The organism is Pseudomonas bananamidigenes (genome assembly GCF_001679645.1).
Lineage (GTDB): Bacteria > Pseudomonadota > Gammaproteobacteria > Pseudomonadales > Pseudomonadaceae > Aquipseudomonas > Aquipseudomonas bananamidigenes.
Map to the genome: position 1 here is coordinate 1 of NZ_LRUN01000053.1, position 85,641 is coordinate 85,641.

The following is an 85,641-nucleotide window of genomic DNA, read 5'->3' on the forward strand; positions in this document are numbered from 1 at the left end:
TTTTGATTGTTGGAAATATTGAGCACTCGACCAATATTCAGCACAAAAACCACGTATCCTGCGCGCCCGTTTGCCCATCACCCCGCGAGGACAGTTTGTCTAAAGGTATCGCTCTATCGGTAACAGCCTCCACGCTGTTTGCCGTCATGTATTACTACACCTCGTTGCTCACTCCGCTGAGCGGCGTGGAAATCTACGGTTGGCGGATGCTGCTGACCGTGCCCTGCATGACCTTGTTCATGTTGTTGTCCGGTGAATGGCGGCGTGTGCTGGAGTTGCTGCGCCGGGTTGTGCACCATCCGAAGCTGATCGGTGGCCTGATCCTCTCGTCGGCGCTGCTCGGCGTGCAGTTGTGGCTGTTCATGTGGGCACCGCTCAACGGTTACAGCCTTGATGTGTCGCTGGGCTATTTTCTGTTGCCGCTGGCCATGGTGCTGACGGGCCGCATCGCTTATGGCGAAAGTCTGTCGTACCTGCAAAAGATCGCGGTGTTTTTTGCCAGCCTCGGCGTGCTGAACGAGTTGTATCAGGTCGGCGGATTCTCCTGGGCGACGCTGGTGGTCGTCATCGGCTATCCGCTGTATTTCGTCCTGCGCAAACGCCTGAAGGCCGACAACCTCGGCGGCCTGTGGGTCGACATGACCCTGATGCTGCCGGTGGCGTACTGGTTCGTGCACAGCGGCGAACAGGGCTTCGGCGTGTTCGATCAATACCCGGCTCTGACTTGGCTGATTCCGTTGCTGGGCCTGATCAGTGCGTCGGCACTGGTGGTGTACATCATCGCCAGCCGTTTGCTGCCGTTCAGCCTGTTCGGTCTGCTCAGTTACGTCGAGCCGGTGTTGTTGCTGGGCGTGGCACTGTTGCTTGGCGAGAGCATCAAGGCTGGCGAATGGTTGACCTATATCCCGATCTGGCTCGCGGTGGTGGTGCTGGTGTTCGAGGGGTTCAAGCACCTGATGCGCCAGCGACGCCCGTAAGACGTGCAATAAAAAGCCCGGCCTGCACGATGGCAGGCCGGGCTTTTTCACATCTGCAGGTTACTCGGTGGCGAGTACGCCACGACGCACCTGGTCACGCTCGATCGATTCGAACAGTGCCTTGAAGTTGCCTTCGCCGAAACCATCGTCGCCCTTGCGCTGGATGAATTCGAAGAACACCGGGCCCATCAGGGTTTCCGAGAAGATCTGCAGCAGCAGACGCTTGTCGTTCTTGTCCGAAGCGCCATCGAGCAGGATACCGCGCGATTGCAGTGCTTCAACCGGTTCGCCATGGTTCGGCAGGCGCCCTTCGAGCATTTCGTAGTAGGTGTCCGGCGGTGCGGTCATGAAGCGCATGCCGATCTTCTTCAGCGCGTCCCAGGTCTTGACCAGGTCGTCGGTGAGGAACGCCACGTGCTGGATACCCTCACCGTTGAACTGCATCAGGAACTCTTCGATCTGCCCGGCGCCCTTCGACGATTCTTCGTTGAGCGGGATGCGGATCATGCCGTCCGGCGCGGTCATCGCTTTGGAGGTCAGGCCGGTGTATTCGCCCTTGATGTCGAAGTAGCGGATCTCGCGGAAGTTGAACAGCTTCTCGTAGAAGTTCGCCCAGTAGGCCATGCGGCCGCGATACACGTTGTGAGTCAGGTGGTCGATGATCTTCAGGCCGGCACCGACCGGGTTGCGATCAACGCCTTCGAGGAACACGAAGTCGATGTCATAGATCGAGCTGCCTTCACCGAAACGGTCGATCAGGTACAGCGGCGCGCCACCAATGCCTTTGATCGCCGGCAGATTCAGCTCCATCGGGCCGGTTTCAATGTGGATCGGCTGGGCGCCGAGTTCCAGCGCGCGTTTGTAGGCCTTCTGCGAATCCTTGACCCGGAACGCCATGCCGCACACCGACGGACCGTGCTCGGCGGCGAAGTACGAAGCCACGCTGTGGGGTTCATTGTTGAGGATCAGGTTGATCGCGCCCTGGCGATACAGGTGCACGTTCTTGGAACGGTGGGTCGCGACCTTGGTGAAGCCCATGATCTCGAAGATCGGCTCCAGGGTGCCGGGGGTCGGCGATGCGAACTCGATGAACTCGAAGCCCATCAGGCCCATTGGGTTTTCGTATAAATCTGCCATGGTTGGCGCCTCATCATTCTTATCAATTAACCAGAGTTATTTGTCAGTAATGCTGAGGCCGGTGGGCGGCGCACAGGAGATGCCACGCACACTGCGGGCGAGGAAGTCACCGTAGATCAGTTGAAACCCGAATATCTTCATTGTCGACCCAAGGCTCTTGCGGGCGAGGCTTCTGCTGCCAGAAGACGATTATTATTGTATGCGTAACCGGATTCTACACAGCGTAAAACAGGTTGTCTGCCCTCTCTATAAAATCCGCTTTTTTCCGCCCGGTGCAAGGGGTTTGTTGCACAGCCAGATGCCCGCCAGAATCAGCACACCGCCCACACACATGGACATCGTCAGCTGCTCGCCCAGCAGGACGGCACCGGCCAGCACGGCGGTCAGCGGATTGAGCGCAATGAACACGCCGGAGCGGGTGGCGCCGATTTTGCGGATGCCATCGTAGTAACCGATGTAGGCCAGGGCCGATCCCAACACCCCGAGATAGATCAGACTCAGCCACTGCGTGATCCCCAGATCCGCCACCGCCGCCCCGCTCACTTCGCCGCGAACGGCAGCCAGCGCCCAGAGCATCAGCGTGCCGAGCAGAATCGAAAAGGTCACCGTCTGCAACGGGCCGATGCTCTGGTTGAGGCTGCGGGAAAACAGCGAGTAAACACCCCAGCTCAACACGCATCCGAAAATCAGCAGATCGCCGATCCAGGCGCCTGGCGTCGCGGCCAGCAGTTGCGGATTACGGCTGATGATCACCACACCGGCACCACAGATGCAGATCAGAATCCCGAGGACTTTCAGTCGACTCAGACGCTCCTTGAACAACAGCCAGGACGCCAGGCCGATCACCGCCGGATTCAACGCAACGATCAGCGAGGCACGCGACGCATTGATGTATTGCAGACCGTAAAAAAAGCACAGGTTGTAAAAGAAAATCCCGAAGAAACCCAGCAATGCCAGTTGCAGCCATTGCCCGGCATTCGGGCGTGCGAAGGGAATCCGGGCCAGCCGCAAAAAACCGAGCAGCGCGACGCTGGCCAGCAGGAACCTGAGACTGGCAGCGAGTATCGGGCTCAGACCGCCGGCCAGAAATCGCCCGGCCACCCAGGTCCCGCCCCAGATCATGCTGACCATAGCCAGGTTCAGACAGACGGGCATGTCCGAGACCACCGGGGGCGCTGATTCACGACTATTCATGACACTCTCGACGACGTAACTGACGAATGCCGTATCATTCGGGTAATTTCAAATCATCGTAAAATGAGTTTTTGCTCATGACCCTGACCCAGCTCGAAATCTTCTCTGTGGTGGCCGAACTGCGCGGTTTCACCCTCGCCGCTCATCGTCTGGGGATCTCCCAATCGGCGGTGTCCCATGCCTTGAAGTCGCTGGAGCAGGAACTGGGCGTCGAACTGTTGCGTCGGCATCAATCGCAGGTAGAGCTCAGCGACATTGGCCAGCAATTGCTGCTGCGTGCTCGCGCCATGCTCGGCCTGGCCAACACATTGCGCCAGGAGGCCGCCGATGCGCGCGGGCTGAAAAGCGGCACCCTGCGTATTGGCTCGTTCGGCCCGACCTCTTCGATCAGGCTGCTGCCGCTCATCCTCAGGCATTTCCGCCAGGCGCACCCGGGTATCGAGGTTCATATCGACGAAGGGCCGGATCGTCAGGTGATTCAGTGGCTTGATGAACGACGGATCGATGTCGGCTTCGTGGTGCTGCCCGAAGAACGCTTCGATACGTTTGATCTGATGGAAGACCAGATGGTTGCCCTGCTTGCGCCGGGCCATCCTCTGGCGACACGAGCGGAGCTGAACCTGAAAGACCTGTGCAACGACCCGTTCGTACTCACCGAAGCCGGCTCTTCGGAACTGGTTTCACGCCTGTTCAACGCGGCAAGGCTGAGCCCGAATATCCGTTACCGCTGCTCGCAACTGCTGAGCACCCTCGATACCGTGAGTCGCGGCGATGCCATCACGATCGTTGCCGAAGGTTCACTGCCTGACGAACCGGAACCGCTTTATTTGAAGAAGCCGTTATCACCAGCCGTGCATAGACACATCGGCCTGGCTGTGCTCGATCAACGCCAGGCCTCTCCCGCTACCTTGGCTTTCATCAAACTGGCGACAACATTGAATTTCCGTTGAGCGGCGCAAGCTCCAGCGGCCATCTATCATGGGCACAGACCCAAGGTTTTCCGGAAGGTGCAGCCTTGCCCCGCCTGCAATCGAGCGCACCACACCGTCGCGACAGGATGCCCCCATGCCTCTGACCGCCAGGCCCCGCCGCAAACGCAGTACCCGAATCATCGTGACGCTTTTGTGCGGTTTGCTGCCGATCATCATCGGTACCGTCATTCTTCATATGCAGGCCGAACGCACGCTGGAACAGAGCGCCCGGCAAACCGCAGAGGAAGCCCTGCGCCAATTCGATCTGATGCTCGACAACACCGCCCAGTCCGCCCGCGAGTTGCTGCCGCTGGCGGGCCAGAGCTGCGAGGACGTCAAACTGGCGTTGCGCGAACAGGTCACCCGCCGCCCCTTTGTGCGTTCGACCAATCTGGTGTGGGACAACAACCTTTATTGCAGCTCGCTGTTCGGCAACTTCAAGGAAACCGTCAATCCGGGCGACTACGCCCAAGGCAAGTTATGGCTCATGAACGGCAACCCGGTTACGCCTGATACGGCGCTGCTGGTGTATCGACTGAGCGATGGCCGAGGGGGGGCGCTGACGACGCTGGACGGCTATCACTTGAGCAACATCCTGCGCCTGATCGGCCGGCAGACATTGTTGTTGCTGCAGGTCGGCAACAATTGGCTTTCTGCCGACGGCAAGGTGCATCAAAGCGTCCTTCCAGAACTTCCGGTGGCCCAGAGCACGTTGAACTCTCCACACTATGCCTACACGGTGAGGGCCGGTTTTCCCGAACATGAAACCTGGACTTACATGAGCGACGAATACCCGCCGTTGTTCAGTCTGTTGATTTTCTTTGGTGCGGTTTCCGGGGCGATCGGTTACATCGTGCAGAACCGTGCGGCCTCCCCCAGTCATGAAATGCTGCGCGCGCTGGAGTCGGGAGAGTTCATTCCCTACTTTCAACCGGTGGTCTATGGCGACAGCAAACGCTGGTCGGGGTGCGAAGTGCTGATGCGCTGGAATCATCCCAAGGAAGGCCTGGTACGCCCTGATCTGTTCATCCCCTTCGCCGAACATTCCGGCTTGATCGTGCCGATGACCCGTTCATTGATGCAGCAGACCGCCGCGCTGCTCGGGCCGCTGTCTGCTTCCTTCGAGGCCCCCTTCCACATCGGTATCAACATTACGGCCAGTCACTGCCACGACCTCGAACTGGTGGAAGATTGCCGGGAGTTCCTGGCGGCGTTCGCACTCGGCAGTATCAACCTGGTACTCGAGTTGACGGAACGGGAACTGATCGAACCCAGCGACATCACTCATCAGTTGTTTGCACAACTGCAGGCCATGGGTGTGAAGATCGCCATCGACGACTTCGGCACCGGGCATTCGAGCCTGGGTTATTTGAGGACATTCAATGTCGACTTCCTCAAGATCGACCAGACGTTCGTCGCCATGATCGATAAAGACGCCCTCTCCCGACACATTCTGGACAGTGTCATCGAACTTTGCGCAAAACTCGACCTGGGGATTGTGGCCGAAGGCGTGGAAACACAAGCTCAGTGCGATTACCTGGCGGCCCATCACGTCAACTTCCTGCAAGGTTACCTGTTCGGCAAACCCATGCCGGCCATGGATTTCATTGAGGCATTAACTCATCATTAACTTGACACGATAAATCCGCGCTCACCGTCGGCACGCACCAAATTGATACAAGACATCGCAGTTTTTTACATAAAGAAAACGTCAGGATTTACTCCCGCCGCATTAACTACTACAATTTTTCTTGCCTGTTGCAAGATTGGCAGGTGAGCCACTATCACCGAGTCGCTACAAGGCTCTTGGCTTATAGCTTTGTTTGCGGTTGGTATCAGCCAAACACACTATTGGAGTAAAGATATTGTCCAGACTCGCTGAATTTCGTGCAGCTGAAAAGGCCCTTCAGGAACAGCTCAAGCAGTTGGAATCGCTGAAGAACGATGCCGGGCTCAAGAAAGAAATCGAATTCGAAGAAAAGCTCCAGGGGCTGATGAAAACCTACGGCAAAGGCCTGAAAGACATCATCGCCATTCTCGATCCGAACCCGACAAAAACCGGTCTGCAACTGGCCACCGCACCCAAGACCCGCCGCGCGCGAGTGGTCAAGGTCTATCAGAACCCGCACACCGGCGAGCTGATCGAGACCAAGGGTGGCAACCATCGCGGCCTGAAAGCCTGGAAGGAACAATACGGTGCAGCCACCGTTGATTCCTGGTTGCGCGGTTAATCCCTCGCAAACATAAAAGCCCTGCAAATGCAGGGCTTTTTTTTGGACAATATCTAACAAATGCAACAATTTCCCGGCTCGAAAGTTCAGAAACAAACAGCTGCTTGCGCTGAACTATGCTTCTGAATGTTGCACCCTCGCAGGGGCCCCAACTTTGTATTTAATCCCTTCAGGTTTCTAACAGAATGAGGATCACCGAACAGCTGACTAAAATTTCAGGCTGTTTCTCACCGCCATTACTTCCTCCGCGCTGGCCTTGTAAACCTCGGCTTGTCCGGCATACGAAAGTACATAGGCCTTCTGCGCCTCTACTGCGGCGACCAATGTTTGCGACAACACATGACGTCCGTTTTCGGTAATCGTGCAAGTGGTTTCAAGCGCCGCCAATGAACCCAGTGTACCTGGATGAATCTTGTTGCAGACGCTCTGGTAGCCACCCTGGAAAAAGCCCTTCTGCACTGACTTTCGCATCTCCAGCAACACACCTTGCAAATTGACCTGATGACCTGTTTGCACACGCGTCATCGTCAATTCCATCACCATCACCTGATTGCCATCCGCATCGTTTTTTACCGCTCGCTGACGGGAAACTTCCGGCGCCGATTCGGGGAGCGCTTCGACTTGCCAGCCAGCAGGCCAGGTGATGCTTGGCGGATCCGCGAAGGCCGAAGCGGTGAGAAGCGACAAGCCGAAGAAAACGAACAGCGATTTGAACGGTCGGATCATTACCAGAAGCACTCGCGGATTGAGCCGTGAAGTGTGAGGGCTCAACTGCCCGCAGGGCAAGCCTGCGCTTTCGGTTTGGCGATGCCGCACCGCATGCGTATCATTGCACCCATTCACTCGCCCCAATTTGTTATGGAGGGCCCATGAGCCTGCAAGAACTGAACACATTCCCTGGCGTCACCGCCACCCCGGACAGCGCAACCCGCAACTTTGTCTTCAACCACACCATGCTGCGCGTCAAAGACATCACCAAATCGCTGGATTTCTACACTCGCGTACTGGGTTTCTCGCTGGTGGAAAAGCGTGATTTCCCGGAAGCGGAATTCAGCCTGTACTTCCTCGCCCTGGTGGACAAATCGCAGATCCCGGCCGACGCCGCCGCCCGTACCGAATGGATGAAGTCGATTCCCGGCATCCTGGAACTGACCCACAACCACGGCACCGAGAACGATGCGGATTTCGCCTACCACAACGGCAACACCGATCCACGTGGTTTCGGCCACATCTGTATTTCGGTGCCGGATATCGTTGCCGCTTGCGCTCGCTTTGAAGAACTGGGCTGCGACTTCCAGAAGCGCCTGACCGACGGCCGCATGAAAAGCCTGGCGTTCATCAAGGATCCGGATGGCTACTGGGTCGAGATCATTCAGCCCGCCCCCCTGTAAAAGCTGAAAAGAAAAAACCCCATCATCGCTGATGGGGTTTTCTTTTTTCGGTCCGGGATTTACGCCGGAGCCGAAGTACGGATCAAGTGATCGAAGGCGCTGAGGGAAGCCTTGGCGCCCTCACCCACCGCAATCACGATCTGCTTGTACGGCACAGTGGTCACGTCACCGGCAGCGAAGATGCCCGGGATCGAGGTTTCACCCCGGTTGTCGACGATGATCTCGCCACGCGGCGACAGCTCGATGGTGCCTTTGAGCCAATCGGTATTAGGCAACAGACCGATCTGCACGAAGATCCCTTCCAGTTCCACGTTGCGCAGTTCGTCGGTCTTGCGGTCCTTGTACCGCAGACCGTTGACCTTTTGGCCATCCCCGGTGACTTCAGTGGTTTGCGCACTGGTGATCACGGTCACGTTCGGCAGGCTGTGCAGTTTGCGTTGCAGTACCGCGTCAGCACGCAGCTGTACGTCAAATTCCAGCAATGTGACGTGAGATACGATACCGGCCAGGTCAATCGCTGCCTCGACGCCGGAGTTGCCACCGCCGATCACCGCTACACGCTTGCCCTTGAACAGCGGGCCGTCGCAATGCGGGCAGTAAGCCACACCCTTGTTGCGGTATTCCTGCTCGCCCGGTACGTTCATTTCACGCCACCGTGCGCCGGTCGCCAGAATCACGCTCCTGGCCTTGAGGGTCGCGCCGCTGGCGAAATGAACCTCATGCAGCTCGCCGTTCTTGCCCGGAATCAGCTTGTCGGCACGTTGCAGGTTCATGATGTCGACGTCGTACTGCTTGACGTGTTCCTCCAGGGCCACAGCAAGCTTCGGGCCTTCGGTTTCCTGCACGGAAATGAAGTTCTCGATGGCCATGGTGTCCAGCACCTGGCCGCCGAAGCGTTCGGCTGCAACACCAGTCCGAATGCCTTTACGCGCCGCATAGATCGCCGCCGAAGCACCGGCCGGGCCACCGCCGACCACCAGCACATCAAAGGCTTGCTTGGCGCTGATTTTTTCGGCCTGACGCTCGATGGCGCCGGTGTCGAGCCTGGCGAGGATCTCTTCCAGGCCCATGCGACCCTGACCGAAGTTCTCACCATTGAGGTAAATGCTTGGCACGGCCATGATCTTGCGATCGTTGACTTCGTCCTGGAACAGCGCGCCATCGATGGCGACGTGGCGGATGTTCGGGTTCAGTACCGCCATCAGGTTCAGCGCCTGGACCACGTCCGGGCAATTCTGGCAGGACAGCGAGAAATACGTCTCGAAGTTGAACTCGCCCTTGAGCGAGCGGATCTGTTCGATCACTTCGACACTGGCCTTCGATGGGTGACCGCCAACTTGCAGCAGAGCCAGCACCAAAGAAGTGAATTCATGGCCCATTGGAATGCCGGCGAAACGCAGGCTGATGTCGGCACCCGGGCGGTTGATCGAGAACGACGGCTTGCGTGCATCGTCGCCGCTGTCGATCAAGGTAATCTGATGCGAAAGACTGGCAACGTCTTTCAGCAGGTCGAGCATTTCACGGGATTTCGCACCGTCGTCGAGTGAGGCAACGATCTCGATCGGCTGGGTGACCCGTTCCAGGTACGATTTCAACTGGGCTTTAAGATTGGCGTCCAACATACGGGCGATCTCCTGACTTTATTTGAGGCGAAAAAAAGCCCGAGCGAATCTCGCCCGGGCTTTTCTATTGGGCGGTGCAGCTTACTTGGGTAGGTGCGAAATCCCGCCCTGTGTTGCGTGTCTCACAGACTCAGATCTTGCCGACCAGGTCCAGGGACGGAGCCAGAGTGGCCTCGCCTTCTTTCCACTTGGCCGGGCAGACTTCACCTGGGTGAGCGGCGACGTACTGAGCAGCCTTGATCTTGCGCAGCAGCTCGGAAGCGTCACGGCCGACGCCGCCATCGTTCAGTTCAACGATTTTGATCTGGCCTTCAGGGTTGATCACGAAGGTGCCACGGTCGGCCAGACCTGCTTCCTCGATCAGCACGTCGAAGTTGCGGGAGATGACATGAGTCGGGTCACCGATCATGGTGTATTCGATTTTGCCGATGGCTGGCGAGGTGTTGTGCCAGGCAGCGTGGGCAAAGTGGGTGTCGGTGGAAACGCTGTAGATTTCTACGCCCAGTTTCTTGAACTCAGCGTAGTTGTCGGCCAGGTCTTCCAGCTCGGTCGGGCAAACGAAGGTGAAGTCGGCCGGGTAGAAGAACACTACGGACCATTTGCCTTTCAGGTCAGCGTCCGAGACTTGTACGAAGTCGCCGTTTTTGAACGCGGTCGCTTTGAACGGTTTTACTTGGCTGTTGATGATAGGCATTGATGACTCTCCGTCAGGGTTGTGAATTCGATGGGTGAATCCTACCTACTCACTCGACGGATGGCTCATTGGCAAACCTGATGCTGCTGATTTGTTTTCGCTATTAGCTGACTGTATTAATAGAAGAAAACGATATCTACGACGACAACGGCTTATCCGTAATCCGGGCCATCCCGTGAAAAGGGCTTGCTTCAACATAGCGCATGGCGGACTTCATATCCTTCCAGCCCACATAACTCATCAGCGATTTGAGATCCCAGCCACTTTGATGGGCCCAGGTGGCAAAGCCACGCCGCAACGAGTGACTGGTGTAGCGCTCGGCGCAGATCCCTGCGCGCTCAAGGGCCTGACGCAACAGCGGAATCACACTGTTGGCGTGCAACCCCTCCCCGCTCAGATTTCCCCAACGGTCGACAGCGCGAAACACCGGGCCGCGCACCAGCGCCGCTTCGGTGATCCATTCGATATACGCCTGCACCGGACATAACTTCAACAGAGCCGGGGCCTGATAGGTCTGACCCAGGTTTTCCCGGTCGCCTTTGCTGCGCGGCAAGTAAAGGGTGATGCCGCTGCCGGCGTGGGCCTGGACGTGCTCGATCTGCACCCGACACAGCTCATCACTACGAAACCCACGCCAGAAACCCAAAAGAATCAACGCTCGGTCACGGCAGGCTCGTAGCAGCAACGGCCGATCCTGTTTTTCCCGGGCCTCTTTCATTTCCTGCTCAAGCCAGGCAACGGTCTGCTCAAGATCTTGCAACTGTAACGGCTCGGCTTGTTTTTCCTGCACGGGATGCAACGCGCGAATGCCCTTGAACACCTTGCGCACCACCGGCGTCTTGGTCGGATCGACGAACCCCTGGCTGTTGTGCCACTGCGCCAGCGCCGACAGACGCAGCTTCAGTGTATTGACCGACAGCACGCCCGCATGAGCCACCAGATAGCGCGCAACACTGTCCGCCGTCGCGGGCAGAAACCCGCCCCATACCGTCTCGAAATGCTCAATGGCTGCACGATAGCTGCGGCGGGTGTTGTCACGGGTGGCGGCTTGCAGATAGCGATCCAGATCGCTCATGGGCAGGTCTCTCGCAGATGTACTGATTGCAGGATTGGAAAGCGCATTCTGGTGTTTCACACGGGGTAATACCAGTATATCCCGCCCGTTTATCTTGAAACATTTCACATTATTTCCAGCGTGGTACACTGCGTACTTTAGTGGCATGTACCACAGTACGTAATCGAAGGAGTCAATATGGCCCGTGGCGGCGTCAACAAAGCCGTAGTGCAGATCGCGCGTGCAGCGATCCTCGCCCGTGGCGAACACCCAAGCATCGACGCAGTACGCATCGAACTGGGCAACACCGGATCGAAAACCACCATCCACCGCTATCTGAAAGAGCTGGACGACGGCAGCGGTCCCGCCGAAACAGTCTCGGAACCGATTGACGATGAACTTACCGCTCTCGTTTCCCGTCTCGCGCAACGCCTCAAAGAGCAGGCACAGGAACCCATCGACCGGGCGCGCGAGCAATTCGAGGAACAACGCCAGGCTCTGGAAGGCGAATTGAGCGAGACCCGCCAGTCCCTCAGCCAACTGGAACATCAGCACGAAATTCAGGGGGCATCCCTGGCGCGGGAATCCGAAGCCTTGAGCAATACCCGCTCGATGCTCCAGACCGAGCAGACCCGCAATGCCGGCCTGAACCAGGCGCTGGCTGACTTTGAATTGCGTTTGCAGGACAAGGACGAACAGATCCGCTCGCTGGAAGAAAAACACCTGCACGCACGTGACGCGCTGGAGCACTACCGCAATGCGATCAAGGAGCAGCGCGAGCAGGAACAGAGCCGTCACGAAGCCCAGGTTCAGCAACTGCAGATGGAGTTGCGCCAGGCGCAGCAAAGTGCGCTGGTGCGCCAGGACGAAATCACTCAACTACACCGTGACAACGAGCGCCTGCTGACCGAAAACCGCGGCACGATTCGTGAACTGAGCCTGCTGCAGGATCAGCTCAAGCACAATCATCAACGCCAGGATCAGTTACTGGAGCAAGTGCGAAGCGTTGAGAGTGAGCGCACGCTTCTTCAAGAGCGCCTGCGCGTGGCGCTGCTTGACAGCCAGACACTCAAGCAGAGCGTCGACGAGCAGAAACAGCTCAACCAGTCACTGAACACGCAACTGACCGAGAACCAGGAGAAGTTGCGCCTGGCGGCTGCCGTCAAGGCAGCGCCAGACGCGACGGCATCAAAGGACGTTTAAGCGCCAACCGGCGTACGCATGGTGACAAACTCTTCGGCCGCCGTCGGGTGCACCCCGATGGTGTCGTCGAAGTCACGCTTGGTCGCGCCGGCCTTCAGCGCAATCGCCAGCCCCTGCACGATCTCACCGGCTTCCGGCCCGACCATGTGGCAGCCCAGCACCTTGTCAGTCTTGCCATCGACCACCAGTTTCATCAGCGTGCGCTCCTGGCAGTCCGTCAGGGTCAGCTTCATCGGACGGAAGCGGCTTTCGTAAATCACCACCTCATGCCCGTCTGCCCGCGCCTCCTCTTCCGTCAGGCCGACGGTGCCGATGTTCGGCTGGCTGAATACCGCTGTCGGGATCATCTTGTAATCCACCGGGCGGTACTGCTCCGGCCTGAACAGACGTCGCGCTACTGCCATGCCTTCGGCCAGCGCCACGGGCGTCAATTGAACGCGACCGATGACATCACCCAACGCCAGAATCGACGGCTCGGTGGTCTGGTACAGCTCATCGACCTTGATAAAGCCCTTGTCATCCAGTGTGACGCCAGTATTTTCCAGCCCCAGATTGTCCAGCATCGGACGTCGTCCGGTGGCATAGAACACGCAATCGACCTCGAGCTGGCGGCCATCTTTCAGGGTTGCCCGCAGGCTGCCATCCGCCTGCTTGTCGATTCGCTCGATGTCCGCGTTGAACTGAAGGTTCATGCCACGCTTGGTCAGCTCTTCCTGAAGGTGCTTGCGCACCGAACCGTCGAAGCCACGCAGGAACAGATCGCCGCGATACAGCAATGTGGTTTCGGCACCCAGCCCATGGAAGATTCCGGCGAATTCAACGGCGATGTATCCGCCACCCACGACCAGAACACGCTTGGGCAACTCTTCAAGGAAAAACGCCTGATTGGAGCTGATCGCATGTTCATGCCCCGAAATCTCCGGAATCTGCGGCCAGCCGCCCGTGGCGATCAGAATGTTTTTCGCGGTGTAGCGCTCGCCGCCGACCTCCACTTCATGGGGGCCCACGATCTTTGCGTGCGCTTCGTGCAGGGTCACGCCACTGTTGACCAGCAGATTGCGATAAATGCCGTTCAGGCGATTGATCTCGCGATCCTTGTTGGCGATCAGGGTCGCCCAGTCGAAGTCCGCTTCACCCAGGTTCCAGCCGAAACCCGAGGACTGTTCAAAGTCTTCGGCGAAATGCGCGCCGTACACCAACAGTTTTTTCGGCACGCAGCCGACGTTGACGCAAGTGCCGCCGAGATAACGACTCTCGGCCACCGCCACTCTGGCGCCGAAACCAGCCGCGAATCGTGCAGCGCGAACACCGCCGGAACCGGCACCAATCACATAAAGGTCAAAATCGTAGGCCATTTCTTTCTCCTCGGCAGGCGATCAGCATACGCGCCGTCGCCCGTTGGGCAAGCACTCCTGCCGATATAGGGGCGGAAAATGAAAAAGCCACCCGAAGGTGGCTTTCTCGTACAGGCAGATCAGGCGCTATCAGTAGGCCTTGCCGGTCTTGTAGAAGTTTTCGAAGCAGAAGTTGGTGGCCTCGATGTAACCCTCGGCACCACCGCAGTCGAAACGCTTGCCCTTGAACTTGTATGCCATTACGCAGCCGTTCTGAGCCTGTTTCATCAGAGCGTCGGTGATCTGGATCTCACCGCCCTTGCCTGGCTCGGTCTGCTCGATCAGGTCGAAGATGTCCGGAGTCAGGATGTAACGACCGATGATCGCCAGGTTCGATGGCGCGTCTTCCGGCTTCGGCTTCTCGACCATGCTGTGTACGCGGTAGATGTCATCACGGATCATCTCGCCGGCAATGACGCCGTACTTGCTGGTTTCTGACGGGTCGACTTCCTGGATGGCAATGATCGAGCAGCGGAACTGCTTGTAAAGTTTGACCATCTGGGTCAGTACGCCGTCGCCTTCAAGGTTGACGCACAAGTCGTCTGCCAGTACCACGGCAAACGGTTCATCGCCGATCAGCGGACGACCGGTCAGGATCGCGTGACCCAGGCCTTTCATTTCGGTCTGGCGGGTGTAGGAGAACGAGCACTCGTCCAGCAGTTTGCGGATACCGACCAGGTATTTTTCCTTGTCGGTGCCTTTGATCTGGTTTTCCAGCTCATAGCTGATGTCGAAGTGGTCCTCCAGAGCACGCTTGCCACGACCAGTGACGATGGAGATTTCGTTCAGGCCGGCATCCAGAGCCTCTTCGACGCCGTACTGGATCAGTGGCTTGTTTACCACCGGCAGCATTTCCTTGGGCATGGCCTTAGTCGCTGGCAGGAAGCGAGTACCGTAACCGGCTGCTGGGAACAAGCATTTCTTGATCATATAAGTCCTTGAAAGGGCTGTGTGTACGAGTTTCGGCGCAGTCTAATCAGGCGGCGTGCACCTTACAATGCCCCGCACTGGCTAACCGATGCCAACATAGAGAAATAATCTGGCGGATAGTTCCATCGGCGCATTGAGCCTGCGCATTCAGCGTAGCCCAAAGATTCAGGAACACCGCATCGACCCGCGCCCGTTCGCCTGTTTCCCGTTATCATGACGCCTTTGAACCAGCCAACGAGGCCGCTAGATGTCCGCAGCAAAAATCATCAACGGGTACACCGTCGCCAAGGCGAAAGATGGCCACTGGCATATCACCGCCGCCAACGGCGAAGATGTGTCCGGTCCATTGCCCACTGAAGCGATGGCGGTTGAAGTAGCCGCGGTGCTTGAATACACGCCTGCTGCACCGAAACGTCGCGGCAAGGATCAGGACTGATCGAACGGCCCTGCCGCTGTGCAGGGCTTTTTTTCGTCTGCCCGCAAAGACGTGGCCAATCGCTATAACCTTTTCACGCCGGCGCTGTCATAGCGTCTATCCCTCTCCTTGCGAAGACAACATCGCCATGAACACCCGCATCCCGTACCGCATGCTGCCAATGATTGCGCTCCTGGCCCTGGCTGGCTGTGCCACTTCCGAAACGACCTATCTGAACAATGGCGAACAAGGCCTGAGCATCGACTGCTCGGGTGAAGCCAATTCCTGGGCTGCCTGCTATGAAAAGGCCGATGCTTCCTGCGCCGGCACGGGCTATCGCATCGTCGGCACCGACGGTACGCCCGCACCGAAGGAAAGCGACAAGACGCTGGGTGTCGACGTCGGCAACTACAAGAACCGCAGTGTCGTGGTGGTCTGCAAATAGAAATCTACATGTGGATTTCGGCGAACTTGATCCCCAGCCCGCGAACGACCTCAATCAGTTCGTCCAGCCGGTCGAAGGACTCGACCTCGTCATTTTCGTCCACCAGAAAATAGCTGCGTCCGGCGCTTTTCTTGAAAAACACGATCCATTCCCCCGGATTCGCCGGGTTCTGAATCACATGGGTAGCCGCAATCAGTCCCTCTTTATGGCGCTCGCGCACCTGTTCCCGCTTCATGCACACCTCCGAAAATGAAAATGCCGCCCAGACATGACCTGGACGGCATCGATACTGACAAGTGACAGTTTATCAGCCGGAAATGCACGCCTCGGCAGCATTGCGTACATCCCGAGGACGAATCGGCACATTGGACATGCGCTCGTGCAGCTTGATGCTGCTGCCACCCGAGCGATCCTCGATGTCAAACACCGCCGCCGGGCCTGACGACAGTTTCCCCGGCACGATCACCCGAACGCCGTCCTTGTGCGGTTCCATTTGCAGGGCGCCGCGACTTTGCGCCAGCTTGTCGGCCAGGCACTGCGCGTACTCGTGGGGCTTCTTGCCGGAAATGACGTTCATGGTCGGCAACGTTTCATTGATCTCCGAAACACTTGCGCAACCACCCATCGTCAATGCCAACGGCACAATGACCACACCCCACTTCATACGGAATCTCCTATAAAGAGCCTCGGACAGCATGAATGCCATTTTTCTCCAAGGTTCATTGCATTTAACGCACACAGAATCGCGAATAACTGTTTTTAATTGTCAAAGCAGCGCCCGACGGCCGGATAATAACCCGTCCGGACTGATAAACTGCCGCCAATTGTCCTTGCTATCGTTTTGATTTTGTAGAAAAAGCCCTTCTGGAGGCGCCCATGAAATTCATTCACCAGCGCGAGCACCTCAACGAAGATGACATCGTCGTCATCCAGTGCTCGCAAACCTGCAACATCCGTCTGATGAACGACGCCAACTTCCGCAGCTTCAAGAACGGCGGTCGTCATACCTACCATGGTGGCGCGTTCGACAAATTCCCGGCCCGTATCACCGCGCCGAGCACCGGGTTCTGGAACATCACCATCGATACCGTCAGCCGCCGGGCGATCAGTGTGACACGCAAGCCGAACCTGACCCATTCGATCAAGATCATCCGCCGCTCCAGCTCGAAACTCAGCTGAACGCCCCCATCCACACAATCAGGTAAGCATGACCGTGGCCCAAACGACCAAATACGTCATCAAGTACAAACTCAACGGCGAGCGCCGTTTCGAGTTCGCCCAACTGGAAAACGGCACGCCGGAAGAGGCCAAGGCCGCGCTGGATGCCATTCACGGCCAGAGCGGCGACGTGATCAGCGACATCAGCGTCAGCAAGGCGCTGTAAGTCCGGGGTGACAATTCGACCGCAAGCGCCGGAGTGCTCCGGCCTCGCGTGCTGCCTAGACTGATCGCCTGGATGCAAGCCAAGGAATCAGTATGCCGAAGTCACCTGACTCTCCCCTCGATACGCTCGACTGGATCGCACTCGAACAACAACTGGATCAAGACGGTTGCGCCATCATCCGTTCGCTGTTGCCCCCGCAAACCTGTGACCGCCTGAGTGCGCTTTACCCGCAGAGCGACCCGTTCCGCTCGCAAGTCATCATGGCCCGTCACGGCTTCGGGCGCGGCGAATACAAATATCTGCGCTATCCACTGCCGCCGCTGGTGGAACGCCTGCGCAGTTCGCTTTATCAGCGACTTGTTCCCTTGGCCAATCGCTGGCACGAGCGGATGGGATTGACAGAGCGGTTTGCGCCGCTGCACAGCGAATTTCTAGCGCGCTGTCACGCCGCCGGTCAACTGCGGCCTACCCCGCTCTTGCTGCAATACGGTCCGCAGGACTACAACTGTCTGCATCAGGACCTGTACGGCGAACATGTCTTTCCGCTGCAAGTGGCGATACTTCTGTCGGAACCAGGAGAAGATTTCAGCGGTGGTGAATTCGTCCTGACCGAGCAACGCCCCAGAATGCAGTCTCGCCCCATGGTGATGGACCTGAGAAAGGGCGACGCACTGATCTTCGCAGTCAACCAGCGCCCGGTGAAAGGCGTGCGCGGTGATTATCGCGTCACCCTGCGCCACGGCGTGAGTCGCCTGCACAGCGGAAAACGGCATACTCTGGGCATCATCTTTCATGACGCAACCTGATCATCATGCAAAACCATCCGGACCTCTTCGCCGACACCGAGCAGCCCCGCCGCTCCGAGCAGATCGGGGAGCAATCATGGGTACTGCGCGGCTTCGCGCTGTCTCGTGTCGAACAGTTGCTGCCCGCTCTGGAATCGATCATTGAACGGGCGCCACTGCGCCACATGATGACACCCGGCGGCTTCAGCATGTCGGTCGCCACCAGCAGCTGCGGCGCCTTGGGCTGGATTACCGATCGCAGCGGTTACCGTTATTCGGCCGAAGATCCGCTCAGCCACCTGCCCTGGCCGGAGATGCCTGCAGTCTTTCGTGAGCTGGCGCAGGCAGCGGCGTTGCAGGCAGGCTTTCATGACTTCAGGCCGGATTCCTGTCTGATCAATCGCTATGTCCCCGGCGCAAAAATGTCTCTGCATCAGGACAAGGACGAAAGCACCTACACGGCGCCCATCGTTTCCCTGTCATTGGGCTTGCCCGCGATTTTCCTGTTCGGGGGATTCAATCGCAGCGACAGAAGTCAGCGCGTTTCACTGCTGCACGGCGATATGGTGATCTGGGGTGGCGTCGACCGGCTGCGGTACCACGGTGTTCTGCCGATCAAACACGGCCGGCATCCGCAACTGGGCGAACAGCGTTTCAACCTGACATTTCGCACCGCGGGATAACCTCACGGAATTTGACCGCAAGGGCCGGAGTGTTACCGTTGGCGGCACTGGTTAACCTGAAATTCAACAGGTCAACGGACTCTCCATCATGAAAACGCTTTCCACCACTCTGAACACGCAAGATGATCCACGCTGGGCCGCTGTCATCGCACGGGATCCACGGGCGGACGGGCAGTTTGTCTATGCCGTGAAGACCACCGGCATCTATTGCCGCCCAAGCAGCCTGGCGCGCTTGCCGAAGCCGCAGAATGTCGAGTTCTTCGACACGGCCGAAGAAGCTGAAGCGGCGGGATATCGCCCCAGCAAACGGGCGAGCAAGGATCAGAGCGACGTGGCCGCGCAACATGCCGCGACCGTGGCCGCAGCCTGCCGTCAGATCGAAAGCGCCGAAACCCTGCCGGCACTCAACGAACTGGCCGAAGCCGCCGGCCTCAGCCCCTTCCATTTCCATCGGGTGTTCAAAGCCGCCACTGGCCTGACACCCAAAGGTTACGCTGCTGCACATCGCTCCCGCAGAGTGCGGCAACGTCTGGCGGATGGCGACTCGGTAACCGACGCGCTGTACGACGCCGGTTTCAACTCAAACAGCCGCTTCTATGAATCGGCAGATCAGTTGCTGGGCATGAAACCGGGCGACTTCCGGGCCGCCGGACAAAACAACGACATCCGTTTTGCAGTCGGCCAGTGTTCGCTCGGTGCCATTCTGGTAGCCCAGAGTGCACGAGGCATCTGTGCGATTCTGTTGGGAGATGATCCGCATCAATTGGTCTGCGACCTGCAGGACCAGTTTCGTCGGGCCAACCTGATCGGTGCCGATGCCGAGTTCGAGCAACTGATCGCCCATGTCGTCGGTTTCATCGAAGCGCCGGCCATCGGCCTCGACCTGCCACTGGATGTACAGGGCACGGCGTTTCAGGAACGGGTCTGGCAGGCGCTGCGTGAAATACCGGTCGGCAGCACCGCCAGTTACGCCGACATCGCCCAGCGCATCGGCTCCCCGAAAGCAGTGCGGGCCGTGGCTCAGGCTTGCGGTGCCAACAGCCTCGCGGTGGCGATCCCTTGCCACCGCGTGGTGCGCAGCGACGGAAATCTCTCGGGTTATCGCTGGGGCGTGGAACGCAAGCGTGAGCTGTTGTCCCGGGAAACCCGCTCTTAACGAATGCCGATGTAGATCGCTACCGACTCGGGACCAAGGTAGGTCTCGAAGTCGGTGGCATAGCGGCGCTGAATCTGCGGGTTGGCTTCGAAGTATTTCCAGATCCGCCCCCAGGTAGCGATGACCGCCTCCGGCAATGCGCCCTGTCCCTCGAATACCAGATACTCCCCGCTCTCGATGCGGATCGATTCGAAGCCGTTTTGCGGATCGACGACAGCAACGCCTGCGGTCACATCAAACGCACCAGAAGCGTCCGACTCGTAGGCCGAATACACACCGTAGATCGGGGATTCGGTCAGTTTGCCGGGAATCTCCTGCGCCAGGTTCCTGCCGAAGAACGCTCCCCACATGGGCCCGATTTTCGCGGTTTCGGCCTTGTGCTCTGCGGCATTGGTGGTGCGCACCCGCAAGCCTGAAACCGTGAACGACTCGACATGCTGCTGTCGTAAATCCATTGAAGTGCCGCTCCCTTTTTCAACTGCGGCCCGACAGGTTCGCGATCGCACTTAATGTGTCAGCGATTGACGTCCACCACAACCCGTCCGCGCAGTTGGCCGGCGAGCAATGTCGGAGCCGCTTCGATCGCTTCGCTGAGGCCGATTTCGTGGCTGATCAGGGGCAACAGGGCGAAATCCAGATCCTTGGCCAGACGCGTCCAGGCCTCGACTCGACGAGCCTTGGGCTGGGTCACGCTGTTGATGCCGGCCAGCGTCACGCCACGCAAAATGAACGGGGCCACTGACGCCGGGAAGTCCATGCCTTGAGCCAGACCGCACGCCGCGACGGTACCTTCAGCACGGGTACTCGCACAGGCATTGGCCAAGGTATGACTGCCGACCGAATCGATCACCGCAGCCCAGCGCTCCTTCGCCAATGGTTTGCCAGGCTCGGACAAGGTCGCACGATCAATGATTTCGCTGGCGCCCAGTTGCTGCAGATATACATGCTCCGACACCCGCCCGGTGGATGCCGCCACGCGGTAGCCAAGCTTGTGCAACAAGGCTATGGCAAAGCTGCCGACCCCGCCATTGGCACCGGTGACCAGTACTTCGCCCTGGTCTGGTGTCACACCATTTCGCTCCAGCGCCATGATGCACAGCATCGCCGTATAGCCGGCCGTGCCGACAGCCATCGCCTGGGCCGGGGAAAATGCTTTGGGCAGCGGGATCAACCAGTCGCCATTGAGCCGTGCCTTTTGAGCCAGACCTCCCCAGTGGCTTTCTCCCACGCCCCAACCATTGAGCAATACCTGATCGCCGGCCTTGTAGTCCGGATGGGAGCTGACTTCCACCGTCCCGGCCAGGTCGATCCCCGGCACCATCGGGAACTTGCGCACCACCGGACTGCTGCCGGTAATCGCCAGCCCGTCCTTGAAATTGAGCGTGCTGTACGCGACCCGCACTGTCACATCCCCCTCGGGCAATTGTTGCTCGTCGATTTCCTTCAGGGTGGCGCGATAACCGGAGTCGTCTTTGTCGATCAGAATGCCGTTGAACATGTTTGCCTCCCGGGGCGTGAGTTCGAAGATTCATGGCATTCAAATAGCACACTGCAACCTTATTGCCCCACTCGACTTTCCGCCAATCGCTGAAAGATTGCGTCAGCGATGACTGCAATGACCGCAAAACCACAAATCCCGGCTGGCCCTGAAGCCGGTTTTGCTGGTAAAAAACCGGCTTGAGCTTCTCTGCCCTGCTTTGTCCTTCGGAGCCTATTCCATGAGCCAATGGCCAGACACCCGCATTCTCGATCTGCTCGGCATCGAACTGCCGATCATCCAGGGCCCGTTGGCCGGAGCCACAAATTCGTCGATGGTCATCGCCGTGTGCAATGCAGGCGGGCTGGGGTCGATGCCGGCGGCACTGCTGAGCGTCGAGCAACTACGCCAGGAGCTGAAGGCCATCCGCCAGGGCACCGACAAACCTTTCAACGTCAATTTTTTCTGCCACCAGCCACCGATACCCGATGAGCAGCGGGCACGAGACTGGAAGAATCTGCTGGAACCCTACTACCGCGAACTGGGTGCCGACTTCGATGCACCGACTCCGGTATCCAACCGCACCCCGTTTGATCTGGCCGCTTGCGAGGTGATTGAAGAGATCCGCCCGGAGGTGGTGAGTTTCCACTTTGGCCAGCCGGAAAAATCCCTGCTGAACCGGGTCAAGGCCACCGGGGCGAAAATCCTGTCGTCGGCAACCAACGTCGATGAGGCCGTCTGGCTGGAACAGAACGGTTGCGACGCAATCATCGCCATGGGCTACGAAGCCGGCGGCCACCGGGGCATGTTCCTCAGCGACGACCTGAGCAGTCAGGTCGGGACCTTCGCCCTGGTTCCGCAGATCGTCGATGCGGTCAAGGTGCCGGTGATTGCTGCCGGTGCGGTTGCCGATGCGCGAGGCGTTGCGGCCGCCCTCATGCTCGGGGCATCGGCCGTGCAGGTCGGCACGGCTTATCTGTTTACACCGGAGGCAAACATCAGCGCCTCGCATCACAAGGCGTTGCGTACGGCAAAAGACAGTGAAACGGCGATCACCAACCTGTTCACCGGACGGCCGGCACGGGGAATTCTGAACCGGGCGATGCGCGAGCTGGGGCCGATGTCAGACAAAGCCCCGGCGTTTCCTTTGGCCGGTGGCGCTCTGATGCCCTTGCGCGCCAAGGACGAGGCCGGTTTCAGCAATCTCTGGGCCGGTCAGGCGTTTGCATTGGGCAAGGAACTGAGCAGTGCGCAACTGACCCGACAACTGGCCGAAGGCGCATTGGCGAAACTGGTTCGATAATCCACGCAGACAGGTGACAGGCAGCGCGCCTTTGCCCGAGGTGAAACCAGCACTTTCCGTTTAACGATGTTTCGCTATATATTCACCTATATAGCGATTCCCCCTCGCATCGGCGCAGTCTACCCCTCTAACAACAACTGCCCACTGCACCTGCCTACAACGGAGCTGTTACATGACCATTCGTGCCTCACGTTTTGCCCCTGCCTGCCTGGCCTCTCTGATCGCGGCATTTACCGTGGGTGCTGTTCAGGCCGATGAAGTGCAGGTCGCCGTCGCGGCCAACTTCACTGCGCCGATTCAGGCGATCGCCGCCGATTTCGAAAAAGACACCGGGCACAAACTGGTGGCAGCCTATGGTGCTACCGGACAGTTCTACACCCAGATCAAGAACGGCGCGCCGTTCGAGGTGTTCCTCTCGGCTGACGACACCACACCTGAAAAACTGGAAAAGGAAGGTGACACAGTCAAAGGTTCGCGCTTTACCTACGCCATTGGCACTCTGGCGCTGTGGTCGGCCAAGGAAGGTTACGTCGACCCCAAAGGCGACGTGCTGAAGAAAAACCAATACCAGCACCTGTCCATCGCCAACCCGAAAGCCGCTCCTTATGGCCTCGCCGCCACCCAGGTGCTGGAAAAGCTGAAATTGACGGAAGCGACCAAAGCCAAGATCGTTGAAGGCCAGAACATCACTCAGGCCTACCAGTTCGTATCCACCGGCAACGCCGAACTGGGCTTTGTCGCCCTGTCGCAGATCTACAAGGACGGCAAGGTCAGCAGCGGCTCGGCGTGGATCGTTCCGGCGAGCATGCACGACCCGATCAAGCAGGACGCCGTCATCCTGAACAAAGGCAAGGACAACGCCGCCGCCAAGGCGCTGGTTGACTACCTCAAGGGCCCGAAAGCCGCTGCGGTCATCAAGTCCTACGGTTACCAGCTGTAAATGTCGCTGACGAGTGCCGATTTCGCGGCGATCTGGCTGACCCTGAAACTGGCGTCCCTGACCACCGCAATCCTGCTGGTCATCGGCACTCCGATTGCCCTGTGGTTGTCACGCAGCCGTTCCTGGCTGCGCGGCCCCATCGGGGCCATCGTCGCCCTGCCCCTTGTGTTGCCGCCGACCGTGATCGGCTTTTATCTGTTGCTGGCCATGGGGCCGAACGGCTTTCTTGGCCATTTCACCCAGTGGCTGGGGCTTGGCACGCTGACCTTCAGTTTCACCGGGCTGGTGATCGGTTCGGTGCTCTATTCCATGCCTTTTGTGGTGCAACCGTTGCAAAACGCCTTCTCCGCCATCGGCACTCGCCCGCTGGAAGTGGCCGCCACTTTGCGTGCCAATCCCTGGGACACTTTTTTCAGCGTCATCCTGCCGCTCGCACGCCCCGGATTCATTACCGCGGCGATTCTCGGCTTCGCCCATACCGTCGGCGAATTCGGTGTGGTGCTGATGATCGGCGGCAATATTCCCGACAAGACCCGCGTGGTGTCGGTCCAGATCTACGATCATGTCGAAGCCATGGACTACTCACAGGCGCATTGGCTCGCCGGGGCGATGCTGGTGTTTTCGTTTCTGGTGTTGCTGGCGCTTTATTCCGGCCGCAAGTCGCGCGCAGGCTGGAGTTGATCGATGATTGAAGCTCGCTTGAAACTTGCCTGGCCAGGCTTCGGCCTGGATGTCGACCTGAGTTTGCCGGGCCGAGGCGTGACCGCGCTGTTCGGGCAGTCCGGTTCGGGCAAGACCACTTGCCTGCGCTGTATCGCCGGGCTCGAACGCGCCTCTGAAGCTTTTATCAGCATCAATGGTGAAGTCTGGCAGGACAGCCGAACCGGTATCTTTGTCCCGCCCCACAGACGAGCGCTGGGTTATGTTTTTCAGGAGGCCAGCCTGTTTGCGCACCTCTCGGTGCTGGCCAACCTGCAATTCGGCCTCAAGCGCATCGCGAAAGACCAGCGCCGGGTCGACCTGGCGCAAGCCACCGAACTGCTGGGGATCGGCCATTTACTGGAACGGCATCCGCAGCATCTGTCCGGTGGCGAACGTCAGCGCGTCGGCATTGCTCGTGCCTTGTTGACCAGTCCGAAACTGCTGCTGATGGACGAACCCCTGGCCGCGCTCGACAGCCAGCGAAAAAGTGAAATCCTGCCTTACCTGCAACGCCTGCACGACGAACTCGATATTCCGGTTCTGTATGTCAGCCACGCCCAGGATGAAGTGGCGCGGCTGGCCGATCATCTGGTGGTGCTCGAAGCGGGTAAAGCGCTGGCCAGCGGTCCGATTGGAGAAACCCTGGCACGTCTTGATCTGCCATTGGCCATGGGCGATGACGCCGGCGTAATCATCGAGGGTCAGGTCACCTCTTACGATCACGCCTACCAGTTACTCTGCCTGCGACTGCCCGACACCTTGCTGGATATTCGCGTGACTCACGCGCCAATGGCCGTCGGTCAGGCACTGCGCTGCAAAGTACAGGCCCGCGATGTCAGCCTGACGTTGCATGACAGCGAACACAGCAGCATCCTCAACCGCCTGCCGGTCAGAGTGGTCAGCGAGATGCCTGCCGACAATGCCGCACATGTGCTGATTCGACTGGATGCCGGCGGCACGCCGCTGCTGGCGCGTATCACGCGATACTCCCGGGATCAGTTGGGCGTGCATCCGGGCCAGGCATTGTGGGCGCAGATCAAGGCCGTCGCGGTTCTGGCCTGAATCGCGACGGCACGACTGGCGGAGCATGCGGTCAATCGCTGTAACAACAGACCGCCACCAGGGAATCCGCCATGCCCGATGCCGCGCTGACCGAAGTGTTGCCTTCGGACCTGCACTACGTCGATGACACTCAACCCGGAATCACACGCAAGAAGCTGCGTGGCAAGTTCTGCTATTTCGACCCCCACGGCCAGCGCATCGTCGACCCGGACGAAGTCAAACGCCTCAATGCGCTGGCCGTGCCGCCGGCCTACACCGATGTCTGGATCTGCGCCGACCCTCGCGGCCACTTGCAGGCCACCGGTCGTGATGCCCGCGGGCGCAAGCAATACCGTTATCATCCGCGCTGGCGCGAAGTCCGTGATGCCGACAAATACTCTCGTCTTCGCGAATTCGGCATGGCCTTACCGAAGCTGCGCAAACGGCTGGAAGCACTGCTGGCCGCGCCTGGGTTCAGCCGTGACAAAGTGATGGCCACGGTGATCACCCTGCTCGATGCCACGTTGATCCGCGTCGGCAATACTCAATACGCACGAGAGAATCGGTCGTACGGACTGACTACCCTGCGCAATCGACACGTCGAGATCAACGGCAGCGCGATTCTGTTCCAGTTTCGCGGCAAGAGCGGCATCGAGCATCAAATCACCGTGAAGGACCGACGCCTGGCGCGCATCATCAAGCGTTGCATGGAAATTCCGGGGCAGAACCTGTTCCAGTACCTGGATGAAAACGGCGAGCGGCACACCGTCAGTTCGCAAGACGTCAACGCGTATCTGCAAACCCTCACCGGCGCAGACTTCACCGCCAAGGACTATCGCACCTGGGCCGGCAGCGCGCTGGCGCTGGCGGTATTGCGAGAGCTGCAATGGGAGTCGGAAACCGAGGCCAAACGACATGTGGCGGAGATGGTCAAGGGTGTGGCGCGACAACTGGGCAATACACCGGCCGTCTGTCGCAAGTGCTATATCCATCCGGCGGTGGTCGAGCATTTCATGCTGGGGGCGCTGGCCGATCTTCCGAGGCCTCGGGTGCGCAAAGGCTTGCGCAGGGAGGAAGTCGCCCTGGCGATCTTTCTGGAACGCATGGTCGACATGGCAACCACGCCTTGAACCCTGCGGGCGTCTCGGCTAGGCTTGCGACTTTCCTTCCTTCAGGACGACCGCAGAAGTGAACAACTAAGCCTTCAAAAATGTAATCGCGACACGCCTTTCAAGGCGCTTGTCAGTGTTCACGACATTTTTTGGAGGTGCCGATGACTCACGTCTCGCGTACGCCTGCTCTCGTCTCCCTGAACCAGCTGGGTTTCCAGCTCGCCAATGGCGAGACGATTTTCGATGCACTCAATCTGAAGTTCGACCACACCCCCACCGCCATCGTCGGGCGCAACGGCGTTGGCAAGAGCGTGCTGGCGCGCTTGATCGCCGGGGTTTTACAACCCACGAGCGGCGGCGTGGTGCGTTCCGTGACGACAGCCTATGTGGAACAAAACCCTGTCGTGCCAATCGGTCAGACCGTGGCCGATGCGACAGGCAGCACCACCATTCTTCAGGCACTCGGTCGTCTGAACGAAGGTGATGGTTGCGTCGAGGACTTCGACATCGTCGGCGAACATTGGGATCTTGCGGAACGCTTGCGACGCTTGCTGGATGACGCCGGACTGGTCCACGCAGGGTTTGGCGACCGAATGAGCAATCTGAGCGGCGGCCAGCAGGCGCGTATTGCCCTGATCGGTGCTTTCTTGACTCAGCCATCATTGTTGATTCTTGATGAGCCGAGCAATCACCTGGATGCAACCGGCCGGCAATGGCTGCTCGGCATGCTCGAACAATGGCGCAGTGGCTTGATCGTCATCAGCCATGACCGGCAGTTGCTGGACCGGATGCAGCGCATCGTCGAACTCACCGCCGCAGGCGCGAACGAGTTCGGCGGCAATTACTCGGCGTTTCGAGAGCAACAGAAAATCCACCAGGCAGCCGCGCAAGCCCGCCTCGACCAGGCCAGGAGCGAACGTCACCGTGAACGGTTACGCTTGCAGCGCGAACACGACACCATACAACGACGCGCGGCCACCTCTCGCCGCAATGCTGAAACGGCCAACATTGCCAGTTTCGAACGCGTCGCCATCAAGGGAGCCGCCCGGGAAATCATGGGGCATGTCCGCTGCGCCCATGAGAGGCGCAAATCCGATCTGGATAATCAGGTACGCGAGGCCTATGCCAAAGTAGCTCCCGAAGACTGCGTGTCGGTCAACCTGCCAGGCAGCAACGTGCCGACTGCCCGCCAGGTCTGTACGTTGATTGACGCAGGACTGCCCTGGATATCTCCCGCCCTGCCGACGAGCCGATTGAATCTCTGGTTGTATGGTCCGATGCGGGTCGCCGTCAGTGGCCCCAACGGGTGCGGCAAATCGACCTTGCTGAAAATGCTTGCCGGAGAAGTGCGTGCAATCGGCGGACACAGCACGACCCATGTGCCTTGCGCATTTCTCGATCAACAACTGAATCTGTTGGACGATCAGCCCTCCATCATTGAACAACTGACAGCCCATGGCACGGCATTGGAAGAAGGCACCCTGCGCAGTTATCTGGCGCAACTGCAACTGGACGCCCGCCGCGCCACGCAACCCTGCGGATCACTGAGTGGCGGCGAACGTTTGAAAGCGGCACTGGCACTGGCGTTGTGGAGGGAAACACCCGCACAACTGTTGCTGCTCGATGAGCCTACCAATCATCTGGACCTGCCATCAGTGGAAGCTTTCGAACAGGCTCTGCAGACATTTCCCGGAGCAATTGTCGTGGTTTCACACGATCAAGCGTTTTTGCGGGCGTTACATCCGACTCACAATCTGCATTGGCAGCCGTCGGGCTGGTCGTTCCAGCCGACGAACTGAGCTGTGTATTTTTTGCACGATCGGTCAGGGCTTCTATAGTTGATCTGACACACAGCAACGGCGATAACGCCATGGAAGACCTGTAGGCCTTGCAGCGTTGCATCAGATCGTCGCAGCCAGCCCCCGGTTGTCCGTGAATTCGTCTTGCAACGGATAGCTGTCATTTACGGGTCTATACTCAAACGAGCTGAAGGAGCAGCGCCCCATCGGCAGAGAGCTCGCGCTTCGCGGGCTTTTTGCTGCCTCAGAGCGTTTTACCGAACGGAGGTGTTCCATGTCCGAAAGAGAGTCCATCACCACTCTCCTCACCTTGCTCGAGGCCCGGGAGGCACGTCTCGCCGCCGCCTGCAAGGAGATCGCCGACTGGGTCGACCATCAAGGCGGGCACCCCACCGCCCTGCGCATCCGCGACCGGCTGAACGACATCGAAAAGGACACACCGCTGATCCGCAGCACGCTGTCGTCGCTCAAACCGATCGATCGGCCACTGCCCCGTTTCCGGTAATTCGTCGAGGGGTATGCATAAGCGGTCAGACCTTCATCCAGGCAGCGCCTGATTGAACCGGGCCATCCGGTTCGACCAGGCACACGGCGCACCACTGCAATCGTATCTTCTGGCTATCGAGTGATTCCGTCTCATAAGGAATGATCGTCAGCACAGGGCCGAAAATTTCTTCACGAGCAATGCGTATCCGATTGTCAGCATCGGTAAAATCGTGGGTTTGACGAACTGCCACTACTGGCTGGAAGCAGGCGACAATTAATTCCTCTGCCGCCGCCGCCGGCGGCGTGGAGTGATGCCTACGAAGTGATTTGCGGACCACTGTCAAAATTGCGGACCGGAAACAAACAAGGGTTTGCATCAGCTTTCGCTCGCAAACCCTTGATTTAAGATGGTGCCCGAAGCCGGAATCGAACCGGCACGCCCTTACGAGCGGGGGATTTTAAGTCCCATGCGTCTACCAGTTTCGCCATTCGGGCGGTAGCGCGGTGTTGCGTTGCTCTGATGCCGGTTCGCGATCCTGACAGATTGCTGCCCGTTCAGCAGAGGGGGAAATATATACATCAGTCCCCGGTGAAGCAAGTTCGCAAAGCTTGTTTTGAAGACTAAACCCATCATTCAGATGGAAATAAAAAAGCTCCGTAAATCATGGATCTACGGAGCTCGTTTATAGTGGAGGCCGAGGTCGGAATCGAACCGGCGTAGGCGGATTTGCAATCCGCTGCATAACCATTTTGCTACTCGGCCTCAAAACATTTGCTGTCAGTAGCGAAACAACAAACGTTGTACAAACTGGAGCGGGAAACGAGACTCGAACTCGCGACCCCGACCTTGGCAAGGTCGTGCTCTACCAACTGAGCTATTCCCGCTTGGTGTGGCGCATTCTATAGAAATCAGAAGCGCCGTCAACCCTTTGATTCAAAAAAGTTTTATTTCTTTTCAACATCGGTCTTCAGATGCGGCCAGGCAGCGCGAAGGTATTGAACCATCGACCACAGGGTCAGGCCGGCAGATACCATCAGCAATGTGTAACCAATGAAAACCCAGAAACTGAAGTCCTTGGGATTGGCCAGGAGAATCACCAGCGCGAGCATTTGCGCAGCGGTTTTCCATTTACCCAGGTTCGATACGGCAACGTGCGCCCGCGCCCCCAGTTCGGCCATCCATTCACGCAACGCCGAAACGACAATCTCGCGACCGATGATGACGGCCGCCGGCAGTGTGAGCCACAGATTTCCGTGTTCTTGCACCAGCAACACCAGCGCAACGGCGACCATCAGCTTGTCAGCGACAGGGTCCAGAAACGCGCCGAACGGAGTGCTTTGTTCCAGACGACGTGCCAGATAACCATCGAGCCAATCTGTCGCTGCCGCGAAGGCGAATACCGAACTTGAGGCCAGATAACTCCACTGGTAAGGCAGATAGAACAGCAAAATGAAGATCGGGATGAGCAGGACACGGAGAACGGTAATCAGATTAGGGATATTCATCGGCACAACTGGCTACGAGGTGAATGGGCATTCTACTCACTATGCAGGTTTGCATAAATCGACTCTGCTAGCTTTTTACTGATCCCCGGCGCTTTGGCGATCTCTTCGATGCTTGCACGAGACAGCTCCTGCAATCCACCAAAATGTTTCAACAAGTCTCTGCGTCGGGTTGGTCCTACGCCCGCTACGCCTTCCAGCGTAGACGTACGACGGGTTTTCCCGCGGCGCGCACGGTGTCCGGTGATCGCGAACCGGTGGGCCTCGTCACGGATCTGCTGGATCAGATGCAATGCCGGCGAGTCGCCGCGCAAGGTAAACTCATGCGCCGCATCATTCAGATACAACGTCTCGAACCCCGCCTTGCGTGTCGCGCCTTTCGCGACACCCAACAGGATCAGATCCGGTACGGCCAGTTCGTTGAGCACCTCGCGCGCCATCGACAACTGGCCCTTGCCACCGTCGACCAACAGAATATCCGGCAATTTGCCTTCCCCGTCCTTCAACTTGCTGAAGCGCCGGGTGAGCGCCTGATGCATGGCAGCATAGTCGTCGCCCGCCGTCACACCTTCGATGTTGTAGCGACGGTAATCCGACTTGATCGCCCCTTCCGGCCCGAAGACCACACAGGACGCGACGGTTGCCTCGCCACTGGAATGGCTGATGTCGTAGCACTCCAGGCGCTGCGGTGGCTCATCCAGGTTCAGCACCTCGGCCAACGCCTCGAAGCGCGCCGCGACATGCTGACGGTTGGCCAGCCGGGCACCCAATGCCTGTTCGGCGTTCGTCACCGCCAGTTGCTGCCAGCGCGCCCGCGTTCCGCGAACCCGATGGCTGATGCTCAGTTCGCGTCCCCGCAGTTCATGGATCGCCTCAATCAAGGCAGGAAAATCATCGTGCACGACATTGACGATCAACTCACTTGGCAAATCGCGCTCGGGGCTGCTGATGAAGTACTGACCGAGAAACGCGGCCATGACCTCTGACACGTCCTCTTCGATACCGACCTGCGGGAAGAAATTCTTGCTTCCCAGAACCCGCCCGCCCCGGACGCTGATCAAATGGACACAGGCCCCGCCCGGGTTGACGAATGCCGCGATCACATCGATGTCACCCGTGCCGCCTTCCATGCTTTGCTGGTCCTGAACCCTGCGCAGCAATGCGATCTGGTCGCGCAACTCGGCGGCGCGTTCGAACTCAAGGTTGATCGCAGCCTCCTCCATCGCACTCGACAACTCGTTGGTCAACGCGTGGCTGCGCCCCTCCAGGAACATCACCGAGTGGCGAACATCTTCGGCGTACACTTGCGGCTCGACGAGCCCGACACATGGGGCCTTGCAGCGTTTGATCTGGTATTGCAGACAGGGACGCGTCCGGTTCTTGTAATAACTGTCTTCGCACTGGCGCACGAAAAACGTCTTCTGCAGAAGAGCCAGGCTTTCGCGTATGGCCCCGGCACTCGGGTAAGGTCCGAAATACTTGCCCTTGGCCTTCTTCGCGCCACGGTGAATGCTCAGTCTGGGGAATTGTCCGTCAGACAGAAACACGTACGGGTAGGACTTATCGTCGCGCAGCAGGATGTTATAGGGAGGCCGCCACTCCTTGATCAGCGTCTGTTCAAGCAGCAGCGCTTCGGTCTCATTGGCCGTAATGGTGGTTTCGACCTGAGCGATTCGCCCCACCAGCGCAGCGGTCTTGGGCGCAAGTCCGGTTTTTCGAAAATAGCTGGCCAGACGCTTCTTGAGATTCTTGGCCTTGCCGACGTACAACAGACGCGCATCGGCGTCGAACATGCGGTAAACGCCAGGGCGCCCGCTGACCGTCGACAGGAACGCGCCGGAATCGAATGTCTCAGTCATGATCAGGCGCTGGCATCGACCATGCCATGGCGCACGGCAAGCAACGTCAATTCGACATCACTGCTGATCGAAAGCTTCTCGAAAATGCGATAACGGTAGGTATTGACGGTCTTGGGCGAAAGACACAGCTTGTCGGAAATGATCTGTACCTTCTGACAGCCGACAATCATCAGGGCAATCTGGATTTCCCGCTCGGACAAGGCGTCGAACGGAGAATCATTGGTAGGCTGGAAGGACTTGATCGCCAGTTGCTGGGCAATCTGCGGACTGATGTAGCGCTGACCGGCAAACACCAGGCGAATGGCCTGCACCATTTCCGGCAGTCCAGCGCCCTTGGTCAGATAACCCGCTGCACCGGCCTGCAACAGACGCGTCGGAAACGGATCCTCCTCGCACACGGTCACAGCGACGACCTTGATGTCCGGATGGCTGCGCAGCAGTTTGCGCGTGGCTTCCAGGCCGCCGATGCCTGGCATCTTGACGTCCATCAGCACCACATCGGGCTTCAATTCACGGGCCTTGATGAGGGATTCTTCCCCGGACTCGGCCTGGCCTACCACCTGCAGGCCATCGATATCGGCCAGCATACGTGTAATGCCTGTACGAACGAGATCATGGTCATCGACCACTAGCACCCTAATCAAGCAGACACCTCGCGATATGGTCTTATTGGGATGCCGGACACCTTAGCAAAAAGTGCCAGACAGACCTAGCGGCAAGCAAAATTTAAAAAGTTTCAATCCATCATTGAAGGCTTGCCGGATCTGCGTTTCAGAGCACATCTGTACTGAAATCCAGCTGCATTCGCAGGAAACATTCATCCTCGCCCTGCACAATCAATCTCTTTCTACGATAGAGGTTCTGCGCCGGATTGTTCTTGAAAACCGTGAGGCGCAATGCCGGTCGGCGCTCCTTGCGCGCCATTGCAACAATCTGATCGATCGCCCAGGAACCTGCACCCTGCCTCTGGAAAGCCTCGCTGACCTGTAATTCGCGAATGTACAACGCTCGCCCGTCACGACTCAGGCTGAAATAACCTGCCACGTCCCCCTCGCACTCGATCAACCAGTTGTCGCGACCGCCCCAGGCCAGGTCAAATGCTTCGTCCTGCCACAACAGATCGTAGTGGATGTAATAGCGGAGCATGTTCCGGCAGGTGATTTCTCGCGTAAACGGCAGGTCACCGGGCGTTGCCGGTCGCAAGTAGAAACGCCCGTGCGCATCAACTTCTTTCAAGAAGATCTCCCTCCACCATCTGTATCGACGATGTTTCAGCCCTGTCGCACCGGAAAAATGCAGAGTGTGTCATAGCCTGTGAAAGGCTCAAGTCATAGGTGCAGACTTTGGAACTCGATAGTATTTTCTGATTGCCGACGCGCCTCGGGCTCTAGTAAGCTCGCCGCATTCATCGGAGACATGCCATGTTCAACGCCATCGTACAGCTGCCTGCCACCCGCGCCCTGCGCTCGGTTGCGGCTGCCCGCGTGAACAGCGCTTACGCTCCTGCGAGCTTTTATTTTGGGTATTGGTTTAGCCACTGGCGCGCCTGATACCCACACGGCGCCCATACAAACGGGTCGCCCACCAGAGAAATCTCAACCCCCGGTCGGCCTCCCGACCGGGGGTTTTGTTTTTTCAGGCCCCGAACTTTCAGCGACACCAGACATTTGAGGAATCACGACATGAACTACGCCACTTATTACCGCTACGACACCTTTGCCGCCTGGCGATTTAGCAGCCTCCGCTCGGGACAGCCTGCCGCCTCCGATCGGTCACCCACAGGTGGCAAGCCAACACACGTAGCCAATCCGGCCAACTGTCGAACACCCCAATAGGGCCGAGTCGGCGGGAAAGACCCGCGACCAGCCCAGGAAGACGCCAAATGAATTCGTCCGTTACTGCTCTGCCACTGTCCACCCTGAACCCGGCCAACGAAGCGTTGACCCAGCGCCTGCCCAGCTCGCTGCAGCTCAAACAGCAACTGCCCCTCGACACGGCCCTGAGCCTGCAAGTCGCTCATCATCGGCAGGCGATCCGTGCCATTCTCAACGGCGAAGACCAGCGATTGCTGATCGTCGTCGGTCCTTGCTCGATTCATGACCCGCAGTCCGCCCTGGAATACGCCGGCAAACTCGCCCGACTGGCCGATCACGTTAGTGACGAGATGTTGCTGGTGATGCGCGCTTACGTCGAAAAGCCTCGCACCACCGTTGGCTGGAAAGGTCTGGCTTACGATCCGCATCTTGATGGCAGCGATGACATGGCCGCCGGCCTGACACTGTCACGGGAACTGATGCTGGAAATGATCCGCCTCGGTCTGCCTGTTGCCACCGAACTGCTGCAACCCATGGCCGCCGGCTACTTCGATGACCTGCTCAGTTGGGTGGCCATCGGTGCGCGGACCACCGAATCCCAGATCCATCGTGAGATGGCAAGTGGACTGGGCATGCCGGTCGGTTTCAAGAATGGCACCGATGGCGGCGTCGCAATCGCCGTTGACGCCATGCGCTCGGCCGCTCACCCCCATCGTCATTTCGGGGTCGACAGCCAAGGGCATCCGGCAATCATCACGACTTCAGGCAATCCGGATACGCATCTGGTTCTGCGAGGAGGCCATAGAGGGCCGAATTACGACGCCGCCAGCGTTGCCCGAATCCATGGAGAACTCAACCGTTTGAAGATTCCGGGTCGAATCATGGTCGACTGCAGCCATGCCAACAGCGGCAAGGATCCGTTGCGACAACCTGAGGTGTTCAACGATGTGCTGGAACAGCGCCTTCAGGGAGATTGCACACTGGTTGGCATGATGATCGAGTCGCATCTGTTCGAAGGGTGCCAGCCATTGAGTGAGTCCTTGCGCTACGGAGTTTCGGTAACGGATGGCTGTCTGGGCTTCTCTGCCACGGAGCGTCTGCTGCTCGCTTCTGCCGAGCGTCTTCGCAAAGGCTCCCTGTCCTGAAATGAAACCAGCCTTCCGGAACGCATTGCTTCCGGAAGGCTGCTTGCTCACCCCTGCACTCGTACCTGTGTCACATCGGATTCCTGGCTGGCATCGTCCAGCCGCTCGACCGAATAGGACAATCGAACAGTCGTATCGACATGTTCACGCCAGAAACGATAAGGAACGATGAAGACCAGCGGCTCATTTCTCATCCCGCTGGTGATTTCACGCTCATCGCGGTGGAAGTAGTGTTCACCATCGCACTTGAGATAAACCAGTTCGCCAGCGTCAATCTGCGCATGGCTGATCACCACGCTGACGCCATCCTGGGTGTCGTTTACGTCAAGCACTCCGCTCTGTGCCTCAAGTACCTGTGGCGCGCACAGTTCCCTGCGTATCAGCGGAGCAATGGTGATGCTCAGGGTTCCCGACTCGCGTACCGCGCCACTTATTTGCTCGATGACATAACGAACGAGCACTTCGTTGCCAAGATGCGGCTCGATGAATCGAGGATCGACACCGAATACCAGCGGCATTCCAACCGCAAAGGATTCGACGACCAACCTGTCCCGGAAGCAGGTGTGTTCCGCCGGCCCTTGCCAGATCAGTTCCACCCGATCACCGACCGACATTCCCGCATATGGCTGGAGAGTGACCGTGGTGCCATCGTTTACACGTGACGGATCCAGGTGTCCACCCACGGCATCGTCAACCGTGGGCGGCAGCAAACTGTATAAAACGTCCCCGACATTCAGCTGAATCCTGATGGAGCTTCGCGGCAAAAGCTGCTTTTTGCCGTGCAATGTCCAGAACACCTCCAGCGAACCGCCATCCAGCGCAGCGATATGAGGACTTCTGATGACGAAAACGATATCCCTCCCCAGCCGAGCCTCGCTGATCGATCGCGCAAACTCCTGTCGATACGGCGAACCCTCGCTATCTAGGCCATGCCAGCTCAACATCACTCTGTCACCACATGCCATATCGGGATAAGGCGCGATCCGCACAATAACCCTGTCCAACGAAGGGTCCAGGACACCTCCTTGCGCCGGTTCGAGAATGGCCGGGGGCAAACTGTCCGTTTGCTCGTAGAAACATGTGTGCCCCGGTGAGTCAATCATCGTTACGGCTACAACTTCGCTCTGTAACGCTTCACGCTCGTTCTGCCTGTTCATTCGTAGTTCCACTCCATGGAAACGCCCTGCAGCCGGTTTGCTGCGTCGAAGAACCCCTATTCAACCCGCCAGGCGAGAAAAATGATGTCGTCCAGATACTCGACGTACCGGCAGCAATCGCATCACACCAAGTAGGCAATGACGGAGCAAATACGTTGGGCAAGGCAAAAGATGTCCAAATATTCCGATCCGGATTTCAAACTTCAAGGATATTTCCTGCGCACACAGACCCGATTTCCGTCACCCAAGGAAGACACGTCATACATCTGGAGCCCCGAGACTGCTTTAGAGTGGCACCCGGCAACTATCGATGAACCTCTGCGATCAAGGATGAAAAATGCTACGGAACCCCACCACTCTTTATCCCATCCTGCTGGTGCATGGATTGTTCGGATTCGAGCGTATCGGCTCTCTTGAGCTGTTCCACGACGTAAGGCAAGCATTGAAAATCATGGGTATTCAGGTTTTCGTACCGCACTTGTCAGCCATTCACGACAACGAAGCAAGAGGCGGACAGCTGCTTTGCCAGATCGATACCGTGCTCAGAGGCACCGGCGCTGCAAAAGTCAACTTGATCGGGCACAGTCAGGGTGCACTCACGGCTCGATACGCAGCAGCGCTCGCCCCACACAAGGTCGCATCCGTGACATCAGTCAGCGGGCCGAACCACGGTTCGGAACTTGCGGATTACCTGCGCAAGGCACTGATTCCCGGAAAACTCCCGGAATCCGTCGCCCGGAAAGTGGCCACATTGTTTTGCGACTGGCTGTGCCTGCTCAATGGGACCGCAGCGCTGCCGCAGCATGCACTGGCCGCATTGAACGCCCTGACAACCGAAGCCGTCGGCGACTTCAATGACAAGTACCCGCAGGGTTTACCGCAGAACTGGGGCGGCCAGGGCGCCGAGCAGGTCAATGAGGTGCGCTACTATTCCTTGAGCGGCATCGTGCCGTCGATCAACCTGCAAAAGCCCGATCCGGTGCAAGACATCTGCCGGACCCTCTCGCAGTATTTCATGACCGAGCCCTTGCAGAACGATGGCTTCGTCGGACGCTACAGCTCTCATCTGGGCACTGTGATTGGCTCCGACTATCCATTCGATCATTTGCGCAGCCTGGGTCGAACTGCGGGCAAGCATGCCGGAGCAGTCGATTCGATCCAGTTGTATGTCGAGCACGCCTTGCGCTTGCAGGCAGCCGGTCTCTGAAAGCCGGCCTCCGGACGGAACTTTGCAAAGAAATCGGCCACTGAATCCGGTAGGCTCCACCTTTTACAGATTTGATTGGAGATTTTCCCCATGGCAAAAGCCACTGCTCGTCACATCCTGGTTTCCAGCGAAGACAAGTGCAACGAACTCAAGGCCCAGATCGAGGCCGGTGCGGATTTCGCTGAAGTCGCCAAGGCCAACTCCACCTGCCCGTCCAGCCGCCAGGGCGGCGATCTGGGTTCGTTCGGTCCGGGACAGATGGTCAAGGAATTCGACACCGTCGTGTTCAGTGCACCGATCAATGTCGTGCAAGGTCCGGTCAAGACTCAGTTCGGTTATCACCTGCTGGAAGTCACCAGTCGTCAGGACTGATTTTCACCCACCCTGTTGCGTAACGGCCCGCCGGATAGCGGGCGTTTTGTTCCGGACACACCATTTGGCTGGCGAACGATGCGGCGCTCGCGTACAAATTGCGCTTATCGTTTAACCGGCTTTAAGGCTGACAATGCGACTGGCTTTCTCCACCTTGATGTTCACCGCCGCGGCTCTGCTGATGGGCGCCGCCGGGGTTGACGCTGCACCGCAACATGCCTTGACCGTGTATGGCGAGCCGGCGAAGTACCCGGCGAATTTCAGCCATTTCGATTACACCAATCCCCGCGCACCCAAGGGCGGCACGATGCGTCGCTCGGCGATCGAGATCGGTCATTTCGACCACGTGCTGCCTTATATCGACAAAGGCATCGGCGTCACTCAGATCGACGGTCTGCTGTACTCCCCGCTGGCTCAACGTTCGATGGATGAGCCGTATACCGTCTACGGACTGGTGGCGGAAAAAATGGAGCGTTCCGAAGACGGTCTGTCCCTGCGTTTCTTCATCAACCCCAAGGCACGCTTCGCTGACGGCAAGCCGATCACGGCCGAAGACGTGCGCTACACCTACGATCTGCTGATGACCCAGGGCAGCCTGCGTTATCGCACACAGTTCGCCGACGTCAAAGGCGTTGAAGTCGAAGCGCCGCTGACGGTACGTTTCGACTTCAAGAGCAACGAAAACCGCACACTGCCGCTGGACATCGCCACCTTGCCGGTTTTCCCTGAGCACTGGTGGAAAACCCGCGATTTCGCCGGTGGTGGCGGCTATGAACCACCGCTGGGCAGTGGCCCGTACCGGGTCGGCAAGGTCGACTCCGGGCGCAGCATTACGTTCGAACGAAATCCCGACTGGTGGGGCAAGGACTTGCCCGTCAGCCGCGGGCTCTACAATTTCGACCACTTCAGCATCGAGTACTTCGGCGACACCGATGTCGCCCGGCAGGTGTTGCGCGGCGGCGCCTATGACTACAACCGCGAATTCTCTGCCACCGGCTATTCCATCGGCTATGACAGCCCGGCCCTGAGCGACGGGCGCCTGCAGAAGGCTCACCTGGCCACCGAAGCTCCACAATCGGCCCAGGGCTTCGTGTTCAATCTGCAAAAACCGGTTTTCCAGGACCGTCGCGTGCGCCAGGCCCTGGCCATGCTCTGGGATTTCGAATGGAGCAACCGGCAGATGATGCGCAACATGTACATCCGCCAGCAGAGCTATTTTTCCAATACCGCCCTCGCCGCCCGTGAACTGCCGGATGCGGCCGAACTGAAGATTCTTGAACCGCTGCGCGGGCAGATCCCCGACGAGGTGTTCACTCAGGTGTTCGAAGCACCGAAAACCGATGGCAGCGGATTGATCCGTGACAAGCAGCTTCAGGCACTCGAACTGCTGGAGCAGGCCGGCTGGAAGCCGGACGGCGACCGATTGGTCAACGACCAGGGCGAGCCGCTGAGCTTCACCTTCCTGGTCAGCCAGAACGGCATGGACCGGCTGCTGCTCCCTTACAAACGCACCTTGAAACAGATCGGCATCAACCTCGACATTCGCCGCATCGACTCCTCGCAATATGTGAACCGTCTGATGAGCCGCGACTACGACATGATTGTCACCGGTTACCCGGTCACCACGTCGCCGGGCGGTGAGCTGCTCAATTACTTCGGCTCGGCGTCAGCCAACGATCCTGGCGCCAACAACTACATGGTGCTGAAGAACCCGGCGGTCGACACCCTGATCAATGGCCTGATCCGCGCCTCGACCCAGTCTGACATGCTGCACTATGCCCATGCGCTGGACCGTGTGCTGCAATGGAACTACTACTGGATTCCAAACTACTACCCGCCGGGCACCTCGACCGTTTGGTGGAACCGCTTCGGTATTCCGACCGTGCAGGCAAGCAATGACGAAGCGATCGAGAGCTGGTGGGAAATCAGCAGCACGCCGCTGACCAACCAACAGATGACGGCCGAGAAAATCAGCCGTGGCAGACCCGGAGGGCCGCACTGATGTGGGCTTACATACTGCGGCGTCTGCTGCTGATCATCCCGACGCTGGTGATCATTCTGCTGGTCAATTTCGTGATCATCCAGGCCGCACCGGGCGGGCCGGTGGAACAGGCCATCGCCCATCTGCAAGGGATCGGCGGCGCCGGTGTCGGCGGCGGTGCGAGCGAAACCATTAGCGGCACCTCCCGCGCCAGTCGTGGCCTCGACCCGCAATTGATCAAGGACATCGAAAAACAGTACGGCTTCGACAAACCGGCCCATGAACGGCTGTGGTTGATGCTCAAGAACTACGCGCAGCTGGATTTCGGCAAGAGTTTCTTCCGCGGCGCGACGGTCACCGACCTGATCCTGCAAAAAATGCCGGTGACCATTTCCCTCGGGCTGTGGGCGACATTGATCACCTACCTGGTGTCGATCCCGCTGGGCATCCGCAAAGCCGTGCACCACGGCAGTCACTTCGATATCTGGAGCAGTACGGCGATCATCATCGGTTATGCGATGCCGGCGTTTCTGTTCGCGATGTTCCTGATCGTGGTGTTCGCCGGCGGTACGTCGCTGAACTGGTTTCCCGTACGCGGTCTGGTCTCGGACAACTTCGAATCGCTGTCGACCCTGGGCAAGATTGCCGACTACTTCTGGCACCTTGTTCTGCCGGTGACTGCACTGGTGATCGGCGGTTTCGCAACCCTGACCATCCTCACCAAGAACTCGTTTCTCAACGAAATCACCCGTCAGTACGTGATCACCGCCCGCGCCAAGGGTTTGAGCGAACGCCGGGTGCTGTACGGCCATGTGTTTCGCAACGCGATGCTGTTGGTGGTGTCGGGTATTCCCCAGGCCTTCATCAGCGTGTTTTTCGCGGGCTCCTTGCTGATCGAAGTGATCTTTTCCCTCGACGGTCTTGGACGCATGAGTTACGAAGCGGCCGTGTCACGAGACTATCCGGTGGTGTTCGGCTCGCTGTTCATCTTCACCCTGTTCGGCCTCCTGATAAAACTGATCGGCGACCTGTGCTACACGCTCGTTGATCCGCGCATCGACTTCGCCGCGAGGAACGCCTGATGTCCAAGCTCTCGCCTCTGGGCCGTCGCCGTTTCGAACGCTTCAAGAAAAACCGCCGGGGCTGGTGGTCGTTGTGGTTGTTCATTGGACTGTTCGTGATCAGCCTCGGTGGCGAGCTGATCGCCAACGACAAACCGCTGATCGTCAGTTATCAGGGCCAGTGGTACTTCCCGGTATTCAAGCGCCACACCGAACAGGAGTTCGGCGGGCAGTTGCCGTTCCAGGCCGATTACCGCAGTGACTACGTGCAGAACCTGATCCGCAAGGACGGTGGCTGGCTGCTGTTTCCGCCGATCCCGTTCAGTGACGACACACCCAATTACGACCTCGACAAACCGGCGCCAAGTCCGCCGACTTCGGTCAACTGGCTGGGCACCGACGATCAGGCGCGCGACGTGCTGGCCCGGGTGATCTTCGGGGCGCGGGTGTCGATCCTGTTCGCCCTGATGCTGACCTTCGTCAGTGCCCTGATCGGCATCGCGGCCGGAGCCCTGCAAGGCTACTACGGTGGCTGGGTCGACTTGATGGGCCAGCGCCTGCTCGAAGTCTGGTCCGGGTTGCCGGTGCTGTACCTGCTGATCATTCTGTCGGGGTTCGTCGAGCCGAACTTCTGGTGGCTGCTGGGCATCATGGCGCTGTTTTCCTGGCTGGCGCTGGTGGACGTGGTGCGCGCCGAGTTTCTGCGCGGGCGCAACCTGGAGTACGTCAAGGCTGCGCGGGCCCTCGGCCTGACCGATCGCAAGGTGATCTTCCGGCACATCCTGCCCAATGCGATGAATGCCACATTGAGTTACCTGCCGTTCATTCTGACCGGGGCGATTTCCACCCTGACCGCGCTGGATTTCCTGGGTTTCGGCATGCCGGCGGGCAGCGCCTCCCTAGGCGAGTTGATCGGCCAGGGCAAGCAGAACCTGCAGGCACCTTGGCTCGGCTTGACCGCGTTTTTCACCCTCGCGCTGATTCTGTCGCTGCTGGTATTCATTGGCGAAGCATTGCGCGATGCCTTTGACCCGCGTTCATGAACGGATCCTTGAAATGACTGACAACCTGATCGAAATCCGTGACCTCAGTGTCGCCTTCCATGGCCAGACCGTGGTGCGCAACCTGTGCCTGGACATCCGCCCCGGCGAGTGTCTGGCGCTGGTTGGCGAGTCGGGCTCGGGTAAATCGGTGACGGCCCATTCGATCCTGCAACTGCTCCCGGATAGCGAAGCCCAAACCACCGGCAGTATCCGCTATCGAAGCCAGGAACTGGTCGGTGCCGACCCCAAGACTTTGCGCGACCTGCGGGGCAACCGCATCGCCATGATCTTCCAGGAGCCGATGACCTCGCTCAATCCGTTGCACACCATCGAAAAGCAGATCGGTGAGACCCTGCTGCTGCACCGAGGCATGGGTGGTAAAGAAGCGCAGAAACGTATTCTCGAACTGCTCGAACTGGTGGGCATCCAGAAACCGAAAGACCGGTTGAAGGCTTACCCCCATCAACTGTCCGGCGGCCAGCGGCAACGGGTCATGATCGCGATGGCCCTGGCCTGCGAACCGGAACTGTTGATCGCCGACGAACCGACCACGGCGCTCGACGTCACCGTGCAACGCAAGATCCTGCTGCTGCTCAAGTCCCTGCAACAACGCCTTGGCATGTCGCTGCTGCTGATCAGCCATGACCTCAATCTGGTGCGCAGCATCGCCCAACGGGTGTGCGTGATGAAGGCCGGGGAAATCGTCGAGCAGGCGCCTTGTGAAACCTTGTTCACCGAGCCTAAACATCCTTACAGCTACGTATTGCTCAATGCCGAACCCGAAGGCGAAGCGCTGCCCCGGGACGAACGGGAAAACGTGCTGGAAGTCGACGACCTACGGGTCGATTTCGTGGTCGGTGGCGGACTGTTTCAGCGCAAGCAGTATCTGCGCGCGGTGGACGGCATCAGCCTGAACATCCAGCGCGGCAAGACCCTGGGCATCGTCGGCGAGTCCGGTTCGGGCAAGTCGACGCTGGGTCAGGCGATCCTGCGCCTGCTCGATTCCGAAGGCAGCATCCGTTTTCAGGGCGAGTCCCTCGACGGCCTCAACCAGAAACAGCTGCGCCCATGGCGCCGGCAGATGCAGGTGGTGTTTCAAGACCCGTTCGCAGTCTCAGCCCGCGCATGTCGGTGGCACAGATCATCAGCGAAGGGCTGGAGGTACATTGCCAGTCCACCGCTGACGAGTGCGACGACCAGGTAATCCGCGTGCTCAAGGAAGTCGGCCTCGACCCCGAGAGTCGCCATCGCTACCCCCATGAGTTTTCCGGCGGCCAACGCCAGCGTATTGCGATTGCGCGGGCACTGGTGCTGAAACCTGCGCTGATCCTGCTCGACGAGCCGACTTCGGCGCTGGACCGCACGGTGCAGAAACAAGTGGTCGCCCTGCTCCGCCAGCTTCAGGAAAAACATGGCCTGACCTACCTGTTCATCAGCCACGACCTGGCGGTGGTGCGCGCGCTGGCCCACGACATGATCGTGATCAAGGACGGCAAGGTGGTCGAACGCGGCGCCAGCCATGACGTGTTCGATTCGCCACAGCATCCCTATACCAAAGAGCTGTTGGCGGCGGCGCATCCGGGATAGGCATAATCGGCGCCAACCTTTGAACCGCGCTGCGGCTATCGCCGGCAAGCCAGCGATAGGGCCAGGCCTGGCGCCACACATTCAGGATCAGTCAGATGAACACCACCGAAAGCCTCAAGGATTACCAACGGGTTCGCACGCTGGCGATCCGTTCGTTGTTCGAGATCATCGAGCAATCCAGTGAAGGCACGGTGATTGTCGATCGCGATGCGAATATCGTCTGGATGAACGAGCGCTACGCCCGACGCTTCGGTCTCGACTGCGCCGCAGGCGCCATCGGCAAGCCTTGTGAAAGCGTGATTCCCGGCAGTCTGTTGCGTGAGGTGGTACGCACCGGGCGACCGATTCTGCTGGACATGCAGGACACCCCGAAAGAGCCGCTGGTGGTGATGCGCCTGCCGATTCATGACGATGCCGGCGCGGTGATCGGCGCCATCGGTTTCGCCCTGTTCGACGAATTGCGCACGCTGTCGCCGATGCTCAAGCGCTACCTGAGCATGCAGGAAGAACTGGCCTCGACCCGTTCACTGTTGCGCGCAAGACAGACCCGATACAACTTTGCCCATTTCATCGGCACCAGCGCGGCCAGTCTGGAAGTCAAACGCCGGGCCCGGCGCAGTGCCAGTGCCGAGTCGCCGGTTCTGTTGCTGGGCGAGACCGGCAGTGGCAAGGAGTTGCTGGCGCAAGCCATCCACGGTGCCTCGCCCCGGGCGCACAAGGCGTTCGTCAGCATCAACAGTGCGGCGATTCCCGAAGCGTTGCTCGAAGCGGAGTTCTTCGGTACCGCGCCAGGCGCCTTCACGGGCGCCGACCGCAAGGGCCGCATCGGCAAGTTGCAGGTTGCCCAGGGCGGGACGCTGTTTCTCGACGAAATCGGCGACATGCCGCTGCCGCTGCAAAGCAAATTGCTGCGGGTGTTGCAGGAAAAGGAATTCGAACCCGTAGGCTCCAACGAGGTGATCCAGAGCGATGTACGAGTGATTGCCGCAACCTCGACGGATCTGGAAGCAGCGATCAAGCGTGGCGAATTTCGCGCCGACTTGTACTACCGGCTTAACGTACTGCCGATTCAGGTGCCGCCGCTGCGTGAGCGCCTGGACGATCTGCCGGCGCTCAGCGAAGCGATTCTGGAGGAGTTGCGCAGTCAGCATGAACTCAACCGCGAGGCGCTGGAGCTTCTGGGTCAGCATGCCTGGCCAGGGAATATCCGCGAGTTGCGCAATGTCCTTGAACGCGCGGCGCTGCTCAGTGATGACTTGATGCTCACGGCGGACGACATTCGTTCTGCAATCGGTACGTTCACCCCCGTCGAGCGCGCACTGACGCCCCTGCCAGAACCTGTAACCCACGAGACCTTCAGTCAGGCGCGGGAGCGTTTTGACCGGCAGCTGATTCAGTCGACCCTCGCGCAATGCGGGGGCAAAGTCATTGAAGCCGCTGAGCGACTGGGGCTTGGGCGCTCGACGCTGTACAAGAAGATGATTGCGCTGGGGATAGCCGAATCTCATTGAAGAGACATAAATCTCCATAAAGAGACAAACCAAAAAGCTTCGCGAGCAGGCTCGCTCCCACAGGGAAATGCAAACCAAGGTGGGAGCGAGCCTGCTCGCGAAAGCGTCTACTCAGACACAAAAAATCTCTGAAACGAGACAAACCTCTTTCGCACGTTATACAGTCAAATGTTATTTCTTTATATTTCAATAGCTTAGATAGCTGGCACAGTTCTCGCTAAAGCCCCTCCCGCACCCGTTTCACCCACAAAAATAACAATCGAAGGAGCACACCATGAGTGTGATCATCGCCTTGGCAGCCCTCGCGCTGCTGATGCTCGCAGCCTATCGTGGCTACAGCGTTATCCTTTTTGCTCCGATCGCCGCCCTCGGCGCCGTCCTGCTCACCGACCCGTCCGCCGTCGCCCCGGCCTTTACCGGGGTGTTCATGGAGAAGATGGTCGGCTTCATCAAACTCTACTTTCCCGTGTTCCTGCTCGGCGCCGTGTTCGGCAAGTTGATCGAGCTGTCCGGGTTTTCGCGTTCGATCGTCGCGGCGGCCATTCGCTTGCTCGGTACCCGCCAGGCGATGCTGGTCATCGTGCTGGTCTGCGCCCTGCTCACTTATGGCGGTGTATCGCTGTTCGTCGTCGTGTTTGCGGTCTACCCGTTCGCAGCGGAAATGTTCCGTCAGAGCAGCATCCCCAAGCGCCTGATTCCGGCGACCATCGCCCTCGGGGCGTTTTCGTTCACCATGGACGCCCTGCCCGGCACGCCGCAGATCCAGAACATCATCCCCAGCACCTTCTTCAACACCACAGCGTGGGCGGCGCCGTGGCTGGGTGTGATCGGCACGGTTTTCGTGTTTTGCGCCGGCATGCTGTTTCTCCAGCGCCAGCGCAACAAGGCCCGGCACGCCGGCGAAGGCTACGGCACCGAACTGCGCAACGAACCGGAAACCGCCGAAGACCTGAAACTGCCCAACCCGTGGATTGCTCTGTCTCCGCTGCTGGCGGTGGGCATCATGAACCTGCTGTTCACCCAGTGGATTCCGCAGTGGTACGGCAAGACCCACAGCCTCGCGCTGCCGGGCATGGCCGCGCCGGTCACCACCGAAATCGCCAAACTCACCGCAATCTGGGCGGTGCAAGCCGCTTTGCTGGTGGGCATCCTGATGGTGCTGGCATTCGGTTTCAAAGCGATAAAAAGCAAACTCGCCGATGGCAGCAAAAGCGCAGTCAGCGGTGCATTGCTGGCAGCGATGAACACCGCTTCGGAATACGGTTTCGGCGCAGTCATCGCCTCGTTGCCGGGTTTTCTGGTGCTGGCCGACTGGCTCAAGGGCATCCCGAATCCGCTGGTCAATGAAGCGATCACCGTCACGCTGCTCGCCGGCATCACCGGTTCCGCTTCGGGCGGCATGAGCATCGCCCTGGCGGCGATGTCCGAACAGTTCATCAACGCCGCCCACGCCGCCAACATTCCCCTGGAGGTGCTGCACCGGGTAGCCGCGATGGCCAGCGGTGGCATGGACACCCTGCCGCACAACGGCGCGGTGATCACCTTGCTCGCGGTCACCGGCCTGACCCACCGTGAGGCCTACAAGGACATTTTCTGTATTACGCTGATCAAGACCCTGGCGGTTTTCGTGGTCATCGGCACTTTCTACGCCACTGGCATTGTGTGAGGTATTCATGACGACTCTTACGGGCAAGACCGCACTGGTCACCGGCTCCACCAGCGGCATCGGACTGGGCATTGCGCTCACGCTGGCCAGGGCCGGCGCCAACCTGATACTGAACGGCTTTGGCGATGCCTCGAAGGTGATCGCCGAAGTCGAGCAGTTCGGCGGCAAGGTCGGCCATCACCCGGCAGACGTCAGCAGCCCCGAGCAGATCGCGGACATGATCGCCTACGCCGAGCGCGAATTCGGTGGTGTGGACATTCTGGTCAACAACGCCGGCATTCAGCACGTCGCGACGGTTGAAGAGTTCCCGGTGGAACGCTGGGATTCGATCATCGCCATCAACCTGTCGTCCGTGTTTCACAGTACGCGTTTGAGCCTGCCGGGCATGCGCGCCAAAGGTTGGGGACGGATCATCAACATCGCGTCGGTGCACGGGCTGGTCGGATCCACCGGCAAGGCGGCGTATGTGGCAGCCAAGCATGGCGTGATCGGGCTGACCAAAGTGGTTGGCCTGGAAACCGCCGCCAGCAACATTACCTGCAATGCCATTTGCCCGGGCTGGGTGCTGACGCCGCTGGTGCAGAAGCAGATCGATGATCGTGCGGCCAAAGGTGTCGATCCACAGCAGGCGCAGCACGACTTGCTCGCCGAGAAGCAGCCGTCGCTGGAATTCGTCACCCCTGAACACCTGGGGGAACTGGTGCTGTTCCTGACCGGCGAGGCCGGCAGTCAGGTGCGCGGTGCTGCATGGAACATCGATGGTGGCTGGCTCGCGCAGTAAGCTTGCAACTGATCGCTCCCACCCTGTCGTGGGAGCTTTCTGACAAACAATAAGAGGCAAACCATGTCCGACATCCTCTGGCAGCCCGATGCCAAACGCATTGCCCGGTCCCGCATGGACGGCTTTCGGCGCTTCATCATTCAGCGTCACCACGTACACCTCGATGACTACCCGGCCCTGCATCAATGGTCCATCGACCGGCGTGAAGCGTTCTGGCAGGCGATCGTGGATTTCTTTGATATCTACTTTCATACGCAGCCGGATGCGGTGTTGCGCGAAGGCTTGAAGATGCCTGGTGCCGAGTGGTTTCCCGGCGCTACGTTGAACTTCGCCGAACACCTGCTGAGCCGACGAGACGATGCCATCGCCGTAATCGCCATCGGGGAAAACGGCCAGCGTGAATTGTTGACCTGGGCCGACCTGGCCCGGCAAGTCGCCGGGTTCCAGGCCAGCCTGCAAGCGGCCGGCGTCGTACTCGGCGATCGAGTGGCAGCCTGCATGCCCAACACCTGGCAAACCCTGGTGGCAATGCTGGCGACCACCAGCCTCGGCGCGATCTGGTCCTGCTCTTCGCCTGACTTCGGCACCCATGGCGTGATCGACCGCTTCGGCCAGATCGAACCGAAAGTACTCATCACCTGCGCCGGCTACCGATACGCCGGCAAGGAGATCGACCAGACCGTCAAGATCAATGAAATCCTCGGGCAGCTGCCAACCTTGCAGCAGTTGATCATCGTGCCTTATGCGCGACCTCACGCCCATGCCACGGATTACCGGACATCTGCCAACGTCACGCTGTGGGACGACTTCTATGAACCGGGCGACGAGCCGCAATTCGTCCCGGTGCCGTTCGACCATCCGCTGTACGTGCTGTATTCCAGCGGCACCACCGGCGTGCCGAAGTGCATCGTTCACAGCACCGGCGGCGTGTTGCTGCAACACGTCAAGGAGCACGGGTTGCATGTCGATCTGGGCCCCGGTGATCGACTGTTCTACTACACCACCTGCGGCTGGATGATGTGGAACTGGCTGGTCTCGGCGCTGGCCGTCGGCAGCGCGGTGGTGCTGTATGACGGTTCACCGTTTTATCCGGACAACCAGCGTCTGCTGGAGCTGCTCGATGACGAGCAGGTCAGCGTGTTCGGCACCAGCCCGAAATTCCTCGCGACCCTGGAAAGCAGCGGCATCAAGCCTCGTGAAAGTCATGACTTGAGCCACCTGAAGACCCTGCTCTGCACCGGTTCTGCGTTGTCGCCGCAGAGTTACGACTTCGTCTATCGCGACTTCAAACCGGATGTCTGCCTGTCCTCGATGTCCGGCGGCACGGACATCGTGTCCTGTTTCGTCAACGGCAACCCGATGTCGGCGGTACGCCGGGGCGAGATCATGGGCAAGAGCCTGGCCATGGCGGTGGAAGTGTGGAATGACGCCGGGCATCCCGTGATTGGCGAAAAGGGCGAACTGGTGTGTACCCGAGCCTTTCCGGCCATGCCCTTCGGCCTCTGGAACGATCCTGATGGCGAGAAACTGCGAAAATCCTATTTCAGCCAGTTTCCGGGCGTCTGGGCCCAGGGCGACTACGCCGAAGAGCTGCCCCACGGCGGCATGCTGATCCACGGCCGTTCCGACGCCGTGCTCAATCCCGGCGGCGTGCGCATCGGTACGGCGGAGATCTACCGTCAGGTGGAAAAAGTCCCGCAAGTGCTGGACTGTGTCGCCATCGGCCAACGTTGGCAGGATGACGTGCGGGTGGTGCTGTTTGTGCGCCTCAAGGAAGGCGTAACGCTGGATGACGTTCTGCAGCAGCAGATCCGCCAGGTCATCCGGGCCAACACCACGCCGCGACATGTGCCCGCCAGGATTGTCGCCGTCACGGACATTCCGCGCACCATCAGCGGCAAGGTCGTGGAACTGGCGGTGCGCAATGTGGTGCATGGCGAGCCGGTCAAGAACACCGATGCCCTGGCCAATCCCGAAGCGCTGGAGCAATTTCGGGACCGGCCGGAACTGGCGAACTGAACGGGCTTATGCGGTCTTGTTCAAGGTGATCAACACCGGACCGTTGATCGCCTTGTCGCCCTGATTCGCGACAGCGGCCAATGCGGCCGCATTGCTGTCATGGCTGGTTTTGTCGGTCAGCAGTTGGCTCAGCAGCGAAGTGGCGACGGCCAGGGAATCGGCGTTTTCGAAGGCCTTCGATGCTTCGTGAAACCGGCTCGACGCTTGCTCCGGCATGACCGCTTGCCGGCCGATGGCCAGATTCAGCAGCGGCGCCACGTCAAGCACCTGAGCGGTGGCGCCGTCACCCGCCTTGTCGATGGCATAGCAGACGTCGTCTGTGCGCGCGGCGCCGTGGAGCATCTCATGGATCAAGTCATCCGCTACGACGTCGTGGTTGTAACCATGCTGGATGAAGTGCCGGTTGAGGCCTCGGGTGTGGATTTCGATAAAGGCAAGATTGCTTCGCTGTTCTGCGCCCGACACGATCCATCGCTGATAGATCTCTCGATTGAAGGCCGCAATATGGCCGATATCCTTGTAGGCATCGAGGATGAAATTGCTCAGCGAAAAGCCATCGAAATCGGTCCTGATCAGCTTCAGGTACTTCAATACCCGATCACGTGCGTCCTGCGAGTCGTCCCCCAGAAACATCTTGATGATGAAATTCCGTTCCTGAGTGAAGTCCTGTCCGCTCAAGGCATCGATCGCGTTTTCCACCTTCGTTTTCACCCGGGACAGACTGTGCTGCAGCACATGCCGGCTATAACTGAGCGGTAGCGTCTTATCAAATCGAGCCGCGATGAACGGTGCATCGACGCTGAAATTGTTCAGCTTCGGCCCCCAGGTCCTGCCTGTGCGGTCGAGGGCATACCAGTGAAAATCCTCTCGCGCCGCCAGTACGGTCAGCGTATCGGCGCTTCCCGGATGTGGACGCCAGGTGCCCTGGACAACGTTCGAGGGATTGCCGAGACGTCGGGCGGGTACGCCCTTCAGATGCCCCAGCTGCGCCTTCGCCACTGCAAGGACTTGCTGAGCTTCACGGCTCAGACGCAGTCCTCCCCTGTAAACCAGTTTTCCCGTCCCTCGCACTATCGACGGAATGTCGTCCAGCGGATTGAAAATGGAAACGCCCGTGCCGACGATGAGTCTGGCCAGACCGGCGAGCGCCGAGGATGTGCGGCTCGCCCTTGTCACGATGGACACCACTTTGGCCCCCGCACCGGCGAACATTCCCACGAGTGCGATGGCATCCATCGCGCAACCATAAATACCGTCCACCACCGGGTTGTGTTCACCGGAAGTCAGATCCTGGACGCACTTTTTGAACGGTACCGCCAGGTCCACGATATAGGTGGCCACCCGTTCGCCCTTCTCCCGCTCCAGTTCCAGTGTCGTAGGCCGGATCGCAGCCGCTTCAAGCTGATCGAAAGTCATCAACGGGTGATGGGACACAATCAACTGAGCAATACGAGCCAGTTGCGGCGCCCCGTAATTGCGATATTCGCTTCGCAGCGGGCTGGATTCCGACAAGGGTCGAGCCAGCGTTGCCAGCTTGTCGATGATCGCCAGGCTGCAGCTGACCCTGAAGTCATTCGCGACCCCTTCGACGTAGCATTTGAGATTGATCGGCAGGCGTTCTTCAGGTGTGAAAGGCACATGCGCCCTCCTGTCACCACTGAAGTCCACTCGCGCCGCCAAATCGAGCTTGCCGGAATTGACGATCAGTTTTCCGAGTTCATCGTTGCGATGGATCTCGCCGCGCAGCGTGAACACTTCATGGCAACTGATCCGTCCTCGGTACGAGACACACATTACGATACCGAAACGCCCCGTTGCCGCATCCTTGCCCTCTTGACTCTCCACCGGTTCCTCGCGGACCAGAGGTCCTCCGATCGGCGTGGTGCGAGTGATGAGGGCCGACTTTCGAAGGGTGAAGAACGTGATCTCACCGTTCAGGATTCCTTGCAGTTCAAAGGAAGAAAGCCTGGCCAGCGACCACTTGAGAGTGGTCGCGAGCGCCCTGTTCATTTCGCCGAGATAAACATGCAGTTGACGGTGAAATTCAACCTTGTTTGCCGGCATCTTCAGTATTTCCGGATAACGGCTGTAAATGCTCATGACGGCAGGATCGTGAAGAACCGGTTGGCGGTGACCGCTGATCCCGGACAGAAGATCCGGAGCAGTACTGTCGGGAAAAACCGCGCGAAAATCCCACTCCTGCTTCAGCAGATCGCCGGACATGTGCAAATCGACCATCGACATCACGGCAGGTGAAGCGTAAAGGCCCGGGCGCTGCACCAATAATGGCGACTCGAGGAAATCACAGTCCGGTGCAGCCTGCCGCAGGGCGCCAAGGGCGATGCTTTTGCGATCAGGCAACGGCATGGCATACGCACGGCTGACCTGCGCGAAGTCCTCCACAAACCGCTGGTAAGCCTGCAGGGCTTTCTGCGTGCCCGCCTGTTCGGCATTGCGCAATTCATCAGGGTCCACGATGCCGTTCATCAATGCCCAGTCCACGATCGGATCGATCAGGGCCACGGTGTGCAAATCCGCCAACGCCTGACTGACAGGCTCCAACTGCGCGAAACTCATGATTTGCGCATAGGTCATCACACGCGCAGCGCCCTGAACGACAGCCTCGACCAGCGCGACGGCGCGGCAGAAGTTCACCCACTCCAGCGAACCGATCAGCACATTGCCTGGCACCTGCCTGACCAGAAACTCGGGAGCGACCGCTGCCAATACCAGATGAATCGCCAGGGGCGCCGTGTCGTGGGATGCCCAGCGATTGCTGACCATATGCGCACGCAAACCTTCGAGCGCGATGGCAGGCGGCCTGCCCAGGTACTCCCTGGCGTATACCTCGTAACTTCCGACAGATTTTCGGCCTTGAACTGTCCCGATCAAAGGATTGATATCCAGCAATATCGCAGTAAGGAGTGCTTGCTCAAGTTGCTGTGGCGCCATGACCTGACCGGGTTCCGCTCCGAACCAGGCTTGCAGCTCTACATACTTTTCTGCGTAATTTCGGGAAATCGGATGACTGAGCAGCTTTTTGATAACGGCAGCCGCATTGTCATGTAGTGCAATATCTGAACGCGTCTTGCGAAAAAGACTTTCGAGTAACCGCTCGTCATCCCCTGTCAGTTCACGTGTGACATCTTTAATGGATTGCCGCTGATCCGATGACAAAACAAACAATGCAGGATCATCGTTGACGATCTGCCCCCAGTAATTCCCGAGATCGTCCACCGTTGGAAACTCAAATTCGAAACAGGCCAACAGATTTTTGACCTGATCAACGGTTTTCGGCACATCGAAACCATGAAAACGCAGCCATTGATCTATGACAATCGCATCATCCAGCCAAACGTAGCCGCCTGAAGTTCTGGCAATGTCGACAATGACCGGCAGCACTTCCTGTCCCTGGGTAAAGTGCCTGAAATATCCACGCTGCACGAAATCCAGCCAACCGATATCACTCCAGACTTCAAGCTTGCCGTCCGCACCGACACAAATGAGCGCGTCCTGTTCAATACCGTTCTGGGTCAACGCACTTCTCATGGCCACCGTGTCCATCAGCTTCGACAGCAGTTTCTGTCCAGGTCTGTGGATCCTGTAAAGCGATGAGCCTTGCTGCAACTCGATCTGATAGTCCCACCATGCGATCGGTGTCTCGGCCGGTGGCGCCTGAAGCCACCGTTTGAGTTCAATCATGACCAGCTCACGCTCTTTCAGATCAAACTCGTGCTGCCGATCATTCTGATCAACGGCATATTTATTAAACTTCCCTGCCCATACAACACTCATAAAACACCTTGATTAAATCAGCCTGCCAATTCAGGACACGCGCAACCTAAACGCCCGAACGTCGGCAATCCAGCAGGTCTGTATTAATTAAAGTTTCCAGGCAAGGACTTTGATGAGAAAACTCAGATCAGCCCCCAATCCTCCGAATCTCCTTCGGCTTTATCATCCTGTTGAAGTTTAAGTTTCAGGCGTAACTTGAGATTGTTTATTGAGTCAGCGTTTTTCAGCGCTTCCTCTTCACTTAAAACACCTTCGACCACCAACTTGAACAGTGCCTCGTCAAAGGTCTGCATCCCGAGTTCAGCCGACTTTTCCATGATGTTCTTGAGGTCAGCCAACTCGTTGCGTCGAATGAGGTCGGCGATGGTCGCAGTGCCCAGCATCACTTCCACTGCCGCCCGGCGCTGGCCATCCAGGGTTCGCACCAGCCGTTGAGATACAAACGCCTTCAAGTGATTGCCCAGAGCATGAAGCAACTGCGGACGCCGCTCCTCGGAAAAGAAATTGATGATCCGGTCCAGCGCCTGGTTGGCGTTGTTGGCGTGCAACGTCGACAACACCAGATGCCCGGTTTCGGCAAACGAAAGCGCATGCTCCATGGTTTCGCGGTCGCGGATTTCACCGATCAGGACCACATCCGGCGCCTGGCGCAGGGTGTTTTTCAGCGCGGCATGAAAACTGCGGGTGTCGACACCGACTTCGCGCTGATTGATGATCGACTTCTTGTGGCGATGGATATACTCGATCGGGTCTTCGATCGTGACGATGTGTCCGCTGCTATGGCGATTGCGATGATCGATCAGTGCGGCCAGGGATGTGGACTTGCCCGAGTCGGTGGCACCGACGAACAGGATCAGGCCCTGCTTGAGCATGACCGTTTCAAGCAATACCGAGGGGAGTTTGAGGTCTTCGAAGCGCGGGATCTCCAGTTTGACGTTACGGATCACGATCGAAACATCGTTACGCTGCTTGAAAATGTTCACCCGGAACCGGCCGATCCCGGTACGGGAAATCGCCAGGTTCATTTCCAGGTCCCGGTCGAATTCCCGTTGCTGCTCGACGTCCATCAAGGAAGCGGCGACGATGGCTACCTCGCCGGGTTTGAACGGCTGTTCGCTCAATGGCGTCAGCACACCTTCGAACCGTGCACTGGGCGGCGCCCCCGTGGACAGGAACAGATCCGAGCCGTGCCGGCTCGACAGTTGTTTGAGCAGTGCGTCGATTTCCATGGCCAGTTACACCTGCGAAGCTTTCAAGGAACACAAGACCGTGCGTCGTGACGCGACGGGCCTTACGGCGTCTACCGCACTAGGATAGTAGACGCCGCTTCACCGACCGACGCTCAGGATTGATGTGATGAACGCTGTACCGAACACCCACGACGCCCAGGCATTGATTACCCGCACCGACTGGAGTCGCAGCCCGCTCGGACACGCCGACACCTGGCCGCAGAGCCTGCGCACTGCGGTGGACATCGTGCTTCATTCGCCGATGCCGATGCTGTTGTTGTGGGGCCCGCAACTCACCCAGATCTACAACGACGGTTTTGCGCTACTGGCCGGCAGCAAGCATCCTCACGCTTTCGGACAACCGGCACACCAGATATGGCCGGAACTTCGGGATTTTACCGACCCGATTTACAGCGCCGTCCTGCAGGGCCAGGTCAGAACCTACAGCGAGCGACGCTTCACCCTGCAACGGGACGGCAAGGATTCCGACTTCTGGCTGGACCTGACCTACAGTCCGATTCGCGATGAAAGCGCTCAAGTGGCGGGGATTCTGGTCACCGCCATCGAAACCAATGAGCGCCGGCGCATTGCCCTGGAACTCAAACAACGTTCGGAAGACAGTCTCAAGGCGCAGAAAGAAACCGAAGAGCGCTTGCAACTGGCGCTGGCGGCCACCGATGCGGTCGGCACCTGGGATTGGGACATCGGCGAAGACCATTTCATCGCCGACGCGCATTTCGCCCAGTTGCACGGTGTCGACCCGGCAATGGCCCGCCAGTTGCCGATCAGTGAATACCTGCACGGCGTGCACCCCGAAGACCGCACGCTGATTGCACGCAGCATCAAACATTGCATCACCCACGGCACCGAATACGCCGAGGAATACCGCCTGTTGCAAGCCAATGGCGAAGTGCGTTGGGTTTTTGCCCGGGGCCGCTGCTACAAGGATCATCATGGGCGGCCAATGCGTTTCCTCGGCGCGGCACTGGACCTGACCGAGCGCAAACACACCGAACAGGCCCTGCGCCAGAGCCAGACCGAATTGCAACTGATCATTAACGCGATGCCGATCCTGATCAGTTACGTCGACCGCGAAGAACGCTTTCGCCTGAACAACGCCGCCTACCTGGACTGGTACGGGCTCACGCCTCAAGAGCTGTGCGGTCGCACGATTCGCGAGGTGATCGGCGAAGAGGCCTATTTCCTGCGGGCACCGTACATTGCAGAGGCCCTGGCCGGCCGGCCCTGCTCGTTCAGCCTGTACACGCCCCATCGCGATGGCAGTCAGCGCCATGCCCTGATGAACTACCTGCCGCGCCATGGTCCGGACGGAGCCGTGAACGGTTTCTACATTTTCGTGATCGACGAAACCGAGCGCAAAAAGACCGAAGAAGCCTTGCGCAACCTCAATGAAACCCTTGAGGAACGCGTCAGTGCGCGCACCGAGCAACTGGCCCGGGCCAACCAGCGTCTGCAGAACGAGATGTTCGAACGCGAGCGCGCCGAAGATGCCCTGCGCCACGCGCAGAAAATGGAAGCGGTCGGCCAGCTCACAGGAGGCATCGCGCACGACTTCAACAACATGTTGACCGGAATCATCGGCAGTCTTGACCTGATGCAGCGCTACATCGCCAGTGGTCGCACCGATGAAATCGGTCGATTCACCGAAGCGGCGGTCTCCTCCGCCAACCGTGCCGCGGCATTGACCCACCGCCTGCTGGCGTTCTCCCGGCGCCAGTCGCTGGATCGCAAGACGATCGATGTCAACGAATTGATTCATTCGCTGGAGGATCTGATCCGCCGCACCAAGGGCGACCCCATAGCGCTCAAGTTGCGCCTCGCCGACGGTCTCTGGCCTGTCAGCACCGATGTCAGCCAGCTGGAAAACGCATTGTTGAATCTGGTAATCAACGCCCGGGATGCGATGCCCCACGGTGGCGAACTGCTGATCGAAACCGCGAATATCTATCTCGACGGTAACGACATCACCACGCTGGAACCGGTCAAGGCCGGTGATTACCTGATGCTCGCCGTCAGCGACAACGGCACCGGCATGACGCCGTCGGTGCGCTCCAAGGCATTCGATCCGTTCTTCACCACCAAGCCGATCGGTCAGGGGACCGGTCTCGGTTTGTCGATGATTTACGGTTTTGCCCAGCAATCCGGAGGGCACGTAAGCCTGGACAGCCTGCCAGGTCAGGGCACCTGCGTGCGCCTGTATTTGCCCCGCCTTCATTCAATCGTGGCGGAACAGGCCGAGACGGCACCGGAAGCGGAGGCAGCCGTCGTCGCTACCGGTGAAGCGGTGGTTGTGGTCGAAGACGATCCTGCCGTGCGTATGCTGGTGCTGGATCTGCTCAAGGAGCTGGGTTACTGCGCCCACGAGGCCGAAGATGCCGCGAGCGCCCTGCCCCTGCTGGAATCCGATCTGCGGGTTGACCTGCTGGTGACCGACGTCGGCCTGCCAGGCATGAACGGGCGGCAATTGGCGGAGATTGCGCGCCAGCATCGCCCAGGACTCAAAGTGTTGTTCATGACCGGTTATGCGCAGAACGCCGCCGAACGCCAGGGTTTTCTTGAAGACGGCATGGACATGGTGGCCAAGCCCTTCTCCATCGAACAGCTGGCGGCCAAGATCCGCACGATGCTCAGCCAAACCCCGTGACTTGAGGCATAATCCGCGCCCCGCCGTCACCCCGCTACAGGTATTGCACAATGAAAGCCCAAGCCCGCCACATCCTGGTCAAGACTGCCGATGAGGCTGAAAAACTCAAACAGCGCATCGCCAACGGTGAAGCGTTCGATGTGCTGGCGAAGAAATTTTCGACCTGCCCGTCCGGCAAGCGCGGCGGCGATTTGGGTGAGGTACGTCCCGGGCAAATGGTCGGTGCGATCGACGCAGTGATCTTCAAGAAACCGCTGCGCACGGTGCACGGGCCGATCAAGAGCAAGTTCGGCTATCACCTGGTGCAGGTGTTTTTTCGCGATTGATCCAGTGCCCCGAAGGTGCTGCGTCAGCAGCGCCTTCGGAGATCGGATTTACTCCTTGGGGATCAGTGCTCCAGGAACCTGGATTACCCGACTTGCCAATCGATGACCGGCGTGTGCCGCCTGTGCCGGGCTGGCGCCGGACAAGCGACTGGCCAGATACGCGGCGCTGAACGAATCCCCCGCTGCCGTGGTGTCCACCACCTTCTCGACCCTCTGTGCCGGCACTTCGAACGCTTCCCCGTCGCAACGGATCAGACAGGCTTCGGCGCCGCGTTTGAGCACCACTTCCGGCGTGCCGATCTGCGCGTAATCTTCAAACACGGCGTCACAGTCTTCGAAATGGAACAGCGCCTGTTCGTCGTCCACCGTCAGCAACGCCAGATCGACATAAGGCAGCACGCTGCGATACGCCGCCCGCGCCTCTTCCACCGAGGCCCACAGCCGTGGCCGGTAATTGTTGTCGAAAACGATCCGCGCATCGCGCTGGCGGGCCTCAATCAAGGTCTCGATCAGCTTTTCCCGACCCAACGCACCGAGTACCGCAAGCGTGATACCACTGAAATACAACACGTCGTAGTCCGGCAGCGCCGCCAGGATCGGCGCGGCCGCCGAAGTCGTAAAACAGTCGCGAACGGCCGCCTCGTTGCGCCAGTACAGAAAACGCCGCTCCCCGGCGGCATCGGTCTGGATGCAATACAGCCCCGGCAGGCGACCGGGCAAGCGCTGAACGAGATCCAGACCGATGTTTTCGTCGGCCCAACTGCGGCACATGGCGTCACTGAAACTGTCATCGCCCAGCGCGGTGACGTAATCCACCTGCGCCTTGTCGCCCATGGCGCGAGACAGATAGACCGCCGTGTTCAGCGTGTCGCCGCCGAAGCTCTGTTGCAGGCTGCCGTCGGCACGTTGCTGAAGCTCGATCATGCACTCGCCGATCAGGGCGATGCGCGGGGTGTTCGGACCCAAAGGACTGAGCGCGTTCATCAGAAGCAGGTTTCCATGGTTTCGATCACCGACAACTGCTCGTCCACCAGCAGCCCCACGCGCCATTTATCGAAGGTCAGGCACGGGTGCGAGGTGCCGAAGGAAATGATGTCGCCGACGCGCAATTGCACACCCGGTGCCACGGTCATGAACGCATGCTGGTCCATCACCGCAGTCACCTTGCAGGCACCTACATCATCGCCTACCGCGGGCACCACCCCCGCCTTGTAACGCCGCAAAGGCACCGGCATCCCGGCATCGAAGGCCACGTCACGCTTGCCCAGAGCAATCACCGCGAATCCCGGCTCCGGCATCGACTGCACGTGGGCCCAGATTTCCAGTGCCGGACGCAGGCCTTCGTGCAGATCGCTGCGACGGTCGAGCACGCAGCACTGCGCCTCTTTGTAGATGCCATGGTCATGGGCCACGTAACTGCCCGGACGCAGCACGCTGAGGAAGCGCCCGCCCGCGTTCTGCGCTTCGAACGATTCGGCGATCAGGTCGTACCACGCCGAACCCGACGCCGTGATGATCGGCCTGGCGATGGCGAAGGCGCCGCTGTCTTGCAACTGCACCGCCAGGCGCACCAGCGAGGCCGCGAATTCACGGATGCCGCTGACGGCGTGATCGCCATGGATCACGCCTTCGTAACCTTCGATACCGGTCAGGGCCAGCGACGGTTGCGCGCCGATGGCCTTGGCCAGTTCGATGATTTCCTGCTCGGTACGGCAACCGCAACGGCCGCCGACCACGCCGTACTCGATCATCACGTTCAGGCGCACACCGCGCGATGCGAAATAAGCGCCCAGATCGGCGACATTGTCCTGATGGTCGACCATGCAATAGAAGTCAAAGCCTGGATCGGCCGCCAGCAGATCGGCAATCAACGCCATGTTCGGTGTACCGACCAGTTGATTGGCCATCAACACCCGGCGCACGCCGTGGGCATAGGCGGCGCGGGTCTGCGTGGCGCTGGCCAGGGTGATGCCCCAGGCACCGGCGTCGAGCTGACGACGAAACAGCGCCGGGGTCATGCTGGTCTTGCCATGAGGCGCCAGCTCGGCGCGCTGTCGCTGACGAATGTCTGCATCCAGCGGATATTGTGCTCCAGCGCCTCGCGATGCAGCACCAGCGCCGGCAGGCTGATGTCACGCACCAGTTGCGCACCGAGGACAGCGTCGCCCTTTTCCACGGCAGCAGTGTTGTTGGCAGTCGTCATGGTCGAACTCCTCACAGTCGCGCCCGCAGGCAAGCGCGGTTATTCGTGGATACGCCGGGCGAGGCTGTTGGCGCTCTCGATCAACACCCGGCGATAGTCGTTGTAATTGTTCCTGGCATCGGCACGCGGCGCGACAATGCACAGGGTGCAGATGGCTACGCCATTCGGGTCTTTGACCGGGGCGGCGAAGCAATGGGTGAAGGTGTCGGCGACACTGTCGAACGAGAAAAATCCGTCGATGCCGGCCTGACGGATTTCCTTGAGAAACGTCTCCATCGGCAAACGCTCGCCATCCGGCAAAATGAAATCTTCGGGGTCGATCAGGTCGCTGATCTGCTGGTCACTCAAGTGCGCCAGCAACAAACGGCCGGACGCCGTCCACGGGATCGGTGCGTTTTCGCCGATATCGGAAGAGATGCGGAAATGCCGCTCACCCTCCTTCATCAGCGCCACCGTGTATTTGCGCCCGTTGAGCAGGCACATCTGCGCGGTTTCCCGGGTCTGGCTGACGATCTCTTGCAAGGCGTGATCAGCCTCGCGACTGAGGTCGAAATGACGCAGATGTGCCTGGCCGAGGAAGTACAGCTGACGACCGAGATAGACATGGCCGTCCTTGCCCACCGGTTCCAGAATCCGTCGTTCGAGCAACGAGGCCACCAGCTCGTAGACCGTGGATTTCGGGCTGCCGATACCGTTGGCAATGTCGTTCGGACGCAGCGGCTGGCCGATCTCCTTGAGGAAATCGAGGATATCGAACGCCCGGTCCAGACCGCGTGCCCGGCGCTTGATGGTGTCTTCGGTCATTTCAGTGGTTCCCATAAAAGATGCCGGGATGGTAACTGGCCCTTGGCGTTGTGTCAGTTGGATCGCAGCCCTCACCCCCCGCCCTCTCCCCCGGGAGAGGGAGCCTGACCGTATCGATGCAAATGCCATCGTCTGGCACAACAATCTGCATCGATAGAGATCAGTCCCCTCTCCTGGGGGAGAGGGCCAGGGTGAGGGGGCTACGGCCTCAGCAGCGCCACATCTCTCAAGCCTTTTTCTTGTACGCAATGCAATCGATCTCGACCTTGCAGTCGACCATCATGCTCGCCTGCACACAGGCCCGGGCCGGTGCATGTTCAGGCTTGAAGTACTCGCCGAAGACCTTGTTGAAGCTGGTGAAATCCCGCGGATCGTCCAGCCACACCCCGGCACGGACCACATCCTCCAGACCATAACCGGCCTCTTCGAGGATCGCGATCAGGTTCTTCATGGTCTGGTGCGTCTGCTCGACGATGCCACCGACAATGATCTCGCCATCCACCGCCGGCACCTGCCCGGAAACGTGCAGCCAGCCATCGGCCTCGACTGCGCGCGCGAAGGGTCTTGGCTGGCCGCCGGCGGCGGTGCTGCCGGTGCCGTAACGCGTAATGCTCATGGGTGTTTCTCCTGATTGAAAATGAAAAGTCAGAACCGCGTGCTCTTGAGAAACTCCGCCAGCCGCGGCGATTGCGGACGCTCGAACAGTTCCTTGGGAGGCCCCTGCTCTTCGATGCGCCCCTGATTCATGAAAACGATCTTGTCCGAGACCTCGAACGCAAAACGCATTTCGTGGGTCACCAGCAACATGGTCATGCCGTCCTCGGCCAGGCCCTTGATCACGTTCAGCACTTCGCCCACCAGTTCCGGGTCGAGGGCCGAGGTGACCTCGTCGAACAGCATCAGACTCGGGTTCATCGCAATCGCCCGGGCAATCGCCACACGCTGTTGCTGACCACCGGACAGCTGGCCGGGAAAATGATTGCGCCGTTCCAGCAGGCCGACCCGCTCCAGCCATTTCTCAGCCAGCACCACGGCTTCGTCCTTGTGCATCTTTTTGACTTTGAGCAAGCCGAGGGTGACGTTCTGCAACGCGGTGAGGTGCGGAAACAGATTGAACTGCTGGAACGCCATGCCGGTCATCGCACGATGGCGGGCGATGACCTTTTCCGGATGGCGCACGCGTTTGCCGTTGAGTTCGTCATAGCCGATGGATTCGCCGTCGAGCAGGATCTGCCCACCCTGAAATTCCTCCAGCATGTTCACGCAGCGCAGCAGCGTGGTCTTGCCCGAGCCGCTGGAGCCGATCAGCGTCACCACGTTGCCGCGCTGCATGCTCAGGTCGACGCCCTTGAGCACTTCGACCGCGCCGTACTGTTTGTGCAGACCACGGATATCCAGCAGGGGCTGACCGTTCTGGACGTTGGAAACTTGAGCTTGAGTCATGGCAGGGCCACCCGCTTTTCAATGTGCCGGCCGAGTAATTCGATGCCGTAGTTGATGACGAAGAACAGAAAACCGGCGAACAGATAAAACTCCAGAGTCATGAACGTCCGGGCAATGATCTGCTGGGTGCTGAGCAGCAGCTCGGCCACACCGATCACCGACAACAAGGTCGAGGCCTTGACGATTTCCGTGGACGAGTTGACCCAGGTCGGCAGGATCTGTCGCAGGGCCTGAGGCAACAGCACGTAACCGAGGGACTGATAGAACGTAAGGCCGATGGCTTTGCTGGCTTCCATTTGCCCGCGAGGCAACGCCTGCAATGCACCACGCACGATTTCAGCCACGTGGGAACCGCAGAACAACGTCAGACCCAGGGCTCCGGCCTGAAACGCGCTGATCTGCCAGCCGAGCGCCGGCGCCATGTAGAAACAGGCAAGCACCAGCACGAACACCGGAGTGCCGCGAATCAGGTCGACATAAAAACGGAACGGCGCACGCATCCAGAATTTGCCGTAGGTCAGTACCAGACCGGCAAATACACCGATGACCGTGCCGAACAGAATCGCCAGCGCCGACACCTGCACGCTGGTCAGAAAGCCTTGCCACAAGGCTTCGCGGGCAATCCACAACTCATGCAACCAACTGGGGGATTCGTACATCGCAGCCTCCTATCGGCGAATCGCCAGACGCTGCTCCAGGTAACGCAGCAGCATGGCAATGAGGTAACAGGCCGCGACATACAACGCCGTGGTCACCAGCCAGGTTTCAATGACCCGGTAGCTCTCGACGTTGATCTTGCGCGCGTAATAGGTCAGCTCCGGTACCGCGATCGCGGCGGCCAGCGAGGTGTCCTTGAACAGCGAAATGAAGTTGTTCGACAGCGCCGGCAGCACATTGCGCAACATCACCGGCACGGTGACGTAGGCTTTCACCTGCCATTCGCCCAGGCCGATGGCCAGGCCTGCTTCGCGCTGGCCCTTGGGGATGCTCAACAAACCGCCGCGGAACACTTCGGTCAGGTACGCCCCGGCATACAGCGACAGGGTGATGATGAACGACGGGATCTTGTCCAGCCGGATCCCCAGGCTCGGCAACGCAAAGTAAATCAACAGAATCAACACCAGAATCGGCGTATTGCGGATCACCGTCACATACACCGAGGCCAGCACCCGCAAGGCGCGATGCTTCGACAGCAAGGCAAACGCCATCAGCAGGCCGATCACGCAGCCTATGGCGATCGACACCAGCGCCAGTTCGAGACCCAGACCGAGCCCCGCCAGCAAGGTGTCGAAATCGCGCCACACGGCGGCAAAGTTCAACTGATAGTTCATGGTTGGCAGTACCTTGAGCGGGGCGCGTCAGAGCGCCCCACTCTCACGGGGTCATTTGAATTCGACAGGGAAACCGATGGCAGGCGATGGCAGATCGACGCCGAACCATTGCTTGAAGGATGCCGCGTAAGTCGGAAACTCAACACCGGTCATGGCTTCATGCAGGGTGGTGTTGACGAAGTTCAGCCAGTCCTGATCGCCACGCTTGACGGCGCAGGCGTAGGTCTGCGGGCTCCAGGCGTACGTCGGGCTGCGATAGCGGCCCGGGTTCTGCACCATCAGGTATTTGACCGAAGACTGGTCGGTGGCGGCGGCATCGGCGCGGCCGGAGTTCACGGCCTGATACATCAGATCAACGCTGTCGTATTGATCGACCTTGGCCTTGGGCAGCGCCTGATGCACCAGTTCCTCGGCGTACACGTTTTGCAGCACCGCCACAGTCACGCTGTCGCCGGCAGCCTGCAGGTCTTCGATTTCCTTGTATTTGCTGTTGTTCGGCAGCAGCAGGCCGACGCCTTCACGGTAGTACGGCAGGGTAAACGCCACTTGCTGCGCGCGGCTGGCGGTGACGGTGATGAACTGGCAGCTCATGTCGACCTTGTCGGTCAGCAGATTGGGAATCCGTGCATCGGACGACTGCACCACGAACTCGACCTTGCTCGGGTCGTTGAACAGACCTTTGGCCACCATCCTGGCGATGTCGATATCAAAGCCCTGCAACTTGCCGTCCGCGCCCTGGAAGTGCCATGGCGCGTTGGTGCTGCCGGTGCCCACAATCAGTTTTCCACGGGCCAGGACGCTGTCGAGCTTGCTTTCGGCCGCCTGGGCCATGCCCATGACAGAGGACGAAGCCGCGAGAACAAAAACACACGTTTTGAACAAGGAAGGTCGGCGATGCATGGCAAGCACTCCAGGAAGTTGTTTATTCCGCTATACCGGAACTTGGTTTGTTACTACGGAATAGACAGCAGAAAGTGTGCCACAGGATTCCCGGGGAATCTGCAATGGATTGAATTTTGTTTTGAATCAAGGAGATGGCGAAAACCCAGGAAACGGTGTAACCAAACGCGACTTCACATTTCGCTACTTTGCGTCACACATGGCGGGTATCCGGGCCACATCCTGGTGCGCGATGCACGATTGGGCACGGGCTGCACCTGTCAACTCTGACAGTTGCAGCAACAGCCGCAGCTCCCCTAACGTCGTGCTGTCCAACACATTGGATAAAGGAGGCTCCAATGACGAAGCCAACTCGATATTCAGCGCTACCCCCGACGTACCGGAAGGTCTTGAAAGCCAGGCGCCTTGTCGTCCTGTATTTCTTCAACGAGCACTGCGGCGCCTGCGTATTCGCAGGTCCAGTGTTTCTCGATATCGCCAAACCCTTCCGACCCTGGATGGATATCTTCATGCTCGATACCGCACAGTCGTGCCCGCATCCGGATGTCACGGGGACACCGACAGTGTTGTTTTATAAGGAAGGCGTTCTGGTCAAAAAACTGAAAGGCATCGGTACCGAAGAATCCCTGCTGCAAGACTTCACCCAACATCTGGGCAAACCCAGAACCTGCGCCGCCGCGCGCAAACCGGCCCATGACCTGAAGTGGCTGCGCCACACCCTCAGCACCCTCTGCACCATCCCCCGCGCAAAACGATGGAACTTTTCCTGAAAGTGCCACCTAAGAGCCATCAGGTAATGGCACTTTCGTTCCAATTGATCTGTAACAACTAGCCTCGAGGCCGGATTGGACAAGCTCCCGTCCGGCTGCTTTTCTTTATTTCTCAGAAAGAGATAGGTGCTGGTGGCCTGTTGGCCACGGCCTTGCTTCGTCCCAGGAGGGGTCAATGTCCTTTAATGTCATGATGGTTTTCGGTACTCGCCCGGAGGCCATCAAAATGGCCCCTTTGGCCCGGGTTCTGCGTCAGTGGCCCGATATCAAACTCAACATCTGCTCCACCGGCCAGCATCGGGAGATGCTCAAACAGGTGCTTGACGCGTTCGAACTGACCGTCGATGAAGACCTTCAAGTCATGACGCAGGGCCAGACCCTCAACGGTCTCTCGCAACATCTTCTTGCACAACTCGATCAGGCATACGAAAGGGTCAAACCGGACATCGTGCTGGTACACGGCGATACCACCACCAGCTTCATCGCCGCCCTCGCCGCCTTCAATCGCCAGTTGCCCATCGGCCATGTCGAGGCCGGCTTGCGCACGGGCAACCTGCGCGCGCCCTGGCCGGAAGAAGCCAACCGGCGCCTGACCGGCGTGATCGCTGACCTGCACTTCCCGCCAACCGGCAAGGCCGAAGCCAACCTGCTGCGCGAAGGCGTACCGCAGGACAACATCGAAATCACTGGCAACACCGTGATCGATGCGCTGCTGTGGATGCGCACGCACCAGCAGCAGAGCCAGTGGCGTCCGGCGGCCGATTCCCCCTTGTCGGAGCTCGACGACAGCCGTCGCATGGTATTGATCACGGGTCATCGCCGGGAAAACCTCGGCGACGGTTTCCAGAACATCTGCCAGGCCCTGGCCGATCTCGCCCTGCGCTATCCGGATGTGCAATTTGTCTATCCGGTGCACCTCAACCCACAGGTGCAAAGCGCGGTGTACGGCATGCTCGCCGACAAGCCCAACATTTATCTGGTCGCTCCTCAGGATTACCCGAACTTCGTCTGGCTGATGGGCCGTGCACACTTCATCCTGACCGACTCCGGCGGCGTCCAGGAAGAAGCCCCGGCCATCGGCAAGCCGCTGCTGGTCTTGCGTGACGTCACCGAGCGCCCCTCCGTACTTGAAGGCGGCACCGTGTTGCTGGTGGGCACCGACACCGCGAAGATCGTCAAGGAGGCCAGCCAGTTGCTCGATGATGAGGCAACCTACAAACGCATGAGCCGTGTCCACAGTCCGTACGGTGACGGCCACGCCAGCGAACGCATCGCCACTCGCCTCCACGCCTGGCTGAGCGCACGCTCGGCGGCGGGTAACGGCGTATGAGCCTGGGTTGGGTCGACTTCTTTGCGTATGTGCTGTTCGGTTTGAAATATGTGGCGATTATCCTCGCCCTGCTGATGTTCATCCTTGGTCTCGATGACCTTTTCATCGATCTGGTGTACTGGGGCCGCAAGTTCATCCGCCGTTGGCGCATCTACGAAAAATTCAAGCGTGCCGACGAGGAACGCCTGTATTCGATTCCCGAAAAGCCCCTGGCAATCATGGTGCCGGCGTGGAACGAAGTCGGTGTGGTCGGCGAAATGGCGCGGCTGGCCGCCTCGACCATCGACTATGAGAACTATCAGATCTTCGTCGGCACCTATCCCAACGACGCCGAAACCCAGGCCGACGTCGATGCGGTCTGCCAGCACTACCCCAACGTGCACAAAGTGGTCTGCGCCCGCCCCGGCCCGACCAGCAAGGCCGACTGCCTGAACAACATCATCGACGCGATCCTGCGCTTCGAAAGCGAGGCGAAAATCGAGTTCGCCGGGTTCATCCTGCATGACGCCGAAGACGTGATTTCCCCGATGGAGTTGCGCCTCTACAACTACCTGCTACCGAACAAGGACCTGATCCAGATTCCGGTCTACCCCTATGCACCGGAGTGGAAGGGCTTCACCGCCGGGCACTATGTGGATGAATTCGCCGAAAACCACGGCAAGGACGTCATCGTCCGCGAAGCACTCACCGGGCAGGTGCCGAGTGCCGGGGTCGGTACCTGCTTCAGTCGCAAGGCCATCAGTGCGCTGCTGGAGGACGGCGACGGCATTGCCTTTGACGTACAGAGTCTTACCGAAGACTACGACATCGGTTTCCGCCTCAAGCAGAAAGGCATGAAATGCATCTTTGCCCGCTACTCGGTCAGCGATCCGAAACTGGCACTGGAACAACCGTGGGTGTTCGGGATGAACCGCGAGTTCTCACAGGTGATCTGCGTGCGTGAACACTTCCCGAGGGATTTGCAACATGCGATCCGACAGAAGTCGCGGTGGATCGTCGGCATCGTGTTTCAAGGTACCAAGAACCTCGGCTGGAGCCGCAAGGGCCTGCTCAATTACTTCCTGTGGCGCGACCGTCGCGGCTTGATCGCCTACCTGCTGAGCTTTATGGTCAACCTGCTGTTCCTGGTGCTGCTGGCGATGTGGGCAGTCACGGTGATCTCTCCCGAGTCATGGCGTTATCCGTCGATCCTCGCCGACAGCTCGTTGCTTTCGGCGCTGCTGTGGCTCAACGGGCTGATGCTGTTCAACCGTCTGTTCCAGCGTGGCTGGTTCGTGACCCGTTATTACGGACTGATCGAAGGCCTGTTGTCCGCGCCGCGGATGATGTGGAGCAACTTCGTCAACTTCTTCGCCAACCTGCGCGCCCTGCGCCAGGTCATGGAAATGGGCGATTCGCGCCGCGTGGCCTGGGACAAGACCACCCACGAATTTCCGGCGCTGACCAAGGCGCAGCGGACCCCGCTGGGCCATCGGCTGGTGGAAAAAGGCCTGCTCACCGAAGAACAGCTCGAAGCGGCGATCACCAGCCCGGTGCGCCGTCGTCTGGGGCGCGAATTGCTGCTGCGCGAATACATCGACAGCACGCAGCTCGTACAGGCTCTGGCCGAACAGCTGGATCTGGAATGGGCACCGCTCAACCCTTTCAAACTCGACAAACGTTTGATCGATGCCGTGCCACGCCGGGTCGCATCGCACTACGGCGTACTGCCGGTTGCCGAAGAAGGCGAGACCCTGATTCTTGCTTCCGAAGGTCCGGTCAGCCAGGTCTCGCTCGGCGCCATCAGCCGTCAACTGAAACGCCCGGTGCGTAGCCGTCTGGCACCGCAGGGCCGCGTGACATTGGGTATTCGCTACTGGTATGCGAGTCCCCGTCAGAATGAGGAAGTGCGTCATATGCTCGAAGTGCTTGAGCGCCATCAGGACGATGAAAACCTGCTGGAGCGGGTCAGCCGCCATCAGGTGCTGCTGGGTAATCTGTTGCAGGTGCGCGGCATGGTGCCGCCGACCCTTTTCAACCAGGCGCTGATCGACTTCGACGCCGAACAGATGTCGCTCGGCGAACACCTGATTTCCCGGGGCATGATTACTCAGGAAATTCTGCAACAGGCCCTGGCCGACCAGGCCAGTGAACAGCAAGCCGCCTACCGCATTGTCCGGGAGGTCGCATGAAGCCTGTGCATCGTCACACCTTGCTGATGGGCAGCCTGCTGCTGGGCCTGAGCACGGCTTACCCGCTGCAGGCTGCGCCGCTGAGCGACTTTGAACAGTTTCGCAGCTATCCCTACATGGACCGCAGTTACCGCGAAGCAAAAAAGGGCAACTGGAAAGAAGTCGAGCGCCTGATGCGCCACCTGCTGGAAAAGGTCCCGAAAAACGACGAGGCCCGAGCGCTGCTGGTCGAGTCGCTGGCCAAACAACGCCGCTACAAGGATGCCATGCAGGCATTGCCGACCAACAGCGACGCCCTTCTTGACCTGCGCCTGACCTGGATCGAGCAGGATCCTCCCACCAGCACTCAGGTTGAAAGCTGGATGGCCACCAGCAACCTGAATGACCGCGTGCGCCTCTGGCAGGCCTACAGCCTTAGCCTGGCCAAGTTTGGCGGCGCAGCCAGGGCCCATGACTGGCTGGCGCAACTGTCGCCCAAGGGCGACGACAATATCCTGCGCCTGGCACGGGCCAACTGGTCGGAGCAACTGCGCGACTGGAGCGGCACCATCGATCAGCTCGCACCGCTCGCTGCCCGCAAACAGCTGGATGCCGAAGGCTGGCAACGTCTGGCCAACGCTTACGTGCAGCGTCTCGACGAGAAACCGCTGCAACAACTGCTGCAACAGGCCCCGAGTCCAGAGGCTGCACGCAAGATCCGTCTGGCAATGGTCGACCGCGCCATCGCCATGGGTCATGAGCAGCAGGCACAACGCTGGATTCAGTCGTTGCCGGACTCCGACCTGGCCGACCCGGCGCAACGCCAGCGCTTGTGGGAACTGGCACGCAAGACCGAAGACGTGCCGACCGTGCAGCGCTTGAGCAATGACCTGCAGCGTCCTTGCCTGGAAACCACCGAATGGTTGTCGCGCCATGATCCGGAAGCAGCACTCAAGCAATTTCGCAGCTGCACGCCTGACGACGACCCGCAAACCTGGCTGATACTCGCCCAGCGCCTGCAAGCCATCGACCTGTTGCAAAGCACGCGGCTGCCGCAGCCGTGGGAAAGTCGCCGCCAGGCGCAACTGCTGGATGTCTGGCAGGATCAGGGGCGCAGCGACAAGGTCGACGCCTGGCTGGCCGGCCAGACGCAAACGCCTGAAATCGTCAAACGCCGGGCGGAACTGTCGCAACGCATGGGCCGCATGACGGAAGCGCAGACCTTATGGGAACTTCACTACCGGCAGACCGGCAACCTGAACTCGCTGGATCAGGCCACCTTCCTGGCGGTCAACAACGGCGATCGCGCCCCTGCGCAACAACTGCTGGAAACCGCCTTCGACCGGCATCAAGGGCGCCTGCCTGTCACTGCACTCCAACGGCTGGCCGGGTTTTATGCCGCTTCGAAACCCACGACGCCGCAACAGCAACGACGAATGGCCCTGCTGATCAGCCGTGTCGACGGCGCCACCCGTGGTCAGTTGCTTGCGCAGCTCGCGGAAAACGGCCAGTGCGACGCCGTTCAGCAAGCCATCGGCAACCACCCGCAGGTTGCCGGCGATTACCGCGCGTTGGGTCGCTGCGCGATGCCGGACCGACCGGGCGAGGCCGTTGTGTATTACCGGCAAGCGGAAAAACTCGGTGACCGCAGCGCTCGTCTGCCATTGGCCTACGCTCTGGAATCCGCCGGTGATTCCGCTGGCGCACTGGCCATCTGGCGCAGCATTCCGACAACAGAACTGAGCGACAACGCCTGCCTTACCGCCAGCCGCAGTGCGCTGAATGCCGGTGACAGTCAGACCGCCGAACATTACTGGCAGCAGAGCACCACTCGGGGAGCCAATGAATGGGCTCTGGGTGCAGCCATCGCCGACGCACGTGGCGAACATGCCCTGGCAATGGAGCGTCAGCGCCAGGCGTTACAAAAAGCACCGGACGCCGGGCATTTCTACGCGGCGTCGGTCACTGCGCAAAAAGCCGGGAATCTGCCGCAAAGCACCGCATGGCTGGCCGAAGCGGTACGCCGCGACCCGAACAACCCGCGTTACCGCGCGGACTACGGCATGCGTCTGGCCGGCGCCGAAACTGGCGAAGAACGCGCCACCGCAATCCCCTATCTGCAACAGGCCACCCGCGACTTCCCCGAGGATTACCGACTCGGCGAAACCTTGGCCTGGCGGTATGACGAAGTGGAAGACAGTGCGTCTGCCCGCAAGGAGTTACGCCGGGTAATCGACCTGGAACAGAACCCGGTGGCCGCCGACGACGAGGATGGCAGCATGGAAGCCAGGCGTTACCGCCAGCGCCGTGCCCATGAAGCCCTCTCCCGTCGCGACAGCCGGACAATCGCCAGCACCTGGTCACCGGCCGGGGTATCGACCAATGACTTCGTGCGACCGGACGAAAGCAAAGGCTCGCGCCGCCATGCCGACTCGCAGAACGTGCAACTGGCGATGTGGGATCACGCCCTCGGCGAAGAACCGAGCCGGGCCGGCAGCACGCTGTCGGTGTATGGCCGGGTCCTGCTCGGTGGCCAGGGACGCTCCAGTTACGCCGAATCCCTCGCCGCCGGTGTCGGCCTGCGCTACAAGCCTTGGGGCACGCAGAACATCAACTTCTACGGTGAAATCTACAAGCAGAGCCAGTTCAGCGATGACGACAACCACAGCCTGAGCCTCGGCCAGATGCTGGTGCCGGAGAAATTGCTCGATCAGATCAACGACCACCGCAAGGATGGTCACACCACCACGGACTACCTGCTGCGCGCCACGGCTTCGTTTCTCGATCAGGGCAAGTACCGTAACGACTGGCGCGTTGACGAAAACGACTGGGACGAACGCTTCCTCTACCTCGATGCCGCCTGGTGGACGAAGGCCGGCGATCATCAGTGGCTGTCGCGGTTCCAGCAGGGGCACGCCTGGAAGCTGCCGGACAGCGGCGCCCAGACCATCATGCCTTACGGCTTCCTTGAGTTTGCCAGCCAGGACCCGAGCAATGACTGGCGGCAGGATCTGCGTACCGGTGTCGGGCTGCGCTGGCAATGGTGGTACGACGAGGACCGCTACAACGCCTACCGCTCGAAATTGACGGTACGCACCGAGTATCAACAGTCGCTGGGCGGCAACTTGTATGAAGGCGGCAACGGTGTGCTGCTGGGCGTGGAGTGGAATTTCTGATGGCTCGTTGGATATTGTTGTTCTGCCTGGTGTTGGGTGCCACGCTCGTGCGGGCCGATGAGCGGGTGTTCTATCAACCGCTGAATGTCGATGCTGGCCTGACCCAGGCGCAGTGGCAGAAAGTCTGGCAGGACACCGCCCGGCAAGGTGCGCGGACAGTCATCGTGCAATGGACGGCTTACGGCGATTCGGACTTCGGCGGCGCCAACGGCTGGCTCGCCGACAGCCTGAAACTCGCCCGACAGCAAGGCCTGCAACTGGTGCTGGGGCTGTCGATGGACCCGGCGTACTACAAACGCATTGATGAACTGGACAGTGCCGGCCTCGGCGCCTACTGGCAGGCGCAACTGGGGCAGTCGCTGGCGCAGCAACAGAAGCTGCGCCAGGAATGGAACCTGCCGGTCAGCGGCTGGTATCTGCCGCTGGAACTGGATGATTTGCACTTTTTGGCAGCCGACCGGCGGGCAACGTTACAGCGACAGCTGCAAGACTTCGCGGCCAAACTCGATGCCCCGTTGCATGTCAGCGCCTTCAGTGCCGGAAAACTTGCACCGACGGTCAACGCCCAATGGCTGGGGGATCTGACCGCAGCCGGCGCACACGTCTGGTGGCAGGACGGCGCCGGTACCGGGCGCCTGCCGCCGCTGGTGCGAAACGGCTACTCCAGCGCACTGCCCTGCTCCGTCGGTATCGTGCGCGAAGCGTTCCGCCAGGTCAGCCGCGAGGGCGAGGCGTTCCGTGCAGAACCGGCCCGCCCGGATGACACCGCAACCGGTTGTCATCAAAGCGCCGTGTTTTCCCTGCGATACCGGCCGTGGGGCCAGGTGATTCTCGACAACCAGCGCAAGCATTCGGGCAGCAATGTACAAAACCATTGAAGACGAAGTCCTGAAGCGAACCGCACCCGCCGAGCTGTGGGACGAGTTCATCCAGCATGAGTTCGAACGGCTGCATTCGTTCTGTCTGCTGATCTATCTGGCCAGCATGGGCATCTGGCTGGCCTTCGACCTGATCGTCAGTTTCCTCGGGGATCAGGATTTCACCTGGCGCTCGATGGTGTTCATCGCAGCGTTCGCGGTGCTCGCCGTGGTGCTGCTGTTCACGCGCAAGGCCCGTCATTTCGACTGGCTGAACCTGACGTTCGTATTTCTCATCACCCTGGGCATACGGATGGTGATCGACGGTTTACCGCCGACCTTTCATGGCATCTGGCTGGTACTCGCTGCCGCCACCACACTCTACAGCGCCTCCGTGCTGCCCCTCAGTCGCTGGTCGTTCTTCGCGGCGCAGGCCGTCACCTGGCTGATGCTCAACCCGTTCATGGGCACCGGGATCAGCCTGCTGGAGCTCAAAGGCGTCATGACCATCGCCTACAGCGTGTTTCTCTGTGCGCTGACGATCTATACGTTTTTGAAACTGCGCGAGACCAAGCTCTACAACTACATCATGTCCAGACTGTTGCTGGATCAGGCCTACAACGACACCCTGACGGAAATCCCCAACCGTCGCTCGTTCATGACCCGCGCCGAAAAAAGCCTGCAGGCATCACCCCGCGAGCAAGACCATTACCTGGCGATGATCGACATCGACAACTTCAAGAAAGTGAATGATGTTTACGGCCACGACATCGGCGATGAAGTGCTCAAGCGGATCGCGGCGGACATCAAAGCCGTGATGGCGCCATTCGAGTACGCGCGACTGGGGGGCGAGGAGTTTGCGATTTATCTGGCCGGCGTGCGCCGCGAGGACGTCGAGACATTGGCCGGTGAGTTGTGCCGGGTGGTGCGTGAGCAGACCACCCGACACCCGGTGACCATCAGCATCGGTGTGGCCCGGGTCGAGGACGGCGACACCCTCAACCAGGCGCTGATCAAGGCTGATGAAGCGTTGTACGAGTCAAAGCACGCCGGGAAAGACCGGTATACCTTTCATCAGTGAGGCCGTCAGGCCTCACGTTTGAGCAACACTCGTGTCACCCGCCGCTCCTCGACCGCCATCACGGTCATGCCCCAGCCGGCATGCTCCAGACGATCACCCTTCATCGGCAGCCGATCCAGCAGGCTCATCACCAGCCCGGCAAGGGTCTGGTAATCCTCGGTCGGTTCGGCAACGAAACCGGTGCGCTGGCGAATCCGCGTCAGGTTCAACGCACCATTCACCACAAACCCGCCCTGCTCTTCGACCACGTCCGGGCCGGCGATTTCGCTGGCGTCCGGCAACTCACCGGCAATCGACTCGAGGATGTCGGTCATGGTCAACACACCGACAAAGTCACCGAACTCGTTCACCACGAAAGCGATGTGGGTCGATGCCGCCCGCATCTGCTCCAGCGCATTGAGGATCGAATAGCTGTCGAGCAGGTTCAGCGTCTTGCGGGCCAGATGCTCAAGGTCGGGTTCGTTGCCGGCCAGATACTCCTTGAGCAATTCCTTCTTGTGGACGAAACCCAACGGTTCATCCACCGCACCGTTGCGAATCAGCGGCAGACGCGAGTAGGACGAATGCATCAGTCGCGTACGAATGGCTTGCGCACCGTCCGCCAGATCTACGTAATCAACGTCGGCACGAACCGTCATCAAGGTACGGATCGGTCGTTCGGCCAGTTGCAACACGCCGCTGATCATCACCCGCTCGCGACGGTCGAACAGCTCGGTACTCGGCGCTTCGCCATCATCCAGCAGGTCGGAAATGTCCTCACCCACCTCTTCTACCGCCAGTTTGCGGCCACCCAACAGACGCATCACCGCGTGAGCCGTACGCTCACGCATCGGGCGCAGGCCCTGCATCGAACGCTTGCGACGGGCCCGGGCGATCTGGTTGAAAACCTCGATCAGGATCGAGAAACCAATGGCCGCGTACAGATAGCCTTTCGGGATGTGGAAGCCCAGGCCTTCGGCAGTCAGGGCAAAACCGATCATCATCAGGAAACCCAGACACAGCATGATCACCGTCGGGTGCGCGTTGACGAAACGAGTCAACGGCTTGCTGGCCACGATCATGACACCAATGGACACCACCACCGCGATCATCATCACGGCCAGTTCATCGACCATGCCCACGGCTGTAATCACCGCATCCAGGGAGAACACCGCATCGAGCACGACGATCTGCGCAACGATGGGCCAGAACAGTGCATAGGCGGTACTGGTCGAGCGTTCGCCGACATGGCCCTCAAGCCGCTCGTGCAGTTCCATGGTCGCCTTGAACAACAGGAACACACCACCGAACAGCATGATCAGGTCACGGCCGGAGAAGCTTTTGCCGAACACCTCGAACAACGGCTGCGTGAGCGTAACCAGCCAGGAAATGCTCGCCAGCAAGCCAAGACGCATGATCAGCGCCAGGCTCAGGCCGATGATGCGTGCGCGGTCGCGCTGATACGGCGGCAGCTTGTCCGCCAGAATCGCGATGAACACCAGGTTGTCGATACCCAGCACCAACTCCAGCACGATCAGTGTCAACAAGCCCAGCCACGCCGTGGGATCCGCTAACCATTCCATAATCAGTCTCTTCTCTCTTCAGTGAATTCAGGCTGCCGGACACGGCAAAGTGCGGCGCGAAAGCTCGGAGGCTGCGCCATCAACGATAGTCGGGAGTCGGAAAACCGGATGCTGCGAGTGCGTCAAGACCGCGCCATGGCGCGAGGGGAACGTGGTTCTTTGAGTCGAACCGGGAGGCTCCGAGAGAGTGTTCATGAAAATCCTGAATGGAAAAGGGTCTTGAAGCGTACAAGCTCTGATGACTTTTCCTACAGCTGGAAATCATTTCAAAATCTGTACGCCTTCAGCCTCGCTCAGGATTCCGGGTAGATCGCGGCCAGGACCCGTTCGGCATTGGCACCGCAACTCATGCCTTCCGGTTTCGATTGAATGTTGTCGATGACCTCCAGCAACCGTGCCTTGCTCCGGGCCAGATGCTGCTGCATGACTTCGATCTGTTGTACCTTGCGCGTGAGCCCCTCCACCAGTTCATCGTGCTTGAACTCTCCGGTCCCTGCGAGTGGCAACAGCTGCTTGAGTTCTTCAAGGGAAAACCCGGCCTGCTGGGCACTGCGGATGATGTTGAGAGTTTGCAGCACTTGCGGCGGGTAACGCCGATAGCCATTGCCCAGCCGTTCCACTTTGGGAATCAGGCCCTGAGCCTCATAAAAGCGAATGCTCGAAGCGCTCAGCCCGCTCTGTTGCGCCAGTTCACCAATTTTCATTTCGGCCTCGATTTGCCCGCTTGACATTAAAGTTGACTTTAAGCTTAGCCTCTCCCCATCACTGATGAGGAGTCAAGCAATGTCGCCCTTCCAGATTTTGAAACTGCCCAACGGTCAGACCGTCGGCAACCGCATCGCCAAAGCCGCCATGGAAGAAAACCTCGCGGATCGTGATCAGGCACCGTCCCGCGAACTGTTCCGTTTGTACCAGGCCTGGGCCGATGGCGGCGCCGGCCTGCTGCTGACCGGCAACGTGATGATTGACCGTCGGGCCATGACCGGCCCAGGCGGCGTGGTCCTGGAAGACGAGCGACATCTGGAGCGTTTCCGCCAATGGGCCGAAATCGCCCGCAGTGGCGGCGCGCAGGTCTGGGTGCAACTCAATCATCCTGGCCGCCAGACCTTCGCCAATATGGGCCAGCAAGCGCTGGCGCCGTCGGCAGTGGCGCTGGAAATGGGCTCGTTCTCGAAACTGTTCGCCGAACCCAGACCGATGACCGAAGACGATATTGAAGAAGTCATTCAACGTTTCGCCAGAAGCGCCGCACTGGCCGAGAAAGCCGGTTTCACCGGCGTGCAGATCCACGCGGCCCACGGCTATCTGCTCAGCCAGTTTCTGTCGCCGCTGACCAATCGCCGCACCGACCGCTGGGGCGGTTCGCTGGAAAATCGTGCACGTCTGCTACTGTCGGTGATCGAGGCTGTGCGTCAGGCCGTTTCACCACAGTTCTGCGTGGCAGTGAAGCTCAATTCGGCGGATTTCCAGCGCGGCGGTTTCGACACGGACGATGCCCGCCAGGTGATCGAATGGCTCAACGAACAGCCCATCGATTTGCTGGAACTGTCCGGCGGCAGCTATGAAGCTCCGGCCATGCAGGGCGAAGCCCGTGACGGGCGTACCCTGGCCCGGGAGGCGTTCTTTCTGGAGATGGCCAGCGAACTGGCCAGCGTGGCGCACATGCCGGTGATGGTCACCGGCGGCATCCGGCGCCTGCCCATCGTCGAGCAGGTACTCGACAGCGGCATCGCCATGGCGGGCATTGCCACGGCTCTGGCGATCGAACCGGATCTGGTCAGACATTGGCGCGAAGGCCGCCACAGCGAGCCGCAACTGCCACCGATCCGCTGGAAGCGCAAGGCACTGGCCGCGCTGGCGAACATGGCCGTGGTGCGATTCCAGATGGCACGCCTGAGCCGGGGTCGCAAGCCGCATCCCGAAGTCTCGGCACTCTGGGCGCTGATTCGCGACCGTTTGTACCTCAGCCGACGCACCCGCCAGTACCGTCAGGCGATGGGCGCGTAAACCCTAGCGTCCGGCAAACCGCAGGCGCGACAGCTGACGCAGATCCCCTTCGATGTAATAGTCGTTGGTCCAGCTGTCATCCGCCGCCAGCGGCTGCACCTGTTTCAGCTCGAGTTTTTTCGCGAAATAGCGGAAACGGTAGTGTTCGTAGAAACGCAGCAGTTCCAGGCCATAGCGGTCCGCCAGTTCGGTGTCGCCGCGGATGATCAGGAAGTTCTCGTCGTTGCCGTTGCTGGCTGCTGTGCTGAGATTGTGGCTGCCGCTGATGATGGTCGGGCTGTCGCTGGTGAAATCGGTGACGATTGCCTTGGTGTGCACCAGCAGATTGCCCTTCTGGCCTTTCATGTTCTCTTTCAGCCAGCCTTCCAGCCCTGTGTTGAGCAGCGCGGTGGCGGCGAATTCAGCCGTGCGGTCGGCGTGGAATCCGGTGATGCGACTGGCGGTGTTCTGCAGGCCGTAACGCAGGATGTCGTCATGGGGCTGACCGAGCAGTGCGTTGAGAATGACGTCGGGCAAGGTGAACGCGGTGACGAACAGCACGTCCTTCTTCGCCGCATTGATGATGTCGACGAACTCGCGCAGATCGGCACCGCCACTGCGCGGCGAGAACCCGGCAAACAGCGGTTGCGCCGGATTCATCGGATTGTGCTGGGTGATCCAGTCGCGAGTGGCGCCGACATCCGCCGGCGTCGCCCAGACCTGCTCGAAGGTCTGCAGATAGCTCGCCGCGACAGCCGTGTCATCCAGCACATGCACCACGTTGGCCTGGCGGTACACGCCGTTGGCGGTGAAGTTGGTACTGCCGCACAACACAGCCTGGGGCTGCCGCTCACCGCCGGCGATACGACTCAGGACAATGAACTTGTCATGGAAAATATCGTGGGTCACCCGCCCGCGCTTGCTGGTTTGCGGCAGCTTCGCAAGACTGGCCTCGTTCATTGCGGTGTCTTCGTCGCCGGGTTTGGCGTGATACAGCACCCGCACTTGCACACCGCGATCGAATGCAGCGTTCACCGTGTCGATGATGGCTTGCAGTTGGTACTCGTAGATCGCGATGTCCAGCGCCCATTCGCCATCGGGCGCACGTTCGATGAACCCCTGCAGGCGCCCGAGCAGACCGTTTTCGAGCCATTGCCGTGCAGCGTCGGGCCAGGCTTCGATGGGCATGTTCTTGTTGGCGCTGATCTGCGCGTCAAGGTCGGGAAACTTGCGCTGGAACGCCTGACTGGCGGCCACGGCGCGGTTGAATATCACGCTTTGATTGGCCGGGTGACCGTCATCCGAGGTAATGCTCAGCTCCAGCGATTCCCCCAGCACCGGCGCATCGGGCGTGCCATAGGCCAGATGTACGCGGTAATGCATGGTCGTCCCTGGATTGACCGCGTAATCGGCCCAGCGAAATTTCTGCAGCGGCGCGATATCACTGGGCGTGGCGTGAAACTGCGGGAAGGTGTGAACCTTGCCGGGAAAGGTCAGGCTGTTGAACAGAAATTGCCACGGCTTGTCGCCCTGCTGTTTCTCGATGGCAAACCCCAGCAGGCCCTTGCGGCGGGGCTCGGCAAGATCCATTGCCAACAGCACGCCGTTGGTGCCGGCGTAGGCCTTTACGCGAAAATCGTCCTGAGGGTTGGCGACCAGTACGCGCATGATTCACTCCTTGTGAGATGGGCTGGATGCAGCATAGACCTCAGATGGGCAACAAATCGTCGATATGACGGTAATCCGTGGCCAGGGCAGTGGCCAATTGTCTGGCCCGACCCAACCGGATCGGCCCGCGCTCGATATCGATGAGCAAGCCCGGACACTCGAAAGCCGGCAACCCGGACCAGTCTTTCAGGCGTCCATCGGTGAGCAGCAGCAGACGTTGTTGTTCGGCGGGAAATCGCTTGCGGCGCACCGCCAGCCATTGCTCAGCCTCGGTCAGCGCCGCCAACAGGGGCGTGCCGCCGCCCGCCCCCAATTCATCCAGCCATGCTCGCAATCCGCTGGAAGCTTTCAGACCCTGCACCTGCCATTTCGGTGCCGCACCGCTGGCGGTCAGCAAGGCGAGCCGTGCCCGTTGCCGGTAAGCGTCATCGAACAGCTGCGCCAGCAGCCCCTTGGCATCGCTCAGCGCTTGATGGCGACGGGTCGAAGCCGAGGCATCGACGATCACCAGCCACAGGTCATGGGGTGTCCGGGTGCGCAATTGAAACAACAGGTCCCCACGCACTTTCGGTCGACCATTGAGTAACGTTCCTGGCCAGTTCACCGAGCCATTGCTGGCGGCATGACGCTTGCCCTGTCGGCCATTGTCCAGGCGTCCGGCGTGGGGTCTGGCATTCGCCCCCACGTCGGATCGGGGGCGAATGCCTAGGGCTTTTTTGGCCAGGCAGGTACTGCGCGGCGCGCACCGGTGGCAAGGGCCGGGGCCGACATTTCGCCCCACTGGCCCTGCCCTTCACTCGGCTCGGCCTGGGAGCCGGATGGCGATTGCGCGGGTGTTTGCGTGTTGGCTGATGACTGCTCACGGCGACGGTGACGCAGCGCGAAGTCAGCCACGGCCTCGATGTCCTGTTCCGCAATCGCCGACGCACCGCGCCACGCCGCATGAGCCCGCGCAGCACGCAGCCAGACCAGATCGGCGCGCAGGCCATCGACACCGGCAGCAAAGCAACGCTCGGTGATCTGCGCCAGGGCTTCATCATCAAGAGGAATGCTTGGCAAGGCATTACGGGCGTTTTCACAGCGCTCGCGCAGGGCTTGCTGTTCGGTTTCCCACTGTGCACAAAAGGCCTGCGGATCGCTGTCGAAATCCAGTCGTCGACGAATGATCTGCCCGCGCTCGACCGGTGCCGTGTGGCCACTCAGGGCAACGTTCAAGCCAAAACGATCGAGCAGTTGCGGACGCAATTCGCCCTCTTCCGGATTCATGGTGCCGATCAGCACGAACCTGGCCGAATGCCGATGGGAAATGCCGTCGCGTTCGATCAGGTTGGTGCCGCTGGCCGCCACATCGAGCAGCAGATCCACCAGATGATCCGGCAGCAGATTCACTTCATCGACATACAGCACACCGCCGTCAGCCTTGGCCAATACGCCGGGAGAAAACTGCGCACGACCGTCACTGAGCGCCGCATCCAGATCCAGTGTGCCGACCAGCCGCTCTTCGGTCGCTCCCAAAGGCAAGGTAACAAACTGACCGCTGGCCAGCAGATCCGCCAGGCCCCGGGCCAGGGTCGACTTGGCCATGCCGCGCGGGCCTTCGATCAACACGCCGCCGATCTTCGGGTCGATGGCGGTCAGGTACAGCGCCAGCTTCAGATCGTCGGCGCCGACCACGGCGCAGAGCGGGAAATGCGGGATGTCGGTCATGTTCAGCTCTCTTCTTCAATATCCAGCAACAGGTTTTCCAGGGCCTCTTTGTAGGCCCCCGGCTCCTGCCACATCCCGCGCTGCTGCGCTTCGAGCATGCGCTCGGTCATGTCGCGCAGCGCGTGAGGATTATGCTCGCGCACAAATTCCCGGGTCGACGGATCCAGCAGATAGGCGTCGGCCAGCAACGCGTACTGGTGATCGTCGATCAATTGTGTGGTGGCGTCGAAGGCAAACAGGTTGTCGACTGTCGCTGCCAGTTCAAACGCGCCTTTGTAGCCGTGGCGTTTGACGCCGTCGATCCATTTCGGATTCGCCGCCCGGGAGCGGATTACCCGGTTCAGCTCTTCTTTCAGGGTGCGAATTTTCGGCAGGTCCGGCTGGCTGTGATCGCCGTGATAACTGGCCGCCGCTTCGCCACGCAGGCTTTCCACGGCGGCGAGCATGCCGCCCTGAAACTGGTAATAATCGTTGGAGTCGAGCAAATCATGCTCGCGGTTGTCCTGGTTATGCAGCACGGCCTGCACCTGGCTCAGGCGCTGGACGAATTGCTCACGGGCGGCGGTGCCTTCATCTGAACCGCCGTAGGCGTAGGCGCCCCAGTTCAGATAAACCTCGGCCAGATCCTCGCGGGTTTGCCAAAGGCGACCGTCGATGGCGCCCTGCACGCCCGCGCCGTAAGCACCGGGCTTGGCACCGAAGATCCGCCAGCCGGCCTGACGCCGCGCAGCCTCTTCATCCAGCCCGGACTGCCGCAAGGCCTCCCGTTCGGCACGTACCCTGGCGGCCAGCGGATTGAGGTCGTCCGGTTCGTCCAGGTCTGCGACGGCCTGCACGGCGGCATCGAACAGACGAATCAGGTTGGCGAACGCATCACGGAAGAAGCCGGAAACCCGCAACGTCACATCGACCCGGGGCCGGTCGAGCAGGCTCAGCGGCAGAATCTCGAAATCGTCGACCCGCTGACTGCCTGTGGCCCACACCGGGCGCACGCCCATCAGTGCCATGGCCTGGGCGATGTCGTCACCGCCGGTGCGCATGGTTGCGGTCCCCCAGACCGACAGGCCGAGCTGACGCAGATGATCGCCGTGATCCTGCAGGTGCCGTTCCAGAATCAACGTGGTCGACTGGAAACCGATGCGCCATGCCGTGGTGGTCGGCAGGTTGCGCACATCTACGGAATAAAAATTGCGCCCGGTGGGCAGCACGTCGAGGCGACCGCGACTGGGTGCGCCACTCGGGCCGGCAGGGACGAAGCGGCCGTTCAGAGCATCGAGCAAACCGCGCATTTCGGCCGGACCGCAGGCGTCGAGGCGTGGGGCAACGACTTCACGAAGATGGTCGATGATTACGCCGACTTCAGACCAGTGATGATCCTGTGGGAGCGAGCTTTCTCGCGATTGCGGTGTGGCAGTCCCAGAAGTGTTGGCAGACAAGACGCCTTCGCGAGCAAGCTCGCTCCCACAGGAATCGCTCACAGCGTGCTTGATCAAATGGGCTGCGAACAGCTCCAGACGTTCACGGGTATCCCCCGCCGTGCGCCAGACTTCATCGCTAATCGATTGCAGTTCCATCGGGCGCGGGCCAGTCCAGGGCTCGGCCAACGCGCAATCCAGCGGATCAAACCCCAGTTCGAAAGCCCTGGCCAACGCCCGCAACAGACTCGATTGCGCACCTTTGCCATCGCCACGGGGAATCCGCAGCAGCGCAAGCAAAGTATCAATGCGCAAACGCCCGGTCGGTGACTCACCGAAGATGTGCAGGCCATCGCGGATCTGCGACTCCTTCAGATCACACAGATAAGTGTCCAGTCGCGGCAACCAGATCGCCGCATCGGCATCGCTGTCGAGGGCTTCGTCGAGTTGCAGTTCGCGATCGATCTGCGTGTCACGCACCAGTTGCAGAATGTCGCGTTGCAATTCCCGGGCGCGGCGCGGGTCGAGCAGTTGAGCTTCGTAATACTCGTCGGCCAACAACTCCAGATTGCGCAACGGGCCGTAGGTTTCAGCGCGAGTCAGCGGCGGCATCAAGTGGTCGATGATCACCGCCTGAGTACGACGCTTGGCCTGGGCGCCCTCGCCCGGGTCATTGACGATGAACGGATAGATATTCGGCAGCGGCCCGAGCAATGCATCCGGCCAGCAATTCGCCGACAGGCCCACGCCCTTGCCCGGCAGCCATTCGAGGTTGCCGTGCTTGCCGACGTGAATCACACCGTGGGCACCGTAGGTCTGACGCAGCCAGAAATAGAACGCCAGGTACGCGTGCGGCGGCACCAGATCCGGGTCGTGATACACCGCGCTCGGGTCGACCTGATAACCCCGTGCCGGTTGAATGCCGACGAAGGTCAGGCCAAAGCGCAGACCGGCGATCATCATCCGCCCGTCACGGCACATCGGATCCTTTTGTGGTGCGCCCCAACGCTCCAGTACCGCCGCGCGATTGGCTTCGGGCAGCGCGTTGAACATTGCCAGATAATCGTCCATCGCCAGACTTTGCTGACACGGACGCTGATCGAGGGTATGGAGGTCGTTGCTGACACCGCCGAGCAGTTGCCGGATCAATTCTGTGCCGCTGTCGGGCAGTTCGGCCGGCAGCGGATAACCCTCAGCCTGCAACGCCCGAAGGATATTCAGCGCGGCGGCTGGCGTGTCGAGGCCGACGCCGTTGCCGATGCGTCCGTCCCGGGTCGGATAGTTGGCAAGGACCAGAGCGATACGCTTTTCAGCGTTCGGCACCCGCGCCAGATCGACCCAGCGCCGCGCCAGCTCAGCGACGAAATTCATGCGCTCGGGCTGGGCCCGGTAACACACCACGTCGGACTGACTGCGCTCACTGCGCCAGGCCAGGTCCTTGAAGCTGATGGGCCGGCTGATGATCCGACCGTCCAGTTCCGGCAGGGCAATGTGCATCGCCAGATCGCGAGGACCAAGGCCCTGCTCGCTGTCGCGCCAGCCGGGTTCGTTGTCCTGCGCGCAAATGGCCTGGATCACCGGAATATTCCGACGGAATGGCCGCAGATGCGGCGCTTCCGGGCTGGACTGGGCGAAACCGGTGGTGTTCAGAATCACCCCTGCTTCGACTTCATCCAGCCAGTCCTCAACCACCGACAGGCAGCCGGGCTCTTTCAGGCTGGCCACGGCAATCGGCAGCGGATTGAGTCCGGCCACCTGCAACCGTTGGCAGAACACGTCAATAAACGCCGTGTTGGCCGCTTGCAAATGCGAGCGATAAAACAACACCGCCGCCACCGCTTGACCGGGCAACCAATCGGCTTGCCAATCACTCAGTGCGGCGGTGTTTTTCTTCGGGTGGTATATCGCCGTGCGCGGCAGCGCTTGCGGCTCGCCCCACTCGTAATCCCGCGCCAGCCAGCGATTGGCCAGGCAGTGGAAGAAATCCAGCGCGTTGCCCATGCCGCCCTGGCGCAGAAACTGCCAGAGCCGGTCGCGATCCTCGGCGCCCACGGTGCTCAAATCGCTGAGTTCCGGGTCGGGACGATCATCGCCCGGCACCAGAATCACCTGCACACCGCGCTCGGACAATTCGACCAGCCGCTCGACGCCATAACGCCAATAAGCGATGCCGCCGTGCAGCGAGATCAGAATGACCTTGGCGTGACGCAGCACCTCATCGACGTACAGGTCGACCGACGCATGGTTCTGCACCTGCATCGGGTTGGCCAGGCGCAGGCTCGGGTAATCCTCGGGCAGTTGCTGTGCGGCCTCGGCGAGCAGCGCGAGACTGGAGTCGCCGCTGCACAGAATCACCAGCTCGGCGGGGGTTTGTCCAAGGTCGGCAATGTTGTCATCCGACACGAAACCGCCGGGCTGGGTCCTGAGCAGATGCATGGCTTAAATGCTGAGCGCGGCGCGCAGTTGCGCTTCGAGACTGGCCGCGTCCAGTTCCTGGCCGATCAACACCAGACGCGTCACACGTGCCTCATCGGCTCCCCACTGACGGTCGAAGTGCTTGTCGAAACGCGTGCCCACGCCCTGAATCAGCAGGCGCATCGGCTTGTTCGGGATCGCCGCGAAGCCTTTGACCCGCAGGATGCTGTGCTGGACCACAAGCTGCGTCAGCGCATCGAGCAGCAGGCTTTCGTCGGCTTGCGGCAGTTCGATGGAGATCGAGTCGAAAGCGTCGTGATCGTGGTCGTCGTGATCGTCATCACCGTCGTGGTGGTGATCATGATGGCTGTGGCGGCTGTCGATGTGATCTTCCGCGCCGGCACCCAGACCGATCAACACGTCCAGCGGCAGGCGACCGTTGCTGGCTTCGATGATCTTCACCGCCGGCGGCAGCTCTTCGGCGACTTCCAGGCGCACGCGGGCGAGATCTTCGGGGCTGGTCTGGTCGGCCTTGTTGAGAATCACCAGGTCGGCGCTGGCCAGTTGGTCGGCGAACAGTTCGTGCAGTGGCGATTCGTGGTCCAGGTTCGGATCGAGCTTGCGCTGGGCATCGACCTGATCCGGGAATGCGGCAAAGGTGCCGGCGGCCACGGCCGGGCTGTCGACCACGGTGATCACCGCATCAACGGTGCAGGCGCTGCGAATTTCCGGCCACTGAAAGGCCTGCACCAACGGTTTTGGCAGGGCCAGCCCCGAGGTTTCGATCAGGATGTGGTCGAGGTCGCCGCGACGGGCCACCAGCTCGCGCATCACCGGGAAGAACTCTTCCTGAACGGTGCAGCACAGGCAGCCGTTGGCCAGTTCGTAAACGCGACCGGTGGCTTCTTCTTCGGTGCAGCCGATGGTGCACTGCTTGAGGATTTCACCGTCGATGCCCAGTTCGCCGAACTCGTTGACGATCACCGCAATGCGGCGGCCCTGAGCGTTGTCGAGCATGTGCCGCAGCAAGGTGGTCTTACCCGAGCCGAGGAAACCGGTGACGATGGTGACGGGGAGTTTGGCCAGTGTTTTCATCGGATGCCCTTTGGCAAGGTGGCGGGCATACGGGACGAGGCCGGCAGCGCGCAGGCGTGCCTGGAGAGTTCGCCACCGGATCACCCCGCCCGGTTGAAAGTGAGAATCTGTGACGAGGCAGGTCTCCTGGCTGACGGTGTTCGGACCTTGGCCCGGTATTCGCTGCGCCTTCCCGCTGGCTCCTGGATTGAGCTGGCAGTGGCGTGGCAGCGAACGGCACCGTTCACAGTTGCGGGGGCAGCCGCGGCTTGGACCGCGTTCCCTTCTTAGCTTCGGCGTGGGCCGAAGAACCTCGAGAGCGCAAGGCTACGCATGGGTTCGTGGTGGGTCAATGGGCGTTGTTTTTTGGTTTTGAGATTTGTGAGCATATCCGTTGCTGCGGTAACGGCTTCCTAGGGTTCCGCCCTTACGGCGGGTCACTTTTTCCAAACGCCGAAAAAGTAACCAAAAAGGCTTCCCCCAGCGTACGGCACTTCGCTGAGGCTCAGTGTTCCCTCGCTA

At 59.7% G+C, this 85,641-nt stretch carries 73 protein-coding genes, 3 tRNA genes, 2 pseudogenes and 1 riboswitch; of the genes and pseudogenes, 40 read left to right on the plus strand and 38 right to left on the minus strand.

Translation table 11 applies throughout. The features are described from left to right. The first annotated feature begins 95 nt into the window (after window positions 1-95). Complete coding sequence (gene rarD / locus BBF94_RS18810; RefSeq protein ID WP_065260483.1) at window positions 96-977, plus strand: EamA family transporter RarD; 882 nt, start codon at window positions 96-98, stop codon at window positions 975-977. Between the two features lie 60 nt (window positions 978-1,037). Here rarD and hppD read toward each other — a convergent pair whose 3' ends face one another. Together hppD and BBF94_RS18820 are read right to left on the minus strand one after the other, a co-directional pair. Then, window positions 1,038-2,114: a 4-hydroxyphenylpyruvate dioxygenase gene (gene hppD, locus BBF94_RS18815; protein ID WP_065260484.1), complete on the minus strand. Its 1,077-nt coding sequence runs from the start codon at window positions 2,112-2,114 to the stop codon at window positions 1,038-1,040. Window positions 2,115-2,360: 246 nt separating this feature from the next. Further along, window positions 2,361-3,269 carry a DMT family transporter gene (locus tag BBF94_RS18820; protein WP_176704474.1) on the minus strand — a complete coding sequence of 303 codons (909 nt, stop codon included), beginning with the start codon at window positions 3,267-3,269 and terminating at the stop codon, window positions 2,361-2,363. Window positions 3,270-3,385: 116 nt separating this feature from the next. Here BBF94_RS18820 and BBF94_RS18825 point away from each other — a divergent pair, with 116 nt between their 5' ends. From BBF94_RS18825 to BBF94_RS18835, 3 genes are all read left to right on the plus strand, one after another. Further along, entirely contained in the window at window positions 3,386-4,258 is an 873-nt protein-coding gene (locus BBF94_RS18825; protein ID WP_065260486.1) for a LysR family transcriptional regulator, read from the plus strand. Window positions 4,259-4,373: 115 nt separating this feature from the next. Continuing rightward, window positions 4,374-5,909 carry an EAL domain-containing protein gene (locus BBF94_RS18830; protein ID WP_065260487.1) on the plus strand — a complete coding sequence of 512 codons (1,536 nt, stop codon included), beginning with the start codon at window positions 4,374-4,376 and terminating at the stop codon, window positions 5,907-5,909. 235 nt (window positions 5,910-6,144) lie between these two features. Then, complete coding sequence (locus tag BBF94_RS18835; protein WP_065260488.1) at window positions 6,145-6,510, plus strand: histone-like nucleoid-structuring protein, MvaT/MvaU family; 366 nt, start codon at window positions 6,145-6,147, stop codon at window positions 6,508-6,510. Between the two features lie 207 nt (window positions 6,511-6,717). Here BBF94_RS18835 and BBF94_RS18840 read toward each other — a convergent pair whose 3' ends face one another. After that, window positions 6,718-7,236 carry a DUF4946 domain-containing protein gene (locus tag BBF94_RS18840; RefSeq protein ID WP_065260489.1) on the minus strand — a complete coding sequence of 173 codons (519 nt, stop codon included), beginning with the start codon at window positions 7,234-7,236 and terminating at the stop codon, window positions 6,718-6,720. 143 nt (window positions 7,237-7,379) lie between these two features. Here BBF94_RS18840 and gloA point away from each other — a divergent pair, with 143 nt between their 5' ends. Beyond that, window positions 7,380-7,901, plus strand: coding sequence for a lactoylglutathione lyase (gene gloA / locus BBF94_RS18845; protein ID WP_065260490.1), 522 nt, complete (start codon window positions 7,380-7,382; stop codon window positions 7,899-7,901). Between the two features lie 59 nt (window positions 7,902-7,960). On the opposite strand, the gene ahpF is transcribed toward gloA, so the two are convergent. The 3 genes from ahpF to BBF94_RS18860 form a co-directional block, all read right to left on the minus strand. Beyond that, entirely contained in the window at window positions 7,961-9,523 is a 1,563-nt protein-coding gene (gene ahpF, locus BBF94_RS18850; RefSeq protein ID WP_065260491.1) for an alkyl hydroperoxide reductase subunit F, read from the minus strand. Window positions 9,524-9,653: 130 nt separating this feature from the next. Further along, window positions 9,654-10,217: an alkyl hydroperoxide reductase subunit C gene (gene ahpC, locus BBF94_RS18855; RefSeq protein WP_016774916.1), complete on the minus strand. Its 564-nt coding sequence runs from the start codon at window positions 10,215-10,217 to the stop codon at window positions 9,654-9,656. 136 nt (window positions 10,218-10,353) lie between these two features. Beyond that, complete coding sequence (locus BBF94_RS18860; RefSeq protein WP_065260492.1) at window positions 10,354-11,292, minus strand: site-specific integrase; 939 nt, start codon at window positions 11,290-11,292, stop codon at window positions 10,354-10,356. 177 nt (window positions 11,293-11,469) lie between these two features. Between BBF94_RS18860 and BBF94_RS18865 the strand changes: the two genes are divergently transcribed. Further along, window positions 11,470-12,474: a DNA-binding protein gene (locus BBF94_RS18865; protein WP_065260493.1), complete on the plus strand. Its 1,005-nt coding sequence runs from the start codon at window positions 11,470-11,472 to the stop codon at window positions 12,472-12,474. On the opposite strand, the gene gorA is transcribed toward BBF94_RS18865, so the two are convergent. Together gorA and galU are read right to left on the minus strand one after the other, a co-directional pair. Next, window positions 12,471-13,829 carry a glutathione-disulfide reductase gene (gene gorA, locus BBF94_RS18870; RefSeq protein WP_065260494.1) on the minus strand — a complete coding sequence of 453 codons (1,359 nt, stop codon included), beginning with the start codon at window positions 13,827-13,829 and terminating at the stop codon, window positions 12,471-12,473. The two genes, BBF94_RS18865 and gorA, sit on opposite strands and share 4 nt — an antisense overlap. 129 nt (window positions 13,830-13,958) lie before the next feature. Further along, complete coding sequence (galU, locus tag BBF94_RS18875; RefSeq protein ID WP_065260495.1) at window positions 13,959-14,798, minus strand: UTP--glucose-1-phosphate uridylyltransferase GalU; 840 nt, start codon at window positions 14,796-14,798, stop codon at window positions 13,959-13,961. Between the two features lie 247 nt (window positions 14,799-15,045). Between galU and BBF94_RS18880 the strand changes: the two genes are divergently transcribed. Both BBF94_RS18880 and BBF94_RS18885 read left to right on the plus strand, forming a co-directional pair. After that, a complete protein-coding gene (locus BBF94_RS18880) occupies window positions 15,046-15,234 on the plus strand; it encodes a hypothetical protein (RefSeq protein ID WP_065260496.1) in 189 nt (62 codons plus the stop codon). A 127-nt stretch (window positions 15,235-15,361) separates the two neighbouring features. Further along, on the plus strand, window positions 15,362-15,658 hold the full coding sequence (locus BBF94_RS18885; RefSeq protein WP_065260497.1) for a hypothetical protein: 297 nt from the start codon (window positions 15,362-15,364) through the stop codon (window positions 15,656-15,658). Window positions 15,659-15,662: 4 nt separating this feature from the next. Here the strand turns inward: BBF94_RS18885 and BBF94_RS18890 are convergent, their stop codons facing one another. Beyond that, window positions 15,663-15,893 carry a hypothetical protein gene (locus tag BBF94_RS18890; protein WP_065260498.1) on the minus strand — a complete coding sequence of 77 codons (231 nt, stop codon included), beginning with the start codon at window positions 15,891-15,893 and terminating at the stop codon, window positions 15,663-15,665. 72 nt (window positions 15,894-15,965) lie between these two features. After that, on the minus strand, window positions 15,966-16,322 hold the full coding sequence (locus BBF94_RS18895) for a hypothetical protein (protein WP_065260499.1): 357 nt from the start codon (window positions 16,320-16,322) through the stop codon (window positions 15,966-15,968). Window positions 16,323-16,534: 212 nt separating this feature from the next. Here BBF94_RS18895 and BBF94_RS18900 point away from each other — a divergent pair, with 212 nt between their 5' ends. The 5 genes from BBF94_RS18900 (at window position 16,535) to ada (ending at window position 19,666) form a co-directional block, all read left to right on the plus strand. Next, window positions 16,535-16,837: a DUF1883 domain-containing protein gene (locus tag BBF94_RS18900; protein WP_065260500.1), complete on the plus strand. Its 303-nt coding sequence runs from the start codon at window positions 16,535-16,537 to the stop codon at window positions 16,835-16,837. 28 nt (window positions 16,838-16,865) lie between these two features. Then, entirely contained in the window at window positions 16,866-17,042 is a 177-nt protein-coding gene (locus BBF94_RS28025; RefSeq protein ID WP_176704475.1) for a hypothetical protein, read from the plus strand. 92 nt (window positions 17,043-17,134) lie between these two features. Then, window positions 17,135-17,848: a 2OG-Fe(II) oxygenase gene (locus tag BBF94_RS18905; RefSeq protein WP_065260501.1), complete on the plus strand. Its 714-nt coding sequence runs from the start codon at window positions 17,135-17,137 to the stop codon at window positions 17,846-17,848. Window positions 17,849-17,853: 5 nt separating this feature from the next. Continuing rightward, window positions 17,854-18,510 (plus strand): DNA oxidative demethylase AlkB, encoded by a 657-nt coding sequence (alkB, locus tag BBF94_RS18910; RefSeq protein ID WP_065260502.1) that lies wholly within the window; start codon window positions 17,854-17,856, stop codon window positions 18,508-18,510. An 88-nt stretch (window positions 18,511-18,598) separates the two neighbouring features. Beyond that, window positions 18,599-19,666: a bifunctional DNA-binding transcriptional regulator/O6-methylguanine-DNA methyltransferase Ada gene (ada, locus tag BBF94_RS18915; protein ID WP_065260503.1), complete on the plus strand. Its 1,068-nt coding sequence runs from the start codon at window positions 18,599-18,601 to the stop codon at window positions 19,664-19,666. Here ada and BBF94_RS18920 read toward each other — a convergent pair. Next, window positions 19,663-20,121 carry a GyrI-like domain-containing protein gene (locus BBF94_RS18920; protein ID WP_065260504.1) on the minus strand — a complete coding sequence of 153 codons (459 nt, stop codon included), beginning with the start codon at window positions 20,119-20,121 and terminating at the stop codon, window positions 19,663-19,665. The genes ada and BBF94_RS18920 overlap by 4 nt on opposite strands. 59 nt (window positions 20,122-20,180) lie before the next feature. After that, window positions 20,181-21,164 carry an acrylyl-CoA reductase (NADPH) gene (acuI, locus tag BBF94_RS18925; RefSeq protein WP_065260505.1) on the minus strand — a complete coding sequence of 328 codons (984 nt, stop codon included), beginning with the start codon at window positions 21,162-21,164 and terminating at the stop codon, window positions 20,181-20,183. Between the two features lie 220 nt (window positions 21,165-21,384). Between acuI and BBF94_RS18930 the strand changes: the two genes are divergently transcribed. The 7 genes from BBF94_RS18930 to BBF94_RS18960 all read left to right on the plus strand — a co-directional run bounded on the left by BBF94_RS18930 (window position 21,385) and on the right by BBF94_RS18960 (window position 28,545). Next, window positions 21,385-22,446 (plus strand): NAD(P)H-dependent flavin oxidoreductase, encoded by a 1,062-nt coding sequence (locus BBF94_RS18930; protein WP_065260506.1) that lies wholly within the window; start codon window positions 21,385-21,387, stop codon window positions 22,444-22,446. Between the two features lie 172 nt (window positions 22,447-22,618). Further along, on the plus strand, window positions 22,619-23,386 hold the full coding sequence (modA, locus tag BBF94_RS18935; RefSeq protein ID WP_065260507.1) for a molybdate ABC transporter substrate-binding protein: 768 nt from the start codon (window positions 22,619-22,621) through the stop codon (window positions 23,384-23,386). Continuing rightward, entirely contained in the window at window positions 23,387-24,067 is a 681-nt protein-coding gene (gene modB, locus BBF94_RS18940; protein ID WP_065260508.1) for a molybdate ABC transporter permease subunit, read from the plus strand. A gap of 3 nt (window positions 24,068-24,070) precedes the next feature. Then, window positions 24,071-25,150, plus strand: a complete 1,080-nt coding sequence (gene modC, locus BBF94_RS18945) for a molybdenum ABC transporter ATP-binding protein (protein ID WP_065260509.1) — start codon at window positions 24,071-24,073, stop codon at window positions 25,148-25,150. Between the two features lie 71 nt (window positions 25,151-25,221). Continuing rightward, on the plus strand, window positions 25,222-26,259 hold the full coding sequence (locus BBF94_RS18950) for a DNA topoisomerase IB (protein ID WP_065260510.1): 1,038 nt from the start codon (window positions 25,222-25,224) through the stop codon (window positions 26,257-26,259). Between the two features lie 143 nt (window positions 26,260-26,402). Next, window positions 26,403-28,040, plus strand: a complete 1,638-nt coding sequence (locus tag BBF94_RS18955; RefSeq protein WP_065260511.1) for an ABC-F family ATP-binding cassette domain-containing protein — start codon at window positions 26,403-26,405, stop codon at window positions 28,038-28,040. 274 nt (window positions 28,041-28,314) lie between these two features. Beyond that, on the plus strand, window positions 28,315-28,545 hold the full coding sequence (locus BBF94_RS18960; RefSeq protein WP_065260512.1) for a hypothetical protein: 231 nt from the start codon (window positions 28,315-28,317) through the stop codon (window positions 28,543-28,545). A gap of 25 nt (window positions 28,546-28,570) precedes the next feature. On the opposite strand, the gene BBF94_RS28470 is transcribed toward BBF94_RS18960, so the two are convergent. The 8 genes from BBF94_RS28470 to BBF94_RS18995 all read right to left on the minus strand — a co-directional run bounded on the left by BBF94_RS28470 (window position 28,571) and on the right by BBF94_RS18995 (window position 33,124). Then, window positions 28,571-28,903, minus strand: a complete 333-nt coding sequence (locus BBF94_RS28470) for an aldehyde dehydrogenase family protein (RefSeq protein WP_082302438.1) — start codon at window positions 28,901-28,903, stop codon at window positions 28,571-28,573. Window positions 28,904-28,934: 31 nt separating this feature from the next. Continuing rightward, window positions 28,935-29,021 (minus strand) — tRNA-Leu (locus BBF94_RS18965). A gap of 194 nt (window positions 29,022-29,215) precedes the next feature. After that, window positions 29,216-29,289, minus strand: a tRNA-Cys gene (locus BBF94_RS18970). Window positions 29,290-29,335: 46 nt separating this feature from the next. Next, window positions 29,336-29,411: transfer RNA gene (locus BBF94_RS18975), tRNA-Gly, on the minus strand. Window positions 29,412-29,471: 60 nt separating this feature from the next. Further along, the gene (pgsA, locus tag BBF94_RS18980; protein ID WP_065260513.1) at window positions 29,472-30,032 is read right to left on the minus strand and encodes a CDP-diacylglycerol--glycerol-3-phosphate 3-phosphatidyltransferase; all 561 of its coding nucleotides are present in this window, start codon (window positions 30,030-30,032) and stop codon (window positions 29,472-29,474) included. Between the two features lie 32 nt (window positions 30,033-30,064). Next, window positions 30,065-31,888 (minus strand): excinuclease ABC subunit UvrC, encoded by a 1,824-nt coding sequence (gene uvrC / locus BBF94_RS18985; protein ID WP_065260514.1) that lies wholly within the window; start codon window positions 31,886-31,888, stop codon window positions 30,065-30,067. A 2-nt stretch (window positions 31,889-31,890) separates the two neighbouring features. Continuing rightward, complete coding sequence (gene gacA / locus BBF94_RS18990) at window positions 31,891-32,532, minus strand: response regulator transcription factor GacA (protein ID WP_024012761.1); 642 nt, start codon at window positions 32,530-32,532, stop codon at window positions 31,891-31,893. 127 nt (window positions 32,533-32,659) lie between these two features. Then, complete coding sequence (locus BBF94_RS18995) at window positions 32,660-33,124, minus strand: GNAT family N-acetyltransferase (protein WP_404820959.1); 465 nt, start codon at window positions 33,122-33,124, stop codon at window positions 32,660-32,662. Between the two features lie 646 nt (window positions 33,125-33,770). On the opposite strand from BBF94_RS18995, the gene BBF94_RS19000 reads away from it, so the two are divergent. Beyond that, the gene (locus BBF94_RS19000; protein WP_065260516.1) at window positions 33,771-34,847 is read left to right on the plus strand and encodes a 3-deoxy-7-phosphoheptulonate synthase; all 1,077 of its coding nucleotides are present in this window, start codon (window positions 33,771-33,773) and stop codon (window positions 34,845-34,847) included. A 47-nt stretch (window positions 34,848-34,894) separates the two neighbouring features. Here the strand turns inward: BBF94_RS19000 and BBF94_RS19005 are convergent, their stop codons facing one another. Beyond that, the gene (locus tag BBF94_RS19005; protein ID WP_225875073.1) at window positions 34,895-36,004 is read right to left on the minus strand and encodes a hypothetical protein; all 1,110 of its coding nucleotides are present in this window, start codon (window positions 36,002-36,004) and stop codon (window positions 34,895-34,897) included. Between the two features lie 337 nt (window positions 36,005-36,341). On the opposite strand from BBF94_RS19005, the gene BBF94_RS19010 reads away from it, so the two are divergent. From BBF94_RS19010 to BBF94_RS19055, 10 genes and pseudogenes are all read left to right on the plus strand, one after another. After that, on the plus strand, window positions 36,342-37,211 hold the full coding sequence (locus BBF94_RS19010) for an esterase/lipase family protein (protein WP_065260517.1): 870 nt from the start codon (window positions 36,342-36,344) through the stop codon (window positions 37,209-37,211). A 90-nt stretch (window positions 37,212-37,301) separates the two neighbouring features. Further along, complete coding sequence (locus BBF94_RS19015; RefSeq protein WP_041478733.1) at window positions 37,302-37,583, plus strand: peptidylprolyl isomerase; 282 nt, start codon at window positions 37,302-37,304, stop codon at window positions 37,581-37,583. A gap of 133 nt (window positions 37,584-37,716) precedes the next feature. Next, window positions 37,717-39,585 carry an extracellular solute-binding protein gene (locus BBF94_RS19020; RefSeq protein ID WP_065260518.1) on the plus strand — a complete coding sequence of 623 codons (1,869 nt, stop codon included), beginning with the start codon at window positions 37,717-37,719 and terminating at the stop codon, window positions 39,583-39,585. Then, window positions 39,585-40,646: a microcin C ABC transporter permease YejB gene (locus tag BBF94_RS19025; protein WP_065260519.1), complete on the plus strand. Its 1,062-nt coding sequence runs from the start codon at window positions 39,585-39,587 to the stop codon at window positions 40,644-40,646. The genes BBF94_RS19020 and BBF94_RS19025 overlap by 1 nt, the downstream gene beginning before the upstream one ends. Then, window positions 40,646-41,668: an ABC transporter permease gene (locus BBF94_RS19030; protein ID WP_065260520.1), complete on the plus strand. Its 1,023-nt coding sequence runs from the start codon at window positions 40,646-40,648 to the stop codon at window positions 41,666-41,668. Before BBF94_RS19025 ends, BBF94_RS19030 begins: the two co-directional genes overlap by 1 nt. A gap of 13 nt (window positions 41,669-41,681) precedes the next feature. After that, window positions 41,682-43,255 (plus strand): annotated as a pseudogene (locus BBF94_RS19035) (ABC transporter ATP-binding protein). Between the two features lie 95 nt (window positions 43,256-43,350). Next, on the plus strand, window positions 43,351-44,766 hold the full coding sequence (locus BBF94_RS19040) for a sigma-54 interaction domain-containing protein (protein ID WP_065260521.1): 1,416 nt from the start codon (window positions 43,351-43,353) through the stop codon (window positions 44,764-44,766). Between the two features lie 274 nt (window positions 44,767-45,040). Continuing rightward, a complete protein-coding gene (locus BBF94_RS19045; protein WP_065260522.1) occupies window positions 45,041-46,432 on the plus strand; it encodes a GntP family permease in 1,392 nt (463 codons plus the stop codon). A gap of 7 nt (window positions 46,433-46,439) precedes the next feature. Continuing rightward, window positions 46,440-47,213: a 3-hydroxybutyrate dehydrogenase gene (gene hbdH, locus BBF94_RS19050; protein ID WP_065260523.1), complete on the plus strand. Its 774-nt coding sequence runs from the start codon at window positions 46,440-46,442 to the stop codon at window positions 47,211-47,213. A gap of 63 nt (window positions 47,214-47,276) precedes the next feature. Beyond that, the gene (locus BBF94_RS19055) at window positions 47,277-49,232 is read left to right on the plus strand and encodes an acetoacetate--CoA ligase (RefSeq protein WP_065260524.1); all 1,956 of its coding nucleotides are present in this window, start codon (window positions 47,277-47,279) and stop codon (window positions 49,230-49,232) included. A 6-nt stretch (window positions 49,233-49,238) separates the two neighbouring features. On the opposite strand, the gene BBF94_RS19060 is transcribed toward BBF94_RS19055, so the two are convergent. Both BBF94_RS19060 and BBF94_RS19065 read right to left on the minus strand, forming a co-directional pair. Continuing rightward, window positions 49,239-53,027 carry a hypothetical protein gene (locus tag BBF94_RS19060; RefSeq protein ID WP_065260525.1) on the minus strand — a complete coding sequence of 1,263 codons (3,789 nt, stop codon included), beginning with the start codon at window positions 53,025-53,027 and terminating at the stop codon, window positions 49,239-49,241. A 122-nt stretch (window positions 53,028-53,149) separates the two neighbouring features. Then, the gene (locus BBF94_RS19065) at window positions 53,150-54,256 is read right to left on the minus strand and encodes a PilT/PilU family type 4a pilus ATPase (protein ID WP_065260526.1); all 1,107 of its coding nucleotides are present in this window, start codon (window positions 54,254-54,256) and stop codon (window positions 53,150-53,152) included. 127 nt (window positions 54,257-54,383) lie between these two features. Here BBF94_RS19065 and BBF94_RS19070 point away from each other — a divergent pair, with 127 nt between their 5' ends. Together BBF94_RS19070 and BBF94_RS19075 are read left to right on the plus strand one after the other, a co-directional pair. Next, a complete protein-coding gene (locus BBF94_RS19070; RefSeq protein ID WP_065260527.1) occupies window positions 54,384-56,921 on the plus strand; it encodes a PAS domain-containing hybrid sensor histidine kinase/response regulator in 2,538 nt (845 codons plus the stop codon). A 50-nt stretch (window positions 56,922-56,971) separates the two neighbouring features. After that, window positions 56,972-57,247 (plus strand): peptidylprolyl isomerase, encoded by a 276-nt coding sequence (locus BBF94_RS19075; RefSeq protein WP_065260528.1) that lies wholly within the window; start codon window positions 56,972-56,974, stop codon window positions 57,245-57,247. Between the two features lie 48 nt (window positions 57,248-57,295). Here BBF94_RS19075 and BBF94_RS19080 read toward each other — a convergent pair whose 3' ends face one another. The 8 genes and pseudogenes from BBF94_RS19080 to BBF94_RS19115 form a co-directional block, all read right to left on the minus strand. Then, window positions 57,296-58,231 carry a sugar kinase gene (locus BBF94_RS19080; RefSeq protein WP_065260529.1) on the minus strand — a complete coding sequence of 312 codons (936 nt, stop codon included), beginning with the start codon at window positions 58,229-58,231 and terminating at the stop codon, window positions 57,296-57,298. Beyond that, window positions 58,231-59,450 (minus strand): annotated as a pseudogene (locus tag BBF94_RS19085) (amino acid deaminase). Before BBF94_RS19085 ends, BBF94_RS19080 begins: the two are co-directional and overlap by 1 nt. A gap of 39 nt (window positions 59,451-59,489) precedes the next feature. Next, complete coding sequence (locus BBF94_RS19090) at window positions 59,490-60,254, minus strand: IclR family transcriptional regulator (RefSeq protein ID WP_065260530.1); 765 nt, start codon at window positions 60,252-60,254, stop codon at window positions 59,490-59,492. Between the two features lie 226 nt (window positions 60,255-60,480). Beyond that, complete coding sequence (locus BBF94_RS19095; RefSeq protein ID WP_039768794.1) at window positions 60,481-60,870, minus strand: RidA family protein; 390 nt, start codon at window positions 60,868-60,870, stop codon at window positions 60,481-60,483. Window positions 60,871-60,899: 29 nt separating this feature from the next. After that, window positions 60,900-61,697: an amino acid ABC transporter ATP-binding protein gene (locus BBF94_RS19100; protein ID WP_007960239.1), complete on the minus strand. Its 798-nt coding sequence runs from the start codon at window positions 61,695-61,697 to the stop codon at window positions 60,900-60,902. Then, on the minus strand, window positions 61,694-62,356 hold the full coding sequence (locus BBF94_RS19105; RefSeq protein WP_065260531.1) for an amino acid ABC transporter permease: 663 nt from the start codon (window positions 62,354-62,356) through the stop codon (window positions 61,694-61,696). The genes BBF94_RS19100 and BBF94_RS19105 overlap by 4 nt, the downstream gene beginning before the upstream one ends. Before the next feature lie 9 nt (window positions 62,357-62,365). Next, window positions 62,366-63,028, minus strand: a complete 663-nt coding sequence (locus BBF94_RS19110) for an amino acid ABC transporter permease (RefSeq protein ID WP_059405928.1) — start codon at window positions 63,026-63,028, stop codon at window positions 62,366-62,368. 51 nt (window positions 63,029-63,079) lie between these two features. Continuing rightward, a complete protein-coding gene (locus tag BBF94_RS19115) occupies window positions 63,080-63,928 on the minus strand; it encodes a transporter substrate-binding domain-containing protein (protein ID WP_065260532.1) in 849 nt (282 codons plus the stop codon). A 338-nt stretch (window positions 63,929-64,266) separates the two neighbouring features. Between BBF94_RS19115 and BBF94_RS19120 the strand changes: the two genes are divergently transcribed. The 6 genes from BBF94_RS19120 (at window position 64,267) to BBF94_RS19145 (ending at window position 73,292) form a co-directional block, all read left to right on the plus strand. Continuing rightward, the gene (locus BBF94_RS19120; protein ID WP_065260533.1) at window positions 64,267-64,698 is read left to right on the plus strand and encodes a thioredoxin family protein; all 432 of its coding nucleotides are present in this window, start codon (window positions 64,267-64,269) and stop codon (window positions 64,696-64,698) included. 175 nt (window positions 64,699-64,873) lie between these two features. Next, a complete protein-coding gene (gene wecB, locus BBF94_RS19125) occupies window positions 64,874-66,028 on the plus strand; it encodes a non-hydrolyzing UDP-N-acetylglucosamine 2-epimerase (RefSeq protein ID WP_065260534.1) in 1,155 nt (384 codons plus the stop codon). Then, entirely contained in the window at window positions 66,025-68,199 is a 2,175-nt protein-coding gene (gene nfrB, locus BBF94_RS19130) for a cyclic di-3',5'-guanylate-activated glycosyltransferase NfrB (protein ID WP_065260535.1), read from the plus strand. The genes wecB and nfrB overlap by 4 nt, the downstream gene beginning before the upstream one ends. Beyond that, complete coding sequence (locus BBF94_RS19135; protein WP_065260536.1) at window positions 68,196-71,354, plus strand: NfrA family protein; 3,159 nt, start codon at window positions 68,196-68,198, stop codon at window positions 71,352-71,354. Before nfrB ends, BBF94_RS19135 begins: the two co-directional genes overlap by 4 nt. Then, complete coding sequence (locus BBF94_RS19140; protein WP_065260537.1) at window positions 71,354-72,232, plus strand: DUF4434 family protein; 879 nt, start codon at window positions 71,354-71,356, stop codon at window positions 72,230-72,232. The genes BBF94_RS19135 and BBF94_RS19140 overlap by 1 nt, the downstream gene beginning before the upstream one ends. Beyond that, a complete protein-coding gene (locus tag BBF94_RS19145) occupies window positions 72,216-73,292 on the plus strand; it encodes a GGDEF domain-containing protein (RefSeq protein ID WP_065260538.1) in 1,077 nt (358 codons plus the stop codon). Before BBF94_RS19140 ends, BBF94_RS19145 begins: the two co-directional genes overlap by 17 nt. A gap of 5 nt (window positions 73,293-73,297) precedes the next feature. On the opposite strand, the gene BBF94_RS19150 is transcribed toward BBF94_RS19145, so the two are convergent. Both BBF94_RS19150 and BBF94_RS19155 read right to left on the minus strand, forming a co-directional pair. Beyond that, the gene (locus BBF94_RS19150) at window positions 73,298-74,854 is read right to left on the minus strand and encodes a TerC family protein (RefSeq protein ID WP_065260539.1); all 1,557 of its coding nucleotides are present in this window, start codon (window positions 74,852-74,854) and stop codon (window positions 73,298-73,300) included. A 293-nt stretch (window positions 74,855-75,147) separates the two neighbouring features. After that, window positions 75,148-75,558: a MerR family transcriptional regulator gene (locus tag BBF94_RS19155; protein WP_065260540.1), complete on the minus strand. Its 411-nt coding sequence runs from the start codon at window positions 75,556-75,558 to the stop codon at window positions 75,148-75,150. Between the two features lie 79 nt (window positions 75,559-75,637). Between BBF94_RS19155 and BBF94_RS19160 the strand changes: the two genes are divergently transcribed. Next, a complete protein-coding gene (locus BBF94_RS19160; RefSeq protein ID WP_065260541.1) occupies window positions 75,638-76,861 on the plus strand; it encodes an NADH:flavin oxidoreductase/NADH oxidase family protein in 1,224 nt (407 codons plus the stop codon). A gap of 3 nt (window positions 76,862-76,864) precedes the next feature. Here BBF94_RS19160 and BBF94_RS19165 read toward each other — a convergent pair whose 3' ends face one another. The 5 genes from BBF94_RS19165 to cobW are packed head-to-tail and all read right to left on the minus strand — an operon-like array spanning window position 76,865 to window position 85,140. Further along, complete coding sequence (locus tag BBF94_RS19165) at window positions 76,865-78,508, minus strand: phospholipase D-like domain-containing protein (protein ID WP_065260542.1); 1,644 nt, start codon at window positions 78,506-78,508, stop codon at window positions 76,865-76,867. Between the two features lie 40 nt (window positions 78,509-78,548). Further along, window positions 78,549-79,193 carry a vWA domain-containing protein gene (locus BBF94_RS19170; protein ID WP_141676602.1) on the minus strand — a complete coding sequence of 215 codons (645 nt, stop codon included), beginning with the start codon at window positions 79,191-79,193 and terminating at the stop codon, window positions 78,549-78,551. Window positions 79,194-79,213: 20 nt separating this feature from the next. After that, the gene (locus BBF94_RS19175) at window positions 79,214-80,215 is read right to left on the minus strand and encodes an ATP-binding protein (protein ID WP_065260543.1); all 1,002 of its coding nucleotides are present in this window, start codon (window positions 80,213-80,215) and stop codon (window positions 79,214-79,216) included. Between the two features lie 2 nt (window positions 80,216-80,217). Then, window positions 80,218-84,066: a cobaltochelatase subunit CobN gene (gene cobN, locus BBF94_RS19180; RefSeq protein WP_065260544.1), complete on the minus strand. Its 3,849-nt coding sequence runs from the start codon at window positions 84,064-84,066 to the stop codon at window positions 80,218-80,220. A 3-nt stretch (window positions 84,067-84,069) separates the two neighbouring features. Beyond that, window positions 84,070-85,140 carry a cobalamin biosynthesis protein CobW gene (cobW, locus tag BBF94_RS19185; RefSeq protein ID WP_065260545.1) on the minus strand — a complete coding sequence of 357 codons (1,071 nt, stop codon included), beginning with the start codon at window positions 85,138-85,140 and terminating at the stop codon, window positions 84,070-84,072. A 99-nt stretch (window positions 85,141-85,239) separates the two neighbouring features. Next, window positions 85,240-85,450: riboswitch (cobalamin riboswitch) on the minus strand. Window positions 85,451-85,641 lie beyond the last annotated feature (191 nt).

What these genes read in the sequence shown, in the direction of transcription:
- BBF94_RS19145 (WP_065260538.1), top strand. Translation starts at nt 72,216, where the DNA reads ATGTACAAAACCATTGAAGACGAAGTCCTGAAGCGAACCGCACCCGCC.
- BBF94_RS28025 (WP_176704475.1), top strand. Translation starts at nt 16,866, where the DNA reads ATGACCGTGGCCCAAACGACCAAATACGTCATCAAGTACAAACTCAAC.
- BBF94_RS18955 (WP_065260511.1), top strand. Translation starts at nt 26,403, where the DNA reads ATGACTCACGTCTCGCGTACGCCTGCTCTCGTCTCCCTGAACCAGCTG.
- BBF94_RS19040 (WP_065260521.1), top strand. Translation starts at nt 43,351, where the DNA reads ATGAACACCACCGAAAGCCTCAAGGATTACCAACGGGTTCGCACGCTG.
- BBF94_RS18860 (WP_065260492.1), bottom strand. Translation starts at nt 11,292, where the DNA reads ATGAGCGATCTGGATCGCTATCTGCAAGCCGCCACCCGTGACAACACC.
- BBF94_RS19020 (WP_065260518.1), top strand. Translation starts at nt 37,717, where the DNA reads ATGCGACTGGCTTTCTCCACCTTGATGTTCACCGCCGCGGCTCTGCTG.
- BBF94_RS19175 (WP_065260543.1), bottom strand. Translation starts at nt 80,215, where the DNA reads ATGACCGACATCCCGCATTTCCCGCTCTGCGCCGTGGTCGGCGCCGAC.
- BBF94_RS18820 (WP_176704474.1), bottom strand. Translation starts at nt 3,269, where the DNA reads ATGCCCGTCTGTCTGAACCTGGCTATGGTCAGCATGATCTGGGGCGGG.
- BBF94_RS19095 (WP_039768794.1), bottom strand. Translation starts at nt 60,870, where the DNA reads ATGAGCATTACGCGTTACGGCACCGGCAGCACCGCCGCCGGCGGCCAG.
- BBF94_RS19140 (WP_065260537.1), top strand. Translation starts at nt 71,354, where the DNA reads ATGGCTCGTTGGATATTGTTGTTCTGCCTGGTGTTGGGTGCCACGCTC.
- BBF94_RS19005 (WP_225875073.1), bottom strand. Translation starts at nt 36,004, where the DNA reads ATGAACAGGCAGAACGAGCGTGAAGCGTTACAGAGCGAAGTTGTAGCC.
- hbdH (WP_065260523.1), top strand. Translation starts at nt 46,440, where the DNA reads ATGACGACTCTTACGGGCAAGACCGCACTGGTCACCGGCTCCACCAGC.
- BBF94_RS19150 (WP_065260539.1), bottom strand. Translation starts at nt 74,854, where the DNA reads ATGGAATGGTTAGCGGATCCCACGGCGTGGCTGGGCTTGTTGACACTG.
- alkB (WP_065260502.1), top strand. Translation starts at nt 17,854, where the DNA reads ATGCAAAACCATCCGGACCTCTTCGCCGACACCGAGCAGCCCCGCCGC.
- BBF94_RS19010 (WP_065260517.1), top strand. Translation starts at nt 36,342, where the DNA reads ATGCTACGGAACCCCACCACTCTTTATCCCATCCTGCTGGTGCATGGA.
- BBF94_RS19115 (WP_065260532.1), bottom strand. Translation starts at nt 63,928, where the DNA reads ATGCATCGCCGACCTTCCTTGTTCAAAACGTGTGTTTTTGTTCTCGCG.
- BBF94_RS19090 (WP_065260530.1), bottom strand. Translation starts at nt 60,254, where the DNA reads ATGACCGAAGACACCATCAAGCGCCGGGCACGCGGTCTGGACCGGGCG.
- BBF94_RS18950 (WP_065260510.1), top strand. Translation starts at nt 25,222, where the DNA reads ATGCCCGATGCCGCGCTGACCGAAGTGTTGCCTTCGGACCTGCACTAC.
- gloA (WP_065260490.1), top strand. Translation starts at nt 7,380, where the DNA reads ATGAGCCTGCAAGAACTGAACACATTCCCTGGCGTCACCGCCACCCCG.
- BBF94_RS19000 (WP_065260516.1), top strand. Translation starts at nt 33,771, where the DNA reads ATGAATTCGTCCGTTACTGCTCTGCCACTGTCCACCCTGAACCCGGCC.
- BBF94_RS18830 (WP_065260487.1), top strand. Translation starts at nt 4,374, where the DNA reads ATGCCTCTGACCGCCAGGCCCCGCCGCAAACGCAGTACCCGAATCATC.
- modA (WP_065260507.1), top strand. Translation starts at nt 22,619, where the DNA reads ATGACCATTCGTGCCTCACGTTTTGCCCCTGCCTGCCTGGCCTCTCTG.
- BBF94_RS19045 (WP_065260522.1), top strand. Translation starts at nt 45,041, where the DNA reads ATGAGTGTGATCATCGCCTTGGCAGCCCTCGCGCTGCTGATGCTCGCA.
- ahpF (WP_065260491.1), bottom strand. Translation starts at nt 9,523, where the DNA reads ATGTTGGACGCCAATCTTAAAGCCCAGTTGAAATCGTACCTGGAACGG.
- BBF94_RS19105 (WP_065260531.1), bottom strand. Translation starts at nt 62,356, where the DNA reads ATGTACGAATCCCCCAGTTGGTTGCATGAGTTGTGGATTGCCCGCGAA.
- BBF94_RS18905 (WP_065260501.1), top strand. Translation starts at nt 17,135, where the DNA reads ATGCCGAAGTCACCTGACTCTCCCCTCGATACGCTCGACTGGATCGCA.
- BBF94_RS18885 (WP_065260497.1), top strand. Translation starts at nt 15,362, where the DNA reads ATGAACACCCGCATCCCGTACCGCATGCTGCCAATGATTGCGCTCCTG.
- pgsA (WP_065260513.1), bottom strand. Translation starts at nt 30,032, where the DNA reads ATGAATATCCCTAATCTGATTACCGTTCTCCGTGTCCTGCTCATCCCG.
- BBF94_RS18865 (WP_065260493.1), top strand. Translation starts at nt 11,470, where the DNA reads ATGGCCCGTGGCGGCGTCAACAAAGCCGTAGTGCAGATCGCGCGTGCA.
- BBF94_RS18890 (WP_065260498.1), bottom strand. Translation starts at nt 15,893, where the DNA reads ATGAAGCGGGAACAGGTGCGCGAGCGCCATAAAGAGGGACTGATTGCG.
- BBF94_RS19080 (WP_065260529.1), bottom strand. Translation starts at nt 58,231, where the DNA reads ATGAACGCGCTCAGTCCTTTGGGTCCGAACACCCCGCGCATCGCCCTG.
- BBF94_RS19100 (WP_007960239.1), bottom strand. Translation starts at nt 61,697, where the DNA reads ATGACTCAAGCTCAAGTTTCCAACGTCCAGAACGGTCAGCCCCTGCTG.
- BBF94_RS19060 (WP_065260525.1), bottom strand. Translation starts at nt 53,027, where the DNA reads ATGAGTGTTGTATGGGCAGGGAAGTTTAATAAATATGCCGTTGATCAG.
- BBF94_RS19165 (WP_065260542.1), bottom strand. Translation starts at nt 78,508, where the DNA reads ATGCGCGTACTGGTCGCCAACCCTCAGGACGATTTTCGCGTAAAGGCC.
- nfrB (WP_065260535.1), top strand. Translation starts at nt 66,025, where the DNA reads ATGAGCCTGGGTTGGGTCGACTTCTTTGCGTATGTGCTGTTCGGTTTG.
- BBF94_RS19025 (WP_065260519.1), top strand. Translation starts at nt 39,585, where the DNA reads ATGTGGGCTTACATACTGCGGCGTCTGCTGCTGATCATCCCGACGCTG.
- BBF94_RS19120 (WP_065260533.1), top strand. Translation starts at nt 64,267, where the DNA reads ATGACGAAGCCAACTCGATATTCAGCGCTACCCCCGACGTACCGGAAG.
- BBF94_RS18930 (WP_065260506.1), top strand. Translation starts at nt 21,385, where the DNA reads ATGAGCCAATGGCCAGACACCCGCATTCTCGATCTGCTCGGCATCGAA.
- BBF94_RS19135 (WP_065260536.1), top strand. Translation starts at nt 68,196, where the DNA reads ATGAAGCCTGTGCATCGTCACACCTTGCTGATGGGCAGCCTGCTGCTG.
- BBF94_RS18880 (WP_065260496.1), top strand. Translation starts at nt 15,046, where the DNA reads ATGTCCGCAGCAAAAATCATCAACGGGTACACCGTCGCCAAGGCGAAA.
- modB (WP_065260508.1), top strand. Translation starts at nt 23,387, where the DNA reads ATGTCGCTGACGAGTGCCGATTTCGCGGCGATCTGGCTGACCCTGAAA.
- cobW (WP_065260545.1), bottom strand. Translation starts at nt 85,140, where the DNA reads ATGAAAACACTGGCCAAACTCCCCGTCACCATCGTCACCGGTTTCCTC.
- BBF94_RS19155 (WP_065260540.1), bottom strand. Translation starts at nt 75,558, where the DNA reads ATGAAAATTGGTGAACTGGCGCAACAGAGCGGGCTGAGCGCTTCGAGC.
- gorA (WP_065260494.1), bottom strand. Translation starts at nt 13,829, where the DNA reads ATGGCCTACGATTTTGACCTTTATGTGATTGGTGCCGGTTCCGGCGGT.
- BBF94_RS19030 (WP_065260520.1), top strand. Translation starts at nt 40,646, where the DNA reads ATGTCCAAGCTCTCGCCTCTGGGCCGTCGCCGTTTCGAACGCTTCAAG.
- ada (WP_065260503.1), top strand. Translation starts at nt 18,599, where the DNA reads ATGAAAACGCTTTCCACCACTCTGAACACGCAAGATGATCCACGCTGG.
- BBF94_RS18825 (WP_065260486.1), top strand. Translation starts at nt 3,386, where the DNA reads ATGACCCTGACCCAGCTCGAAATCTTCTCTGTGGTGGCCGAACTGCGC.
- BBF94_RS28470 (WP_082302438.1), bottom strand. Translation starts at nt 28,903, where the DNA reads ATGCAAACCCTTGTTTGTTTCCGGTCCGCAATTTTGACAGTGGTCCGC.
- BBF94_RS19055 (WP_065260524.1), top strand. Translation starts at nt 47,277, where the DNA reads ATGTCCGACATCCTCTGGCAGCCCGATGCCAAACGCATTGCCCGGTCC.
- BBF94_RS18960 (WP_065260512.1), top strand. Translation starts at nt 28,315, where the DNA reads ATGTCCGAAAGAGAGTCCATCACCACTCTCCTCACCTTGCTCGAGGCC.
- galU (WP_065260495.1), bottom strand. Translation starts at nt 14,798, where the DNA reads ATGATCAAGAAATGCTTGTTCCCAGCAGCCGGTTACGGTACTCGCTTC.
- ahpC (WP_016774916.1), bottom strand. Translation starts at nt 10,217, where the DNA reads ATGCCTATCATCAACAGCCAAGTAAAACCGTTCAAAGCGACCGCGTTC.
- modC (WP_065260509.1), top strand. Translation starts at nt 24,071, where the DNA reads ATGATTGAAGCTCGCTTGAAACTTGCCTGGCCAGGCTTCGGCCTGGAT.
- BBF94_RS18920 (WP_065260504.1), bottom strand. Translation starts at nt 20,121, where the DNA reads ATGGATTTACGACAGCAGCATGTCGAGTCGTTCACGGTTTCAGGCTTG.
- cobN (WP_065260544.1), bottom strand. Translation starts at nt 84,066, where the DNA reads ATGCATCTGCTCAGGACCCAGCCCGGCGGTTTCGTGTCGGATGACAAC.
- BBF94_RS19015 (WP_041478733.1), top strand. Translation starts at nt 37,302, where the DNA reads ATGGCAAAAGCCACTGCTCGTCACATCCTGGTTTCCAGCGAAGACAAG.
- BBF94_RS18895 (WP_065260499.1), bottom strand. Translation starts at nt 16,322, where the DNA reads ATGAAGTGGGGTGTGGTCATTGTGCCGTTGGCATTGACGATGGGTGGT.
- BBF94_RS19065 (WP_065260526.1), bottom strand. Translation starts at nt 54,256, where the DNA reads ATGGAAATCGACGCACTGCTCAAACAACTGTCGAGCCGGCACGGCTCG.
- BBF94_RS19075 (WP_065260528.1), top strand. Translation starts at nt 56,972, where the DNA reads ATGAAAGCCCAAGCCCGCCACATCCTGGTCAAGACTGCCGATGAGGCT.
- BBF94_RS18900 (WP_065260500.1), top strand. Translation starts at nt 16,535, where the DNA reads ATGAAATTCATTCACCAGCGCGAGCACCTCAACGAAGATGACATCGTC.
- BBF94_RS18840 (WP_065260489.1), bottom strand. Translation starts at nt 7,236, where the DNA reads ATGATCCGACCGTTCAAATCGCTGTTCGTTTTCTTCGGCTTGTCGCTT.
- BBF94_RS19160 (WP_065260541.1), top strand. Translation starts at nt 75,638, where the DNA reads ATGTCGCCCTTCCAGATTTTGAAACTGCCCAACGGTCAGACCGTCGGC.
- uvrC (WP_065260514.1), bottom strand. Translation starts at nt 31,888, where the DNA reads ATGACTGAGACATTCGATTCCGGCGCGTTCCTGTCGACGGTCAGCGGG.
- BBF94_RS19110 (WP_059405928.1), bottom strand. Translation starts at nt 63,028, where the DNA reads ATGAACTATCAGTTGAACTTTGCCGCCGTGTGGCGCGATTTCGACACC.
- wecB (WP_065260534.1), top strand. Translation starts at nt 64,874, where the DNA reads ATGTCCTTTAATGTCATGATGGTTTTCGGTACTCGCCCGGAGGCCATC.
- acuI (WP_065260505.1), bottom strand. Translation starts at nt 21,164, where the DNA reads ATGTTCAACGGCATTCTGATCGACAAAGACGACTCCGGTTATCGCGCC.
- hppD (WP_065260484.1), bottom strand. Translation starts at nt 2,114, where the DNA reads ATGGCAGATTTATACGAAAACCCAATGGGCCTGATGGGCTTCGAGTTC.
- BBF94_RS19070 (WP_065260527.1), top strand. Translation starts at nt 54,384, where the DNA reads ATGAACGCTGTACCGAACACCCACGACGCCCAGGCATTGATTACCCGC.